The organism is Bordetella genomosp. 13, from assembly GCF_002119665.1.
In the GTDB taxonomy this organism is placed as follows: Bacteria; Pseudomonadota; Gammaproteobacteria; order Burkholderiales; family Burkholderiaceae_B; genus Bordetella.
This window is the reverse complement of the sequence record NZ_CP021111.1, coordinates 2,201,475-2,316,817: the sequence shown is the minus strand read 5'-3', so window position 1 is coordinate 2,316,817 and position 115,343 is coordinate 2,201,475. Positions and strand designations below refer to the sequence as shown.

Annotated in this window: 102 protein-coding genes, 2 tRNA genes and 1 pseudogene (2 of these 105 cut by a window edge); 87 read left to right on the top strand and 18 right to left on the bottom strand. The window is 67.9% G+C overall.

Going from position 1 to position 115,343, the window contains the following annotated elements:
• The 5 genes from infB to CAL15_RS10455 all read left to right on the top strand — a co-directional run.
• Positions 1–84, top strand: the final stretch of a protein-coding gene (gene infB, locus CAL15_RS10475; RefSeq protein ID WP_086078539.1) for a translation initiation factor IF-2. The gene continues 2,946 nt to the left of window position 1, outside the view; only the last 84 of its 3,030 coding nucleotides appear in the window; its start codon lies beyond the left edge, outside the window; its stop codon occupies positions 82–84.
• 21 nt (positions 85–105) lie between these two features.
• Complete coding sequence (rbfA, locus tag CAL15_RS10470; protein WP_086078538.1) at positions 106–507, top strand: 30S ribosome-binding factor RbfA; 402 nt, start codon at positions 106–108, stop codon at positions 505–507.
• A 34-nt stretch (positions 508–541) separates the two neighbouring features.
• Complete coding sequence (truB, locus tag CAL15_RS10465; RefSeq protein ID WP_086078537.1) at positions 542–1,282, top strand: tRNA pseudouridine(55) synthase TruB; 741 nt, start codon at positions 542–544, stop codon at positions 1,280–1,282.
• A gap of 10 nt (positions 1,283–1,292) precedes the next feature.
• Complete coding sequence (typA, locus tag CAL15_RS10460) at positions 1,293–3,113, top strand: translational GTPase TypA (protein WP_086078536.1); 1,821 nt, start codon at positions 1,293–1,295, stop codon at positions 3,111–3,113.
• A 115-nt stretch (positions 3,114–3,228) separates the two neighbouring features.
• Positions 3,229–4,266: an alpha/beta hydrolase family protein gene (locus CAL15_RS10455; RefSeq protein ID WP_086078535.1), complete on the top strand. Its 1,038-nt coding sequence runs from the start codon at positions 3,229–3,231 to the stop codon at positions 4,264–4,266.
• A 113-nt stretch (positions 4,267–4,379) separates the two neighbouring features.
• Here the strand turns inward: CAL15_RS10455 and CAL15_RS10450 are convergent, their stop codons facing one another.
• Positions 4,380–4,778, bottom strand: a complete 399-nt coding sequence (locus tag CAL15_RS10450; protein ID WP_086078534.1) for a tautomerase family protein — start codon at positions 4,776–4,778, stop codon at positions 4,380–4,382.
• Between the two features lie 172 nt (positions 4,779–4,950).
• On the opposite strand from CAL15_RS10450, the gene CAL15_RS10445 reads away from it, so the two are divergent.
• Complete coding sequence (locus CAL15_RS10445; protein ID WP_086078533.1) at positions 4,951–5,826, top strand: LysR substrate-binding domain-containing protein; 876 nt, start codon at positions 4,951–4,953, stop codon at positions 5,824–5,826.
• 60 nt (positions 5,827–5,886) lie between these two features.
• Here CAL15_RS10445 and CAL15_RS10440 read toward each other — a convergent pair whose 3' ends face one another.
• The gene (locus CAL15_RS10440; protein ID WP_086078532.1) at positions 5,887–6,507 is read right to left on the bottom strand and encodes a TIGR00730 family Rossman fold protein; all 621 of its coding nucleotides are present in this window, start codon (positions 6,505–6,507) and stop codon (positions 5,887–5,889) included.
• 52 nt (positions 6,508–6,559) lie between these two features.
• Here CAL15_RS10440 and polA point away from each other — a divergent pair, with 52 nt between their 5' ends.
• The 4 genes from polA (at position 6,560) to CAL15_RS10420 (ending at position 13,193) form a co-directional block, all read left to right on the top strand.
• Positions 6,560–9,277: a DNA polymerase I gene (gene polA / locus CAL15_RS10435; protein ID WP_086081030.1), complete on the top strand. Its 2,718-nt coding sequence runs from the start codon at positions 6,560–6,562 to the stop codon at positions 9,275–9,277.
• Positions 9,278–9,980: 703 nt separating this feature from the next.
• Positions 9,981–10,838 carry a ZIP family metal transporter gene (locus tag CAL15_RS10430; protein ID WP_086078531.1) on the top strand — a complete coding sequence of 286 codons (858 nt, stop codon included), beginning with the start codon at positions 9,981–9,983 and terminating at the stop codon, positions 10,836–10,838.
• Between the two features lie 62 nt (positions 10,839–10,900).
• Complete coding sequence (locus CAL15_RS10425; protein ID WP_086078530.1) at positions 10,901–11,689, top strand: dienelactone hydrolase family protein; 789 nt, start codon at positions 10,901–10,903, stop codon at positions 11,687–11,689.
• 112 nt (positions 11,690–11,801) lie between these two features.
• Positions 11,802–13,193: an L-serine ammonia-lyase gene (locus tag CAL15_RS10420; protein ID WP_086078529.1), complete on the top strand. Its 1,392-nt coding sequence runs from the start codon at positions 11,802–11,804 to the stop codon at positions 13,191–13,193.
• A 13-nt stretch (positions 13,194–13,206) separates the two neighbouring features.
• Here CAL15_RS10420 and CAL15_RS10415 read toward each other — a convergent pair whose 3' ends face one another.
• Positions 13,207–13,878 carry an epoxyqueuosine reductase QueH gene (locus CAL15_RS10415; protein WP_086078528.1) on the bottom strand — a complete coding sequence of 224 codons (672 nt, stop codon included), beginning with the start codon at positions 13,876–13,878 and terminating at the stop codon, positions 13,207–13,209.
• Between the two features lie 756 nt (positions 13,879–14,634).
• Positions 14,635–17,421, bottom strand: coding sequence for a bifunctional [glutamate--ammonia ligase]-adenylyl-L-tyrosine phosphorylase/[glutamate--ammonia-ligase] adenylyltransferase (gene glnE, locus CAL15_RS10410; protein ID WP_086078527.1), 2,787 nt, complete (start codon positions 17,419–17,421; stop codon positions 14,635–14,637).
• A gap of 80 nt (positions 17,422–17,501) precedes the next feature.
• Between glnE and CAL15_RS10405 the strand changes: the two genes are divergently transcribed.
• Positions 17,502–21,248 (top strand): YhdP family protein, encoded by a 3,747-nt coding sequence (locus CAL15_RS10405; RefSeq protein WP_198299199.1) that lies wholly within the window; start codon positions 17,502–17,504, stop codon positions 21,246–21,248.
• Between the two features lie 119 nt (positions 21,249–21,367).
• On the opposite strand, the gene rho is transcribed toward CAL15_RS10405, so the two are convergent.
• The 3 genes from rho to CAL15_RS24390 all read right to left on the bottom strand — a co-directional run bounded on the left by rho (position 21,368) and on the right by CAL15_RS24390 (position 23,261).
• Positions 21,368–22,624 (bottom strand): transcription termination factor Rho, encoded by a 1,257-nt coding sequence (rho, locus tag CAL15_RS10400; protein WP_086078526.1) that lies wholly within the window; start codon positions 22,622–22,624, stop codon positions 21,368–21,370.
• Positions 22,625–22,753: 129 nt separating this feature from the next.
• Complete coding sequence (trxA, locus tag CAL15_RS10395; protein ID WP_157666640.1) at positions 22,754–23,080, bottom strand: thioredoxin TrxA; 327 nt, start codon at positions 23,078–23,080, stop codon at positions 22,754–22,756.
• Positions 23,052–23,261 carry a hypothetical protein gene (locus CAL15_RS24390; RefSeq protein WP_157666639.1) on the bottom strand — a complete coding sequence of 70 codons (210 nt, stop codon included), beginning with the start codon at positions 23,259–23,261 and terminating at the stop codon, positions 23,052–23,054. Before CAL15_RS24390 ends, trxA begins: the two co-directional genes overlap by 29 nt.
• A 108-nt stretch (positions 23,262–23,369) precedes the next feature.
• Between CAL15_RS24390 and CAL15_RS10390 the strand changes: the two genes are divergently transcribed.
• From CAL15_RS10390 to CAL15_RS10350, 9 genes are all read left to right on the top strand, one after another.
• A complete protein-coding gene (locus tag CAL15_RS10390; protein WP_086078524.1) occupies positions 23,370–25,334 on the top strand; it encodes a DNA topoisomerase IV subunit B in 1,965 nt (654 codons plus the stop codon).
• Positions 25,335–25,474: 140 nt separating this feature from the next.
• Complete coding sequence (gene parC / locus CAL15_RS10385) at positions 25,475–27,790, top strand: DNA topoisomerase IV subunit A (RefSeq protein WP_086078523.1); 2,316 nt, start codon at positions 25,475–25,477, stop codon at positions 27,788–27,790.
• Positions 27,791–28,113: 323 nt separating this feature from the next.
• A complete protein-coding gene (locus tag CAL15_RS10380; protein ID WP_086078522.1) occupies positions 28,114–28,677 on the top strand; it encodes a MarR family winged helix-turn-helix transcriptional regulator in 564 nt (187 codons plus the stop codon).
• Positions 28,674–29,255, top strand: coding sequence for a diaminobutyrate acetyltransferase (gene ectA, locus CAL15_RS10375; RefSeq protein ID WP_086078521.1), 582 nt, complete (start codon positions 28,674–28,676; stop codon positions 29,253–29,255). Before CAL15_RS10380 ends, ectA begins: the two co-directional genes overlap by 4 nt.
• Positions 29,256–29,355: 100 nt before the next feature.
• Positions 29,356–30,663, top strand: coding sequence for a diaminobutyrate--2-oxoglutarate transaminase (ectB, locus tag CAL15_RS10370; RefSeq protein ID WP_086078520.1), 1,308 nt, complete (start codon positions 29,356–29,358; stop codon positions 30,661–30,663).
• A complete protein-coding gene (locus CAL15_RS10365; RefSeq protein ID WP_086078519.1) occupies positions 30,660–31,058 on the top strand; it encodes an ectoine synthase in 399 nt (132 codons plus the stop codon). Before ectB ends, CAL15_RS10365 begins: the two co-directional genes overlap by 4 nt.
• 16 nt (positions 31,059–31,074) lie before the next feature.
• The gene (thpD, locus tag CAL15_RS10360) at positions 31,075–31,998 is read left to right on the top strand and encodes an ectoine hydroxylase (RefSeq protein ID WP_086078518.1); all 924 of its coding nucleotides are present in this window, start codon (positions 31,075–31,077) and stop codon (positions 31,996–31,998) included.
• Between the two features lie 133 nt (positions 31,999–32,131).
• Positions 32,132–32,680 (top strand): DUF924 family protein, encoded by a 549-nt coding sequence (locus CAL15_RS10355; protein ID WP_086078517.1) that lies wholly within the window; start codon positions 32,132–32,134, stop codon positions 32,678–32,680.
• Between the two features lie 88 nt (positions 32,681–32,768).
• Positions 32,769–33,641, top strand: a complete 873-nt coding sequence (locus tag CAL15_RS10350) for an MOSC domain-containing protein (protein WP_086078516.1) — start codon at positions 32,769–32,771, stop codon at positions 33,639–33,641.
• Between the two features lie 50 nt (positions 33,642–33,691).
• Here CAL15_RS10350 and sugE read toward each other — a convergent pair whose 3' ends face one another.
• Positions 33,692–34,009 carry a quaternary ammonium compound efflux SMR transporter SugE gene (sugE, locus tag CAL15_RS10345; protein WP_086078515.1) on the bottom strand — a complete coding sequence of 106 codons (318 nt, stop codon included), beginning with the start codon at positions 34,007–34,009 and terminating at the stop codon, positions 33,692–33,694.
• A 236-nt stretch (positions 34,010–34,245) separates the two neighbouring features.
• On the opposite strand from sugE, the gene CAL15_RS10340 reads away from it, so the two are divergent.
• The 17 genes from CAL15_RS10340 to trmD all read left to right on the top strand — a co-directional run bounded on the left by CAL15_RS10340 (position 34,246) and on the right by trmD (position 52,338).
• On the top strand, positions 34,246–35,292 hold the full coding sequence (locus CAL15_RS10340) for a CDP-6-deoxy-delta-3,4-glucoseen reductase (protein WP_086078514.1): 1,047 nt from the start codon (positions 34,246–34,248) through the stop codon (positions 35,290–35,292).
• A gap of 153 nt (positions 35,293–35,445) precedes the next feature.
• Positions 35,446–36,702 carry a D-amino acid dehydrogenase gene (locus CAL15_RS10335; protein ID WP_086078513.1) on the top strand — a complete coding sequence of 419 codons (1,257 nt, stop codon included), beginning with the start codon at positions 35,446–35,448 and terminating at the stop codon, positions 36,700–36,702.
• A gap of 5 nt (positions 36,703–36,707) precedes the next feature.
• Positions 36,708–38,051 carry an extracellular solute-binding protein gene (locus CAL15_RS10330; protein ID WP_086078512.1) on the top strand — a complete coding sequence of 448 codons (1,344 nt, stop codon included), beginning with the start codon at positions 36,708–36,710 and terminating at the stop codon, positions 38,049–38,051.
• A gap of 323 nt (positions 38,052–38,374) precedes the next feature.
• Positions 38,375–39,232: a TcpQ domain-containing protein gene (locus tag CAL15_RS10325; protein WP_086078511.1), complete on the top strand. Its 858-nt coding sequence runs from the start codon at positions 38,375–38,377 to the stop codon at positions 39,230–39,232.
• Positions 39,229–40,821, top strand: coding sequence for a hypothetical protein (locus CAL15_RS10320; protein ID WP_086078510.1), 1,593 nt, complete (start codon positions 39,229–39,231; stop codon positions 40,819–40,821). The genes CAL15_RS10325 and CAL15_RS10320 overlap by 4 nt, the downstream gene beginning before the upstream one ends.
• A 9-nt stretch (positions 40,822–40,830) precedes the next feature.
• Positions 40,831–42,123: a type 4b pilus protein PilO2 gene (locus CAL15_RS10315; RefSeq protein ID WP_086078509.1), complete on the top strand. Its 1,293-nt coding sequence runs from the start codon at positions 40,831–40,833 to the stop codon at positions 42,121–42,123.
• An 82-nt stretch (positions 42,124–42,205) separates the two neighbouring features.
• Positions 42,206–42,664, top strand: coding sequence for a hypothetical protein (locus tag CAL15_RS10310; protein ID WP_232468176.1), 459 nt, complete (start codon positions 42,206–42,208; stop codon positions 42,662–42,664).
• The gene (locus CAL15_RS10305; protein ID WP_086078508.1) at positions 42,657–44,414 is read left to right on the top strand and encodes a GspE/PulE family protein; all 1,758 of its coding nucleotides are present in this window, start codon (positions 42,657–42,659) and stop codon (positions 44,412–44,414) included. Before CAL15_RS10310 ends, CAL15_RS10305 begins: the two co-directional genes overlap by 8 nt.
• A gap of 83 nt (positions 44,415–44,497) precedes the next feature.
• Positions 44,498–45,607 (top strand): general secretion pathway protein, encoded by a 1,110-nt coding sequence (locus tag CAL15_RS10300; RefSeq protein WP_086078507.1) that lies wholly within the window; start codon positions 44,498–44,500, stop codon positions 45,605–45,607.
• A 67-nt stretch (positions 45,608–45,674) separates the two neighbouring features.
• Positions 45,675–46,289 carry a type 4 pilus major pilin gene (locus CAL15_RS10295; protein ID WP_086078506.1) on the top strand — a complete coding sequence of 205 codons (615 nt, stop codon included), beginning with the start codon at positions 45,675–45,677 and terminating at the stop codon, positions 46,287–46,289.
• 28 nt (positions 46,290–46,317) lie between these two features.
• Entirely contained in the window at positions 46,318–47,379 is a 1,062-nt protein-coding gene (locus CAL15_RS10290) for a prepilin-type N-terminal cleavage/methylation domain-containing protein (RefSeq protein WP_086078505.1), read from the top strand.
• Positions 47,380–47,454: 75 nt separating this feature from the next.
• Complete coding sequence (alaS, locus tag CAL15_RS10285; protein WP_086078504.1) at positions 47,455–50,073, top strand: alanine--tRNA ligase; 2,619 nt, start codon at positions 47,455–47,457, stop codon at positions 50,071–50,073.
• Positions 50,060–50,320 (top strand): sulfurtransferase TusA family protein, encoded by a 261-nt coding sequence (locus CAL15_RS10280; RefSeq protein ID WP_086078503.1) that lies wholly within the window; start codon positions 50,060–50,062, stop codon positions 50,318–50,320. Before alaS ends, CAL15_RS10280 begins: the two co-directional genes overlap by 14 nt.
• 46 nt (positions 50,321–50,366) lie before the next feature.
• The gene (locus CAL15_RS24385; RefSeq protein WP_157666638.1) at positions 50,367–50,519 is read left to right on the top strand and encodes a hypothetical protein; all 153 of its coding nucleotides are present in this window, start codon (positions 50,367–50,369) and stop codon (positions 50,517–50,519) included.
• 114 nt (positions 50,520–50,633) lie between these two features.
• On the top strand, positions 50,634–50,894 hold the full coding sequence (gene rpsP, locus CAL15_RS10275; protein ID WP_086078502.1) for a 30S ribosomal protein S16: 261 nt from the start codon (positions 50,634–50,636) through the stop codon (positions 50,892–50,894).
• 58 nt (positions 50,895–50,952) lie between these two features.
• Complete coding sequence (gene rimM, locus CAL15_RS10270) at positions 50,953–51,561, top strand: ribosome maturation factor RimM (RefSeq protein ID WP_420042543.1); 609 nt, start codon at positions 50,953–50,955, stop codon at positions 51,559–51,561.
• A gap of 3 nt (positions 51,562–51,564) precedes the next feature.
• Positions 51,565–52,338, top strand: coding sequence for a tRNA (guanosine(37)-N1)-methyltransferase TrmD (trmD, locus tag CAL15_RS10265; RefSeq protein WP_086078500.1), 774 nt, complete (start codon positions 51,565–51,567; stop codon positions 52,336–52,338).
• A gap of 63 nt (positions 52,339–52,401) precedes the next feature.
• Here trmD and CAL15_RS10260 read toward each other — a convergent pair whose 3' ends face one another.
• Together CAL15_RS10260 and CAL15_RS10255 are read right to left on the bottom strand one after the other, a co-directional pair.
• Positions 52,402–53,811, bottom strand: a complete 1,410-nt coding sequence (locus CAL15_RS10260) for an ATP-binding protein (protein WP_086078499.1) — start codon at positions 53,809–53,811, stop codon at positions 52,402–52,404.
• Positions 53,808–54,476, bottom strand: coding sequence for a response regulator transcription factor (locus CAL15_RS10255; protein WP_086078498.1), 669 nt, complete (start codon positions 54,474–54,476; stop codon positions 53,808–53,810). The genes CAL15_RS10260 and CAL15_RS10255 overlap by 4 nt, the downstream gene beginning before the upstream one ends.
• A gap of 177 nt (positions 54,477–54,653) precedes the next feature.
• Between CAL15_RS10255 and CAL15_RS10250 the strand changes: the two genes are divergently transcribed.
• Positions 54,654–55,391, top strand: a complete 738-nt coding sequence (locus tag CAL15_RS10250; RefSeq protein WP_232468175.1) for a MipA/OmpV family protein — start codon at positions 54,654–54,656, stop codon at positions 55,389–55,391.
• 77 nt (positions 55,392–55,468) lie between these two features.
• On the opposite strand, the gene CAL15_RS10245 is transcribed toward CAL15_RS10250, so the two are convergent.
• The gene (locus tag CAL15_RS10245) at positions 55,469–56,278 is read right to left on the bottom strand and encodes a FadR/GntR family transcriptional regulator (protein ID WP_086078496.1); all 810 of its coding nucleotides are present in this window, start codon (positions 56,276–56,278) and stop codon (positions 55,469–55,471) included.
• Between the two features lie 317 nt (positions 56,279–56,595).
• Here CAL15_RS10245 and CAL15_RS10240 point away from each other — a divergent pair, with 317 nt between their 5' ends.
• The 15 genes from CAL15_RS10240 (at position 56,596) to CAL15_RS10170 (ending at position 71,363) form a co-directional block, all read left to right on the top strand.
• On the top strand, positions 56,596–57,396 hold the full coding sequence (locus CAL15_RS10240) for a (Fe-S)-binding protein (protein ID WP_086078495.1): 801 nt from the start codon (positions 56,596–56,598) through the stop codon (positions 57,394–57,396).
• Positions 57,396–58,838, top strand: a complete 1,443-nt coding sequence (locus tag CAL15_RS10235; protein WP_198299250.1) for a lactate utilization protein B — start codon at positions 57,396–57,398, stop codon at positions 58,836–58,838. Before CAL15_RS10240 ends, CAL15_RS10235 begins: the two co-directional genes overlap by 1 nt.
• Positions 58,835–59,461, top strand: coding sequence for a LutC/YkgG family protein (locus CAL15_RS10230; RefSeq protein ID WP_157666637.1), 627 nt, complete (start codon positions 58,835–58,837; stop codon positions 59,459–59,461). The genes CAL15_RS10235 and CAL15_RS10230 overlap by 4 nt, the downstream gene beginning before the upstream one ends.
• A gap of 162 nt (positions 59,462–59,623) precedes the next feature.
• Positions 59,624–60,628, top strand: a complete 1,005-nt coding sequence (locus CAL15_RS10225; protein ID WP_198299198.1) for an acyl-CoA desaturase — start codon at positions 59,624–59,626, stop codon at positions 60,626–60,628.
• Positions 60,629–60,668: 40 nt separating this feature from the next.
• Positions 60,669–60,929, top strand: a complete 261-nt coding sequence (locus CAL15_RS10220; protein WP_086078491.1) for an acyl carrier protein — start codon at positions 60,669–60,671, stop codon at positions 60,927–60,929.
• A 14-nt stretch (positions 60,930–60,943) separates the two neighbouring features.
• A complete protein-coding gene (locus tag CAL15_RS10215) occupies positions 60,944–61,852 on the top strand; it encodes a class I SAM-dependent methyltransferase (protein ID WP_086078490.1) in 909 nt (302 codons plus the stop codon).
• Positions 61,853–61,916: 64 nt separating this feature from the next.
• Positions 61,917–63,182: a cytochrome P450 gene (locus CAL15_RS10210; RefSeq protein WP_086078489.1), complete on the top strand. Its 1,266-nt coding sequence runs from the start codon at positions 61,917–61,919 to the stop codon at positions 63,180–63,182.
• A gap of 13 nt (positions 63,183–63,195) precedes the next feature.
• Positions 63,196–63,999, top strand: coding sequence for a thioesterase II family protein (locus tag CAL15_RS10205; protein ID WP_157666636.1), 804 nt, complete (start codon positions 63,196–63,198; stop codon positions 63,997–63,999).
• A complete protein-coding gene (locus CAL15_RS10200) occupies positions 63,996–65,834 on the top strand; it encodes a fatty acyl-AMP ligase (RefSeq protein ID WP_086078487.1) in 1,839 nt (612 codons plus the stop codon). The genes CAL15_RS10205 and CAL15_RS10200 overlap by 4 nt, the downstream gene beginning before the upstream one ends.
• Entirely contained in the window at positions 65,831–66,277 is a 447-nt protein-coding gene (locus CAL15_RS10195; protein WP_086078486.1) for a PaaI family thioesterase, read from the top strand. The genes CAL15_RS10200 and CAL15_RS10195 overlap by 4 nt, the downstream gene beginning before the upstream one ends.
• Before the next feature lie 6 nt (positions 66,278–66,283).
• The gene (locus CAL15_RS10190) at positions 66,284–67,222 is read left to right on the top strand and encodes an AEC family transporter (RefSeq protein ID WP_086078485.1); all 939 of its coding nucleotides are present in this window, start codon (positions 66,284–66,286) and stop codon (positions 67,220–67,222) included.
• Between the two features lie 60 nt (positions 67,223–67,282).
• On the top strand, positions 67,283–68,365 hold the full coding sequence (locus CAL15_RS10185; RefSeq protein WP_157666635.1) for a TauD/TfdA family dioxygenase: 1,083 nt from the start codon (positions 67,283–67,285) through the stop codon (positions 68,363–68,365).
• 26 nt (positions 68,366–68,391) lie between these two features.
• Positions 68,392–69,483 (top strand): tetratricopeptide repeat protein, encoded by a 1,092-nt coding sequence (locus tag CAL15_RS10180; protein ID WP_086078483.1) that lies wholly within the window; start codon positions 68,392–68,394, stop codon positions 69,481–69,483.
• Between the two features lie 12 nt (positions 69,484–69,495).
• A complete protein-coding gene (locus CAL15_RS10175) occupies positions 69,496–70,614 on the top strand; it encodes an enolase C-terminal domain-like protein (RefSeq protein WP_086078482.1) in 1,119 nt (372 codons plus the stop codon).
• 11 nt (positions 70,615–70,625) lie between these two features.
• Positions 70,626–71,363: a 4'-phosphopantetheinyl transferase family protein gene (locus tag CAL15_RS10170; RefSeq protein ID WP_086078481.1), complete on the top strand. Its 738-nt coding sequence runs from the start codon at positions 70,626–70,628 to the stop codon at positions 71,361–71,363.
• 55 nt (positions 71,364–71,418) lie between these two features.
• Here CAL15_RS10170 and CAL15_RS10165 read toward each other — a convergent pair whose 3' ends face one another.
• A complete protein-coding gene (locus CAL15_RS10165; RefSeq protein WP_086078480.1) occupies positions 71,419–74,325 on the bottom strand; it encodes a valine--tRNA ligase in 2,907 nt (968 codons plus the stop codon).
• A 159-nt stretch (positions 74,326–74,484) separates the two neighbouring features.
• Between CAL15_RS10165 and ndk the strand changes: the two genes are divergently transcribed.
• From ndk to CAL15_RS10045, 24 genes and pseudogenes are all read left to right on the top strand, one after another.
• The gene (gene ndk / locus CAL15_RS10160; RefSeq protein ID WP_086078479.1) at positions 74,485–74,910 is read left to right on the top strand and encodes a nucleoside-diphosphate kinase; all 426 of its coding nucleotides are present in this window, start codon (positions 74,485–74,487) and stop codon (positions 74,908–74,910) included.
• A gap of 33 nt (positions 74,911–74,943) precedes the next feature.
• Positions 74,944–76,107 (top strand): 23S rRNA (adenine(2503)-C(2))-methyltransferase RlmN, encoded by a 1,164-nt coding sequence (gene rlmN / locus CAL15_RS10155; RefSeq protein ID WP_086078478.1) that lies wholly within the window; start codon positions 74,944–74,946, stop codon positions 76,105–76,107.
• Positions 76,104–76,598: a helix-turn-helix domain-containing protein gene (locus CAL15_RS10150; protein WP_086078477.1), complete on the top strand. Its 495-nt coding sequence runs from the start codon at positions 76,104–76,106 to the stop codon at positions 76,596–76,598. Before rlmN ends, CAL15_RS10150 begins: the two co-directional genes overlap by 4 nt.
• 7 nt (positions 76,599–76,605) lie before the next feature.
• Positions 76,606–77,892, top strand: a complete 1,287-nt coding sequence (ispG, locus tag CAL15_RS10145) for a flavodoxin-dependent (E)-4-hydroxy-3-methylbut-2-enyl-diphosphate synthase (RefSeq protein WP_086078476.1) — start codon at positions 76,606–76,608, stop codon at positions 77,890–77,892.
• Positions 77,893–77,950: 58 nt separating this feature from the next.
• Complete coding sequence (gene hisS, locus CAL15_RS10140) at positions 77,951–79,234, top strand: histidine--tRNA ligase (protein ID WP_086078475.1); 1,284 nt, start codon at positions 77,951–77,953, stop codon at positions 79,232–79,234.
• 7 nt (positions 79,235–79,241) lie between these two features.
• On the top strand, positions 79,242–79,880 hold the full coding sequence (locus CAL15_RS10135; RefSeq protein WP_086078474.1) for a YfgM family protein: 639 nt from the start codon (positions 79,242–79,244) through the stop codon (positions 79,878–79,880).
• Position 79,881: 1 nt separating this feature from the next.
• The gene (gene bamB / locus CAL15_RS10130; protein WP_086078473.1) at positions 79,882–81,042 is read left to right on the top strand and encodes an outer membrane protein assembly factor BamB; all 1,161 of its coding nucleotides are present in this window, start codon (positions 79,882–79,884) and stop codon (positions 81,040–81,042) included.
• A gap of 24 nt (positions 81,043–81,066) precedes the next feature.
• Positions 81,067–82,428 (top strand): ribosome biogenesis GTPase Der, encoded by a 1,362-nt coding sequence (gene der, locus CAL15_RS10125; RefSeq protein ID WP_086078472.1) that lies wholly within the window; start codon positions 81,067–81,069, stop codon positions 82,426–82,428.
• Positions 82,425–83,504, top strand: a complete 1,080-nt coding sequence (hisC, locus tag CAL15_RS10120) for a histidinol-phosphate transaminase (protein ID WP_086078471.1) — start codon at positions 82,425–82,427, stop codon at positions 83,502–83,504. Before der ends, hisC begins: the two co-directional genes overlap by 4 nt.
• A 111-nt stretch (positions 83,505–83,615) precedes the next feature.
• Positions 83,616–83,852, top strand: coding sequence for an RNA chaperone Hfq (hfq, locus tag CAL15_RS10115; protein ID WP_003810707.1), 237 nt, complete (start codon positions 83,616–83,618; stop codon positions 83,850–83,852).
• A 174-nt stretch (positions 83,853–84,026) separates the two neighbouring features.
• Positions 84,027–85,133 carry a GTPase HflX gene (hflX, locus tag CAL15_RS10110; RefSeq protein ID WP_086078470.1) on the top strand — a complete coding sequence of 369 codons (1,107 nt, stop codon included), beginning with the start codon at positions 84,027–84,029 and terminating at the stop codon, positions 85,131–85,133.
• A complete protein-coding gene (hflK, locus tag CAL15_RS10105) occupies positions 85,099–86,388 on the top strand; it encodes an FtsH protease activity modulator HflK (protein ID WP_086078469.1) in 1,290 nt (429 codons plus the stop codon). Before hflX ends, hflK begins: the two co-directional genes overlap by 35 nt.
• Positions 86,389–86,405: 17 nt before the next feature.
• Positions 86,406–87,311, top strand: a complete 906-nt coding sequence (gene hflC / locus CAL15_RS10100; protein WP_086078468.1) for a protease modulator HflC — start codon at positions 86,406–86,408, stop codon at positions 87,309–87,311.
• A 198-nt stretch (positions 87,312–87,509) separates the two neighbouring features.
• The gene (locus tag CAL15_RS10095) at positions 87,510–88,667 is read left to right on the top strand and encodes an ATP phosphoribosyltransferase regulatory subunit (RefSeq protein ID WP_086078467.1); all 1,158 of its coding nucleotides are present in this window, start codon (positions 87,510–87,512) and stop codon (positions 88,665–88,667) included.
• Positions 88,668–88,750: 83 nt separating this feature from the next.
• A complete protein-coding gene (locus CAL15_RS10090) occupies positions 88,751–90,046 on the top strand; it encodes an adenylosuccinate synthase (RefSeq protein ID WP_086078466.1) in 1,296 nt (431 codons plus the stop codon).
• 13 nt (positions 90,047–90,059) lie between these two features.
• Entirely contained in the window at positions 90,060–90,599 is a 540-nt protein-coding gene (locus CAL15_RS10085; protein WP_086078465.1) for a phosphoribosyltransferase, read from the top strand.
• Positions 90,600–90,901: 302 nt separating this feature from the next.
• On the top strand, positions 90,902–91,114 hold the full coding sequence (rpsU, locus tag CAL15_RS10080; protein WP_006218592.1) for a 30S ribosomal protein S21: 213 nt from the start codon (positions 90,902–90,904) through the stop codon (positions 91,112–91,114).
• 49 nt (positions 91,115–91,163) lie between these two features.
• Complete coding sequence (dnaG, locus tag CAL15_RS10075; RefSeq protein ID WP_086078464.1) at positions 91,164–93,269, top strand: DNA primase; 2,106 nt, start codon at positions 91,164–91,166, stop codon at positions 93,267–93,269.
• Between the two features lie 794 nt (positions 93,270–94,063).
• The gene (gene rpoD / locus CAL15_RS10070; RefSeq protein WP_086078463.1) at positions 94,064–96,313 is read left to right on the top strand and encodes an RNA polymerase sigma factor RpoD; all 2,250 of its coding nucleotides are present in this window, start codon (positions 94,064–94,066) and stop codon (positions 96,311–96,313) included.
• Between the two features lie 7 nt (positions 96,314–96,320).
• Positions 96,321–96,399 (top strand) — tRNA-Ile (locus CAL15_RS10065).
• Between the two features lie 161 nt (positions 96,400–96,560).
• Positions 96,561–96,803: a hypothetical protein gene (locus tag CAL15_RS10060; protein WP_086078462.1), complete on the top strand. Its 243-nt coding sequence runs from the start codon at positions 96,561–96,563 to the stop codon at positions 96,801–96,803.
• Positions 96,804–96,927: 124 nt separating this feature from the next.
• Positions 96,928–97,884, top strand: a complete 957-nt coding sequence (locus tag CAL15_RS10055; protein WP_086081028.1) for a Bug family tripartite tricarboxylate transporter substrate binding protein — start codon at positions 96,928–96,930, stop codon at positions 97,882–97,884.
• Between the two features lie 257 nt (positions 97,885–98,141).
• Positions 98,142–99,698: a PAS domain-containing sensor histidine kinase gene (locus CAL15_RS10050; RefSeq protein ID WP_086078461.1), complete on the top strand. Its 1,557-nt coding sequence runs from the start codon at positions 98,142–98,144 to the stop codon at positions 99,696–99,698.
• 55 nt (positions 99,699–99,753) lie between these two features.
• Positions 99,754–100,485: pseudogene (locus tag CAL15_RS10045) on the top strand (YoaK family protein); the annotation flags it as partial.
• A 41-nt stretch (positions 100,486–100,526) separates the two neighbouring features.
• Here the strand turns inward: CAL15_RS10045 and CAL15_RS10040 are convergent.
• Positions 100,527–100,844 (bottom strand): hypothetical protein, encoded by a 318-nt coding sequence (locus CAL15_RS10040; RefSeq protein ID WP_232468174.1) that lies wholly within the window; start codon positions 100,842–100,844, stop codon positions 100,527–100,529.
• Positions 100,845–100,965: 121 nt separating this feature from the next.
• On the opposite strand from CAL15_RS10040, the gene CAL15_RS10035 reads away from it, so the two are divergent.
• Positions 100,966–101,211 (top strand): hypothetical protein, encoded by a 246-nt coding sequence (locus CAL15_RS10035; protein WP_086078459.1) that lies wholly within the window; start codon positions 100,966–100,968, stop codon positions 101,209–101,211.
• A 118-nt stretch (positions 101,212–101,329) separates the two neighbouring features.
• Here the strand turns inward: CAL15_RS10035 and CAL15_RS10030 are convergent, their stop codons facing one another.
• Positions 101,330–102,787, bottom strand: coding sequence for an aminotransferase-like domain-containing protein (locus tag CAL15_RS10030; RefSeq protein WP_086078458.1), 1,458 nt, complete (start codon positions 102,785–102,787; stop codon positions 101,330–101,332).
• 517 nt (positions 102,788–103,304) lie between these two features.
• Between CAL15_RS10030 and CAL15_RS10020 the strand changes: the two genes are divergently transcribed.
• The 6 genes from CAL15_RS10020 (at position 103,305) to CAL15_RS09995 (ending at position 106,498) form a co-directional block, all read left to right on the top strand.
• Positions 103,305–103,381, top strand: a tRNA-Met gene (locus tag CAL15_RS10020).
• 245 nt (positions 103,382–103,626) lie between these two features.
• A complete protein-coding gene (locus CAL15_RS10015; RefSeq protein WP_086078456.1) occupies positions 103,627–103,953 on the top strand; it encodes a hypothetical protein in 327 nt (108 codons plus the stop codon).
• Between the two features lie 54 nt (positions 103,954–104,007).
• Positions 104,008–104,145: an entericidin A/B family lipoprotein gene (locus CAL15_RS10010; RefSeq protein ID WP_086078455.1), complete on the top strand. Its 138-nt coding sequence runs from the start codon at positions 104,008–104,010 to the stop codon at positions 104,143–104,145.
• A 111-nt stretch (positions 104,146–104,256) separates the two neighbouring features.
• Positions 104,257–104,682 carry a BPTD_2524 family lipoprotein gene (locus tag CAL15_RS10005; RefSeq protein ID WP_086078454.1) on the top strand — a complete coding sequence of 142 codons (426 nt, stop codon included), beginning with the start codon at positions 104,257–104,259 and terminating at the stop codon, positions 104,680–104,682.
• A 3-nt stretch (positions 104,683–104,685) separates the two neighbouring features.
• Complete coding sequence (locus CAL15_RS10000; protein ID WP_198299197.1) at positions 104,686–105,132, top strand: hypothetical protein; 447 nt, start codon at positions 104,686–104,688, stop codon at positions 105,130–105,132.
• Positions 105,133–105,205: 73 nt separating this feature from the next.
• A complete protein-coding gene (locus tag CAL15_RS09995) occupies positions 105,206–106,498 on the top strand; it encodes an aspartate carbamoyltransferase (RefSeq protein WP_086078453.1) in 1,293 nt (430 codons plus the stop codon).
• A gap of 95 nt (positions 106,499–106,593) precedes the next feature.
• On the opposite strand, the gene CAL15_RS09990 is transcribed toward CAL15_RS09995, so the two are convergent.
• Entirely contained in the window at positions 106,594–107,493 is a 900-nt protein-coding gene (locus CAL15_RS09990) for a recombination-associated protein RdgC (RefSeq protein ID WP_086081027.1), read from the bottom strand.
• A gap of 148 nt (positions 107,494–107,641) precedes the next feature.
• Here CAL15_RS09990 and CAL15_RS09985 point away from each other — a divergent pair, with 148 nt between their 5' ends.
• Positions 107,642–107,860 (top strand): hypothetical protein, encoded by a 219-nt coding sequence (locus CAL15_RS09985; RefSeq protein ID WP_086078452.1) that lies wholly within the window; start codon positions 107,642–107,644, stop codon positions 107,858–107,860.
• A gap of 218 nt (positions 107,861–108,078) precedes the next feature.
• A complete protein-coding gene (locus tag CAL15_RS09980) occupies positions 108,079–109,878 on the top strand; it encodes a serine hydrolase domain-containing protein (RefSeq protein ID WP_232468173.1) in 1,800 nt (599 codons plus the stop codon).
• 416 nt (positions 109,879–110,294) lie between these two features.
• On the opposite strand, the gene CAL15_RS09975 is transcribed toward CAL15_RS09980, so the two are convergent.
• From CAL15_RS09975 to CAL15_RS09965, 3 genes are all read right to left on the bottom strand, one after another.
• A complete protein-coding gene (locus CAL15_RS09975) occupies positions 110,295–111,971 on the bottom strand; it encodes an MFS transporter (RefSeq protein WP_086078451.1) in 1,677 nt (558 codons plus the stop codon).
• Between the two features lie 156 nt (positions 111,972–112,127).
• A complete protein-coding gene (locus tag CAL15_RS09970) occupies positions 112,128–113,507 on the bottom strand; it encodes a sensor histidine kinase (protein ID WP_086081025.1) in 1,380 nt (459 codons plus the stop codon).
• A gap of 208 nt (positions 113,508–113,715) precedes the next feature.
• Entirely contained in the window at positions 113,716–114,408 is a 693-nt protein-coding gene (locus CAL15_RS09965) for a response regulator transcription factor (RefSeq protein WP_086078450.1), read from the bottom strand.
• Between the two features lie 245 nt (positions 114,409–114,653).
• Here CAL15_RS09965 and recA point away from each other — a divergent pair, with 245 nt between their 5' ends.
• Positions 114,654–115,343, top strand: partial view of a recombinase RecA gene (gene recA / locus CAL15_RS09960; protein ID WP_086078449.1) — the 5' portion only. 384 nt of this gene lie beyond the right edge of the window; only the first 690 of its 1,074 coding nucleotides appear in the window; it begins with the start codon at positions 114,654–114,656; its stop codon lies beyond the right edge, outside the window.

Here is a 115,343-nt window from a genome sequence, read left to right as displayed (position 1 = left end):
CTCACGCTGCGCGGCAACAACGACATCCAGGTGGGCGACCAGCTGGAAGTGTTCGAGATCAAGGAGATCGCGCGCACGCTGTAAGCGCGCGGACGCTGTCCTCCCATGAGCCGTCACAAGTCCAAGTCCATCCCCGGCCGCAACCTGCGGCTGGCCGACCAGATCCAGAAGGATCTGGCCGGCCTGATCCAGCGCGAGATCGACATGTCCCGCGCCGGACTCATCACGCTGTCGGGCGTGGAACTGTCGGCCGACTACGCCCACGCCAAGGTGCATTTCACCGTGCTGGGCGCCGAGCCGGACGCCGCCGCCGCGCTTCTGAACGAGAAGGCGGGCTGGCTGCACTCGCAGCTGTACAAGCTGCTGCACATCCATACCGTACCGACGCTGCGCTTCTACCACGATCCCCAGATCGAACGCGGCATCGAAATGTCGTCCCTGATAGACCGCGCCAACCGCGGCGGTCCGGTGCTGGACGAACCCGACGAGCCTGAAGACAAGCCCTGACGGGCTGTCGTCGCTTTTTTTCCGGATTCCGACGATGGCCAAACGACGCGGGCTCGCGCTCGATGGTGTGTTGCTGCTCGACAAGCCCGTGGGCCTGTCCAGCAACCACGCCCTGCAGCGCGCCAAACGCACGGTGGACGCGGCCAAGGCCGGCCATACCGGTACGCTCGACCCCTTCGCCACCGGCCTGCTGGTGTGCTGCATGGGCCGGGCGACCAAGATTTCCGGCGCCATGCTGGACGCCGACAAGACCTACCTCGCCACGCTGCAGTTCGGCGAGGAAACCGATTCCGGCGACCTGACCGGCATCGTCACCGCCCAGGCCGGGCCCGATTTCACGGGCGTGGACGAGGCGGTGTTGCGCGTCGTGTTGTCACGTTTCCAGGGCACCATCGAGCAGATTCCGCCGATGTATTCTGCCCTGAAGCGCGACGGCAAGCCGCTGTACCAGTACGCCCGCGCGGGCATCGAACTCGATCGTCCGCCGCGGCAGGTCACGATCCACAGGATCGAGCTGCTGGAGTGCTCCGGCCGGCAGGCCGTGGTCGAGGTGGCCTGCAGCAAGGGTACCTACATCCGGACGCTGGCCCAGGATATCGGGCGCGCGCTGGGCTGTTTCGCTCACCTGGCGGCGCTGCGGCGCACGCACGCCGGGCCATTCTCCCTGGACCGCGCCGTCACGCTGGAGGCCCTGCAAGGGCTGCCGGACCCCAAGCAGGCACTGCTTGGCTTGAACGAATTGCCGGCGGGCCTGCTGCCCGCCACTCGAACTTAAAGGACTCGCTATGACTCGCGCCTTGCGCAACGTCGCCATCATTGCCCACGTGGACCACGGCAAGACCACGCTGGTCGACCAACTGCTGCGCCAATCGGGCACCTTCCGCGAAAACCAGGCGGTGGCCGAACGGGTCATGGACTCGAACGACCTGGAAAAGGAACGCGGCATCACCATCCTGGCCAAGAACTGCGCCGTCGAATACGAGGGCACGCACATCAACATCGTCGACACCCCGGGACACGCGGACTTCGGCGGCGAGGTCGAGCGCGTGCTGTCCATGGTCGACGGCGTGCTGCTGCTGGTCGACGCGGTCGAAGGCCCCATGCCGCAGACCATCTTCGTCACGCGCAAGGCGCTGGCGCTGGGCTTGAAGCCCATCGTGGTGGTCAACAAGATCGACCGTCCGGGCGCGCGCCCCGACTTCGTCATCAACGCCACCTTCGAACTGTTCGACAAGCTGGGCGCCACGGAAGAGCAGCTCGACTTCCCGGTGATCTACGCCTCGGGCCTGTCGGGCTACGCCGGACTGACGGACGACGTGCGCGAAGGCGACATGCGTCCGCTGTTCGAAGCCATCCTGAAGCACGTGCCGCAGCGCGACGACGACCCCAACGGTCCGCTGCAGATGCAGATCATCTCGCTGGACTACAACAGCTACGTCGGCAAGATCGGCGTGGGCCGCATCAACCGCGGCCGCATGCGTCCCGGCATGGACGTGGCCTTCCGCTTCGGTCCCGACTCGGCGCCCCAGCGCGGCCGCATCAACCAGGTGCTGAAGTTCAGCGGCCTGGAGCGCGTGGTGGTCGATGAAGCCGAAGCCGGCGACATCGTGCTGATCAACGGCATCGAAGACCTGAACATCGGTACCACGGTCACCGATCCGGCCACGCCCGAGGCGCTGCCCGTGCTGCGCATCGACGAGCCCACGCTGACCATGAACTTCATGGTCAACACCTCGCCGCTGGCCGGCCGCGAAGGCAAGTTCGTCACCAGCCGCCAGCTGCGCGACCGCCTGGACCGCGAGCTGAAGTCCAACGTGGCCCTGCGCGTGCGCGACACCGGCGACGACACGGTGTTCGAAGTGGCGGGCCGCGGCGAACTGCACCTGACCATCCTGCTGGAAACCATGCGCCGCGAGGGCTACGAGCTGGCCGTGTCGCGTCCGCGCGTGGTCTTCAAGGAAATCGACGGCGTGAAGTGCGAGCCCTTCGAGGCGCTGACCGTGGACGTGGAAGACGGCCACCAGGGCGGCGTGATGGAAGAGCTGGGCCGCCGCAAGGGCGACCTGCAGGACATGCAGCCTGACGGCCGCGGCCGCACCCGCCTCGAGTACATCATCCCCGCGCGCGGCCTGATCGGCTTCCAGAACGAGTTCCTGACGCTGACGCGCGGCACCGGTCTGATGAGCCACACGTTCCATGAATACGGCCCGTTGCGCGAAGGCTCGGTGGGCGAGCGCCGCAACGGCGTGCTGATCAGCCAGGACAACGGCGACGCCGTGGCCTACGCGCTGTGGAAGCTGCAGGATCGCGGCCGCATGTTCGTGAACCCCGGCGAGGCGCTGTACGAAGGCATGATCATCGGCATTCACAGCCGCGACAACGACCTGGTGGTCAACCCCATCAAGGGCAAGCAGCTGACCAACGTGCGTGCCTCGGGTACCGACGAAGCCGTGCGCCTGGTGCCGCCCATCCAGATCACGCTGGAATACGCGGTGGAATTCATCGACGACGACGAACTGGTCGAGATCACGCCGAAGTCGATCCGCCTGCGCAAGCGCCACCTGCAGGAGCACGAGCGCCGCAAGGCCGCGCGCGAAGCGTCCTGATCCTGATCCCTGCCTGGAAACGGGCAGCGACCGGACGAAGGCACCCCACGGGGTGCCTTTTTGTTAGCATGGCGCGCGGCAATCGCTTCCCTGCCGACTCACCGCCGGAATCCTCATGCGCCGACTCCTGGTCCTTGCACTGTGCGCCATCGCGCTGCATCCCGCCTGGGGAGGGGAGGCGGGCTGGCACGCCGGTGTCCTGCGCATCCCGGTGCCGGACGGCGCGGCCGGCACGTTCAACGCCGCGGTGTTCTACCCGACGCACGAAGCCGAGGCGTCCTGGCAGGCCGGGCCGTTCACCGTCAACGCGACAGCGGGCGCCCCGCCGGCGGCCGACAGGCGTTTTCCCGTCATCCTGCTTTCGCATGGGCGCCGCGGCGGGCCGCTCACGCACCGCGAACTGGCCGCCAGCCTGGCGCGCGCGGGCTTCATCGTGGCGCTGCCCACGCATGTGGGCGACGCCTCGGGGCTGCCGCTGGCGCCCACGCAGGCCCAGGTGCTGGTCGACCGTCCGCGCCAGGCTCGGGCGGCGCTCGAGGCCGTGCTGGCGCATCCCCGGCTTGCATCATCGGCGGACGCCGGCCGCATCGGCATGATCGGCTTCTCGGCGGGCGGCTATACGGCCCTGGTGCTGGCCGGCGCGCGGCCCGACTTCGCGCGGGCCGATGCCTATTGCCGGGACGCGCGGGATCCCGGCTCGTGCACGCGAGGCACCGATGCGCAACAGGCATACTCGTCCGCCCGGCCCGCGCCGCCCGACCTGACGGCCTGGCAGCCGCCGGTCGAGCCCCGTATCGGCGCGCTGGTGTTGATGGATCCGCTGGCGGTCATGTTCGGGCCTTCCGGCCTGTCAGGCGTGCGCGTGCCGACGCTGCTCTATCGTCCGGAAAGCGACGCCTACCTGGGCGCCGAGGCCAACGCGCTGGCCGTCGAACGAGGATTGCCTGCCGCGCCCGCGGTGCGCGTCGTGCCGGGCGCGCATTTCGTCTTCGTCGATCCGTGCCCGCCGGAGTTGGCCAGCGGCGAACCGCTGGTCTGCCACGACGCGCCGGGCGTGGACAGGGCTTCGATCCACAGAGAGATGAAGGCGGAGGTCGCCCGTTTCCTGCATGCCAGCCTGGCGGGGCAGCGGGACGGGCGGACGGCGCCGTAGCGGCAGGCACCGGCAAAAACGGCAGCTGTCAGGCCTGGACCACGCTGGTCCGCATACGGCGCCACGGCATGCGGCATGCTGTATGGGGCATGCCGCAAGGGACCCGGAATGCCTCACACGCCCTGCTGCTGGTGGCGATACTCCTGCGTCCTTCCTCCATACCCGTAGGCCGCCGCCCGCGCGTCTATCACGTGCACGTACGACACGTCGGACAGCGGCGCCAGCAGTTCCGCGAATGCCGCGTGGATGGCCCCGATGTAGCGGGCCTTCTCGGCCTTGGTGTTGGTTTCGTCGGTCACGCTGATGTCCAGGTGGAACGCGTTCTGGCCCAGGTCGGCCAGCGTGCGGCCGCCGATGCTCCAGTGTTCGGGGGCGATGTGCTGCAGGGTGATGGCGATCACTTCGGGCGCCTTGCCCAGCACTTCCTGCGTCAGCGCGGCCGTGCGCTGCGCGATGCGCTGGTCCAGGACGGCGTCGGGCGCGCCGGAACGATGAATGACGATGTGTGGCATGGTGTTCTCCGGTAGAAGGCGCGAATGCGCCTGGCGTAGCCAGTCTAGGATCGGCTTTTACATCGGAAAAGCGGGAATTTATAATTTCATCCATCGGTAAACAAGATGGATAAGGCGCCGGCCGTGTGTGTGTCCGCCGTCTCGTCCGTTTCCCCGACCCCCGGAGTCCGTCATGGCGCCGTTCGACCTGGATCAGTTGCGTACCTTCGTGGCGGTAGCCGATGCCGGCAGCCTCACGGCCGCTGCTCCCCGCGTGTTCCTGTCCCAGTCCTCCGTCAGCGAGCAGATCCGCAAGCTCGAGATCCACGCCGGGCAATCGCTGCTCAAGCGCGGCAAGCTGGGGGCCGTGCCGACGCCCGCGGGCCAACGCCTGCTGGCGTATGCGCGCCGCATCCTGGCGCTGTCCGACCAGGCGCGGCGCGAGATGCACGGCCTGACGCTCGAGGCGCACCTGCGGCTGGCCTTCACGGATTACTTCCGGCCCAACGAGATCAGCGGGCTGCTGGCCCGCCTGAAGCAGACCTATCCCGGCCTGCGGCTGCACGTCTCCATCGCCAAGAGCGACGCCGTGCGCGAGGCGCATGCGCGCGGCGAGCTCGACCTGGCCGTGGCGATGCGCGTGCGCGCGTCGACGGCCGCGCCGGATATGGGCGGCGATCCCGCCCTGGTGCTGCGGCGCGAGCCGCTGTGCTGGCTTGCCGGCCGCGACGCGGAACCGGCGCCCGGCGAGCCCCTGCCTCTGGTCGCGCTGGGCGAATCGTGCTCGCTGCGGCAATACACCGAATCGGTGTTGCGCCAGGCGCGGGTGCCGTACGAAGTGGCGCACGTGGCCAGCGGGGTCCCGGGGCTGCAGATGGCCCTGGCGGCCGGGCTGGGCGTGGCTTGCCTGAACGCCGGCGCGATCGGCGCGGACATCCGGAACTGGCCGCGCGCCGATGGCTTGCCGCCCATGGGCGAGGCGGTCTTCGAGGTGCTGCCGCCGCCTCCGGGCCAGGACGCGCACGTGGCCCAGGTGCGCGAGGCCGTGGTCGCGCACTTCACCCGGTAGCAGTCTGGCGCACCCGGCCAGCGATGCGCAGGCGGCGTGGCGGAATGCCGCCGCGCCGCCTCAGGCGGGCAGCGAGGGAGCGTATTCCGCGTCGGGCTGCCGGTGGAACTCGACGATGCGCGCCACCACCCTGTCCGGATCGTCCTCGATGGAAAACAGGTTGAGGTCGTGCACGCCGATCATGCCGTTGCCGCGCAACTGCTCGTCCAGCCAGTCCACCAGTCCGCCCCAGTAGGCGCGGCCGACCAGTACGATGGGGGCGGGCGGCACCTTGCCGGTCTGCACCAGCGTGAGGGCCTCGAACAGTTCGTCCAGCGTGCCGAAGCCGCCGGGCAGGGCCACGTACGCCATGCTGTGCATGAAGAAGGTGGCCTTGCGCGAGTAGAAGTATTCGAACGACAGGCTGATGGTCTGGTAGGCGTTGTTGGTGGTCTCGTGCGGAAGGCTGATGTTCAGGCCGACGCTGGTTCCGCCGGCCTCGTACGCGCCCTTGTTGGCCGCCTCCATGATGCCGGGCCCGCCGCCGGCGATGACGGCGAAGCCCGCGCGCGCAAGCGCCGCCGCGATGGCGGCGCTGGTTTCATAGTAGGGCGACTGTCTGCTGATGCGGGCGCTGCCGAAGAGGCTGACGGCGGGACCGAGATCGGCCAGCGTGTCGGCCGCCTTTGTTATCTCTGACATAATCACCGGAACTTGTTTGCCGGCGGGGGTATCGAGCTCTGCCTTTTTGACCATGAAGAAAACCTTATTGCTGGTAGACGGATCTAGCTACCTGTACCGCGCGTTCCATGCGATGCCCGACCTGCGCAACGCGCAGGGCGAACCCACGGGCGCGCTGTACGGAGTCGTGAACATGCTGCGCAAGCTCGTAGCGGATCATAAGGCAGAGTATGCCGCATGCATCTTCGATGCGCGCGGCAAGACATTCCGCGACGACTTGTATCCGGAATACAAGTCGCATCGGCCGCCCATGCCCGAGGACCTATCAGCACAGATCGAGCCCATCCACCGCGTGGTGCGCGCGCTGGGCTGGCCGGTGCTGGCCATCGAGGGCGTGGAAGCCGACGACATCATCGGCACGCTGGCCTGCCAGGCGGCCGCGCAGGACGTCAACGTCATCGTGTCCACCGGCGACAAGGACATGGCCCAGCTGGTGAACGAGCACGTCACCCTGGTCAACACCATGAGCGGCGAGGTGCTGGATCCCGCCGGGGTGCGCGCCAAGTTCGGCGTGCCGCCCGAGCGCATCGTCGACTACCTGATGCTGATCGGCGACAGCGTCGACAATGTCCCCGGCGTCACCAAGGTCGGGCCCAAGACGGCCGTGAAGTGGCTGGACGAGCACGGCTCGATCGAGCAGTTGGTGGCCCAGGCGGCCACGGTGAAGGGCGTCGCCGGCGAGAACCTGCGCGCCGCCATCGGCCAGTTCCCGCTGACTCGCCAGCTGCTGACGGTGAAGTGCGACTGCGATCTCACCGGCCACATCGCCGGCCTGGACGACCTCACGCCGGCCGAGCCCGACACCACGACGCTGATGGAGTGCTATGACCGCTACGGTTTCCGCACCTGGCTGCGCGAACTGAGCGGCGATGCGCAGCGCCTGCCCGCGGGCGATGCCCGCGTGGTGGTCGAGGCGCCCGCCGCCCCGGCCGAACAGGACTATCGCATCATCACCGACTGGGCCGGCTTCGACGCCTGGATGGCATTGGTGCAGGATGCGGGACTGGTGGCGCTGGATACCGAGACCACCTCGCTGTCGGAAATGCAGGCTGCGCTGGTGGGCGTGTCGATGGGCGTGGCGCCGGGCAGGGCCTGCTACATCCCGCTGGCGCATCGCGGCCCGGAGGCCGGCGAGCAATTGCCCAAGCAGGAAGTGCTGCAGCGGCTGCGCTCCTGGCTGGAAGATCCGTCTCGCCCCAAGCTGCTGCACCATGCCAAGTACGACACGCACGTGTTCGCCAACGAGGGCATCCGATTGGGCGGTATCTCGGACGACACGATGCTGCAGGCGTACGTGCTGGAATCGCACCGCGGCGTGGGCCTGGCCGAGCTGTCGCAACGATATCTGGGCCGCAGCGGCCTGTCGTACGAAGACCTGTGCGGCAAGGGCGCCAAGCAGATCGGCTTCGACGAAGTGGCGGTGGACAAGGCCGGCCACTACGCGTGTGAAGATGCCGACTTCACGCTGCAGCTGCATCAGGCCCTGCGGCCGCGCGTGGCCGCCGATGCGGGATTGGAGTTCATCTACCAGCTCGAGATGCAGGTGTCGGGCGTGCTGACGGTGATCGAACGCAACGGCGTGCGCGTCGATGCGCAAGAGCTTGCGCGCCAGAGCCACAAGCTGGGCCAGGACATGCTGCAGCTCGAGCAGCGCGCCTACGAGCTGGCCGGCCAGCCTTTCAACCTGAATTCGCCCAAGCAGCTGGGCGAGATCCTGTTCGGCCGCATGCAGCTGCCGGTGGTGCGCAAGACGGCCAGCGGCGCGCCGTCCACCGACGAAGAGGTGCTGTCGCGCCTGGCGCAGGACTATCCCTTGCCGCAGGCGCTGCTCGAATATCGCGGGCTGTCCAAGTTGAAGTCCACGTATACCGACAAGCTGCCGCGCATGATCAACCCGGCCACCGGCCGCGTGCACACGCACTACTCGCAGGCCGCGGTAATCACGGGCCGCCTGGCCTCGTCCGATCCGAACCTGCAGAACATTCCGGTGCGCACCGAGGCGGGCCGCCGCGTGCGCGAGGCCTTCATCGCGGAAAGCGGCATGTTGCTGTCGGCGGATTATTCGCAGATCGAGCTGCGCATCATGGCGCACGTGTCCGACGACGCGAATCTGCAGCAGGCGTTCGCGGCGGGCGAGGACATCCACCGCGCGACCGCCGCGGAGGTGTTCGGCGTGCCGCTGGACGAGGTCGTGGCCGAGCAGCGCCGCGCGGCCAAGGCGATCAATTTCGGGCTGATCTACGGCATGGGAGTGTTCGGCCTGGCGTCGAACCTGGGCATCACGCGGGACGCGGCGCAGGCCTATATCGACCGCTATTTCGCGCGCTATCCGGGCGTGGCGAGCTACATGGACATGACGCGCCAGCTGGCCCGCGAACGCGGCTATGTGGAAACGGTGTTCGGCCGCCGCCTTCAGATGCCCGACATCCGCGCGGCCTCGGGCCCGCGCCGCCAGGGCGCCGAACGCGCCGCGATCAACGCGCCCATGCAGGGCACGGCGGCCGACCTCATCAAGATGGCCATGGTGGCGGTGCAGCGGTGGCTGGACGAGCAGCAGCTGCGCTCACGCATGATCATGCAGGTGCACGACGAACTGGTGCTCGAAGTGCCCGACGAAGAACTCGACCTCGTGCGCGAGGCCTTGCCGCGGCTGATGTGCGAGGTGGCCACCTTGAAGGTGCCGCTGGTTGCCGAGGTGGGCGTGGGGAAGAACTGGGAGCAGGCGCACTGAGTTGTCAGTGACTGCGTGACGCTGGGGTAGCGGTTCAAATCGATCGATCGTCGTTGCGGGGCGGTTGTTGCGTTCTTGCGGCGCGGAGCTTGAACTTGCGGGCTTGTGTGTTCTTGTGGCGTCCTGCGGGGTGGCGGGTGGGCGCGCGCCGGCCAAGTCGTTCGGCTCGGGCGCGCCATCAGGCGCCCTCGGCCCCCTGCGGGGGCTTCCCTCTCTCCAATTGGCCGTCGCACGCCCACCCGCCACCCCGCAGGACTCAAGGCACGTCAGCTCGGAAGGTTGCTTACGGCGGCGGGCGTACGTGGTGGGCTACAGGTCGATCGGGCGAGCGCTGGCCGGCGCATGCCATTCGCTGCCGCGCCGTGTATGGGGTCGCTTTGCGATGGCAACGCCGGCTCTGTTATCCATACATCAGGCGGGCTCGAACACGTGTGTGATGTGCATGAGCACTGAGACGCTTCAGCATCGTTGCGTTCCGCGGGTGGGGCCGGCCAATTGGAGCCGGGGGAGTCCCCGTAGGGGACCGAGGGCGCCTGATGGCGCGCCCGAGCCCGGCGACTTGGCCGGCCCCGCCCGCGGGACGCAACGATGCCCTGAAGAACTCAAAGCCCGCGCCAACAGAACCCACCGCCGCCCGCAAGAACGAAACAATATAATATTTCGATAGTTCGTTCCAAAAAACCAATATCACAAGTCCCACCTCATGCTTCTGCTCTGGATACTGCTGGCCACGTTGGCCGGCGGACTGATTGCGATCGCCATCGCCAGCTGGCTGGCCTATCGCGTGTTTGCCAAATATCTGCACCATATGGTCAGCCTGTCGGTCGGTGTGCTGCTGTCGGTGGCGCTGCTGCACTTGCTGCCCGAGGCGTTCGAAAGCTCGCGGGCCGATGTGCATACGTTGTTCGGGCTGCTGCTGGTGTCGCTGATCGCGTTCTTCGCGCTCGAGAAGATCTCGCTCCTGCGTCACAGCCATCATCACGAAGGCGATGGGCATCATCACCATCATGGGCATGATCGCCACGAGGCGGGGCGGGGCGGGCGCATCATTCTCATCGGCAGTTCGCTGCACAATTTTTGCGATGGCGTGCTGGTGGCCGGGGCGTTTCTCACGGATCCGCTGTTGGGCGTGCTGACCGCGGCCTCGATCATTGTGCACGAGGTGCCGCACAAGCTGGGCGACTTCGTCGTGCTGCTCAATGCGGGCATCACGCGCCGGCGGGCCATGATGCTGATCCTGCTCAGCAGCCTGTGCACGGCGGCGGGGGGCGGTGTAGGATATTTCGTGTTGCAGGAGGCGCAAGCCTGGACGCCCTACATACTCGTCATCGCGGCCAGCAGTTTCCTGTACATCTCGGTTGCCGACCTGATGCCGCAGATGCACGAGCGTGTCGCCCTGTCCGACGCGATTCCGCAACTGCTGCTGGTGGGCGTCGGCGTGGTCCTCATCTACAGCCTCACCACCTTCCTGCATGGCCACGATCACGCCGGCCACTCGCACGAGGCCGAGGCCGTGCACGAGGCGGAAGGGCACGGCGCGCATCTGCATCATCAGCACTGATCCCTCACGGCGCATCCGTGGCGGCGGCCGGGCATCTCCGTTTCATCAACCAGGAGTCCGACATGAATTTCGCCGCCGCCGCCGGCAATGCCGCCCCGACTGCCATCCACACCGACTCGCAGGGCCTGGCCCAGGGCGACTTCAAGCTGCCCACCGCCAACGGCAGCATCAGCGCCTATTACGCTGCCCCGGAGGGCAGGCAGGACCTGCCCATCGTGCTGGTCGTGCAGGAGATCTTCGGCGTGCACGAACACATCAAGGACGTGTGCCGCCGCTTCGCCAAGGCCGGCTACCTGGCCGTGGCCGCCAACCTGTACGAACGCCAGGGCGACGCCTCGCAGTACACCGACATTCCGAAGCTGATTTCCGACCTGGTTGCCAAGGTGCCCGACGAGCAGGTCTATGGCGATCTCGACGCCAGCCTCGCCTGGGCCGCCGAGCACGGCGGCAATCCCGCGCGCGTCGGCATCACGGGCTTCTGCTGGGGCGGTCGCCTGACCTGGATGTACGCCGCCCACAACCCGCGCGTGCAGGCCGGCGTGGCGTGGTATGGCAAGCTCGCGGCCGGCCATGGTCCGCTGATCAAGCAGGTGGCGCTGGATATCGCGGACAAGCTGCACGGCCCGGTGCTGGGGCTCTATGGCGCCAAGGACGAGAGCATTCCGCTGGCCGACGTCGAGAAAATGAAGCAGCGCCTGGCCCAAGGCAACGAGCATTCGCGCGCATCCGAGTTTGTGGTGTACCCAGATGCGGGCCATGCTTTCTATGCCGACTATCGTCCGTCGTATGTGAAGCAGGCCGCCGACGACGGCTGGAAGCGCGCGCTGGAGTGGTTCGGCCGGTACGTATAAGCGTATAAGCTGCCGGCCTGGCGCCTGGCCTGGGCCGGCGGGACGGGCGCATGCAGCGCAAGCCCACCCCGCCAGCGTATGATTGCGGCGTCCTCAGCCGCAGGAGGCCCTCGTGGCCGTATCCGTATTCGATCTGTTCAAGATAGGCATCGGCCCGTCCAGTTCCCACACCGTGGGGCCGATGCGCGCCGCGCTGCTGTTCGCGCAGGGCCTCGAGCGCGACGGCCTGCTGCCGGCGGTCGCGTCCGTGCGCGCCGAGCTATACGGCTCGCTGGGCGCCACGGGCAAGGGCCACGGCACCGACAAGGGCGTGATGCTGGGCCTGCTGGGCCAGGCTCCCGATACGGTGGACCCGTCTGCCATCGAAGGCATGCTGGCCTCGATACGCAGCCAGCGCAGCCTGGCCCTGCTGGGCGTGCATCCGGTTCCCTTCATCGAGAAAGAGCACCTGCTGTTCTATCGCCGCGAGGCCATGGCCGAGCATCCCAACGGCATGAAATTCCATGCCTACGACGGCGACGGCACGCCGCTGCGCGAGGCACGCTACCTGTCGGTGGGCGGCGGCTTCGTGGTGACGGCCGGCTCGTCCAACAGCCAGGTCATCGCCGCGCACGACCAGTTGCCGTTCCCGTTCCGCACGGGCCGCGAGCTGCTGCAGATGTGCCGCGACAACGGGCTCAGCGTGGCCGAGCTGATGCTGCGCAATGAGCTCACCTGGCGTTCGCAGGCCGAGGTCGAGGCCGGCCTGGCGCGCATCTGGCAGGTGATGCAGCGGTGCGTGGAGCGCGGCTGCGGCATCGGTCATCCCGAGGCCGACGGCCAACTGCCCGGTCCGCTCAAGGTGCGCCGCCGGGCGCCCGAGCTGTATCGACACCTGACGCAGCGTGCCGAGCGCACGCTGTCCGATCCGTTGTCCGTGATGGACTGGGTGAACCTGTACGCCATGGCCGTGAACGAAGAGAACGCGGCGGGCGGGCGCGTGGTCACGGCGCCCACCAACGGCGCGGCGGGCATCATCCCGGCGGTGCTGCATTACTACGATCGCTTCGTCGCCGGCGCCAGCCCGGCGGGCGTGCGCGACTTTCTGCTGACGGCGGGCGCCATCGGGCTGCTGTACAAGTACAACGCCTCCATCTCCGGCGCCGAAGTGGGCTGTCAGGGCGAAGTGGGCGTGGCCTGTTCGATGGCGGCCGGCGCGCTGGCCGCGGTGCTGGGCGGCACGGTAGACCAGGTCGAGAACGCCGCCGAGATCGGCATGGAGCACAACCTGGGTCTTACCTGCGACCCGGTCGGCGGACTGGTGCAGATACCCTGTATCGAGCGCAACGCGATGGCCTCGGTCAAGGCCGTGAACGCCGCGCGCATGGCGCTGCGCGGCGACGGACAGCACTACGTGTCGCTGGATTCCGTGATCAAGACCATGCGCGAAACCGGCGCCGACATGAAGACCAAGTACAAGGAAACGGCGCGCGGCGGCCTGGCGGTCAATATCGTCGAGTGCTGAGGCGGGCGATCGATCACGAATCGCCGTTCAGGATTTCCTCGCGGCCGTAGAACTTCACGCCGATGTGGATGCGGTCGCGGCCCTGGGCGCGGCGATGCCGGTTGGTGTCGCGCAGCGAATACACGCAGCCGCAGTATTCCTGCTGGTAGAAGTTCTCGCGCTTGCTGATCTCGATCATGCGCTGAGAACCGCCGCCCTTGCGCCAGTTGTAGGTCCAGTAGACCAGATCGTCGTAACGCGCCGCGGCACGTTCGCCGCAGCCGTTGATCTGGTTCATGTCCTTCCAGCGCGAGATGCCCAGCGAGCTGGTGATGGTGTCGAAGCCATGTTCGTGGGCATACAGGGCGGTGCGCTCGAAGCGCATGTCGAAGCACACCGTGCAACGCTCGCCGCGCTCGGGCGAGTCTTCCAGGCCCTTGACCCGATCGAACCAGTTGTCCATGTCGTAGTCGGCATCGATGAACTCGATGCCATGCTGCTCCGCGAACCGGATGTTCTCCTGCTTGCGGATCTCGTACTCCTTCACCGGATGGATGTTAGGGTTGTAGAAGTAGATGGCATAGTCGATGCCCGAGGCGGTCATGGCTTCCATGACCTCGCCGGAACAGGGCGCGCAGCACGAATGCAGCAACACCTTCTTGCGGCCCGGGGGCAGGTCGAGTTTGGGGCGGACGAGTTCAGACATGGCAGCGGTGCCAGCCGCACCATCGGCGGGCGAGTGGCGGACTGGCTGGAAATAGGCGCGAAGTCAGTATTTTACTGCGCGGTGCGGGTCCGTCTGAAGCGTTGTTTCCAACCGTCGCGGGACGGTGCGGTCGCGTGTCGGTGTCGCTCGAAGGCGTCCTCGGCCAGGGTTTGCCGGGCGTGCCGGGCAAGTCGCTCGGCTCGGGCGCGCCATCAGGCGCCCTCGGCCCCCTGCGGGGGCTCCCCTCGCTCCAATTGCCCGTCCCACCCGGCAAACCCTGCCCGAGGACTCACACCAGCGGCATTCGAACGGATCTTCCCTCTTCATGTGGGTTGCCGATGATTGCATGCCTGACAACAGAATCGGGTCGGGCGAGCGGCGCTTATACGGGGCGCGAGGTGGCTTGCGTCGCAACTCAGCTATGCAGTGCCTCGCATTGCACCCCGTACGTTCGCTGATCGGACGAGTGCCTGCAACATGCCACACTCGGCCGGCACTTACGTGTCGAATCGACCGTCCTTTCAAGCGGTCGATGGAATGATTCGATGCCAGCGCCTTCGGCTCCGAGACCGAAGACGCAGAAAAACTATACAAGGCAAGGAGGGGGAGCCGCGTAGCGGCCGAGGGCGCCTGATGGCGCGCCCGAGCCCGACGACTTGGCCGGCGCGGCCCCAGTCGACACACAGGAGCGACTTCAGAACTCAACCCATCCCATTGAACCAGCGACACCGTTCGTGCATAAAACGACGAACGACATCACTCCCCCAGCACTCCTTGCCACAGCGCGCTGACGGCCGCCCGCTCGTCGGCCAGCCTATCCGCCGGCACGCGTGCCTTCTCCACGCCCTGCAGGCGCAGCGCGTGCTGCGTCCGCCGCAATGTGCGATACGCGTCGCCGGCCAGCCGCGCCTGTTCGGAGTCGATCAGGCCGGCCTGTCCGGCCAAGCGCAGCAGCGTGATGTTGCCCAGGTTGTTGACCAGCTCGCGATGCTCCGCGGCATGGCACAGCACCAGGTATTGCGTGACGAATTCCACGTCGACCATGCCGCCGCGATCGTGCTTCAGGTCGAACAGGTCGGTGGGGTTGGGATGGCCCGCGCTGATTTTGTCTCGCATGCCCAGCACGTCGGCGCGCAGCGCCGCGGTGTCGCGCGGCTGCACCATGATGTCGGCGCGAATGCGTTCGAAGCGCGCTCCCACCTGCGGGTCGCCCGCCGAATAGCGCGCCCGGGTCAGCGCCTGGTGCTCCCACGACCAGGCATGGTTGCGCTGATATTGCTCGAAAGCCTCGATCGACACGGCCAGCAGGCCCGCGTCCCCGTCGGGGCGCAGCCGCAGGTCCACCTCGTACAGGCGGCCCGAAGACGTCATGGTGGACAGCCATGAGGTCATGCGCCGCCCCAGCTTGGCGTACACCTCGGCGGCGTCCTCGCGCGGGTCGTCGAACAGGAACACCAGGTCCAGGTCCGAGGCGTAGCCCAGCTCCTTGCCGCCCAGCTTGCCGTACGCGATCACCGCGAAATGCGGCTGTGCGCCCGGCAGGCGGTTCACCAGCGGCCAGACGCGCCGCACCGTCTCGGCCAGCAGCACGTCGGCCAGCGCCGACAACTGGTCGGCCAGGCGCTCCACCGTCAGTTCGCCTTCCAGATCCTGGGCCAGCAGCTGGAAGCTGGCCTGGCGCTGCACGTCGCGCATCAGGTTCATCTGGCGCTCGATGTCCGGCTCGCCGCCCGGCAGCACGCAGGCATCCAGGTCGGCGCTGAGCTGGCGCGCCAGTTGCGCGTAGTCCAGCGGTTCGTACAAGGTGCGCCAGTCGATCAGGCTGTCCAGCAGCAGCGGGTGCTGCGTCAGGTATTGCGCGGCCCACGGGCTGGCGGCCACCATGCGGGCCACGCGGGCCAGCGTGTCGGGATATTCGGCCAGCAGCGCCAGGTAGGCGCTGCGCTGCGCGATGGTCTCGATCAAGTCCAGCAGGCGCACCGCGGCGTCGCGCGGGGCGGGGGTCTGCATGGCGGCCTGCAGCACGGCGGGCAGCAGCACGTCCACGCGGCGCCGGCTGCTGTCGGGCAGGCTGCGCACGCGGTGGCTGGACAGCAGCGACTCGGTGCGGCGCACCAGTTCATCCGCATCGCCGCCGAAATCCCGGCGGATCTGCGCGGCCAGCCGGCTCTCGGCGTCGTCGAGCGCCTCGTCCGCCACCGCCGGCGAGGGCGACGGCCGGCCGCCCGGCTGCTCGTCCAGGTCGCCCATGCCCGCCAGGCGAAACGCATTGCGGAAGGTCTCGGAAACGAAGGCGCGGTGCGCCGCCAGCGTGTCCTCGAAATCGCGGGCGCTCATGCCCAGCGCGGCCGCGAGCGCCGCGCGCGCCTCGGCGTCGCCCGGCAGCAGGTGCGTCTGCGCGTCCTCGCGGTATTGCAGCGCGTGCTCGGTGCGGCGCAGGAAGCGGTAGGCGGCTTCCAGACGCTGCGCGTCGTCGGCCGACAGCAGCCCCGCGTCGCGCTCGGCATGCAGCGCATCCAGCAGGCCGCGCTGGCGCAGCGCAGGCATGCGGCCGCCGCGCACCAGCTGGAACAACTGCACGATGAACTCGATCTCGCGGATGCCGCCATCGCCCAGCTTGACGTTGTTGGCGCTGTCCACGCCGCTGCGCGCCAGCGCGCGGCGCTGCCAGTCCTGGCGGATGCGTTCGCGCAGCGCGCGCAGCGCGGCCAGCGCATCGAAATCGAAATACTTGCGGTACACGAACGGCATGCGCAGGCTTTCCAGCTGGCGCGCCTGAGGCTCGGCGTCGCTGTCGGCGTAGGCGCGCGCCGGCATCAGGCGGCCCTTCAGCCACGCATAGCGTTCCCATTCCCGGCCCTGGCCGATCAGGTAGTGCTCGAACGCGTCCAGGCTCCAGGCCAGCGGACCGGCATCGCCGTCGGGACGCAGCCGCAGGTCGGTGCGAAAGACCTGCCCGTCGGCATCCACCTCCGACAGGATCGGCATCATGCGGCGCGTCAGCCGTCCGTAGAACTCGTGGTGGCTGATCGGCCGCGGCCCGTCGGTCTCGCCTTCCTCTCCGTACAGCATGACCAGGTCGATGTCGGACGACACATTCAGTTCGCGCCCGCCCAGCTTGCCCATGCCCACGATCAGCAGTTCCTGCGGCGCGCCGGTGGCGGGATCGCGCGCCACGCCATGCACCTCGCGCAGTTCGGCCGCCATGCTGCGGTAAGCGGCGTCCACCGCCACGTCGGCCAGCTGCGTCATGCCGCCCACCACCTCTTCAAGGTCGGCGACGCCCGCCAGGTCGCGCACCATCAGCGTGCTGAAGACCCGTTCGCGCAGCTTGCGCAGCACGCTGCGGCATTGCGCGCCGGGCAGCACCGAGGGCGCGTCCGGACCGGCCAGCTCCTCCTGCCAGGCCGCCAGCACGTTCGGCGTCACCGGCCGCGCGGCGGCCGTCTGCAGCCACGCATACATATCGGGATGGGCGTCCAGGCGGCGGCGCAGATGGCCGGACCAGGCGAGGGCGGGCGCCAGTAGGTGGGCGGAAGACATAGGACGGTCTCGAAGGGCGGAATGTCGTGTAATGTATAAAGGGACGATACCGCAACCTGCCTGATCCTGCCGATCCACCCGTGCCCGTTTTTTCCAAAGTCCTGCGCTGCCTGCTCTGGGGCGTATTGGCCATCTACGCGTTGGTTGCCATCACCTTCCTGGGGCTGCGGCATTGGGTGCTGCCCCGGATCGACCAGTGGCGCCCGCAGATCGAACGCCACGTCTCCGACGCGCTGGGCGCGCGCGTGCAGATCGGCGCCATCGCGGCCGACTGGAGCGGCCTGAATCCGCGCCTGCATTTGTCCGCGGTGCGCCTCTATGAAGAAGGTCAGGCCGATCCCGCGCTGTCTCTGCCAAAGGTGGACACGGTGATCGGCTGGCGCAGCCTGGTCCGCCTGTCGCCGCGTCTGCTGCTGTTGCGCATCGAAGGCGCGGAGCTGGCCGTGCGCCGCGACGCCGACGGCAGGATCTGGGTGGCCGGCCATTCCTTCGATCCCGCCGAAGGTTCGGACGGTCCCTCGCCGGCACTGCGCTGGCTGCTGGCGCAGCGGCAGATAGGGCTGTACCGCAGCACGCTGCGCTGGCAGGACGAGCAGCGCCAGGCGCCGGAGCTGGTGCTGTCCGACCTCGATCTGCTGGTGCGCAACGGCGCGTTGTCGCATCGCTTCGGTATGCGCGCGCGCGTGCCCGGTGAACTGGCCAGCGGGTTCAGCATGCGCGGCGAGTTCAATCGTCACCTGTTCGCGCGCAACGGCGCCAACCCGTTCAACTGGGACGGCCAGTTGTACTTCCAGCTCGACGATGCGGAACCTTCGGCATGGCATCCCTGGCTGCCCGTGCCGGCCGGGACGCAGGGCCGGCTGGCGGCGCGGGCCTGGGTGCGCCTGTCGCAGGGGCACATGCAGGACCTGACGGTGGACACGGTGCTGCGCGGCCTGCACTGGCAGGCGCCGGAGGACCTGGGCACGGTCGTCGCGCAGACGGCCCGCGCGCGGCTGCAGGGCGTGCCCGGCGATCTGCTGCAGTTCGACGACCTGCCGATGGCTCCCAGCAAAGAAGCCGCCGGCCTGTCGCTCGATGCCCAGGCGCAGGGGTTGCGGCTGGCCCTGCCCGGCGTCTTCGAGACGCCGCACCTGGACTTCGATCTGGTCAGCGTCGACGCGAGCCTTTTGCGGCGCCCGGGGCAGCCTCGAATGGTGGAGCTGCGGCAGCTGCGCGCCGTCAATCGCGATATGGACGCGCGGCTGCAGGGCTCGTGGCGGGACGAGGGCAGGGACCCGGCCGGCACCGTCGATCTGCGCGGCAGCCTGGCGCGCGCGGCCATGCCGGCGATCCACCGCTATCTGCCGCTCAGTGTGGGCGTAGACGCCCGCCGCTGGCTGGCCCACGGCCTGCAGGCCGGCGAGGTGCGCGACGCGGCGGTCACCGTGCGTGGCGAGCTGGCCGATTTTCCGTATGGCGCGCCCGGCACGACGGGCGAGTTTCGTATCGCGGGCGCCTATCGCGACGCCGTCGTCGACTATGCCCCCGCGGAGGGACGGCGCAAGGGTTGGCCACGGCTGGAAAAGCTGCACGGCGACTTTTCCATCGACAAGGTGAGCCTGGCGGTGGACACCGTGGACGGGGAGGTGCCCACCGGCCATGGCCATGTCGTGAGCCTCGGCGCGGTGCAGGCCGCCATTCCCAACCTGGAACACAATGCCGAACTGAGCGTGACCGGCGTCTCCGAAGGGCCCGCGCCGGCCTATCTGGCCTTGGCCGCCAACTCACCGCTGGGCGGCCTGCTGGACAATCTGCTCGCCGAAGCAGAGGCCACCGGCACCTGGCACGTACCGTTGAAACTGCACGTGCCGCTGACCAACGTCGACGACGCGAAGGTCGAGGGGCAGATAGGCTTCACCGGCGGCTCGTTCCGGCTCATGCCTGAGATCCCGACGCTGGGGCAGGTGCAGGGCAGCCTGGACTTCACCGAGCGCGCGGTGAAGGCGCGCGACATCCGCGCCAACTTCCTCGGCGGTCCGGCGCGCCTGTCGGGCGGGCTGGGACCGGGCCAGTCGCTGGAATTCGCCGGCACGCTGACCGCGGCCGGGCTGCGCGAGCTGAGCCGCGCGCCGGCCATGGCGCGCCTGTCGGGCAGGGCGGCCTACGCAGGCAGGCTCAGTTATGCCAAGAATGCCGACCTGGATGTGTCGGTGCGCAGCGACCTGACGGGCATGGCCATCGACATGCCGGCGCCGGTGGGCAAGAGCGCGGCGGCCGCGCTGCCGCTCACGCTGCAATGGAGTCCCGCCACGGATTCCGGGCCGGCCGGCAGGCGCTGGCTGTCGGGCGGGCTGGGCCAGGACATCAACCTGATATTCGAGCGGGATCCCGCCGGCCAGGCCGGCGGTCCGTACTTCGCCCGCGGCGCGTTGGGGGTGGGACGCCCCGCCACGATGCCCGCGCAGGGCATGAGCGTCGCGGGTACGTTCGACAGGCTGGACCTGGACGGCTGGGACGACGTGGCCGAGGCGTTCGCCGACAAGCCTGCGCCCGCCGCTGCGCAGAAGAGGCGTGGCCACGAGAGACGCGGCGAACCCGCCTTGGCGGACCGCACCGAAGAGCGCGCTGCGGCCGCTTCCGGATCCGCCCCCCGCGGCGCGCGCGCAGCGGACCCCGGCCTGTTGCCGCCGCTGAACCAGATCAGCCTTGCGGCAAGGCAACTGGTTGCCGGAGGGCACACGCTGGACGCGCTGACCGTGTATGCGCAGCGGCCCGCGCCGGCGCAGTGGCGCGTCAGCCTGGAGGCGCGCCAGGCGGCCGGTACGCTGGAATGGACGGAGGCCTCCGGGGCCGTGGCGGGCAAGGTGGCGGCGCGCTTCTCGCGCCTGGCGGTGGGGGGCGCGGATGGGCTCGGCAAAGAGGACGAAGGCGCCGCCAACCCCGAATCCGATGCCGAGGACAACGGGCTTTCCGACATCCCGGCGATCGACCTGCAAGCCAAGCAGTTCGTCCTGTATGGCCGAGACGTCGGCAGCCTTGAGTTGATGGGCACGAACCTCGAGCGCGGCAGCCGCTGGAGTCTGGACAAGCTGCAGATCGCCAACGACGCGGCGACGCTGAATGCCACCGGCAACTGGCGCCTGAAGGGCCCGGATCGCGGCCTGACCGTCGATGCCAAGGCCAACTTCGGCGACCTGGGCAAATTCCTTTCCCGCATCGGAGAGGACGGCGCCATCAGCGCGGGCTCGGGCACGGTGGACGGCACCATCACCTGGCGCAACCTGCCGTTCAAGCACGACATCGCGGACATCGAAGGCAGCGTGACGGTCAGCCTGGACAAGGGCCGCTTCCTGCACCTGAATTCGCGCACGGCGCGTCTGCTGGAATTGCTGTCGCTGCAATCCCTGCAGCGGCTGGCCAAGCTGGACCTGAACCCGACCGGCGTGCTGCGCGAGGGTTTCCCGTTCGACACCGTGCGCGGCACGATGAAGGTCAGCAACGGCGTGGCCAGCACCGAGGGCTACAAGATCAACGGCCCCGTGGCCGCGGTGGTGCTGGGCGGCACGGCCGACCTGGTGGCGGAAAGCTGGGACATGCGCGCGGTAGTGATTCCGAACCTGGATGCCAGCGGTGCGGCGGTGGTGACGGCGCTGGCCGTCAATCCGCTGCTGGGCCTGGGCGCCTTCGTCACGCAGTGGCTGCTGAAGCAGCCGCTGGCCGAAGCCATGACGGCCGAATACAAGGTCACGGGCAGTTGGGACGATCCGAAGATCGAGGCGGTGGAGTCGCGCGCGCCGCGCGCGACGACGCCCGCGCGGCAGCAGGAAGCCTGGGTGGAACCTTGATCCCGCGAACCCCGGGACAGTGACAGCGGGGTGGGGCGTCCGCGCCGCCCCGGGCAGGAGCGGCCGCGGCAGGGGCGACGCGGCATGCCGCGATGAGCGGCATGTCGCGCGTCGCCGTCTTACTTCTTCATCATGTCGAAGAACTCGGAATTGGTCTTCGTGGCGCGCATCTTGTCCAGGATGAATTCCATCGACTGGACTTCGTCCATGTCGTGGATGAACTTGCGCAGCACCCACACCTTCTGCAGCAGCTCGGGCTTGATCAGCAGCTCTTCGCGGCGCGTGCCCGACTTGTTGAGGTTGATGGACGGGTAGACCCGCTTCTCGGCCAGGCGGCGCTCGAGGTGGACTTCGGAGTTGCCGGTGCCCTTGAATTCTTCGTAGATGACTTCGTCCATGCGGCTGCCGGTCTCGATCAGCGCGGTGCCCAGGATGGTGAGCGAGCCGCCTTCCTCGAGGTTGCGCGCCGCGCCGAAGAAGCGCTTGGGACGCTGCAGGGCGTTGGCGTCGACGCCGCCGGTGAGCACCTTGCCCGAGGCGGGGACCACGGTGTTGTACGCGCGGGCCAGGCGGGTGATCGAGTCGAGCAGGATCACCACGTCCTTTTTCATTTCGACCAGGCGCTTGGCCTTCTCGATGACCATCTCGGCCACCTGCACGTGGCGGGTGGCCGGTTCGTCGAACGTCGATGCCACCACTTCGCCGCGCACCGTGCGCTGCATTTCGGTCACTTCCTCGGGGCGCTCGTCGACCAGCAGGACGATCATGACGGCGTCGGGATAGTTGGTGGTGATGGCATGCGCGATGTGCTGCATCATCACCGTCTTGCCGGACTTCGGGCTGGCCACGATCAGGCCGCGCTGGCCCTTGCCGATGGGGGCGAAGATGTCGAGGATGCGGCCGGTCAGGTTCTCCTCGCTCTTGATGTCGCGTTCGAGGCGCAGCGGCTGGTTCGGATGCAGCGGCGTCAGGTTCTCGAACATGATGCGGTGCTTGATCGACTCGGGGGCGGCCCCGTTGATCTTGTCGACCTTGACCAGCGCGAAATAGCGCTCGCCGTCCTTGGGCACGCGCACTTCACCCTCGATGGAATCGCCGGTATGCAGGTTGAAGCGGCGGATCTGCGAGGGCGAGATGTAGATGTCGTCCGTGCTGGCCAGGTACGACGTCTCGGGCGACCGCAGGAAGCCGAAGCCGTCGGGCAGGACTTCGAGCACGCCGTCGCCGAAGATCTGCTCGCCCTGCTTGGCGCGCCGCTTCATGATGGCGAACATCAGTTCCTGCTTGCGCAGGCGGTTGGCGTTCTCGATTTCCAGGCCAGCGGCCATTTCCAGCAACTGCGATACGTGCAGCGCCTTCAGTTCATTGAGGTGCATTGCGGTGAGAGGGGGGAGAGAAGAATGGGTTGGCAGGCGTCGGATGCGCCCACGCGGTAGCGATTATTTTTGGGAGACTGGACGCCGCCCGGGCGGGCGGCGCCGTGCGTTAATAGCTGCCCCCGGAGTTTACAACGCGCTGTCGAGGAATGCAGTAAGTTGCGACTTCGACAGGGCGCCCACCTTGGTGGCGGCGGCCTGGCCGTCCTTGAACAGCATCAGCGTGGGAATGCCGCGGATGCCGTACTTGGCAGCGGTGTCCTGGTTTTCGTCGACGTTGAGCTTGGCCACGGTGAGGCGGCCGGCGTACTCGGTGGCGACTTCTTCCAGGATGGGGGCGATCATCTTGCAGGGGCCACACCAGGCCGCCCAGTAGTCGACCAGCACGGGCTGGCCCGACTTGAGCACGTCGCTGTCGAAGCTGGCGTCACTGACGTTCTTGATTTGCTCGCTCATGGTGTTTCTCGGGTTCAGCGGCGTGGATCCGTGCCAAGGCATGCGCCATGCGGACCGCCGTTCTTGTTGGTTGCAATGGTGAAAGCATACCACTGTCGATAACAACAGCGTTCGCCGCTTTTGTGTAGGATGTTGCGGCGCGTCGGCGGCCGCAATGATCGGAGCCGGCCGCGAGTTCCATGGTACCGAATCCCGGGCTGCTCAGGACCTGCGCATCCCACCGGGAACCGCGCCAATTGGGCGCGTGTCCTTAAAATGTCGGTTTTTTTCCACAGATCCTGGGGATAACTTGGCCACACCACGTTACACCGAAGCGTCGATCCGTGTCCTGAAGGGATTGGAGCCCGTGCGTCAGCGCCCGGGCATGTATACGCGCACCGAAAACCCGCTGCACATCGTGCAGGAAGTCATCGACAACGCCGCCGACGAGGCGCTGGCCGGTCACGGCAAGCAGATCCAGGTGGTGCTGCACATGGACGGCAGCGTGTCGGTCGAGGACGACGGCCGCGGCATCCCTGTCGGCCTGCACCCCGAAGAAAACGCGCCAGTGGTCGAGCTGGTCTTCACGCGCCTGCACGCCGGCGGCAAGTTCGACAAGGCCGGCGGGGGCGCCTACGCGTTCTCGGGCGGCCTGCATGGCGTGGGCGTGTCGGTCACCAACGCCCTGGCCACCAAGCTCGAGGTCGTGGTCTGGCGCGACGGCGCGACCCACCGGCTGGTGTTCGCCGGCGGCGACGTCGCCGAACCGCTGGCGCCCTACGATGCGCCCGGACCGCGCAAGAAATCCGGTACGCGGGTGCGCGTCTGGCCGGATGCCAAGTACTTCGACACCGCGGCCATCCCGGTCAACGAACTTACCCACCTGCTGCGCAGCAAGGCGGTGCTGCTGTCCGGCGTGAAGGTCACCCTCATCAACGAGAAGACCGGCGACGTCAAGACGTGGCAGTACGCCGACGGCCTGCGCGGCTACCTGGCCGAGGCGCTGGGCGGCGCCGAGCTGATGGTGCCGTTCTTCGAGGGCCAGCAGTACGCGGGCGCCGATCACGAAAGCTTCGCCGAGGGCGAGGGCGCGCAGTGGGTGGTGGCCTGGTCCGAAGACGGCAACGTGATGCGCGAGTCGTACGTCAACCTGATCCCCACGCCCGCCGGCGGCACGCACGAGTCGGGCCTGCGCGAGGGCCTCTTCGGCGCCGTGAAGAGCTTCGCCGAACTGCACAGTCTGCTGCCCAAGGGCGTCAAGCTGCTGCCCGAGGACGTGTTCGCGCGCGCCAGTTTCGTCCTGTCGGCCAAGGTGCTCGATCCGCAGTTCCAGGGGCAGATCAAAGAACGCCTGAACAGCCGCGACGCGGTGCGCCTGGTGGGCGGCTTCGCCAGGGGCGCGCTCGACCTGTGGCTGCACAGCAATGTCGAGTACGGCAAGAAACTCGCCGAACTGGCAATCCGCCAGGCCCAGGCGCGGGTGCGCTCGGCCCAGAAGGTCGAGAAGCGCAAGAGCTCCGGCGTGGCGGTGCTGCCCGGCAAGCTCACCGACTGTGAAAGCAGCGACGCCACGCGCACCGAAGTGTTCCTGGTCGAGGGCGATTCGGCGGGCGGTTCGGCCAAGATGGGCCGCGACAAAGAATTCCAGGCCATCCTGCCGCTGCGCGGCAAGGTGCTCAATTCGTGGGAGGTCGAGCGCGACCGCCTGTTCGCCAACAACGAGATCCACGACATCGCCGTGGCCATCGGCGTGGACCCGCACGGCCCCGGCGACGACCCCGACCTGTCGGGTCTGCGTTACGGCCGCATCTGCATCCTGTCGGACGCGGACGTCGACGGCTCGCACATCCAGGTCCTGCTGCTGACGCTGTTCTATCGCCATTTTCCGCGCCTGGTCGAAGCCGGCCACGTCTACGTGGCGCGTCCGCCGCTGTTCCGCGTGGACGTGCCGGCGCAGGGCAAGCGTCCGGCGCGCAAGATGTATTGCCTGGACGATGGCGAACTCGAGGCCGCGCAGGACAAGCTGCGCAAAGAGGGCATCCGCGAAGGCAGCTGGAGCATCAGTCGCTTCAAGGGCCTGGGCGAAATGAACCCCGAGCAGCTTTGGGAAACCACCATGAATCCCGACACACGCCGCCTGATGCCCGTGGGCTATGGCACGCTCACGCCCGGCGACACCACGCGCATGTTCGACATGCTGATGGGCAAGGGAGAGTCGGCCCAACGGCGCGCCTGGATCGAAGAGAAGGGCAACCTGGCGGAACTGGATATATAACCCCCCCCCTACGCGCTGACGCGCGCCCCCCCAGGGGGGCGGCACTGGCGGACCGGCGGAGCCCGGTCCGCTGTGCCCTCGATCGAGTGGCGCCTGTTTCATGCGGCGCGGGTGCCGCGTAGGGGCGATGGACAAACGATATGACCGACACGAATCAACCAGACCTGTTCAACGCCGCGCCGGACGATGGCGCGGCCATCACGCTGGGCGCCTACGCCGAGCAGGCCTATCTTGACTATGCCGTTTCCGTGGTGCGCGGCCGCGCGCTGCCCGACGTGGGCGACGGCCAGAAGCCCGTGCAGCGGCGCATCCTGTATGCCATGCAGGCCATGGGGCTGGGCGGCGGGGCCAAGCCCGTCAAGTCCGCCCGGGTGGTGGGCGACGTGCTGGGCAAATACCATCCGCACGGCGACCAGGCGGCCTACGATGCCATGGTGCGCATGGCGCAGACCTTCACGCTGCGCTATCCCCTTATCGACGGGCAGGGCAACTTCGGTTCGCGCGATGGCGACAACGCCGCGGCCATGCGGTACACCGAGGCGCGCCTCACGCCCATCGCGCGCCTGCTGCTGGACGAACTGGACGAGGGCACGGTCGATTTCGTGCCCAACTACGACGGCAGCCATGAAGAGCCGCAGCAGCTGCCGGCGCGCCTGCCCATGATGCTGCTGAACGGCGCATCGGGCATCGCGGTCGGCATGGCCACCGAAGTGCCGCCGCACAACCTGCGCGAAGTGGCGCGTGCCTGCGTCGAACTGATCCGCCATCCCAACCTGGACGACGCGGCGCTGGCCCAGCTGGTGCCCGGACCCGACTTCACGGGCGGCGGCCAGATCATCACGCCGGCCGCCGACATCGCCGACATCTACGCCAGCGGGCGCGGCTCGCTGAAGGCCCGGGCGCGCTGGCAGTTCGAGGAACTGGCGCGCGGCCAGTGGCAGCTGGTGGTGCACGAGCTGCCGCCCGGCGCCTCGTGCCAGCGCGTGCTCGAGGAAATCGAAGAGATCACCAATCCCAAGGTGCGCGCGGGCAAGAAGAGCCTGACGCCCGAACAGCAGCAGGCCAAGGCGGTCATGCTGAGCCTGCTGGATGCCGTGCGCGACGAGTCAGGCAAGGACGCCGCGGTGCGCCTGGTGTTCGAGCCCAAGACCTCCAAGGTCGATCGCGACGAGTTCGTGAACACCCTGCTGGCCCAGACCAGCATGGAAAACAACGTGCCCATCAACCTGGTGTGCATCGGCCTGGACGGCCGGCCGCGCCAGAAGGGGCTGCGCGCGATCCTGCAGGAGTGGGTGCAGTTCCGTACCGACACGGTAGTGCGCCGCACGCGCCATCGCGTGGACAAGGTCAGCGACCGCATCCACGTGCTCGAAGGGCGCATGGTGGTGTACCTGAACGTGGACGAGGTCATCCAGACCATCCGCGAATCCGACGAGCCGCGCGCCGCGCTGATGCAGCGCTTCAAGCTGACCGAGCGGCAGGCCGAGGACATCCTCGAGATGCGCCTGCGCCAGCTGGCTCGCCTCGAAGGCATCAAGATCGAGCAGGAACTTGCCGACAAGCGCGCCGAGCTGCTGCGTCTGCAGGACCTGCTGGACAATCCCGCATCGCTGCGGCGCCAATTGGTGAAAGAGATCGAGGCCGACGCCAAGCAGTATGGCGACGAGCGCCGCACCCTGATCGAGCCCGCCGAACGCGCGGTGCTCGAGACGCGCGTGGTCGATGAGCCCGTCACGGTGATCGTGTCGCAGAAGGGCTGGCTGCGGGCGCGCCAGGGCCACGGCCACGATGCCTCGCAGTTCACCTTCAAGCAGGGCGACGACCTGTACGGCGCCTTCGAGTGCCGCACCACGGACACGCTGATCGCGCTGGGCGACAACGGCCGGGCCTATACGGTAGCGGTGTCCGGACTGCCTTCGGCGCGCGGCGATGGCCAACCCGTCACCACCATGATCGACCTGGGCTCGGGCAGCCGCATCGCGCACATGCTGGTGGCCGCGCCGGACAGCCGCTGGTTGCTGGCCACCCGCGGCGGCTACGGGTTCTCGGCCAAGCTGTCCGACATGGTCAGCCGCCAGCGGGCGGGCAAGCAGTTCGTGTCGCTGGAGGCGCAGGACGAGCTGCTGCGTCCCGTGCCCCTGTTCGACGGCGCGCAGCAACTGGCGCTGCTGTCGGCCAAGGGCAAGTTCCTCGTCATTGGGCTGGACGAGGTCAAGAACCAGCCGGGGGGCGGGCGCGGCACCGTGTTGATGGGCCTGGACGCCAGCGACGGCGTGCAGCAGGTCGTGCCCATCGGCGCGCGCGGACTGCGCGCCGCCGGCATCTACCGCAACAAGCAGACCGAGGACATTCTGGCGGGCGCGAGCCTGGCGCCGTACGTCGGCAAGCGCGGACGCAAGGGCCGCTTGCTGGACGTGCGGCCGAAGCAGCCGGTGCTGTCGCCGGTATTCGGCTGACACGCCGGCGGTAACCAATCGTCAGGGCGTGCCGGCGCAGCGTCGCAAGGGACGGAGCGGTTTCGACTGCCCGTCCTTTTTGTTTGCACAATCGCGGTGCGCCGCGCCCGGACAGCCCCGCGACGGGGCGCATCGGCGCGAGCCCGCGTTGCGGTCGGGCCGGCACGACGTCGCTTTCGTGGCGGCTAATCGCAACATCTTCTGCGCATTTTTGCCTAATTTATTGCATTTCTACGGAAATTAAAGCCTACGATGGGTTGACGTCGATGCCTCGTGACCATATCATTTCTGTAGAAATCAATCGAACACAACTGATTCTTGCCATGAATAATTCGGCTCCCGTTGAATCCACGCCCGTCCAGTCGCCGGTGCAGCAGTACGACCTGCGCATCCTGCGGGCGCTGCGGCGCATCACGCGTTCCATCGCGCTGCATTCGCGGCAGCTGTCGGCGGTAAGCCACATCACGGCGCCCCAACTGATGTGCCTGCGCACGGTGATCGCGGGCGGTCCCATGACCGCCACGTCCATCAGCCGCGAGATCCACGTCAGCCCCAGCACCGTAGTGGGCATCCTGGATCGGCTCGAAGACAAGGGCCTGATCCGTCGCGAGCGCGGCCGTGAAGACCGCCGCATCGTGTTCGTGTCGGCCACGGATGCGGGCCGCACGCTGGCCAGCGAGGCTCCCTCGCCGCTGCAGAAGCATCTGGCCGATGCCTTGAACGCCCTGCCCGAACTCGAGCAGGCCACCATCACCCTGGCGCTGGAGCGCATCGTGGCACTCATGGAGCAGGGAGGTCACGCCATCGAGACGCATGGCGATCCGGCTTCCCCCATCCTCGAGGTGCCGACCGGTGGAGCGCCGCCAGAATCGGGATTGGTCGTATGAAAAAAATCGATCTGTATGCAGTACCTACCGGCACGGGGGCTTCTCACCCCGGCCAGTCCGCAACGGACGCCACGCAGTACACCTTCCGCGAGCCGCGCCGCAACGACGGCGCCGCCATCCACCGCCTGATCGGCGAATGCCCCCCGCTGGACGTCAACTCGCTCTACGCATACCTGCTGCTGTGCGAGCACCATGCCGCCACGTGCATCGTTGCGGAAAGCGCGGGCGGGGACGTCGACGGCTTCATTTCCGCTTACCTCGTGCCCGCGCGCCCGGACACTTTGTTCGTCTGGCAGGTCGCCGTGCACCCGCGTGCCCGCGGCCGGCGCCTCGCGCGTCGGCTGCTGGGCGAACTGCTGCAGCGCCCGGGCCTCTCGCACGTGCGCTTCATCGAGACCACCGTCGGTCCCGACAACCGGGCCTCGCGCCGCACCTTCACTGGCCTGGCCCGCGAGGCCGGGGCCCACGTGGCCGAACAGCCTCTGTTCGACCGGCAGTCCTTCGGAGGGGCTGACCACGACGACGAAATGCTGTTGAAGATAGGTCCGTTCAGCACAAGCCCGCCTGGGCAGCGCTGACGCCTTTCCATAACTGGACGTACCTCGTCCGGCGCCCGGTCGGGCCCGCCGGCAGGGGACTCGTTCGCCTGACAACCAACGCTACAAGGAGAAAGTTGCCATGGACTTGAAGATATTTGACCGGATGGAGTCGGAAGTGCGGGGCTACATCCGGTCGTTCCCGGTGATATTTAATCAGGCCCGAGGCTCGGTGCTTATCGACGAGGAAGGCACCGAGTACATCGACTTCTTCAGTGGTGCAGGTACGCTGAACTACGGTCACAACAATCCCGTCTTCAAGGAAAAGCTGGTCGAGTATCTGCATTCCGACGGAGTCGTGCACGGCCTGGACATGGCCACCAGCGCCAAGAAGCGTTTCCTTGAAACCGTGGACCGGGTGCTGCTGAAGCCGCGCAACTGGCAATACACGCTGCAGTTCACGGGTCCCACCGGCACCAATGCCGTCGAGGCCGCGCTGAAGATCGCGCGCCAGGTCAAGGGCCGTCCGAACATCATCTCGTTCACCCACGGTTTCCATGGCGTGTCCGGAGGCTCGCTGTCGGCCACCGCCAACCAGAAGTTCCGCGATGCGGCTGGCTACGCGCTGGGCAACACCACGTTCATGCCGTACGACGGCTACTTCGGTCCCGACGTCGACACGATCGCCTACCTCGAGCGCATGCTGGACGATCCCAGCAGCGGCCTGGACAAGCCCGCTGGCGTGATCGTCGAGACGGTGCAGGGCGAGGGCGGCGTCAACGTGGCCACGCTGCGCTGGCTGAAAGAGCTGGAAAAGCTGTGCCGCCGCCACGACATGCTGCTGATCGTCGACGACATCCAGGTCGGCTGCGGGCGTACCGGCAGCTTCTTCAGCTTCGAGTCGGCCGGCATCCGCCCCGACATCATCACGCTGTCGAAGTCCCTGTCGGGTTTCGGCCTGCCCATGTCGCTGGTGTTGATGAAGCCCGAGCTGGACGTGTGGAAGCCGGGCGCGCACAGCGGCACGTTCCGCGGCAACAACCTGGCGTTCGTCACCGCCACGGCCGCGTTGGAAACCTACTGGGCCAGCGATGCCTTCTCGACCGACATCCAGCGCAAGGAGCGCCTGGTGCGCGACTGGCTGGAGAACCTGGCGCACAGCTATCCCAATGCCGGCCTGTCGGTGCGCGGCCGCGGACTGATCCAGGGCCTGGTCACCGCCTCGCAGCCGGACCTGGCCAATCGCATTGCCCGCAAGGCCTTCGAGCGCGGCGTGGTCATCGAGACGTCGGGCGCGCATGACGAAGTGCTGAAGCTGCTGCCCGCGCTGACGATCGAAGACGAACTGCTGACCCGCGGCCTGGACGTGATCGAGGCCAGTGTGGCCGACGCCCTGGCCGATTCGGCCCAACCCGCCCGCGTGCTCAACTTTGGAGGAAAACGTCGATGATCGTACGCAACGTCAAGGATGTGATCGGAACCAAGGACGAAGTCCGCACCGATACCTGGATGAGCCGCCGTGTGCTGCTCAAGAAGGATGGCATGGGTTTCTCGTTCCACGAGACCACCATCTTCCCGGGCACCCGAACCCACATCCACTACAAGAACCATCTCGAGGCCGTGTGGTGCATCGAGGGCGACGGCTCGATCGAAGTGATTGCCGATGGCAAGACGTATGACCTCGGGCCGGGCGTGGTGTATGCACTCAACGAGCACGACGAACATTGGCTGTGCGGCGGCAAGGAGCCGCTGCGCGTCATCTGCGTATTCAATCCGCCGCTGACGGGCCAGGAAGTGCATGACGCCGAGGGCGTCTACGCGCTGCCCGTCGAGGAAGCGGCCTGACGACAGGAGGACATCCATGATTTCACCTGCAAAGGATCCGTACGCCTCGCGTACGGACCGCGGCTCCGCCATCATCGCCCGCAAGGATCCCGTGGTGTATGGCGACGGCAAGTATGCCGACGCACTGACCCCCGAACAGCTCGACAGCTACGAAAGCGACGGCTTCCTGCTGCTGGAGAACCTGTTCTCCGAGCAGGAAGTGGCCGGGCTGATCGCCGAGGTCGAGCGCATGACGCGCGACCCGGCCATCGCCCGCCGCGAAGAGTCCATCACCGAGCCGGGCAGCGACGCGGTGCGCTCGATCTTCATGGTGCATGCGCTCAGCCCGATCCTGGAACGCCTGGCGCGCGAGCCGCGCCTGATCAACGTGGCGCGCCAGATCCTGGGTTCCGAGGTGTACCTGCACCAGACGCGCGCCAACATGAAGCCGGGCTTCAAGGGCAAGGAGTTCTACTGGCACTCCGACTTCGAGACCTGGCACGTCGAGGACGGCATGCCCTCGATGCGCGCGCTGAGCTGCTCGGTGCTGCTGTCGGACAACGATGCCACCAACGGTCCGCTGATGCTGGTGCCGGGCTCGCACCGCCACTTCATCTCGTGCGTGGGCGAGACGCCCAGCAACCACTACAAGCAGTCGCTGAAGAAACAGGAGTATGGCGTGCCCGACCCCGTCAGCCTGCAGCTGCTGGCCGAGCAGGGCGGCGGCATCCGCACGATGATGGCCAAGGCCGGCTCGGTGGTGTTTTTCGACTGCAACACCATGCACGGTTCGAACAGCAACATCTCGCCGTGGCCGCGTTCGAATGTCTTCATGGTCTACAACAGCATGGAGAACACGCTGAACGCGCCCAAGTACGGGCTGGAACCGCGCCCGGAGCACATCGCCACGCGCAAGGCCTTCAAGGCCCTGACGCCGCTGGACAAGCTCAAGCTCGTGTGAGCCTCGCAGGTCCGCGCCGTGTGCCGGCGCGGCGCGGGCCTGCGCGGCATCACCGACCCGCCCTCGTGGCGGGTTTTTCATGCGGCGCCTGGACGCGTTATCCTGCGGCCAACCTCGTCAACCAGGATCATTCATGACGCGATACGACGACACGCCGCAGGGCGTCCTGCAGTTCTGGCGCGACGCCGGGCCGGGCCGGTGGTTCACCAAGCATCCCGAATTCGACCAGCAGTGCAGCGAGCTCTGGGCCGGCGCCCACCTGTCCGCGGCCCGCCGCGAGCGGGACCACTGGGCCGCCGATGCGGCCGGCGTGCTGGCCCTGCTGATCCTGCTGGACCAGTATCCGCGCAATGCGTATCGCGGCACCGCGCACATGTACGCCACCGATCCGCTGGCGCGCCATTTCGCGCGCGTGGCGGTCGATGCCGGCCTGGACACGCGCATCGAGCCCGAACTGCGCGCCTTCTGCTACATGCCCTTCGAGCACTCCGAAGACCTGGATGACCAGCGCCTGGCGGTCCGCTACATGGAATCGCTGGGCCCCAGCTGGCATGAATATGCGCTGGTGCACCAGCGCATCATCGAGCGCTTCGGCCGCTTCCCGCACCGCAATGCGCAACTGGGCCGCACATCCACGTCCGAGGAACTGCAGTTCCTGGCCGACGGGGGATTCGCCGGCTAGTCGAGTCCGGGCGGCGGCAGTCCGCGTTTCTGCCCGGTCGCGAGCGTTCAGGCTATGCTGGCGGCTTTCCATCCGGCCGCCAATCATCATGTCGTCCCGACTGCTCAGCCTGCATATCTATCCCGTCAAATCCTGTGCCGGCATCGACCTGACCGAAGCCGTCCTGGACCGCGCCGGCCTGGCGCATGACCGGCGCTGGATGCTGGTCGATGACGAGGGGCGCTTCATGACCCAGCGCCAGTGGCCCGCCATGGCGTTGATCCGCACCGCGCTGGATGGCGGCGTACTGCGCCTGACCGCGCCGGGCCTGGAGCCGCTGGAAGTGCCGTTGGACGGCTCGGAACTGGCCGAGTCGGTGGAGCAAGTGGAAGTATGGCGCGATACCGTGCCTGCGCGTGCCGAGCATCCTCGCGCGTCCGAATGGCTGAGCCGCTTCCTGGGCCGGCCATGCAGGCTGGTCAAGGTGGATGAACAGGCGCGCCGCCCGGCGCGGTCGGAATGGGTACAGCGCTGGCGCGAGAAGCATCCCGACCTGGCCGAGCCCTTCGAGGGCGACCACGTGTTCGGCTTTGCCGACGGGTTTCCGCTGCTGGTGGTCAACCAGGCTTCGCTGGACGACCTGAACGCCCGGCTGGCCGCCCAAGGCCATGCGCCGGTGCCGATGAACCGCTTCCGGCCCAACATCGTCATCGAGGGCGAGTGGGGCGCCTATGAAGAAGACTATACGGCGATGGCGACGGTGGGCCCGGCGCGAATAGCGTTCGTCAAGCCCTGTACGCGCTGCTCCGTGCCCGACGTCGACCAGGATTCGGCGGTGCAGGGCGACCAGCCCGGGCGCACCCTGGCGGCGTACCGCACGCTGGAGCCCGGCGTGGTGTTCGGCGTGAACGCCATCGTCGCCGAGCAGCAGGGCGTGCGCCTGCGCGTGGGCGATCCGGTGGAGCTCGAACTGGATTTCTGACGGCCTGCCGGTTTCCGCCACGCGCCTGATGCGCGTGTGCGTCGGCGGGCTTATGCCGTCGACATTTTCAGGCCGATCAGCCCGGCCACGATCAGCCCGACGCTGACCACGCGCATCGTGCTCAGCGACTCGTTGAACAGCACGATGCCCGCGATAAAGGCGCCGATGGTGCCGATGCCCACCCATACGGCGTACGCCGTGCCCAGCGGCAGGGTCTTCATGGCGTGGGCCAGCAGCCAGAAGCTGATGAGCATGCCGGCGATGGTGAGGATCGAGGGAACCAGGCGCGTGAAGCCCTGCGTGTACTTGAGGCCCACGGCCCAGACGACTTCGAAAAGTCCGGCGAGGATGAGGATGAACCAGGTCATGGCGACAGCCCTTGCATGAATGCCGGCGCGACGCGCCGGCGGGAAGAGGGCCGTCCCCCGGATGCGGGCGCCGGCCGGCGGCCCCGATGCCGTGGGCCTTCCTGCCTGCGATCCCGGGTCGTCCCGGGATGGGCGGAATTATAGGTGGAAGGGTTTAGAATGCACGATTGCCCCGGACAATGACGGGGCCATTGCGCCGGGCCCGACGTCTCGGGCCGGCCCGTTCCGATATCGCCATGAGTTTCCAGGTAACGATCCAACCCAGCAAACATCAGTTCCAGGTAGAGTCCGGGCAGACCGTGCTCGAGGCCGCGCTGGCGGCCGGCTTCGTGCTGCCCTACAGTTGTCGCACAGGCGCGTGCTCCACCTGCAAGGGCAAGGTGATCGAAGGCCAGTACGAAGCCGGACCGTACCCCGCGCAGATCCTGGCGCCCGAGGAACTGGCGCAGGGCTACACGCTGTTCTGCCAGGCGCGCCCGCAGACCGACCTGGTCGTCGAGTCCTCCGAGGTGCGGCTGGCGTCCGACATCCAGATCCGCAAGCTGCCGTCGCGCGTGCAGGCCATCGAACGCGCCGCGCCCGACGTCGTCGTGATCCGGCTGCAGCTGCCGGCCTCCGAGCAGTTCCGCTATTACGCGGGGCAGTACGTCGAGATCCTGCTGAAGGACGGCGCGCGCCGCAGCTACTCCATGGCCGGCGCCCCGCATACCGGCAGCCCGCTCGAACTGCACATCCGCCATCTGCCCGGCGGCCTGTTCACCGACCACGTGTTCGGCGCCGGCCCCACGCAGATGAAAGAGCGCGAGATCCTGCGCCTCGAAGGGCCGTTCGGCTCGTTCTTCCTGCGCGAAGACAGCGACAAGCCCATCGTGCTGCTGGCCAGCGGCACCGGCTTCGCGCCGGTCAAGGCCATCGTCGAGCACATGATCCACAAGCAGATCCATCGCCCCACCGTGCTGTATTGGGGCGGGCGTCGGCCCCGCGACCTGTACATGGACGCGCTGGCGCAGTCCTGGACCGAGTCGCTGCCGGGCTTCCGCTATGTGCCCGTCGTGTCCGACGCCTTGCAGGAAGACGGCTGGCAGGGCCGCACGGGCTACGTGCACGAGGCGGTCATCCAGGATCTTCCCGACCTGTCCGGGTACCAGGTGTATGCCTGCGGAACGCCGCTGATGGTGGACGCGGCGCGCCGCGAGTTCAGCCTGCAGTGCGGGCTGCCCGCCGAGGAGTTCTATGCCGACGCCTTCACTTCGCAGGCCGACCTGGCGCGCGCCGCGGGCTGAGCGCCAGGCGGCGGCCGCCATTCATACGGCCTTGTTCCATCCGGTGACGAAGCGGGCGGTTTGCCAGAGTAAACTGCCGCACCAGTATCCAGCCCGGCGCGCACGGCCATCGGCCGTTTTGCAGGCGCCGCGCACGCACGGAGCACATCGCGCATGAAAGTAGCGGTTTTGGGCAGCGGCATCATCGGTGTTTCGTCCGCGTGGTGGTTGAGCCAGGCCGGCCACGAGGTCGTGGTGATCGACCGCTGCGCCGGCCCCGCCCAGGAAACCAGCCTGGGCAACGGCGCCCAGATATCGGTGTCGTACGCCGAGCCCTGGGCCAACCCGCAGGCTCCGTTGAAACTGCTGAAGTGGCTGATGCGCGACGACGCGCCGCTGCTGTTCCGCCCGCAGCTCGACTGGCGGCAATGGGTGTGGGGCATGGCCTTCCTGCGCGAATGCCTGCCGTCGCGGCTGGCGCCCAACATCCGCGCCATGGTGCGCATGGCCGAGTACAGCCGCACCACGCTGCGCGGCATGCGCGCCGATCTCGGCATCCAGTACGACCATCTCGAGCGCGGCATCCTCAACTTCTACCGCGATCCTGTCGAGTTCGAAAGCTCGCAGCGCGCGGCCGGGCTGATGCGCGACTTCGGCGTCGAGCGCCGCGTCATCGGGCCGGACGAAGTGGTGGCCATCGAGCCTGCGCTGGCGCCGCATCGCGCCACCATCGTGGGCGGCGACTACACGCCCGAGGACGAAAGCGGCGACGTGCATCTGTTCACCACCGCGCTGGCGCGCCACTGCGAAGCCGCGGGCGTCGAGTTCCGGTTCAACACCCAGGCCACGCGACTCGAGAGTACGTCGGGCCGTGTGACGGCGGTCGAATTGATCGGTCCGGACGGACGCTATGGAAGGCTGTCGGCCGATGCCTACGTGGTGGCCATGGGCAGCTACAGTCCGAACCTGGTACGCCCGCTGGGCGTGCCGTGCAACGTCTATCCCGCCAAGGGCTACTCGGCCACCTTCCCTGTGGTGGCGCCCGAGCGCGCGCCCAGCGTCAGCCTGACCGACAGCAGCCACAAGGTGGTGTTCTCGCGGCTGGGCAACCGCCTGCGCATGGCCGGCACCGCCGAGCTGGCGGGCTACGACCGCGGCCTGAACATGGCACGCTGCGAAGCGCTGCTGCGCCTGGCCAGCGAACTGTTTCCCGACGCCCTCGATTTCGAGGGCGTCACGTATTGGTCGGGCCTGCGCCCGTCCACGCCCTCGAATGTCCCGCTCATCGGCCGGACCGGCATTCCCAACCTGTACCTCAATACAGGCCATGGTACGCTGGGCTGGACCATGGGCGCGGGTTCGGGACGAGCCCTCGCCGACCTGGTCAGCGGACGCAGGCCGGAACCTGAATTTCCCTTTATCGGGTTGTGAAACGTATGAAGAAATTGCAACTTGCGGGCATTGCCCGCGCATTGGGCTCCACTCGGCGCACCTGGCTGTTCGGCCTGGCGCTGGCTGCTTCGGGCGCGGCGCACGGCGCCTCGGTCGAGATCCAGGTCTGGCACACCCTGACGGGCGCCAACAAGACCGAGTTCGAAAAGCTGGTCAAGCAGTACAACAAGGAACAGGGCGACGTCGAAGTCGCCCTGCGCGCATTTCCCACCGAACAGGCACTGAAGCAGGAAGCCGCTGCCTCGCGCAAGAGCAAGAGCGGTCCGAACCTGCTGCAGCTCAACGACAACCACTCGCCCGAGGTGGTGGCCGAGCATCGCGACATCCTGCCGATGTACGAACTGCTGGCCAAGTATCCCATCAAGGATGCCGACTGGTTCCTGCCGTCCACCACCAGCTTCACGCGCGATGCGCGCGGCCGCCTGCTGGCGTTCCCGTGGATGGCCGAAGTGCCGGTCATGTTCTACAACATCGAGCAATACCAGAAGGCGGGCCTGAACGCCGCCCAGCCGGCGCGCACCTGGGCCGATCTGCAGGGCGAACTGCTGAAGCTGCGGGACGTGGGCAACAGCAGCTGCCCGTACGGCACCAGCGAGCAGGTCACCGTGCACCTGGAGAACCTGGCGGCGGTCAACAACCAGTCGTACACCACGAACGAAAACGGCCTCGACGCCAAGAGCTCGAAGAGCCGCGCCGCGGCGGCCATGCAGTTCGACACGCTGTACATGCGCCATCTGTCGCTGATGGTCAGCTGGAAGCGTTCCGACCTGTTCACCCGCCACTCGGCCGACCGTTCCAACGATGCGCTGTTCGCCAAGGGCGAATGCGCCGTGCTCACCACCGGTTCCGGCGCGCTGGGCCAGTTCCTCGATACGCGTTCCCTGAAGTTCGGCGTGGCGCCGCTGCCGTTCTACGACCAGGCCACCAAGACGGGCGGCCGGCCGTTCGTCAGCGGTGCGGCGTTGTGGGCGGTCGAAGGCCACCCGCAGAATCAAGAGAAGGCCACCGCACAGTTCCTGGCCTGGCTTTCCAAGCCGGTGATCGCCGCGCAATGGCACCAGCGCACGGGTTATCTGCCCCTGACCGAGGCGGCGTTCCGCGCTTCCGACGTGTCGTTCTATGAGCGCATGCCGGGCGCGCAGCAGATCATCGCGTCCATGCGCAGCCAGCCAGCCGCAAGTAGCCGCGGCTTCCGCATGGCCAACTACGATCGCATCGAGCCCGTGCTGAACCGCGAACTCGACGAAGCGCTCGAAGGCCGCACTCCGCCCATGGCTGCGCTGAACAGCGCGGCCACGCAGGCTCGCGCGATCGCGCAACAGAAGTAAGCAGCCGCTCGACGTAGCGCATTTTCCGATCTGGCGCCGCGCATCGCGCGGCGCCAGCGTCGTTCGGCGATGTCGACGTGCTGCCCAGTACGCTGGCCGGGCGTTATTTCGATGCCATCCTGCACATGGTGCGCGCTTCGGCGGGCAGCTTGAACGAACTCGTCGCCTAACTGGCGTTCTGAGCCGCGCCGGCGCCACCCGCCTCGCGTCGTCTTTGTTTCGTCCGCGATGGATCAAACGATCCATGCGTAGATGTCTGTCTATCCCGTATTCCCCGCCTGGCCCAACATGCCTGCATGACGAACGGCATGGCCGGAGGGCGCATGGTGCGGTGGTTGGGATGGGCGTTGCTGCTGTCGGCCGGCGGGTGTACGGCGCTCGGCGACGGTATCTTCGGCGGTCCGGGCGCGGGCGGCCAGTACGACTTCAATTGGCAGCTGTCCGGCGATGCCGCCGTGGCGCCTCTGCAGGTGTTCGCCTCCGACGCGCAGGTCTGGATGCAGTTCGGCGCGGGCCAGGAGGTGCCGGCCATCTTCGCCGGCACGCCGCAGGGCGATCGGCTGGTGGCCTGGCGCCGGCAGGGCCCTTACGTGGTGGTCGACGGCGCCTGGCCGGCGCTGACCATGCGCGGCGGCCGTTATGTGGCGCGCGCGGCCAGGGTGGGCGCCTCGTCTTCCGCGTTCGCGCCGCAGCCGCCCGTGTCGGCAGTCGCGTCCGCCGCAGCCGCGTCCGCCGCAGCCGTTGCGCACGATGCGTCTGTTGCCTCTATTGCGTCAGTTGCGCCCGTTGCGCCCGTCGCGGCGTCGGCAGCCGCGGCGTCCGGGACCGCGCCATCCCCGGCTCCGGCGGCGGCGGCGTCCGCCGCGCGCGCCGGCGCGTCGTCCGCGGGTTTCCAGGCCGGTCCGCCCGAGATGACGCTGCGAGCCGTGCTGGTGAAGTGGGCGCAGGCCGCGGGCTGGACGTTCCAGTCGCAGCACTGGGCCGTTGAAGTCGATATCCCGCTGGCGGGCAGTGCCGAGTTCGGCAGCGACTTCAAGCAGGCGGTACGCGCGCTGCTGGCGTCCACGGAACTTACCGAGCGCCCCGTGCAGCCCTGCTTCTACACCAACCGTGTGCTGCGAGTGGTGCCCTACACGCAGGCATGCGACCGGTCGGCGGCGCCGGCGGGGGTGCAGTCATGAGGGCGCGGTTCTTGCGCCCGGCATTGGCCGTGGGAGCGCTGGTGCTGGCCGGCGGTTGCTCGGTCACCGAGCGTCTGCAGGCGTTGCGCGGCAGTGTGCGCGACCAGCAGCAGGAACTGGATGCGCAGCAGCGCAGGTTCAAGCAGCGGCTGGCCGATCCGCAGGCCCGGCGGGCCGCGCAAGAGGTCGACAAGCCCTGGCTGGCCGGTCCGGCGCAACCGCTGGCGCGAGAGGTGCTGCTGCCGCCCGCCTTGCGCGCCGACGTGGACACCACGCTGCTGTTCGCGGGCCGCCTCGACCTTCCCGCCATTGCGGAACGCCTGCAACGCGCCACCCGCATCGCGGTGCGGGTACATCCCGACGCGCTGCTGCCCCACGAACTGTTCCTGCCGCGGCTGGCCGAGCAGAGCGCGCTGGTGGTCGAGGGCGCCACCGAGGTCGAGATACAGTCAGGTCCGCGTCCATTGCCGGATACGCTCGACGCACTGGCGGCTCAGCTGTATCTGCAATGGCGCTACCACCAGGGCGCCATCGAGTTCTATCGCACGCAGACCCGCGTGTTCGACGTGCGCGCCCTGACGCTGGCCAGCCGCGTCGATGCGCGCCTGGGGCGTTCCGCCAGCGCGCAAAGCGGAGGCTTCGAAAGCGCGTCCAGCACCGTGCTCAGTTCGGGCGACCAGCAGGCGCTGCAGGCGGTGCAGAGCCGTCTCGAGCCCTTTCTTACGCGGGCCGGCGTCATCGCGCAGGCCGAAGGCGGCGGCGCATCGCTGGTGGTCACCGATACCCCCGCCGTGCTGGACCGCATCGCGGCGTTCATCGAACGCGAGAATCGCGCGCTGACGCGGCGCGTGCGGCTCGTGTTCGAAGAGATCACGGTGCAGACCCGCGACGATGCCGAGGCCGGCATAGATTGGTCGGCCGTGTATGAGAACGTGCGCCACGCCGCCTCGCTGGCCATGCCCGCCGAAGCGGACGGGGCCGTCGGTGCGGCCAGCTTCGCCATGGCAGGCGGCCCGTTCGCGGGCTCGCGCGCGGTGGTCAGCGCGTTGTCCACCATGGGCGCCGTGGTGCGCCACGCCAGCGTGCCGCTGCTCACGCTGAACCGGCGGCCCGTCACGCATGCGGTGCGTTCCACGTTCTCGTACATCGATCAGGTGCAAAGCGTGGCGGTGCCCGCGCAAGGCAGCGGGAATGCGGCCCTGCCTTCGGTATCGATCAGCCAGAAGCAGGAGACCGTGGGCACGCTGCTCACGCTGGTGCCGGATGCCCAGGACGACGGCAGCATCCTGTTGTCTGTGTCCTATGACAACACCGTGGCCCAGCCGCTGCGCTCGATCAGCTTCGGAGAGGCCGATAACCAGCTGCAGGTCCAGCAGATCGCGGTGGACGGCAGCGGCACCGTGCAGCAGGTCGAACTGCGTCCCGGCGTGCCGGTGATTCTGTCGGGCTTCGACAGGCGCGAGCACGAGTACGACCGGCGCCGGCTGTTGCCCGACGCGCCGCTGGTGGCCGGCGGGCGCGACCGCAGCGCGCGCGATCGGCTGACCACCGTGCTGCTCATCACCGCTCAAGCCGAAGACGGCATCTGAGGAGCGGCCATGCGCACGTCCGGCAATGTATACATCCTGGCGCGCGAAGATGCGCGCCAGTCGCTGGTATTCGGACTGACGTGGTTTGCCTTGGTGGGCAGCCATATCGCGCCCATGGCGCGAGCGCGCGCCCGCCAATTGAAGGCCACGCACTACGTGGCGGGCGGCGTGCGCGCGGCGGCCGGCGGCTGTGCCCGCCTGGGACGGCAGGGCCGCCGCGGCGAACTCTACGCGGCCGCGCAGGCCTACGCGCAGCTGTACCCCGACGGGGCAATGGCCTGCATTGTCCCGCTGCCCGACGAACGCTACTGGCTGGTGGCCGCTCAGGACGGCGCCGTGCTGTCGCGCGGCGACCGGCTCTTTGCCAGCGCGCAGGCTGCCGAACTGGCGCTCGGCGAATTGCGCGAACAACGGCCCGAACTTCGTGTGCAGGACGGCGCGACGGTGCTCGACCGCCTGCGGCAGGTCCGCGATCCAGCAGCGCGTCTGTTGGCGGTGGACACGCGGTGGGGCGGCTTGCCCTGGCCCGTTCGTGCATTCGCCATCGGCCTGCTCGCGGCCGTCGTGCTGCCCAGGCTGTGGCACTACGTAAGCACCCGTGCCGCCAGCCGTTCCGATGTGGTCGTCGTCGATGCCGACGCGGCATGGAAAGAGGCCATCGACGCCTGGCGGGCCAGCCTGCGTGTCCATTCGCAGGCCGAGTTGCAGCGCGTCGTGCAGTCGCTGTACGGCATGCCCCTGGCCGTGCGCGGCTGGCGCCTGCAGCGCGCGCAATGCATGCCCGACGCTGCCGTCTGGCGCTGCGTGGCCCACGTCGAGCGCGTATTGCCGCGGGCGGCTTTCGACGAGCTCGCCGGCGCGCTGCCGCCGGGCTGGCACGCGCAGTTCGAGGCGGTCGGCCTCAGCACACTGCATTGGCAGGTGGCCGGCCAGGGCGGGTCCCTGGCCAGCGGTTGGGTAATGGGCCGGGCGCCCGGGGTATTCGCCAGCGATCTGCAGCGCGTGGCGATGGCGTTCGCCGAGGTTCAGCTGAGTCCGGCCGTGCCGATGACGGCGCCCGCGCCGCGCGATGCGGCAGGAATGCCGCTGGCGCCGCCGTCCGAGCCCGGGCTGATGCCGCGCTTGCGCGCACGGCAACTCTCCATTTCCGGACCGTTGCGTTCGTTCGGCGTCCTGGCGCTGGGCGACACGGCGGCATCGTGGTCATCGCTCACCCTGCGGCTCGAACCGGGCCGCCAGGGCGGCCTGGCCGCCAGCGTGCTGGTCGCGCAACTTCAAGGAACCGTGTATGAAGAACATTGATCCGCGCGGCCCGGCCGCGAGCCGCGGGGCCCGCTGCCGCGCGGTCCGGTGTGCGGTCCTGTGTGCTGCCCTGGCTATGGTCTTGCCGCTCTGGCCATTGTCGGCGCGCGGCGCCGAGCCCGCCGCGGCCGCGCCGCAACAGGCGAGCTGGCCCGAGTCGGACACCGTGCTGGATCTGATGCGCGCCGAAGCGCGCGTCACCGCCGCCCAGCGGCTGGGCCGTGCGCAGGATTGGCTGGCGCCGCCCGCGGCGCAGCCGCAGGGCAGACCCGGCGCGCCATACGGTCCCGGCGGCGCTGCCGAACAGGACCGCGTCGATCTCGTGGCCATCTATGGCGTGGGCCTCGCGCTGCATGCCGACGTGTCGGTCAATGGCGCGGTATGGCGCTATCGGCAAGGACGGCATTGGCCCATCGGGGCGAGCGGACAGGCCGGCGAGCCGCGCTACGCGCTGGTCGCCATCGATCTGCCCTGCGTGCGCCTGCGCCGCGACGATGCCGTGCGCACGGCCTGCCTGCATACCGAGGCGCGCCATGACTGAGACGCTGCAGGTGATGGCGCCCGCGCGGGCGCGGGGCTGGCCGACGCTCGAGTCCACCGAAGACCTGGCCATGCTCGAGCCGCGCTTCCTGCGCTCGCTGGGCGACCAGTTCGATCTTGCTGCGCTGGCGGGCCGCTTGTGCCCGGTCCTGTTCGAGGACGGCCGCGCCGCGCTGTTCGCGCTGGCCGACTACGCGGCCGGCGACCAGGCCGACGAAGTCGAGCGCATGTTGCGCCGGCGGGGCTATCCCGCAGCGGACCCGGCTCGTTATGTGGTCTCGTCGGCACTGCTGCTGACCGTGGCGCGCGGGCAGTTCAGCGCCTACCGTGCCGCCGCTCGCGGCGTCGCGCCCGCGCGAGCCCAGCGATCCGCGCTGGCAGCCATGTTCGCCGAGTTCGTGCGCTGGGGCGTGCGCGCGGGAGCCAGCGACCTGCACATCAATGTGGATGAGAGCGGCGGCGAGCGCGGCGGCCAGCGCGCAAGCCGATCCCAGGTGCGCTACACGATCAACGGTGCCTATGTGGCGCCGGCGTGTTTCGAGGGCATCGCGGCCGCCACGCTGGTCGAAGTGCTGGCGGTGGCCTGGATGGACGTGCGCGGCGGCAATGGCGCCGTGTTCGATCCGCGCATCGAGCAGCAGGGCCGCATCGAGCTACAGGTCGACGGCGTTCCGTACATGCTGCGCTGGGCTTCGCTCGCCGCGGATGCGGGGCCCTCTGTGTGCCTGCGGTTGCTGCGCCTGGAAGCGCACTCGGACAGCGCCACCCTCGAGGCCCTGGGCTATCTGCCGTCGCAGGTGGGCACGCTGGAGCGCGCACGCGACCGGGAAGGCGGAGCCATCGTACTGGCCGGCATCGTGGGTTCGGGCAAGTCCACCACCATCGCCACGCTGATGCGCGGCATCGACCCGTTGCGCAAAGTGATCACGCTGGAAGACCCCGTCGAATATCTGATCGACAACGCGGTGCAGAACACCGTGGGCCGGGCGCTGGACGAGGACGAGGCCTTTCCGTTCGCCGCGAAGTTGCGCACCATCAAGCGTTCGGCCATGAACGACCTGTTGATCGGCGAGGTGCGCGACCGCGAGACCGGCCGCGCCTTCATGGACCTGGCCGGCAGCGGGGTCAATGTCTACACCACCACGCATACCGGTTCGGCACTGATGATTCCTGAACGCCTGGCCTCCGACTTCATCGGCATCTCGCGCGACTTCCTGGCCACGCCCGGCGTGCTGAAGCTGTTGGTGTATCAGACGCTTCTGCCTCGGCTGTGCCCCGCGTGCGCACTGCCTTTCGATTCGTTGTCGCGCGGCAGGGATGCCGCCGCGGCAGGGTGGTCGAACTGGGCCGCGGCCTTGCAGAGGGAATGCGGCGTCGACCCCGCGCGGCTGCGCGTCCGCAATCCGACCGGCTGCCCCGCCTGCATGCAGGCATCGCTGGCGGACACGCGCGACCGGCTCACCGGCTATCTCGGCCGCACGGTCGTGGCCGAGATGTACGCGCCCGCCCAGGACGAGGCGCTGCTCGATTGCATCCGGCGCCGCGACAATCCGGGCCTGATGCGTCATCTCGCCACCATGCCGCGCACCGCGGTCGACGACCCCTACATGGGAGGCAAGCCCGTGCATCTGTGCGCGGCGTACAAGGCCGTGCAGGGGGAACTGGATGCCCGCACGCTCGCCCGCCAGTTCGGCATGGGCGGCGACGCCGTGCCGCGGGCAGCGGCGCCGGCAGGACGGGCCGCATCATGATCCGCGCAAGCCGCCCCCAGCCCGGCCCGCGGCGTGCTCGCCAGGATGGCGCGCCGGTTGGCGCCGGCAATGCCCTTGCGGCCATGGCGCAGCGCTGGGCCGCGCAGTGCGGCGAACGTATCGACGCCTGGCGCTTTCTCGCCGCGCGGGCCGATTACTACGCGTACCTCGCCGAAGTCCTGCACGCGCTGCAGGGTCGCAAGACCTTGCTGGATCATTTCGAGGACGATGCGCAGCGCTATGGCGCGGGCACGGTGCGCGGCCGCCTGTCGCAGCGCTGGGCGCGGCGATATCAGGACAGCGGCGGCGACCTTGCCGCCGCCTGGGCCGACGCGCTGCCTGCCGACGAATGCCTGCTGGTCGCATCGGCCCAGGCCGCGGGCGGCGATGCGCTCGTCGAGGTACTGCGCGACCTGGCGCACGCCGTCAGGCTGGTGCGCGGGCTGCGAGACGAATTGCTCGCCACGCTCGTGGCCGGGTTGGCGGCCCTGGTCGTGGCCATCGCGCTGCTGTGCGCGGTGCCGTATTTCACGGTGCCGCGCCTGCAACAGGTGTTCCAGGGGCTGCCGCCCGAGTACATCGGCCCGCTGGCCCGCCGCCTGTATGCGATGGCCGCCGTCATACGGCAGGCGCTGCCGTTGTGGAGCTTCGCGCTGCCGGCCGGCGCGCTGCTGGTGCTTTGGTCGCTGCCCAACATGACGGGGCGGATGCGAACCGTGTTGGACGCTTGGGCAGTCTGGCGCCTGTATCGCAGTTTCCATGCCATCCGGTTCCTCGCCATGCTGTCGGTGCTGCTGCGCCAGCGCGGCAACATCGACACCCGGCTGCGCGCGGCGCTGGCCGCGTTCGCGTGGAACGCGCGGCCCTGGCTGGCCAGTCATGTCGGCGCCATGCTGGCGCGCATCGACGCGGGCATCGTCGGCGCCGAAAGCCTGGATACGGGACTCTTCGAGCGCGAGCTGTGGTGGTTCATGTCCGACATGGTCGGCGCGCATGGCCTGGCCGGCGGCCTGCGGCAGGCGCGTGCGCGCATCGAGTCGCACACCGTGGCGCGCGTGCGGCGCCAGGCCCAGGGCGCGCGCTGGCTGTTGCTGCTGGGCGCGGCCGGCGCTGTGGTCGGCCTGGCGCTATGGCACTACGCCGCGATCGACGAACTGCGCCGTGCGCTGACCCACTTCCATGCCAGCCGCTGAGTCCATGTCCGCCGGCTCGCGGCATCCGCCGCTCATCGGCGTTTTCATTTCCAGGAGACCTGCCTTCATGCATTGCCCATCCATCGCAGCCGTGCCGCGTCTGCAGCGCGGCCTTTCCCTGATCGAGGTTTCCATCGTCACCGCGATCATCCTGCTGGTGTCCATCCTGGGCATTCCGGCCATCGGCAACTACGTGGTCGAGAACAAGGTGCCGAACGTCGGCGAGGAGCTGCAGCGCTTCGTGGCCCGCACCAAGGCCAACGCCCAGGGCGCCGGGCCGACGCCTTACGCCGGCATCGATACGGGGGCGCTGGCCAATGCCCTGCGCGACTCCAGCGTGCTGTCCGTCAGCGGCACCGGCGCGACCTCCGTAGTCGCGCACGGGCTCGGAGGCAACGGCACCGCGGGCAATGGCGTCGTCACGCTGGCCCCGGCGGCGTTCGCGTCCGGAGGCGCCGGTTCGGGCTTCACGCTCACCCTGGTCAATGTCAGTCATGCGGCGTGTCCCGGCATCGCCTCGGTCATGCAGCGCGCCGCCGAGATCATTTCGGTGCGAGGGCAGGGCGGCGCCGTGGTGGTCAAGGACACCACGGCCACGCCGCCGCTGGCATACCTGGCCACGCGCGCCGAGGCGCAGTGCGCGCAGGGCGACAACAACAGTTTCGTGTTCACCGCGCGCTGAGGTCGACATGCGTTGCGTGCCTACGTCCATGCCTTTCATTGTCTCGCGTCCGGCCCGGGCTGCCGGCTTCGCGCTGCTCGAGCTGTCCATTGCGCTGTTGATCGGCACCGTGCTGGCGGTATGGGGTTCGGCCGCGCTGATGCGGCGCGCCGACGACGCGGCGGCGCAGGCTGTCGGCGCCTGGCTGCTCGAGATCCGGCAGGCCGCCAGCCACATGCTCGAGCGCCATTTCGACAGTCTCGCCGCCGGCACGCGCCCGCAGGATGGCCAAGGCAGGCCCCTGTATGCCGATCCCCTGGCGCCCACCCTCGCCGAGTTCAAGGCCGAAGGCCTGCTGCCCGCGGGCTTTCCCGAAACGGTCGCCGGCGCCGCACAGGCACGGGTGCGCCTGCTGCGCCCCAACGCCTGCCCGGGGCCTGCGTGCCGGATCGATGCACTGGTGTACTCGACGCAGCCGTTGCGGGCGGCGGACGGCGCGCCCGACCTGATGCGCATGGCCGTCCTGACGGCCGCGGCCGCCGGCTATGGCGGCTATGCCACCGCAGATGGGGGCGGGCGGCTGCGGGGCACGGCGTTCGACTTTCCCAATCCATACGCGCCCGGCGCCGCGGCGCTGCCGGCGGGCACGCCGGTGCTGTGGGCGGGGCTGGATGCCGCCACCGCGGACCGCTACGTCCGGCGCTTCGATACGCGCGACCCGCAACTGCAGTCCAATCTGACCACCGCGGGAAGCATCGATTCCGCCGGCAGGATCCACGCACGTGGAAGGCTGGCCACGTCGGAATACCTGGAAGTGGGTGTCGCCTGGCCCGGCGACGCCTGCAGCCAGGAGGGGCTGGTCGCGCGCTCCGGCAGGGGCGGGGTGCTGACCTGCCGAGACGGAGGATGGGCCGCCGAGGATGCCGGCTTCGGCGGCGCGTTCTCGTACAACAACCGATTTGGGTGCAGCCTGCATACGGGCGAGTCGACGGTGAACCCTCGCACCGGCGGCTGCTACTGCGGCTACGGTTACCAGGCGGTGATCGTGTCCTACGGCGGGAAATGGAACGACGACGAGGGGTGGACGACCGGCTACATCTGCGTGCGGTAGCGGGGTGGCCGGCCCCACCGGACCGCCGGCGAGCCTCTATAATCAACGATTCGCCTAGATCCCGCGTCATCCACGATGAAATCCTCCGAGATTCGCCAGAAGTTCCTGCAGTTCTTCCAGTCCAAGGGGCACACCATTGTGCCGTCCTCGTCGCTGGTGCCTGCCAACGATCCTACGCTGCTCTTCACCAACTCGGGCATGGTGCAGTTCAAGGACGTGTTCACGGGCAAGGAATCGCGCAGCTACTCCCGCGCCACGTCGTCGCAGCGCAGCGTGCGCGCGGGCGGCAAGCACAACGACCTCGAGAACGTGGGCTATACGGCGCGGCATCACACCTTCTTCGAGATGCTGGGCAACTTCAGCTTCGGCGACTACTTCAAGCGCGAAGCCATCCAGTACGCCTGGGAGCTGCTGACCAAGGTCTATGGCCTGCCGGCGGAAAAGCTCTGGGTCACGGTCTACCAGGAAGACGACGAGGCCTACGACATCTGGGCGAAGGAAGTCGGCGTGCCCACCGAGCGCATCATCCGCATCGGCGACAACAAGGGCGCGCGCTACGCTTCCGATAATTTCTGGCAGATGGCCGATACCGGTCCCTGCGGTCCGTGCTCCGAGATCTTCTACGACCACGGTCCCGACGTCTGGGGCGGCCCTCCGGGGTCCCCCGAGGAAGACGGCGACCGCTACATCGAGATCTGGAACCTGGTGTTCATGCAATTCGAGCGCGATGCCGCCGGCAACATGACGCCCCTGCCCAAGCCCTGTGTCGATACCGGCATGGGCCTGGAACGCATCGCCGCCGTGCTGCAGCACGTGCATTCCAACTACGAGATCGACCTGTTCCAGAAGCTGATCCGCGCCGCCGCGCGCGAGACCGGCGTGCAGGACCTGGCCGACAACTCGCTGAAGGTCATCGCCGACCACATCCGCGCCTGCTCGTTCCTCATCGTCGACGGCGTCATTCCCAGCAACGAAGGCCGCGGCTACGTGCTGCGCCGCATCGTGCGCCGCGCGCTGCGCCATGGCTACAAGCTGGGCCAGACCAAGCCGTTCTTCCATCGCCTGGTGGCCGATCTGGTGGCTGAAATGGGCGCCGCCTATCCCGAGCTGGAGCAGGCCTCGGCCCGCGTGGCGCAGGTGCTGAAGCAGGAAGAAGAGCGCTTCGGCGAAACGCTCGAAAACGGCATGAAGATCCTGGATACCGCGCTGGCCAACGTGCCCAAGGGCGGACAGCTCGACGGCAACACGCTGTTCACGCTGTACGACACCTACGGGTTCCCGGTCGACCTCACCGCCGACATCTGCCGCGAACGCGACGTGAACATCGACATGCCTGGCTTCGAGGCCGCCATGGAGCGCCAGCGCGACCAGGCGCGTGCGGCCGGCAAGTTCAAGATGGCCGAAGGCCTCAGCTACGAAGGCGCGCAAACCCGCTTCGAAGGCTACGAAAACCTCGAGATGTCCGGCGTCAAGGTGGTGGCGCTGTACGTGGACGGCACCCGCGTCGAGCGCGTCGAAGCCGGCCAGAACGCCGTCGTGGTGCTGGACGCCACGCCGTTCTATGCCGAGTCCGGCGGCCAGGTGGGCGACACCGGCCTGCTCGAGGCCGACGGCGTACGCTTCGCCGTGGCCGACACCCTCAAGATCCAGGTCGGCGTGTTCGGCCACCATGGCAAGCTCGAGTCGGGCGCGCTGGCCGTGGGCGATACCGTCCTCGCGCGGGTCGATGCCGTACGCCGCGCGCGCACCGTGCGCAACCACTCGGCCACCCACCTCATGCACAAGGCCCTGCGCCAGGTGCTGGGCAGCCACGTGCAGCAGCGCGGCTCGCTGGTCGATCCCGACAAGACGCGCTTCGACTTCGCGCACGACGCGCCCGTCACGGCCGACCAGATCGCGCAGGTCGAGGCCATCGTCAACGCCGAAGTGCTGTCCAACCACGCCACGCAGGCCAGCGTCATGGCCTATGACGAGGCCGTCAAGGGCGGCGCGATGGCGCTGTTCGGCGAGAAGTACGGCGACACCGTGCGCGTGCTCGACATCGGCTTCTCGCGCGAGCTGTGCGGCGGCACCCATGTCATGCGCACCGGCGACATCGGCCTGTTCAAGATCGTGTCCGAGTCCGGCGTGGCAGCCGGCGTGCGCCGCGTCGAGGCCATCACCGGCGACAACGCCCTGGCCTGGGTGCAACAGCAGAACGCGCTGCTGCAGCGCGCCGCGGGCGCGCTGCGCAGCACCGTGGCCGACCTGCCCGAACGCATTGCGCAGGTGCAGGACCAGGTGAAGTCGCTCGAGAAGGAACTTGAGCAGGCGCGCGCCAAGCTGGCCGCCAGCGCCGGCAGCGACCTGGCCGACAAGGCCGCCGAGGTCAAGGGCGTGAAGCTCGTGGCGGCAAGCCTGGGCGAAGTCGATCCCAAGGCGCTGCGCGGTATGGTCGACAGCCTGAAAGACCGCCTGAAGTCCGCCGTGGTGCTGTTGGCCGCGGGCGGCGACGGCAAGATCAGCCTGGTGGGCGGCGTCACCGCCGACCTCACCAGCCGCGTCAAGGCCGGCGACCTCGTCGGTTTCGTGGCCGGCCAGGTGGGCGGCAAGGGTGGCGGCCGCCCCGACATGGCCATGGGGGGCGGCACCGACGCCAAGGCCCTGCCGGCCGCCGTCGCCAGCGTGCAGAAGTGGCTCGATGAGCGGCTCTGACGATACCGGCGTCGTGCCGCCGGCCCATCAGCACGAGGTCGATGCCACCGGCCTGAATTGCCCGCTGCCCATCCTGCGCGCCAAGAAAGCCCTGGCGCAGATGGACAGCGGGGACGTGCTGCGCGTGCTTACCACCGATCCCAACGCGGTGCGAGACTTCCAGGCCTTCGCGCGCCAGACCGGCAACACCCTGCTGGCGCAACAGCAGCAGGACGGCCGTACGGCGCACTTTCTGCAGCGCCGCTGAGCCTTTCACGCTTGCCCGTACACGGTGGCAATGCAGTCCCGTCGAGGTGGCCGCCGCGCACCTGTTCGCCCAGGCCCGCCGCGACTCCCTCCAGCGCCTGGCCAGTACGGAGAGGCTGGTCATCGACGCCGAGCCCGGGCAGCTGTCCGAGGCGCTGATCGACCGCTATTTCAGCGTGAAGAAGGCCGGCTCTCTGTAGCATGACGGCCTCGCCCGCTCGGGCTTGGCGTGTTGCGAAAAGCCCATGTTTGCCACAGTGGTGCGAAAGGTGCTAGAATTTTCTGCTTTTCACAACTAATTCAAGGGATTACCTATGGTGGTGATTCGTCTGGCCCGCGGCGGCTCCAAGAAGCGTCCGTTCTACAACCTGGTGGCCACGGATTCGCGCAATCGCCGCGATGGCCGTTTCGTCGAGCGCGTCGGCTTCTACAATCCGGTCGGAAGCGAAGGCACGGAAAACCTGCGCATCGCCCTGGATCGCGTCCAGTACTGGACCAGCAACGGCGCGCAACTGTCGCCCGCCGTCGAGCGCCTGGTCAAGGAATACTCGGCCAAGGTTTCGGCCGCGGCCTGAGCCGTCGGCTGAATCCGGCCAGAACTCCGGCCTTGCCGCAGTTGGCGTGCAGCAACCCGTGAACGCAAGCGCGGTTCCCGCCGATCTGGTCGAACTCGGCCGCATCACGGCGGCCTATGGCGTCAAGGGCTGGGTCAAGGTCCAGCCGCATTCCGCGCAGGCCGAAGTGCTGCGCTCGGTCAAGCAATGGTGGCTCGTACGCCCCGTGCCGCAAGCGGCGCGGGGCGCGGTTGCGCCTGAACCCGTTTCCTACACCGTGGTGCAGGCACGCGCTCAGGGAGCTACCGTGGTGGCAATGCTGCAGGGGCTCGTCGACCGCGATCAGGCCGAAGCCCTGCGCGGCTGCGCCGTGCTGGCGTCGCGCAGCGTCTTTCCCCAGCCCGAAGAAGACGAATACTATTGGGTCGACCTGATCGGCTGTGCGTTGTACAGCACCGCCGACGGGCCCGCGCAACTGCTGGGCCGCGTCGAGGAAGTCATGGACAATGGCGCGCACGCCATCCTGCGCGTGGCGCGCCAGGTCGAGGCCGAAGGGGCGGAGCCCCAGCCGGTGCTCGATGCCAAGGGGCGTCCCATCGAGCTGCTGGTGCCGTTCGTGCAGGCCCACATCCACGGAGTCGACCTGACGGCTCGCCGCATCGACAGCGACTGGCCGGTCGAATACTGACCGATGCGCTTCGACGTCGTCACGCTGTTCCCTGACATGTTCGCCCTGGTGCGCGACCAGGGCGTCACCGGCCGTGCGCACGGGCAGGGCATCTGGTCCCTGCACACCTGGAACCCGCGCGATTTCACGCACGACGTGCACCGCACGGTGGACGACCGGCCCTATGGCGGCGGACCCGGCATGGTGATGATGGCCGCCCCGCTCGAGGCGGCCGTCGGCGCTGCGCAGGCGGCCCGCACGCAACAAAGCCTGGCCGCGGCGCCGGTGATCCTGTTGTCGCCAACCGGCCGCCGCTATGACCAGCAGGCCGCCGGCGAGCTGGCGGCGGGCAGCGGCGCCATCTTCATCTGCGGCCGTTACGAGGGCGTGGATCAGCGGTTCATCGAGCGCTGCGTCACGCTGGAACTGTCGCTGGGCGACTTCGTGCTGTCCGGCGGCGAGCTCGCCGCGCTGGCCATGGTGGATGCCGCCGTGCGGCTCTTGCCGGGCGTGCTCAACGACGGCGCCTCGGCCCTGCAGGATTCCTTCAATCCCGCGCTGGACGGCTTGCTCGACAGCCCGCACTACACGCGTCCCGAAGTCTATGAGGGCGTCGCGGTGCCCGCGCCCTTGCTCAGCGGCCATCACGCGCACATCGCGCGCTGGCGGCGCGAACAGTCATTGACGCTTACCGCGCAGCGGCGCCCCGACCTGATCGTGCAGGCGCGCGCGGCAGGCCGGCTTACCCAGGCCGACGAGCGCTTCCTCGCCACGCTGGCGAATACGCCACGCGACTAGGTAGCGCGCGGCGCTCGGAAGGCCGGCTCGCCTCCGTATCGTCGTCTTCGCATCGTCCTGGCGCTACGCGGCCGCGTCGGCTTCCTTCCGTGCCGGCCCCGCGGCGGGCGGCGCGAACATCACCTGAATGCGAAACCCTATGCCGTCCGCGCCCGGTCCGCATTCGACGCGTGCCCCATGCAGTTGCGCGATTTGCGCCACCAGCGACAGCCCGATGCCGCTGCCGCGCTGGCTGTTGCCCTGCGCCCGGTAGAAGCGCTGGAAGATGCGCTCGCATTCTTCCTCCGGCACGCCGGGCCCGTTGTCGGCCACGCACAGTATCGCGCCGCCGTCGGGGCCGGGCGCGCACGTCACGTCGATGCGGCCGTCCTCGGGCGTGTAGCGCAGCGCGTTGTCGACCAGGTTGCCGACCAGGATGCCCAGCGCGTCCAGGTCGCCCCGCGTGCTGCACGTCTGCACGTCCAGGCGTATTCGCTGCCGCTTGGCGCGTGCGGCGGACTCGTGATCGTGCACCACCATCGCCACCAGCGCGGCCAGGTTGACGGGTTCGGTCGGCGCGCGTTCCAGCGCGTCCAGGCGGGCCTGATCCAGCAACTGCTCGGACAGCCGTGTGGCGCGGCGCGCGGCATGCATCAGCTTGTCCAGTGCCTCGTTCTTGTCCTCGGCGAGCGCGGCGCTGTGCGCCAGCTCGGCCTGCGTGGTCACCACCGCGAGCGGCGTGCGCAACTCGTGCGCGGCATCGGCGATCAGTCGCCTTTCACGCGTCATCGCGGTTTCCAGGCGCTCCAGCAGCCGGTTCACCGATTCGACCAGCGGCTGCAGTTCGAGCGGGATGTCCTGCACGGGCAGGGGGGTGAGGTCGAACGGATCGCGCTGCTGCATGAGGGCGCGCATGTTGTCGATGCTGCGCAGGCCGCGCCGCAGCACGCAGAACACAGACAGGCACAGCAGGCCCAGCAGTATCGCGGTGGCCTTGAGGCTCTCGGCCAGCCACCGGTTGAACTCGGCGCGGCGATGGCTGATCGGGCGGCCGACCTGTACCTGGATGCGTACGTCGCGGTCGTTCAAGGCGTAGACGCGCCACGGCTCGCCGTTGATGGTGACGTCGCTGAAGCCCAGCCGGCCGAAGTCCTGGGTCATCGGCGTGTGCGGCGCCTCGGGCGAGCGCAGCACCAGTTCCGGCTGGCCGCCGCGCAACTGCCAGGCCTGCAGCGCCAGTCCGTCCTCCTTTGGAATGGCGTTGTCGGGCAAGTGGTAACCGTTGGATCGGGACGAAGGCGGCATGGGCCCGGGCAGCGACAGCAGGGCCTTTTGCGCAACGTCCTGCAAATTGCCATCCCACGATCCGGTCTGCTGGCTTCCCATTTCACGCGCCTGCAGCGCCAGCCACGTCACCCAGTTCAGCAGCACGGTGACCAGCAGCGCCAGCAGCATGCGGCGCTTGAGCGAGTTGCGCTGGCGGCATCTGCTCATGCGCCATCCTCGGGAATGCGATATCCGTAGCCGTGCACGGTTTCGATCAGGCCGTCGCCCAGCTTGCGGCGCAGCTGATGCACATATACCGCGACGGTGTTGCTTTCGATGGTGCCGTGGTCGCCATAGACCGCGTCCTCGAGTTGCTCGCGGGTGGTGGCGCGGCCGCGCCGCTCGAACAGCGCCAGCAGCGTGCGGTATTCGTTCGCGCTGAGGGCCACGGTGGTTTCGCCGCGCCGGACCACGCGGGCCGAGGGATCGAGGGTGACCTCGCCGTGGCGGATCATCGGCGCCACCTGGTTGCTGCTGCGGCGTATCACCGCGCGCAGCCGCGCCAGCAGTTCCTCGAGCTGGAAGGGCTTGATGATGTAGTCGTCAGCGCCCGCGTCCAGGCCGCGTATGCGATCGCTGAGCTGGTCGCGCGCCGTCACCAGCAGCACTGGCGTAGTGTCGTACGCGGTGCGCATCGCATGCAGCACGGTCAGGCCCGATTCGCCGGGCAGGCCCACGTCGAGCAGCACCGCGCGATAGCGGTGATCGATCAGCGCCACGCGGGCAGCCGCCGCGTCGCGGACCCAATCCACCTGCGCGGTCAGCCCGCGCGCCAGCCCGGCCTGCATGGCCTCGCCCAGCATGGCGTCGTCTTCCACCAGCAGGATCTGCATTGTCGAAAGTGCTCCGGGAACGGGTGAGGACGCGATGCCGTCCAGGCCGCACAGTGTGGAGGTACGCCGTTAAAAAGAATTTAAAGGCCTCGCCCCACAATCTGCCGCGTCTGGCGCCGCAACGGGCGGCCCCGGGGAATATTAAAGGGAATTGTCATGAGGCGAGGTTTGTCGGCCATGGCCGGAGTGCTACTCGCGGGAGCCGTGCTGCAGCCGGCGCACGCGCAGGAAAATTTCATCGGCCTCGGTGCCGCCGTCGTGCCGCGTTACGAAGGGTCCGACGAATATCGCGTGCGTCCTCTGCCGATCATCAACTACGAGGCGGGTCCGTTCTTCATCTCGCCGCGCGGCGGCCTGCCGTCCGTGGGCCTGAAGACAACACTGCTGCCCGACGTCACCGCCGGCGTCTTCGCCAGCCTCAACATGGGCCGCGACGAAGACGATGGCTCGAGGCTGCACGGGATGGGCGACATCGATACGCACGCGTTGTACGGCGGCTTCGTCGAGTGGGCGCCCGACCGCTTCCGCCTTGGCGCGGCCTACCGGCAGGCGGCCAAAAGCGGCTACGGCGGCACGTTGGAGCTGCGCGCCTCGTACCAGGTGCTGCGCGCGCAGCGCGACCATCTCACGGTGGGTGTCAGCACCGAGTGGTCCAACGACGACGCCATGCAGACGTGGTTCGGCGTCAGCGAAAGACAGGCCGCGCGCAGCGACGGCCGCCTGCGGGCCTATGACGCGGGCTCGGGCTTGCGCAATGCAACGCTGTACGCCACGTGGACGCATCAACTGGGCGGCAGCTGGAGCGTGAACACCACCGCCGGCGTTCGTACGCTGCTTGGCGACGCCCGCGATAGTCCCATCGTCGAACGCGAGACCGGCTTGTTCGGCAGCGTGGGCGTGCTTTACAGGTTCTGATTACGCTCGGACGTCGCGCGAAGCACGTTCGAAGCGCGTTCGCCGGCATGTTTCCCATCGATGCGCCGGCAGCTTCGTCAGTGGGGCTCGCCGCCGCTGCGCATCGCCACGGCGCGCGCGCCTCTTGCGATGCCGGCCAGTTGATCGCGCGTCAGCTCGCCATGCGTGGCCGCGTGCCGCTCGTACAAGGTCTGCACGTAGATCAAATGCTCTTCGGCGGCCTTGCGCGCGCCGCCGGCATCGCCCGACATCACCCTGTCGAAGATGTGCTCGTGCTGCTCGAGCAGATGCAGCTCCACGTCACGGTCGTAGTCGAACAGCCCGTGCGATTTGTGCATCGATTCGCGCACCAGCCCGTGCAGGCCGTTCATGACGTGGATGATGGCGAAGTTGTGCGTGGCCGCGGCAATGGCCAGGTGGAAGCGGGCATCGTAAGCCGCCAGCTGGGCTCGTTCGATCTTCAGCGTATGGGCGCGCAGCGTTTCGAAGGCGTCGCGGATCTTGTCCTTGTCATGCCGGGTGGCGCGCTGCGTGGCCAGCTCCGTGGCCAACCCTTCCATGCCCATGCGCAATTCCAGCACGTCGACGCTGGCGCTGGGCCGCTGCATGATCAGTTCCGCCAGCGGGTTCGAGACGAATTCGTTGGTGATGTCCGCCACGACGAAGCCGCCGCGCCCTTCGGACACGATATAGCGGTCGGCCTCGAGGCGCACCAGCGCTTCGCGCAGCGATGCCCGCGACACGTTCAGCTGGACGGACAGGTCGCGCTCGGCGGGCAGCCGCTGGCCGGGGCTGAGTTCGCCCTTGGCAATCAAGGCTTTGATCTGGTCTGACACGACATCCGACAGACGGACGCGCGTATAGGACTGCACGGGTTCAAACGTCATAGGCCAGCTTGTGGATGCGGTTATGGGTATAGATGCAGCCGGCCTGCTTCCGGCACCGCGCAGGACATTCGCCGTGTTCCTGCTTTACTCACCGCGGTCATGGGATTGTAGCGTTGGGGTGGCCATGCCAGGCACTTTCTAGGCTGAGTTCATTCGGGTTTTCCCCATCCATAAGTCCGATATTCGCAATAGACAAACGATTGTTGACATCCGTTTGTAGGCTCATTACTCTCTGGCCTGAATGGTCAGACCAATCAGTCCAGTCGAGCCAATCAAACAGATAAACCAGAAAATCGCAGGAAAGAGGAGATAAAAGGGTGCGACAGCTCTACGCCTCGTCAGCCACCGGCGGCGCAGCGGCCCGCGAGCCGCGCGTCGGGCTGTTCGTCACGTGCCTGGTCGACCTGTTCCGGCCGTCCGTCGGCTTCGCCACGGTCGAGTTGCTGCAACAGGCCGGGTGCACGGTCGTCGTTCCTGATGGGCAGACCTGCTGCGGCCAGCCGGCCCTGAACAGCGGCGACTACGGCAATGCGCGCGAGCTGGCGCGCCGTACCATCGCGGCGTTCGACGACTGCGACTACGTGGTCGCTCCATCGGGGTCATGCATCCGCACGCTGCGCCACGATTATCCGGACATCCTCGCCCACGATTCCCGGTGGGCATCTCGGGCGCGGGATTTCGCGGAGCGGTGCCACGAGATCACCGGGTTCCTGGTGGACGTGATGGGCGGCGTGGAGCTGCGGGCATCCGTGCCCGCCTGCACCGTCACCTATCACGACACCTGTTCGGGCCTGCGCGGGTTGGGGGTTCGTGCGCAACCCAGGCAACTGCTGGCGCAACTGCCTCAGGTCACGCTGCGCGAGATGCGCAACACCGAGGTGTGCTGCGGCTTCGGCGGCACCTTCTGCGTCAAGTATCCCGAACTGTCCGCCAAGATAGGCGGCGACAAGGCGGCCGACGCCGCATCGACCGGCGCTGAACTGCTGCTGGGCGGCGACATGGGTTGCCTGCTGCACCTGAGCGGCCGCCTGCGCCGCGACGCGGTGCCCATCAAGGTATGCCACGTCACCGAGCTGCTGACGGGTCGCCACGGTTCCGGACTGGGGCAGCCTCAATGATGCCCGAGACGCTTCCCGATACCTTCAGGCAGCGCGTCGATCGCGCGCTGACCGACGCCCCATTGCAGTCCGCGCTGGGCGCGCTGGGCGACGGCTGGATACAGAAGCGTCGCCGCGTGGTCAGCCTGATGCCCGAGTTCGAGCTGCTGCGCGAACAGGCGCGACATTTGAAGGACCATGTGCTGCAGCATCTCGACCACTATCTGCTGGCATACGAGCGGCAGGTCACGCAGGCCGGCGGCAAGGTGCACTGGGCACGCGATGCGCAGCAGGCGCGCGAGATCGTGCTGGGCATCTGCCGCGCGGCCGGCGCGCGCACCGTGGCGCGCGGCAAGTCCATGGTCGGCGAAGAGATCGGGCTGAACGCGGCGCTGGAGGCGGCCGGCATGGAGGTCGCGGAGACCGACCTGGGCGAGTACATCGTGCAGCTGGCGCACGAGATGCCCAGCCACATCGTGTTTCCGGCCCTGCACAAGACCATCGGCCAGATATCCGACCTGTTCGATGCCCACCATCCGGGACGCGCGGGCGGCGCGCCGCGCACGGTCAGCGACGTGGTGCGCGAAGCGCGCGAAGTGCTGCGCGAGAAGTTCTTCGCCGCGGACGTGGGCATCACCGGGGCGAACTACCTGGTGGCGCAGACGGGCACCAGCGTCATCTGCACGAACGAAGGCAACGGCGATCTGTCGTCCACCCTGGCGCGCGTGCACATCGTCACGGCGGGCATCGAGCGCGTCGTGCCCACGCTGGAAGACGTGGCCCTGTTCACGCGCCTGTTGGGGCGCAGCGCCACGGGGCAGGAGATCACCGCCTACACGACGTTCAGCACGGGGCCGCGCAGGGCCGACGACCTGGACGGCCCGCGCGAGTATCACGTGGTGCTGGTGGACAACGGCCGCAGCCGCATGCTGGCGGGTGCTTTCCGCGACATGCTGCGCTGCATCCGCTGTGGCGCCTGCATGAACCATTGCCCCGTCTATGGCGCGGTGGGCGGCCATGCCTACGGCTGGGTCTACCCCGGCCCCATGGGCGCGGTGCTGACTCCACTGATGCGCGGCATCGAGCATGCGCCCGACCTGCCCAACGCGTGCACGCTCAATGGCCGCTGCCAGGAAGTGTGCCCCGTGAAAATCCCGCTGCCTCAGTTGCTCAAGCAGCTGCGCGGCGCGCAGTTCGAGCGGCGGCTGGGCTCGCCCATGGCGCGCGGCATGCTTGCCGTATGGGCGGCAGTGGCCCTGCGCCCCGCGTTGTACCGCGGCCTGAACCGGCTGGCGGCGCGCGCGCTGCGGCGCATCGCCGGACGCAGCGGCGCGATCTCGCGCCTGCCGCTGGCCCAAGGCTGGACGCGTTCGCGCGACCTGCCGGCCCCGCAGGGCAGGACCTTCCAGGAACAATGGCGCGCACGCGATGCGTCGCGCCGGCGCGCGGGGAGGCCGCAATGAATGCGCGCAACGCGGTGCTCGACGACATCCGCCAGGCCCTGGGGCGGGGTGGCGCCACCGCGGTGCAGCCGCCACCCCCGCCGCGTGCCTGGCAGGCGCCGGACCATGCGGGCCAGGTCGGGCTGGCGAGCCTGTTCATCGAGAAGGCCAGTGCCGCGCAGGCCACCTGCGTGCGCGTGGCAAATCTGCAGGACGTGCCGGCGGAGGCCGCGCGCTATGTCGCGCAATGGGATCTGCCGCCACGGCTGGTGGCCGCGGCGGCGCTGTGCGAACTGAGGTGGCCCACCAGCCTGCAAGTGCGCGGCGGAGCGGCTCGCTCCGACGACACGACGGCGGTGGCGCTGTGCGAGGCCGGCGTCGCCGAAACGGGCAGCCTGATGCTGGTGTCCTCGCCGCAGACGCCCACCACATTGAATTTCGTACCGGACGTGTGCATCGCGGTGCTGCGCCGCGCGGCCATCGTGGCCACGCTCGAGCAGGCATTGCGGCGCGTGGCGGCGGCCATGCCCCGCACCGTCAACATCATCACCGGGCCGTCGCGCACGGCCGATGTCGAACAGGTCGTGGAGATCGGGGTGCACGGCCCCAGACAGCTCCACGTCATCCTGGTCGACAGTCCCTGAGCAAGCCGGGCGGCCGCCCATGGCCGTCCGCCAGCACGCAGCAGCAGTAGATCGGCAGTCAGTTCGCAGTAGTTGGGCAGTCAGTACGCAACGCCAGACCGCCGTGGCCTCCGCCATGGCGCAAGCGATGTCCTGAAACGCGACCACACGCGGGAGATACCGATGGCTATGGAATTCGAGCAGGAGTACCAGTCTGTCTATACCCGCGCGACGCTGGGGCAGGACAGCCAACGACGGGTCATCGACGACCCTTATCTGCACCGATTGCAGCGGCGCCACTTCCTGTTGTTCGACGTGCTGCCCATGGTGGGCGCGGTGGCGGCCTTCGCGCTGATCCCCGTCATCCCGCCAGGTTGGCCGGAGCTGGGCGCATTCTTCGTCATGTGGGTGATCTCGGGCCTGGGCATTTCCTCGGGCTATCACCGCCTGTTCGCGCACAAGTCGTACAAGACCGGAAAGACCATGCGCGTATTGCTGGCCATCGCCGGGTCGATGGCGGGGCAGGGCGGCGTGCTGTCGTGGGTGGCCATGCATCGTCGGCACCACGAGCGGGGCGACCAGGAAGGCGACATGCATTCGCCCAACCTGCACGGCCCCGGCTTCAAGGGCAAGCTGCGCGGTTTCATCCACGCGCACTTCACGTGGATGATCGCGCATCCCTATCCCAACGTCGTGCACTATGCGCCCGACCTGGTGCGCGAGCGCTACATGGTCGCGGTCAGCCGCCGCTATTACCACTGGGTCGCGCTGGGCTTCATCCTGCCTGCCGTCGCGGTGGCGCTGATCACGCAATCCTGGCTGGGACTGCTGACGGGATTCCTGTGGGGCGGCATGGTGCGCATGTTCGTGCTGGAGCACGGCATCTGGTCGCTGAACTCGTTCTGCCACCTGATGGGCAAGCGGGTCTTCGCCACCCGGGACCAGAGCCGCAACATCGGCCTGCTGGCGCCCTTCATCTTCGGCGAATCGTGGCACCACAACCATCACGCGTTCCCGGGCTCGGCGTCTTTCGGCCTGGCCTGGTACCGCGTCGATCCCGGCTACTGGTTCATCAAAGTCCTGGGCTGGCTTGGCCTGGCCTGGGACATCAAAGTGCCCGCGCGCGAGCAGATCGCCCTGCGCGAAGCGCAGGCCGCCATGGCGCCGGCCGCCGGAATCCGGCGCTGAGCTGCCTGTTGTTCCTCCCTTCCTTTCAAGGAGCAGTGTCATGACCGAAGTGCTGCAGCAGGGCCAGGAAGCACGCATCATCGAATGGTGCGCCGAGTATGTGGGTCGCGCGTTGAACATCGATCCGGCGCAGGTCGGGCCGGACGACGAGCTGGACAGCTTCGGGCTGGATTCCGCCGTGCTGACCTCGATGCTCATCGAGATGGAGGAATGGTTGGGCGTGGACATTCCCCCGTCGGTGCTGTTCTCGCAAAGCACGCTGCGCGGCGTGGCGGCCGAAGTCGCCGGCCGTCTGGCCTGAGCCCGGAGACCGCCATGAACACGGTAGCCGAGCTGGAACAGGATTACGGCGGATCGCCCGACGCCATCAAATACCACTACGACGTGGGCCGCGAGTTCTACCAGCTGTGGCTGGATGACTCCATGACCTATTCATCGGCGCTGTGGGCCGAGGAAGGGCAGTCCGCCAAGGACACGCTGGCCGCGGCGCAGCGTCGCAAGATCGACCTGCATCTGCAGCAGGCCCGCGTCTCGCGCGCTAGTCGCGTAATGGACGTCGGCTGCGGCTGGGGCGGCGTGGTGGCCGCCGCGTGCGCCATGCCGAACGTGCAGCAGGTCGTGGGGCTGACGCTGAGCGACGACCAGGCCGAGTACGTGCGCGCCATGGGACTGTCCAAGGCCGAGATCCGGCTGGAAAGCTGGGTGGACCACGAGCCGCAGGCCCCGTACGACTCGATCATCTCGGTCGGCGCGTTCGAGCACTTCGCGAAGCCCGAGGACAGCATCGAGGAAAAGATCGAGGTCTATCGCCACTTCTTCGAAAAGTGCCGCCAGTGGCTGGCGCCGCACGGCCGCATGTCGCTGCAGAGCATCGCCTACGGCAACATGCGCCGCGAGGATTCCAGCGCCTTCATCAACAACGAGATCTTCCCCGCCTCCGACCTGCCCACGCTAGACGAGATCGCGCGCGCGGCCGATGGCGTGATGGAGATCACCACGGTCTACAACCACCGGCTGCACTACGCGCGCACCATGGAAGCGTGGGCGCGCAACCTGCGGTCGCGGCGAGACGAGGCCGTGGCGCTGGTGGGCGAAGAGACCACGGCGCGCTACGAGACCTACCTCACGCAGACCGCGGTGGGTTTCTACATGGGCAAGATCGGGTTGTTGCGCCTGGCGCTGCGGCCGATCACGCCGAGCTGGAAAGAAAGCGCCGCGTATTGATCCCGTGGCCGTCCGTGCGCCGGCGGAACCGGCGCACGGACGGCGCAACGATGGAGCAGAGACCATGGCTGACGCTGTCCGCACGGCCGCGCCCGTGCGCTTCAATCCGATGGATCCGGCCTTCATGCAGGATCCGCACGCGGTCTACGCGCGGCTGCGGCACGAAGCGCCGTACCTGCTGACGATGGGCACGCGCATACTGACCCGCTACGCCGACGTCCAGGCCGCGCTGAAAGACCGGCGCCTTAGCGTGGCGCTGATTCCGGACACCATCGTGCGCAGCGCCCGCAAACAGGGCGTGGGCGACGTGGGTCAGATCGAGCGCTTCATCCGCAACTCGATCGTGTTCACCGATGCGCCCGAGCACACCCGACTGCGGCGCCTGATCAACCAGGCCTACACGCCCGCCACCATACGCGAACTGTACGGGTTGATCGATGCCGAGGTCCTGGCCTGCCTGGACGATTTCGACGCCCATGGCAACGACGATCTGGTCGAGCGCGTCGGCCAGCCGCTGCCGGTGAACGTGTTGTGCGCATGGATGGGCGTGCCCGCGATGGCTCGCGGCGACATCGCCCGGCACATCCACGTGATCCGCTATCTGCTGGATCCGGGCCTGATGACGCCGGCGCATTTCGCCGCCGTGGGCCGTTCGCTCGCCACGCTGACCGACTACTTCAGCGCGCACTCGCGCGCGGTGCGCCGCGCCGGGCTGCGCAATCTGGTAAGCATGCTGTGCGACGCGGAAAGCGCCGGCGACCGATTGGCCGAAGAGGAGGTCGCTTTCGCCTGCATCATGTCTTTCGTCGCGGGCACCGAGACCACGCAATGCCTGATCGGAAACATGATGGTGGCTCTGGCGCGCCATCCCGAGCAACTGCGCGCCCTGCGCGCCGATGCGGCCCTGCTGCCGCAGGCGATCGAAGAGACGACGCGCTTCGAGACGCCGCTGCAGTTGACCAAGCGCGTGGTGGTCGAGCCCATCGAGGTCAATGGCCAGCCGGTGGCGCAGGGCGAGCAGCTGCTGCTGTGCATGGGGTCGGCCAATCGCGACGAGACAGTCTTCGAGCATCCCGAGCGTTACGACCTGTCGCGCAAGGGGCCTGGACACGTGGGCTTCGGCGTGGGCATGCACTCGTGCCTGGGCGGATTGCTCGCGCGGGTGCAGGCCGAACGCTGCCTGGCCGCCATGCTGGCCCGCTACGTCGACATCGACCTGGCCGAACCCCAGGTGCAGTGGCAGACCGAAAGCCTGATCCTGCGTGGACCGCGGCGCCTGCCGCTGCGCGTGCATCGTGCCGGGCCGGACCATGTCCGGCGCGCGGCGTAGACGGGTGGCCGCGATGCAGACGCACGAATGGTTTCCTGCCCAGGATGCGCAGCCCGCGGCGCGCGACGCGGTGCGGCTGTACTGCTTCCACCACGCCGGCGGCAGCGCGGCCTCGTACGCAGGCTGGCGGCGCGGACGGATCGCCGGCGCCCGCGTATGCGCGGTGCAACTGCCCGGTCGTGCGGGGCAGCCAGCGCAACACGCGGCGGTCACCGTGGCGGACATCGTGGGGCCGCTGGCCGACGCCTTCGCCCGCCATCGCGCGGAGGCGGGCGACGCGCCCTTCGTGTTCTACGGACACAGCCTGGGTGCGCTCGTGGCCTTCGAACTGACGCGCACGCTGCGGCGGCGCGGGCAGCCCCAACCCGCGCTGCTGGTGGTGTCGGGACGCCGCGCGCCGGCGTGTCCGCTGCGCGGCCGCCCGCTGTGGGACCGCCCGGACGACGAGCTGCTGGACGCGCTGGCGTGCATGGGCGGCATGGCGCCCTCGCTGCTGGCCAGCGCGAAGTGGCGTGAGTTCGTATTGCCATCGCTGAGGGCCGACCTGCGGCTGTCCGACATGTATGCACGCCCGCGCGAGGCGCCGCTGGCGCTGCCCATCCACGCGTTTCGCGGGCACGACGATCCGATTCTGGATGCCGACGAGATCGCGGCCTGGCGGCACGAGACCACCGGCCATGCGCGCGTGGCCACACTGCCCGGCGCGCACTTCTTCGATGCCGAGGGCACCTCGGCGCTGCAGGCGCACATCGATGCCGAGCTGGCTGCGCAGGCCCGCATCGCGACGGCCCATCCCAACCTGGAGATGCTGACATGAGCGACATCCCTGTGGATCCGCCGGCGGCCGCCGGCTCGCTGGCTTCACTGGCGCGGCATTGGGCGCGCACGCGCGGCGCCGCGCGCGCCTTCGTCTTCCTGGGGCCCGAGAACGTCGAGGCCGAGGTCCTGACCTACGCCGAGCTCGACGCCGCCGCCGGCGCGCTGGCGAAGGAACTGGCGTCGAGCGCCGCGCCCGGCGATCGCGTGCTGCTCATGTTCCAGTCCGGCCTGTCCTTCGTGGTGTCGTTCTTTGCCGCGCACTATGCGGGCATGGTGCCCGTGCCCGTGGTGCCGGTGCGCAACGGCCGCCTGCGCGATGCGTCGCTGGCCATCGCGGCGGACTGCCGGCCCGCCGTGCTGCTGGCGCCGCAGGATCAGGTCGCGGCGGCGGCGCAGCAACTGCATGCCCTGCCTGGACTGGCCGGCGTGCGCGCGCTGGGCCTGTCGTTCGAGTCGCTGCGCGCGGCGGCGCAGGGCTTGCAGCCGGATCAGGGGGCGTCGCGGCGCACTTCGCTACGCACCTCGTTACGCACACCCCGCTTCGAAAGCGCCACGGCTTTCCTGCAGTACACCTCGGGGTCCACCTCGTCTCCGAAGGGCGTGCACGTCAGCCAGGCCAATCTGTTCGCCAATCTTGAAATGCAGCGGCTGGCGCTGCGCAACCCTCCCGGCGCCGCCTATGTGGGCTGGGCGCCGCTTTATCACGACATGGGCCTGATAGCCAACGTGCTGGAGCCGTTCTACCTGGGCGGGCTGTGCGTGCTGATGGCGCCTTCGCAGATGGCGCAGTCGCCGTGGCTCTGGCTGAAGGCGATATCCGACTACCGCGCCCACACCAGCGGAGGCTCGAACTATGCCTACGACCTCTGCGTCGCGCGCATGACGCGCATCCTGCGCGGCGGCATGGACCTGTCGTGCTGGAAAGTCGCCTTCAACAGCGCGGAGCCCGTGCGCGCGGACACGGTGCGCCGCTTCTGCGAGGCCTTCGCGCCGCTGGGTTTCCGCCGCGAGGCCATGTACCCCTGCTACGGCATGGCCGAGGCCACGCTGCTGGTCAGCGGCGGGGGCGCCGCCACGCGTCCGGTGCTGCGCACGGTCAGCAAGCAGGGGCTGGCGATGGACGTCTGCGCCCCGCCGCGCGGCGATGATGACCGGTACGACATCGTGGGCTGCGGCACGGCCGTGCCGGGCAGCGGGCTGGCCATCGTCGACCCGCACAGCTGCGCGCCGCTGCCCGAGGGCAGCGTCGGAGAGATCTGGGTCTGCGGGCCGCACATTCCGCTGGAGTACTGGAACCGGCCCGAGGCCAGCCAGGAGACCTTCCATGCACGCATGCGCGGCGACGCCTCGGGCACACGCTATCTGCGCACGGGCGACCTCGGCTATCTGCAGGACGCCGAGCTGTACGTGACCGGACGCCTGAAGGACATGCTGGTCGTACGCGGCCGCAATCTGTATCCGCAGGACATCGAGCTGGTCGCCGAGCGTGCCCATCCGGGCCTGCGTCCGGGCGGGGCGGCCGCCTTCGCGCTGCCGGACGAGGGAGGCGAGGTGCGCACGGGGCTGGTGATCGAGGTGGAAAGAACGCAGCGCCTGCACTTCGATGCCGAAGCGGCCGCGCGGGACGTGCGCCGCGCCGTGCTGGAAGAGTTCGACATCATGCTGCACGAGCTGCGCTTCGTCGAACCCGGAGCGGTGCCCAAGACGTCCAGCGGCAAGGTGCGCCGCGCCGCCAGCCGCGAACGTCTGCTTGCCGACGCCATGCCCGAGGTCGGGCCCAGGCGCGGACGCGCCGCCGCAAGCGAGGCAACGGTATACGCGGAGGAAGCATGAACCTGGCCCAAGCCCATCCCGCCGCGACGCCGGCCGAGGCCGGCACCCCGCGCGAGGCCATCGACGCCGTGATTGCGCGCACGCCGTTCGCCGTGTGGATCGGCGCCCAGCTCGAGGAGTACGGCGCGGGCGCGGCCACGCTGTCCATCGTCCTGCGTTCCGAGCTGACCATGCACCACGGATTCGCGCACGGCGCCGTGGTCAGCTTCATGGCCGACAGCGCCTGCGCGTGGGCCGCGGCTTCGGTGGCGGGCGACGTGGTCACCGCCGAGTACAAGCTCAACCTGCTGGCGCCGGCCGTGGGCGAGCGGCTGCGGGCCAGTGGCCGCACGGTGAAGGTCGCCGGCCGGCTGATCGTCTGCCAGGCCGAGGTGCACAGCCAGCTGCGCGGCCGCGACACTCTGGTCGCGATCGCGCAGGCCACCATCACCAAGTTCAAGTGAGGCGCGATGACTTCAGGTCTGTTCGACGTGATCTTTCCGGTATTCGCGCTGATCGCCTGCGGCTTCGGCGCGGGCAGGCTGGGATGGATGAACAGCGCGCATTCCGACGGCCTGAACCGGCTGGTGTACTACCTGGCGTTTCCCGCGCTGCTGTTCATCGTGATCGCGCGCACGCCGCGCGCCGAGATCGTGCAGGGCGGGTTCCTGCTGGCCTGGACCGCCTCGGTGCTGGTGGGCTATCTGCTGACCTGCATGTTGAGCCTGATCGCGCGGCGCGACGGCTGGGGCGCGATGGGCGTGCGCTCGATGAACACGACGTGCGGCAATACCGCGATGATAGGCATCCCGCTGTGCGTGGCGGCCTTCGGCCAGGATGCCGCGCTGCCCGCGGTGCTGGCCACCACGGTGCTGGCCGTGCTGAACCTGAGCCTGACCTTGTTCTTCCTCGAGGCCGAGCGCCAGCGCGGCGGCGCCGGCCGCGCGGTGGCGCTGAAGATCGCGCGGGCTTTGGCGGTGAATCCGCTGCTGATCGCCGTGGTGTGCGGCATCGTCTATGCGCTGTTGTTGGGCGCGCCGCCGCCCGCCATGGACAGGTTGTTCCAGACGCTGGGCACCGCGGCCATCCCTTGCTCGCTGGTGGCGGTGGGCATCTTCATCTCGGGCCAGCGGCGCTGGTGGGCCGCCAGCGGGATGCTGCCGTTCGCGGCGCTGAAGCTGGCCGCCATGCCGCTGGTGGCCTGGGTGCTGGCCACGCAGCTGTTCCAGCTGGACGCGCGGACCACGGCGGTTCTGGTGGTGCTGTCGGCCATGCCGCCGGCATCCACCGGTTTCGTCATCGCGCAGCGCTACGGCACGCTGGTGGACGAGAGCGCGTCGATGCTGGTGTTTTCAACCATAGTCTCGGTCGTGACGTTGGCGGTGCTGCTGGCCTGGGTCCAGGCCTGACACGTCGCGCGCGGCCGCATGGGGGCCGGTGAACGGCCCGTATCCAAGGAGGCAGCGAAGATGATACGAGTCGACGAAATCCCTCCCGGCCAGGGCCGGGTTCCGATGATCTGGCGGGTGCGCGAGGGCGCGCAGGCCGGCATCGAGCAGATCGCCGCATGGCTGCACGAAAGGCGCGAGCGCTACGACGAACAGGTGCGCCGCCACGGCGCGCTGCTGCTGCGCGGCTTTCATGCGCCGCGCAGCGCGGCCGATTTCGAGGCGCTGCTCGAACCCACCGCGCCGGTGCTGCAGGACTATGTGGGCGGCACCTCGCCGCGCCAGGTGGTGCGCGGCAAGATCATGACGGCCACCGATGTGCCGGGCAGCTATTCGATTCCGCTGCACCAGGAGATGTCCTACACCGCGCGGCTGCCCGCCCGCATCAGCTTCTTCTGCGTGACGCCGGCCGGGCGGGGCGGGCAGACCACGCTGGGCAACATGCGTGAGATCACCGGGCGCCTGGACGCGGCCGTGCTGCACCGCTTCGAGGAGCATGGCGGCGTGCAGTTGCGGCGCAACCTGCCGCTGCCCGAGCAGACCGCGCAGCGCCCGGGCGTGCCCAAGCCCTGGACCGAGGTATTCGGCACCACCGACCGCGACCAGGCCAGCGCCACCGCGCGGCTGAAAGGCTGGCGCGCGGAATGGCTGGACGACGGGTCGATGCAGCTGTGGCAGGACATTCTGCCCGCGACACGGCCGCATCCCGACGACGGGGAAGTGCTGTGGTGCAACCAGATCCACATCTTCGCGCCGGTGGCCGCGCTGCGCTGGGCGCTGAACGACGGCCGCGCCGAGCTCGCCATGCGCCTGTCGCATGCGCGCGCCACGCAGCCGCACCTGCTGGACCAGGTGTTCTACGGCGACGGCAGCACGATCTCGGACGAGGACGTGCTGCACATCGCGCGCACGCTGGACGAAGCCGCCTGGCCGCTGGACTGGCAGGCGGGGGACTTCCTGATGCTGGACAACATGCGGGTCGCCCACGGCAGGCGCCAGTACCAGGGCGAGCGTTCCATCCTGACGGCGCTGGTCGGACACGCCGATGAAACCAGGCAAACCCCGTCCGTATCCCGCGCGCGGCCGGTTCCGGCGCACGCTTGATCCATACCGATCACTGGAGAGCAACCATGAGCGACGAACGCGATGTGTCGGCCTGGGTCGACGGCTGGCTGGCCGGCGAGCAGGCCGCGCTGGATCCCGAATATCCGCGCCTGATGACGCTGCTGAACCGGCGCCGCGCGGGGCAGAGCTGGCACAAGCACGGCACGTTCCGCGATCACCTGACCACCGTCTACCGCATGCTGAAGACGTGGGGGCAGGACCGCGACACCTGCCTGTGCGGACTGTTCCACAGCGTGTACTCGAACGAGTACGTGGACCTGGCCCTGTTCGACCCGCGCGAAGGCCGCGACGTGCTGGCCGGCGAAGTGGGCGGCGGCACCGAGCAATTGATCCATCGCTTCTGCACGATTCCGCGCACTGCCATGGTGCTGGACATGCTGGCGCGCGACCGCATCCCCGCCGAGGGCATCGAGCTGCGGCGCGGCGACGAGGTGTTCCGGCTGACGCAGCGCGAAGTCGCGGTGTTCACCGTGGTGACCGTGGCCGACCTGGTCGAACAGTGGTACAGCTGGCAGGAGGACACCATGTCGTCCTATCCGCACACCGGTCGCCTGGACGCGGCGCCGCTGTGGAGCGTCACGTTGTGGCCGGGACCGTTCCGCCCGGGCAGTTCGGGACTGGCGCTGGCCTCGCGGCTGGCGCGCCATCTGCCGGCGCTGGGCATTCCGGTGCCGCCGGTGTTCGAGCGCTGCACGCGCACGCTGGACGCCCGCGACGAAAGCGCGGCTGCCGCGCTGTACTGGCAGGTGGCCTCGCTCAACGTGCCGCTGGTCGACCCGGCGCACACGCGCAATCTGCTCGAAGCCGCCATCGCCCACAATCCATGGGTCGGCGAACCCTATCTGCAGCTGGCGCAGGTCTTCCTGATGCAGGGCAACTACGAGGCCGCGGCCGAGCGCGCGCGCCAGGGCCTGCGGCTGCTGTCGGACTGGGGCGTGCAATGGGACAAGCGCGTGACCTGGGAGGGCTGGATCGTGTGGGGCCGCATGCTGGTGCAGCGCGCGCAGGACAGGACCTGGCCGGGCGTGCTGCGCGACTTCAACAACCTTGGCCTGGTGCGTCCCGATGCGCCGGTGCTGCAATCCGTGGCGGCCTGACGGAGGCGGCGCATGAATAAGCCCGACGACGAAGCCATCCTGCGGACCGTGGGCGCCGCGCCGCGCATCGAACGCGTGCGGCTGCGCACGGTGGACATGCCGTTGAAGAAACCCGTGCGCACCGCAGCGGGACTGGTCGCGAGCGCGGCACTCGTGCTGGTCGACCTGGACTGCGACACGGGGGTGACGGGCAGCACTTACGCGTTCACCGACACGCCGGTGGCCCTGGGCGCCATCCGCCGCCTGCTGCAGGACCTGGCGCCTGCGCTGGTGGGCATGGCGGTGGCGCCCGCGGCGCTGTACATGTCGCTGCGCCATCGCCTGCGCCTGCTTGGCACGCCGGGCCTGGCCGGCATCGCGCTGGCGGCCCTGGACATGGCGGCGTGGGACGCGCTGGCCCGCACCGCGCGCATGCCGCTGGCACGGCTGCTGGGCGGCGAGCCGGGCCCGGTGCGCGCCTATGCCAGCTTCGGCATGGCGGGCGTGGACACCGCGGTGCGAGACGTGAGCGACGCGGTCGAGGCGGGCTTTCGCGCCGTGAAGGTGAAGATCGGCTATCCCACCCTGGCGGAAGACCTGGCCGTGGTGCGCGCGGCCCGCCGCGCGGCGGGCGAGGGCGTGGACCTCCTGGTGGACTACAACCAGTACCTCAGCGTGGCCGACGCCATCGTGCGCTGCGTCGCGTTGGACGCGGAAGGCGTCGCGTGGATAGAAGAGCCCACCGCGTATGACGACTACGCCGGCATGGCCCGCATCGCCGCGGCGGTGCGCACGCCGATCCAGCTGGGCGAGAACCTGTGGGGGTGCCGCGAGGTAGCCAAGAGCATCGCCGCGAATGCTTCGGACCTGATGATGCTGGACCTGATGAAGGCGGGCGGCGTCACCGGATGGATGCGCTGCGCGGGCCTGTGCGATGCTGCGGGCCTGCCCGTGTCCGCGCACGTGTTCCCCGAGGTCAGCGCGCAGCTGTTGCGCGTCACGCCCAACCCGCACTACCTCGAGCGCATCGACCTGGCCGCGCCGCTGCTGCAGGCGCCGCTGGCGTTCGACCAGGGCTTGGCCATCGTGTCCGAAACGGTGGGCAGCGGCATAGACTGGGACGAGCAGGCGGTGGCGCGCTTCCTGGTCTGAGGCCGGGCGCGATGGATCCGTCCGCTGCCTTGCTGACGGCTGTCCGGGCTTGCCATGATCGGGCCCGAAGCCGCGGCTCGCCGGCCTTCCTGCTGTGCGCGCCGCTTGGGCCCGCAAGCGATGTCGGCGGTTGGCTGCCGCTGCTGGACGACCACGAACAGCGGCGGTGCATGGCGCTGCGCGATCCGCGCCACGCGCATGTCTATGCCGCCTCGCACGCGCTGCTGCGCTGCGTGTTGGCCGCGGTGCTGGACCGTGGGCCGCAACGCATCGCGTATGCGCGGGACGGCCGGGGCAAGCCGCGCCTGGCGGACGGCTGCGGCGTCGACTTCAACCTGTCGCATACGCGCGGCATGTGCCTGGTGGGCGTGCGCGCGCAGGGGCGCATCGGCGTGGACGTGGAGTACGTGGATCCGCTGCACCCGCTGCTGGCGCGCGCGGCGCGGCTTCGCGCGCCCGGCGAGGCGCCCATCACGCCGGCGCGGCAGCACGTCGACGCCCACGCACGCGCCGTGTTCGCGTCATGGGTGCGCAAAGAGGCGCTGCTGAAGTCGGATGGCCGCGGCCTGGCCCAGGGCTCGCCCCGCGATCTGTGCCTGGTACGCGATGCCGGAGGGGCGTGGCGCGATCCCCGCGAGGACGCGGTGGTGTACGACCTGGGCGTATCGGCCCGGCATCGCGCGGCCGTGAGCCTGATGCCGCCGGCGCGCGCGCCGCTGCTGTGGCGGCTGCCCGTCGCGCCGGGGTAGGGCCAGCGGTCTGGTCTGCTCGACGGGGCAGGCGCCGTCCGGCGCCGGCCCTGCCTCAGTTGCCCAGCTTGCCGCGCTGCTGGCTGACCTTGGCCAGCGTTTCCTCGAACTGCGCGAGGCGCTGCTTTTCCTGCGCGACCACGGCAGGCGGCGCGCGATCGACGAAGCTGGCGTTGGACAGCTTGCCCGAGGCCTTGGCGATCTCGCCTTGCAGCCGCGCGATCTCCTTGTCCAGGCGCGCGCGTTCGGCCGCCACGTCGATCTCGACGTGCAGCATCAGGCGCGAATTGCCGACCACCTGCACGGGCGCGCCGGCGTCGGGCAGGGCCGCCACCACGTCCACCTGGCTCAGCTTGGCCAGCGCGGCCAGGTACGGCGCATTGCGGCCCAGCGTGGCGGCATCGCCCTCGGCCACCAGCGGCACGCGCTGCGCGGGCGACAGGCCCATCTCGCCGCGCAGGGCGCGCACGGCCTCGATCTGCGCCTTCAGCTCCGCCACCTCGGCCTCGGCCGCGGTGTCCACGGCGTCGGCGCTGGGAGACGGGTAGGGCTGCACGCTGACGCTGGCCACCTCGCCCGGCGCGCGCTTGCCTGCCACCACCGACACCTTCTGCCAAAGCTCTTCGGTGATGAACGGGATGATGGGATGCGCCAGGCGCAGCACCGCTTCGAGCACGCGGATCAGCGTGCGGCGGGTGCCCAGCTGCTGGGCCGGCGTGCCGGTCTGGATCTGCACCTTGGCCAGTTCCAGGTACCAGTCGCAGTACTCGTCCCACACGTAGCGGTACAGCGCGTTGGCGATGTTGTCGAAACGGTAGTCGGCGTAGCCCTTGTTGACGTCGGCCTCCAGGGACTGCAGCGCGCTGACGATCCAGCGATCGGCGAATGAAACCTCGGCGCGGCCGGCGTCGGACAGGTCATGCCCCTCGGTGTTCATCAGCACGAAGCGCGTGGCGTTCCACAGCTTGTTGCAGAAGTTGCGGTAGCCTTCGCAGCGCTTCAGGTCGAAATTGATGTTGCGGCCCAGCGTGGCATAGGCGGCCATGGTAAAGCGCAGTGCATCGGTGCCGAAGGCCGGGATGCCGTCCGGATACTGGCGCCGCGTGGTCTTCTCGATGCTGCCCGCCTGCTTGGGGTTCATCAGCCCGTAGGTGCGCTTGGCCACCAGGCCGTCCAGGTCGATGCCGTCGATCAGGTCGACGGGGTCGAGCGTATTGCCCTTGGACTTGCTCATCTTCTGGCCGTCTGCGTCGCGGATCAGGCCGTGCACGTACACGTGCCTGAACGGGATCTGGCCGGTCATGTGCATGGTCATCATCACCATGCGCGCGACCCAGAAGAAGATGATGTCGAAGCCCGTGACCAGCACGCTGGACGGCAGGTAGCGGCGCAGGTCGGCGGTGTCCTCGGGCCAGCCCAGCGTGGTGAACGGCACCAGGGCCGACGAGAACCACGTATCCAGCACGTCGGCGTCGCGCGTCAGCGGGCCCTCGATGCCCGCGGCGCGGGCCTGGGCCCGCGCATCGGCCTCGTCGTAGGCCACGAACACTTCGCCATTCGGGCCGTACCAGGCCGGAATCTGGTGGCCCCACCACAGCTGGCGCGAGATGCACCAGTCCTGGATGTTCTCGAGCCACTGGTTGTAGATGGTGGTCCAGTTCTCGGGATAGAACTGCACGCGGCCGTCGGCCACGGCCTCCAGCGCCACCTGCGTGATGCTCTTGCCGGGGTTCAGCGTGCCCTCGGGCGCGGGCTTGCTCATCGCCACGAACCACTGGTCGGTCAGCATGGGCTCGAGCACGACGCCCGTGCGGTCGCCGCGCGGCTGCATCATCTTGTGCGCCTCGACCTTCACCAGGTAGTTCTGCTTCTCCAGCTCGGCCACCACGGCCTCGCGCGCCACGTAGCGATCCATGCCCTGGAACTGCTTCGGGCCGTTCTCGTTGATGCGCGCGTCCAGCGTGAAGATCACGATCATCGGCAGATCGTGGCGCAGCGCGCAGGCGTAGTCGTTGAAGTCGTGCGCGCCCGTGATCTTGACGCAGCCCGTGCCGAACTCCGGATCGACGAAATCGTCGGCGATGATGGGGATGTTGCGATCGCAAAGCGGCAGTTCGACCTCTTTGCCGACCAGGTGCCGATAGCGCGGATCGTCGGGGTGCACGCACAGCGCGCCGTCGGCCAGCATGGTTTCCGGCCGCGTCGTGGCGATGGTCATGCCGCGCAGCGTGACCGTGCTGCCGTCCTTGTCGGTGATGGTCTGCGGGCCGTCGACGAACGGGTACAGGATGTGCCACATGTGGCCGTCGGTCTCTTCCGACTGCACCTCGAGGTCCGACACGGCCGTCAGCAGCTTCGGGTCCCAGTTCACCAGGCGCTTGCCCCGGTAGATGAGGCCCTGGCGGTACAGGCGCACGAAGGTCTCGACCACGCCGCGCGACATGCGCTCGTCCATGGTGAAATACTCGCGTGCCCAGTCGGCCGAGGCGCCCAGGCGGCGCACCTGTCCGGTGATGGTGCTGCCCGATTGCGCCTTCCACTCCCAGACCTTTTCCACGAACTTCTCGCGGCCCAGGTCATGGCGCGATACTTTCTGGGCATCCAGCTGGCGTTCGACCACGATCTGCGTGGCGATGCCGGCGTGGTCGGTGCCGGGCACGAACACCGTGTCGTCGCCGCGCATGCGGTGATAGCGCACCAGGCCGTCCATGATGGTCTGGTTGAACGCGTGCCCCATGTGCAGGGTGCCGGTGACGTTGGGCGGCGGGAACTGGATGACGTACGGCTTGGGATCCGACCCCGCGTCCACGTGCCGGCCGCCCTCGAAGTAGCCGCGGCGCGCCCATTCGGCGTACCAGCGCGATTCGATGTCGGCGGGTTCGAAACTCTTGGACAGTTCCGGTGTCTCGTTGGCAGGGGCCCCGGTCTCGGGGGCGTGATCGGGGGCGGCGGCTTGGGTCATTGCGGGTTCCGGCGATACAGGGGGTCGGCCAGATGGCCGAGCAAACCGTCGATTTTAAGATGTAAATAGGTTCTCGCCGGCATGCTAGAATGCCGGGTTACTGTAAACCTTTTCGAAGTATCTGTTTTTACTCGGAAAAACCGAAATCCCGGAGTCTTCATGTCCATCGAACGCACCCTCTCGATCATCAAGCCCGACGCCGTGGCCAAGAACGTCATTGGCCAGATCGTCGCCCGCTTCGAGCAGGCTGGCCTGAAAGTGATCGCCGCCCGCATGCAACAGCTGTCGCGCGCCGACGCCGAACGCTTCTACGCCGTGCACTCGGCCCGTCCGTTCTTCAAGGACCTGGTCGACTTCATGGTTTCCGGCCCCGTGTTCGTGCAAGTCCTGGAAGGCGAAAGCGCCATCCAGAAGAACCGCGACCTGATGGGCGCCACCGATCCCAAGAAGGCCGAAAAGGGCACCATCCGCGCCGACTTCGCCGACAGCATCGACGCCAACGCCGTGCACGGTTCCGACGCGCCCGAGACGGCCGCCGTCGAAATCGCCTTCTTCTTCCCCGAAATCAACATCCACAGCCGTTGATATCGCAGGGCCGCTCAGGCGGCCGCTACTGACATGGATTCCGAACGCGTCAACCTGCTGGGCCTGGATGCCCCCGCGCTGTCCGAACTGGTCGGGCAGTGGGGCGGCAAGCCGTTTCGCGCCCGGCAGCTGCAGCGCTGGATCCACCAGCGCGGCGCCGATTCGTTCGACGCCATGTCCGACCTGGCCCGCGAGTTCCGCGGCCAGCTGGCTCAGCACTGCCGCATCCAGGCGCTGCCGGTCAATACCGAACAGCGCTCGTCCGACGGCACCCGCAAGTGGCTGTTCGACGTGGGGCAGGGCAACGCCATCGAAACGGTGTTCATCCCCGAAGACGACCGCGGCACGCTGTGCGTGTCCAGCCAGGCGGGCTGCGCCGTCAATTGCCGCTTCTGCTCCACCGGGCACCAGGGCTTCAACCGCAACCTCACCACCGCCGAGATCATCGGCCAGCTGTGGTGGGCCAAGCGGGTCCTCGAGGCCGACGCGGGCACGGCGCGGCTGCCGGGCAGCAAGGCCTCGGCCGACACCGACACCCGCGTGGTCAGCAACGTCGTCATGATGGGTATGGGCGAGCCCCTGCTCAACTACGACCAGCTGGTTCCCGCGCTGCGCCTGATGCTCGACGACAACGCCTATGGCCTGTCGCGGCGTCGCGTCACGGTGTCTACCTCGGGCGTCGTGCCCATGATGGACCGGCTGTCGCAAGACTGCCCCGTGGCGCTGGCCGTGTCGCTGCACGCGCCCAACGATGCGCTGCGCGACGAACTCGTGCCGCTCAACCGCAAGTACCCGCTGAATTCGCTGCTCGACGCGTGCCAGCGCTACCTGGCCCACGCCCCGCGCGATTTCATCACCTTCGAATACTGCATGCTGGACGGCGTCAACGACTCCGACCAGCATGCCCGCGAACTGGTCCAGGTGGCCCGGCAGGTTCGCTGCAAGCTCAACCTGATCCCGTTCAATCCGTTCCCGGCTTCCGGCCTGAAGCGGTCGCCGTCGGCGCGCGTCAAGGTTTTCGCGCAGCGCCTGATGGATGCCGGCATCGTCACCACCGTGCGCAAGACGCGCGGCGACGACATCGATGCGGCATGCGGCCAGCTGGCCGGCGAGGTGCGCGACCGCACCCGCCTGGCCGAGCGCAGCGCGGCGCGAGGCGCGGGACGCACCATCCCCATCGCACAGGTGCATGCATGACGCAGGAAACCCTACCCCCGTCGGCGGCCGCGCCCGCCGATGCGCCCGGCACCGTGGGCGGCGCACTGCGCGCCCTGCGCACGGCGCGCGGGTGGTCGCTCGAAGACGTCTCGTCCCGCATCAAGTTCTCGCCCCGCCAGCTGCAGGCCCTCGAGGAAGAGCGCTGGGAGGCGCTGCCCACCGGCGTTTCGCTGCGCGGCCTGATCCGCAACTACGCGCGCCTGCTGGGCGCCGACGGCGACGTGATCGCCGCCTCGCTGGACGGCGTGGCGCCGTCCCCGGGGCCCGCCCGGCCGCCCGTGCGCGGCACGCACGCCCGGTCGGCCGCGGGCATGTCCATGGACGAAGAGCGCGCCTCGTCCGGTTCCTGGGGTTGGCTGGTCGCCATCCTCATCGTGGTGGCCATCGTCGTGGCCTACGCATTCTGGCAAGGCTGGCTGCCGCAGGAATGGCTGTCGTTCCAGTGGCTGGCGCACGCGCTTTTCCAATAGCCCACCCATGCAGGATTCCGCCATGACCAGCCAGGATATCCCTCCGCCTCCTGTCGGCCCGGGCCAGCGCCGCATCACGCGCGCCGTGCAGGTGCGCTGGAACGATCGCGTGGTCACGGTGGGCGGCGGCGCCCCGGTCGTCGTGCAGTCCATGACCAACACCGACACGGCCGACGCCATCGCCACGGCCATCCAGGTCAAGGAACTCGTGCAGGCCGGCTCCGAGGTCGTGCGCATCACGGTCAACACGCCCGAGGCCGCGCGCGAAGTCGCCGCCATCCGCGAGCAGCTGGACCGCATGGGCGTGTCCGCGCCGCTGGTGGGCGACTTCCACTACAACGGGCACAAGCTGCTTACCCAGTTCCCCGAGTGCGCGCAGGCGCTGTCCAAGTACCGCATCAATCCGGGCAACATGGGCGGCGGCAAGCGCCGCGACGACAACTTCGCGCAGATGATCGAAGTGGCCTGCCGCCACAACAAGCCGGTGCGCATCGGCGTCAACTGGGGCAGCCTCGACCACGAGCTCATGGCCCGCAAGATGGACGAGAACAGCCGCCGCTCGCAGCCCTGGGAAGCGCAGGCCGTCATGCGCGACGCGCTGGTGGTCTCGGCCATCAGCAACGCGCGGCGCGCCGAAGAGCTCGGCCTGCCCGGCGACGCCATCGTGCTGTCGTGCAAGGTCAGCCACGTGCAGGATCTCATCGCCGTCTATCGCGACCTGTCCGCCCGCTGCGACTATCCGCTGCACCTGGGCCTCACCGAGGCCGGCATGGGCAGCAAGGGCATCGTGGCTTCCACCGCCGCGCTGTCCGTGCTGCTGCAAGAGGGCATCGGCGACACCATCCGAATCTCGCTCACGCCCGAGCCGGGCGGCGACCGTGCCCGCGAGGTCATCGTGGCGCAGGAGATCCTGCAGACCATGGGCCTGCGCGCCTTCACCCCGATGGTGGTGGCGTGCCCCGGCTGCGGACGCACCAGCAGCACGTTCTTCCAGGAACTGGCCGACAGCATCCAGTCGTACCTGCGGCGCCAGATGCCCGTATGGCGCGCCCAGTATCCTGGCGTGGAATCCATGAACGTGGCCGTCATGGGCTGCGTGGTCAACGGGCCCGGCGAAAGCCGCCATGCCGACATCGGCATCAGCCTGCCCGGCACCGGCGAGGTGCCCGCGGCGCCGGTCTTCATCGACGGCGAGCGCACGGTCACCCTCAAGGGCGATCACATCGCCGAAGAATTCCAGGCCATCGTCGAAGACTACGTCGCTCGCCGCTACGGCGCCGTGGCGGCTCACTAGAACAAAGGAACTGGCTGCCCGGCGGTCCGCCCATGCGGACGCTGGCGGCGCGACACAGATGACGCAAGCCTTCCAGAAAGTCACCGCGATACGCGGCATGAACGACCTGCTGCCCGGCGCCAGCGCCCGCTGGGAGCAATTCGAGGCACTCGTGCGCGACTGGCTGCGCAGCTACGGCTACCGCAACGTGCGCACCCCCGTGCTCGAACATACCCGCCTGTTCGCGCGCGGCATCGGCGAAGTCACCGACATCGTCGAGAAAGAGATGTACACCTTCACCGATGCGCTGAACGGCGACTCGCTGACGCTGCGACCCGAGATGACCGCCGGCATCGTGCGTGCCAGCATCGAGCACAATCTGCTCTACGACCGTCCGCATCGCGTCTATTCCATCGGCCCGGTGTTCCGCCACGAGCGCCCGCAGCGCGGCCGCTACCGCCAGTTCCACCAGATCGACGTCGAGGCGCTGGGCTATGCCGGGCCGGACGTCGACGCCGAGCTCATCGTGATGCTGGCCCGCCTGTGGAAGCTGCTGGGCCTGACCGACGTGCGCCTCGAACTGAATTCGCTGGGCCAGCCCGCCGAGCGGGCCGCGCATCGCGCCGCGCTGATCGCCCACCTCGAACGCCACCAGGACGTCCTGGACGAGGACGGCAAGCGCCGCCTGTACACCAACCCCTTGCGCGTGCTGGACACCAAGAATCCCGCCATGCAGGAGATGGCCGACTCCGCGCCGCGCCTGTTCGATTTCCTGGGTGACGAGTCGCGCGCCCACTTCGACGGCGTATGCCAGCGGCTGGCCGATGCTGGCATCGAGTACCGCCTCAATCCGCGCCTGGTGCGCGGGCTCGATTACTACAACTCCACCGTGTTCGAGTGGGTCACCGATCGGCTGGGTTCGCAGGGCACGGTGTGCGGCGGCGGCCGCTACGACGGCCTGATCGAATTGCTGGGCGGCAAACCCGCGCCGGCGGTGGGCTTCGCCATCGGCGTCGAGCGCCTGATCGATCTGTGGGAACAGACCGTTCCCTCCGAACCCGTGCCCGAATGCGAGGTCTATGTCGTGCACCAGGGCGACGAGGCGCAGCGCCTGGCCGCGCAGGTTGCCGAGACCCTGCGCGACGCCGGCCTGGCCGTCGTGGTGCATGCGGGCTCGGGCAGCTTCAAGTCGCAGTTCAAGCGCGCCGATGCCAGTGGCGCGCGGGTTGCGGTTATCCTTGGCGGCGACGAAGTGGCCAACCGTACCGCCAGCGTGAAGTTCCTCCGCGAAGGCGACCAGGAAGGATCGCAACAGCAAGTGCCGCTGGCGCAGCTGGCGCAAGTTCTGAATACCAAGGGTTGAAGCAGCAATGGCATACGATCTCGACGAACAGGAAAAACTCGACGCGCTCAAGGCGTGGTGGGCGCGCTATGGCATGCTGACCATCATCGTGATCACCATCGTCGCGCTGGCCGCGGCGGGGTGGTCGGGCTGGCGCGCCTATCAGAATTACCAGGCCAACCAGGCCATGGGCTACTACGAGGCCCTCGAAGACGCGGCCCGCCTGGGCGGCCCCGATTCCACGGCGCGCATCAAGGCCGCCGCGCAGACCCTGCGCGACGACTACGGATCCACCGGCTATGCGGCCCGCGGCGTGCTCATCGCGGCCCAGGCGCTGGCCGACCAGAAGGACGTCGACGGCGCACGGCAGCAGCTCGAGTGGCTGGCCGGCCAGGCCGACCAGAAGGCCTTGCAGCCCGTGGCGCGCCTGCGCCTGGCCGGCCTGTTGCTCGACCAGAAGCAATACGACCAGGCGCTCAAGCAGCTCGAGAATCCGCCGGCTCCGTTCGCGGCCCTGTACGCCGATCGACGTGGCGACGTGCTGGCCGCGCAGGGCAAGCGCGACGAGGCGCGCGCCGCCTGGAAGAGCGCGCTCGACGGACTGGGCGCGGCCCATCCCCTGACGCAGATCGTGCAATTGAAACTCGATGCTTTGAGCGGAGCCTGATGTGATTCGCATCTCCCGTCCCGGCCGCATGTGGCGCGGCGCCCTGGTCCTGGCAGGCATTGCGGTGCTTGGCGGCTGCTCGCTGTTCAGCAGCGAAGACACCCGCTACGCGCCCGCCGAACTTACCGAGTACGCGCCCGGCATCTCCGTGAATGAAACCTGGACGGCCTCGGTCGGCAGCGGCTCGGGCCTGGGGTTCGTACCCACCGTGGTCGGCGACGCGGTCTATGCCGCCACGCCCGACGGCAACGTCGGCAAGTTCGACCTGCTCAGCGGCCGTCCGCTGTGGCGTGCCGACGCCGACACCGACCTGTCCGCCGGCGCGGGCAGCGACGGCACGGTCACCGCGGTGGCCACGCCGCTGGGCCAGATCATCGCGTTCGACGACACCGGCAAGGTGAAGTGGAAGGCGCAGGCCACCAGCGAGGTCAGCATTCCGCCGGTGGTCAGCAGCGGCGTGGTCGTCGTGCGCAGCGGCGACTACCGCGTCCAGGCCTTCGACGCCAACTCGGGCGACCGTCTCTGGAGCCTGCAGCGTCCCGGCCCGGCATTGGCCCTGCGCGGCGCGGCGCAGCTTATCGTCGCCCAGGGCCTGGTCATCACGGGCCTGCCGGGCGGCAAGATGATGGCCATCAACCTGAACAGCGGCAACGTCCAGTGGGAAGGCACCGTCGCCACGCCGCGCGGCGGCAGCGACCTGGAACGCCTGACCGACGTGGTGGGCGCGCCCGCGCTGGCCGGCCGCCTGCTGTGCGCGGTGGCCTATCAGGGCCGCATCGTGTGCTTCGACGTCGCCGCTGGCGGCCGTCCGGTCTGGAGCAAGGATTTCTCCAGCTCCACCGGCCTGACCGTCGACGACCGCCATGCCTACTCGTCCGACCAGCACAGCGTGGTCAACGCGTTCGCCCTCGATTCCGGCGCCAACACCTGGAAGCAGGCGGCGCTGCGCAACCGTTCGCTGACCGTCCCCGCCTCGTATGGCGGCGCGGTGGCGGTCGGCGACTATGATGGCTATGTCCACTTCCTGTCGCGCAGCGACGGCGGCCTGCTGGCCCGCCTGTCGGTGGGCAGCGACCCGATCGTGTCCCCGCCCCAGGCGACTTCGCAAGGCGTCCTGGTGCAGACGGGCGACGGCGATCTGGTCATGATCGGCATCAAGTAACCCGTTTCTTTCCGTTCTTCTACCGTGTCCTTCAAGCCTGTCGTCGCCCTGGTCGGTCGTCCCAATGTGGGCAAGTCGACCCTCTTCAACCGCCTGACGCGTTCGCGCGCGGCGCTGGTGGCCGACTATGCCGGCCTCACGCGCGACCGGCATTACGGCGAGGGCAGGGTGGGCGATACGCCCTTCATCGTCATCGACACGGGCGGCTTCGAGCCGGTGGCCAAGACGGGCATCCTGATGGAAATGGCGCGTCAGACGCGCCAGGCCATCGCCGAGGCTGACGTGGTGGTGTTCCTGGTCGACGCCCGGGCCGGCGTCAACGCCCACGACCACGAGATCGCGCGGCTCTTGCGCAAGTCCGGCCAGCAGCGCGTGCTGCTGGCGGTGAACAAGGCGGAGGGCATGAATACGGGAGCCGCCACCGGCGACTTCCACGAGCTTGGGCTGGGCCAGCCGCACCCCATCTCGGCCGCGCATGGCGACGGCATCGCCGAGCTGATCGAAATCGCGCTGCAAGACCTGGCGCCGCCGGTCGACGAGGCCGAGGACCAGGCCGACGCGCAGGCGCCGGATCACCGCATCAAGCTGGCCATCGTCGGCCGTCCCAACGTCGGCAAGTCCACGCTGATCAACACCCTGATGGGCGAAGAGCGCGTCATCGCCTTCGACCTGCCAGGCACCACGCGCGACGCCATCGAAATTGATTTCGAGCGCGACGGCAAGCGCTACACCCTGATCGACACGGCGGGCCTGCGCAAGCGCGGCAAGGTCTTCGAGGCCATCGAAAAGTTCTCGGTCATCAAGACGCTGCAGGCCATCGAGGCATGCAACGTGGTCGTGCTGGTGCTGGACGCCCAGACCGAGGTGTCCGAACAGGATGCCCACATCGCCGGCTTCGTGCTCGAGACCGGGCGCGCGGTGGTGGTGGCCATCAATAAATGGGACGGACTGGACGCCGACCAGCGCGAGCAGATCGAGCGCGAGTTCCAGCGCAAGCTGCGCTTCCTTTCCTTCGCCAAGGTCCACACGATCTCGGCACTGAAAGGCGTGGGCATCAAGCCCCTGCTGAAATCCGTCAATGCCGCGCACGCGGCCGCCTTCGCCAAGCTGTCCACGCCGAAGCTCACGCGCGAGCTGCAGGCTGCCGTCGAACAGCAGCAGCCGCCTCGCAAGGGCATCTTCCGTCCCAAAATGCGCTACGCCCACCAGGGCGGCCAGAATCCTCCGTTGGTCATCATCCACGGCAATGCGCTGGATGCCATTCCGGAGTCGTACCGCCGTTATCTCGAAACGCGTTTCCGCGAGGCCTTCAAGCTGGCCGGTACGCCGCTGCGCATCGAATTCAAGTCTTCGCACAATCCTTACGCGCAGCAGGAAAACAAATGAGCCGCTACTGGAGCCCGGTGGTGGGCACGCTAAGTCCGTACGTGCCGGGCGAGCAGCCCAAGCTGACCAATCTGGTCAAGCTGAACACCAACGAGAACCCCTACGGGCCGTCGCCCCGGGCGCTGCAGGCCATGCGCGACGCGTGCGACGACTCGATGCGCCTGTATCCCGATCCCGCCTCCGACCGCCTGCGCCAGGCCGCAGCCGCCAGCGCCGGCGTGTCGCCCGATCAGGTGTTCGTGGGCAATGGCTCGGACGAAGTGCTGGCCCACGTGTTCCAGGCGTTCTTCCAGCAGCCCGCGCCGCTGCGCTTTCCGGACATCAGCTACAGCTTCTATCCGGTGTATTGCGGCCTGTACGGCGTCGTGCACGAACCCGTGCCGCTCACCGACGATTTCCGCATCGACCCCGACGATTACCTGCCGGACGCCGGCGGGCGGGGGCCTGCCGGCGGCATCATCTTCCCCAATCCCAACGCGCCCACGGGCCGCGCCCTCGAACTGGACGAGGTCGAGCGCATCGTCGCCGCCAATCCGCAGTGCGTGGTGGTGGTGGACGAGGCCTACGTGGACTTCGGCGCGCAGTCGGCCGCACCGCTGGTGGGGCGCCACGAGAACCTGCTGGTGGTGCAGACCCTGTCGAAGTCGCGGTCGCTGGCCGGCCTGCGAGTGGGCTTCGCCATCGGCCACGAGGCGCTGATCGACGGACTGCAGCGGGTCAAGAACAGCTTCAATTCCTATCCGATCGACCGCGTGGCCGAAGCCGGCGCGGCGGCCGCGCTGGACGACGTGGGGCACTTCGAGCGCACGCGCAAGGCCGTGATGGAAACCCGCGCGCGCATGACCGCGGGCCTGCAGGACCTCGGCTTCGAGGTGCTGCCTTCGGCGGCCAATTTCGTCTTTGCCCGCCACCCCGGTCACGATGCCGCAGGCCTGGCCGCCGGACTGCGCGAACGCAGCATCATCGTGCGCCATTTTCGTCACCCGCGCATCGACCAGTTCCTGCGCATCACAGTGGGCACCGAGCCGCAATGCACGACATTGCTCGAGGCCTTGCGTGCGCTGGTTCAAGGCTGAAATCTCTAGTGGCATATTGGTCCCGGGCCAAGTGGCACGGGCCGGGAAAACCCGGTAGAGTACGTATTCCGGCGTCTGCTGCCGCTATTCAAAACAAAAGGAGCCTGGCCAATGAGCAATAAAGGGCAAACTCTGCAAGATCCGTTCCTCAACACGCTGCGCAAAGAACATGTGCCCGTGTCCATTTACCTGGTGAACGGCATCAAGCTTCAAGGGCAAATCGAATCTTTCGACCAATACGTGGTCCTGCTGCGCAACACCGTCACGCAGATGGTCTACAAGCATGCCATCTCCACCGTCGTTCCGGCCAGGGCCGTCAATTTCCAGGTGGAAGTCCCCGCTGAATAAACCTTCGGCTCCAGCAGTACCCCTTGCTGCCCGCCGCGCGTTTCGCGCCGGCGGGCATTTTCGCTGGGCGACCATTTTTCATGGCTGCCGCATCGCGGCGGTCCGGCGCCCGCCTGGCGAGCGCCCCGTATACACGCCGCGCGCCGGCCGCGCGGCAAGCGAGAAATTCCTAGCATGCGTGCATTGATCATCAGCGTCGATCTCGGCAGCCCGGACCATGCCGCGCATGCCGACGAGTTCGCCATGCTGGCCCGTGGCGCGGGGGCCGAGATCACCGGCACCCTCACGGCGCGCCGCGACCGGCCCGACGCGAAGTACTTCATCGGTTCGGGCAAGGTCGAAGAGGCCGTCGCCATGGCGCGGGGGCAGCTGGCCGACATCATCCTGTTCGACCAGCCGCTGTCGCCCGCCCAGCAGCGCAACCTCGAGCGCGAGTTCAATTTGCGCGTGGTCGACCGCGTGGCCCTGATCCTCGACATCTTCGCGCTGCGCGCCAAGAGCCACGAGGGCAAGCTGCAGGTCGAGCTGGCCCAGCTGCAGCACCTGGCCACGCGCCTGACGCGTCTCTGGACCCACCTGGAGCGACAGCGCGGCGGTATCGGCATGCGGGGCCCCGGCGAATCGCAGCTCGAAATGGACCGCCGCATGATCGGCGCCAAGGTCAGGCTGCTGCGCGAACGGCTGGACCGGGTCGAGCGCCAGCGCGTCACCCAGCGCCGCGCCCGCGCGCGAGGCGGCGCCTTGTCCGTCTCGCTGGTGGGCTATACCAACGCCGGCAAGTCCACGTTGTTCAACGCGATGACGCGTGCCGGCGCCTATGCGGCCGACCAGCTGTTCGCCACGCTGGACACCACCACGCGGCGCATCTGGATCGAAGGGGCAGGGGCCGTGGTGCTGTCCGACACGGTAGGCTTCATTCGCGACCTGCCGCCCAACCTGATCGCCGCATTCCGGGCCACGCTCGAAGAGACCGTGCATGCCGACCTGCTTTTGCACGTGGTCGATGCCGCCAGCCCCCAGCGCGACGAACAGATCGCCGAAGTGAACAAGGTGCTGGCCGAGATCGGCGCCGCCGACATACCTACCATTCTGGTCTACAACAAGATAGACAGGGCAGGCCTGGAGCCCCGGGCCGAGCGTGATGCACATGGTACGATTGCGCGCATATTCGTAAGCGCCACCGAGCGCGCCGGTCTGGATGCGTTGCGCGGGGCAATTGCAGAAACCGGCCAGATTGTGGGAAACAATGCGTCGAATCACCAAGATCTTCAATCTGAATGACCCAGGCTGGGGGCGCGGCAACAACAACGGCAACGAGCCGCCGCGCCGCCCCAGGAACGAAGACGGTCCGCCCGACCTCGACGAGGTCTGGCGCGATTTCAATAACCGCATCGGCGCATTGTTCGGCCGCCGCGGCGGCGGCAACCGGCCCAATCGGGGCGGCGGCGTCACGCCTCCATCGCCGCGCGGCACGCGCATCGGCCTGGGCGTCATCGCCGCGGTGCTGGTGGCGCTGTGGCTGGCCAGCGGTTTCTTCATCGTGCAGGAAGGCCAGGTGGCCGTGGTCACCCAGTTCGGCAAATACAAGAGCACGGCGCCCGCCGGCTTCCAGTGGCGCCTGCCTTATCCCATCCAAAGCCACGAGACGGTCAACATCTCGCAGCTGCGTACTTTCGAGGTCGGCTTCCGCGGCAACGCGCGCAACAAGGTTCTGCCCGAAGCGCTGATGCTGACCACCGACGAGAACATCGTCGACATGCAGTTCGTGGTGCAGTACCGCCTGCGCGCCGATGGCGCGCCGGACTACCTGTTCAGAATGCGCGACCCCGACGACTCGGTGCGCCAGGCCTCCGAAACCGCCATGCGCGAGATTGTCGGCAAGAAGCCCATGGACTTCGTGCTGTACGAGGGCCGTACCGAGGTCGCCACCGAGGTCCAGGCGCTGATGCAGCAGATCCTCGATCGTTATGCCGCCGGCATCCAGGTCAGCACCGTGGCCATCCAGAACGTGCAGCCGCCCGAACAGGTGCAGGCCGCGTTCGACGACGCCGTCAAGGCCGGGCAGGATCGCGAGCGCCAGATCAACGAGGGCCAGGCGTACGCCAACCAGGTCGTGCCGCTGGCGTCCGGCCAGGCTTCGCGCATGATCGAGCAGGCCGAGGGCTACAAGGCCAAGGTGGTCGGCGACGCGCAGGGTAATGCCGCGCGCTTCACGTCCATCCTGGCCGAGTACGACAAAGCGCCGGAAGTCATGCGCCAGCGCATGTACCTCGAGACCATGCAAGAGATCTTCACCAACGCCAGCAAGATCATGGTGGACTCGGGCAACAACAGCAACCTGCTGTACCTGCCCCTGGACAAGATCATGCAGCAAACCGCGAAGGACGGCGGCAAGCCGGCGTCCTCGCCCAGCCTCGGCCTGCCCGGCGCCAGCCAGCCCGCGGTGCCGCAGCCGCCTCCGCGCACGACCGGATCCTCGTCGTCCGGCGGCGGCGCTGCCGGCAATACGCTGACCCGCGACCGCATGTCGCGCTAACCCGAGGAATCCGGATCATGCCACGTCTCATGCCCATCCTGGTCGGGTTGCTCGTCGTCCTGGCCGCACTGTCATCCTGCGTCTTCATCGTGCGCGAGCGCGACTACGCCCTGGTGTTCGCGCTGGGCGAGGTGCGCCAAGTCATCAGCGAGCCCGGCCTGTACTTCAAGATGCCGCCGCCGTTCCAGAACGTCGTCACCGTCGACAAGCGCATCCTCACCATCGAATCCACCGATGCCGAGCGCATCCAGACTTCCGAAAAGAAGAACCTGCTGATCGACTCGTACGTCAAGTGGCGCATCGTCGATCCGCGCCTGTACTACATCACCTTTGGCGGCAACGAACGCGCCGCCCAGGAGCGCCTGCAGGCCCAGATCCGCGACGCGCTGAACGCCTCGGTGAACGTCCGCACGGTCAGCGACGTGGTCTCCACGCAGCGCGACAAGGTGATGGCCGAGATTCTGTCGAACGTCGCGCACCGCGCCCAGCCGCTGGGCGTCGAAGTGGTCGACGTGCGCCTGCGCCGCATCGAGTTCGCGCCCGAGATCTCCGAGTCCGTCTACCGCCGCATGGAAGCCGAGCGTACCCGCGTGGCCAACGAACTGCGCTCGATCGGCGCGGCGGAAAGCGAGAAGATCCGCGCCGAAGCCGACCGGCAGCGCGAGGTCATCGTGGCCCAGGCCTATGCGAAGGCTCAGGCGGTCATGGGCGAGGGTGACGCCCAGGCCAGCAACATCTACGCGCAAGCCTTCGGCAAGAACGTCGAGTTCTACGACTACTACAAGAGCCTCGAGGGCTACCGAGCGGCCTTCTCCAAGTCGGGCGACGTGCTGGTGGTCGACCCCAGCTCCGAGTTCTTCAGCTACTTCAAGGACCCGAACGCCTCGATGCGGCCCGCGCCCGCCGCGGCGCCTCGCCCGTAAGCAGCACCGGTCCGGTTTGCCGGGCCGCGCCGCGCGGGGCCACGCGCCCCGCCGGTCATGCCTTCGCGCGATGCATGTATAATGCCGCGTAAGCTAGAAAACATTCCGCATACGGCTGAGCGGGGCTTACGCCCTCTCAGCCGTTTTTGTTTTGGCAACGCCCCGCGCGGCGCGCGGGTGTCATCCGGATCATTTTTCATGGGTAACTGGTTGCTGCCCGAAGGCTTTGCCGATGTCCTGCCGGCCGAAGCCCGGCGCATCGAAGAGCTGCGGCGCAAACTGCTCGATCTGTATCGCACGTACGGCTTCGAACTGGTCGCGCCGCCCCTGGTGGAGTACATCGATTCGTTGCTGTCCGGCACGGGCAGCGACCTCACGCTGCGCACCTGCAAGCTGGTGGACCAGCTGTCGGGGCGTACGCTGGGCGTGCGCGCCGACATGACGCCGCAGGTCACGCGCATCGACGCGCACCTGCTCAACCGTGCCGGCATCACGCGCCTCTGCTATTGCGGCAACGTGCTGCACGCCCGTCCCGCCGACCTGCTGTCCAGCCGCGAACTGCTGCAGATCGGCGCCGAGATCTACGGCCATGCGGGGGTCGAGGCCGACCTCGAGATCCTGCGCCTGGTGCTCGAGACCCTCGAGATCGCCGGTGTGCGGCAGCCACGGCTCGACCTGTGCCATCCGGGCGTGCTGCACGCCATCTTGCAGTCCGATCCGGTCGCGTCGGCCAACACCGACGCCATCATCATGCTGCTGCGCGAGAAAGACGCTCCCGGGCTGCTCGAGCTGGGACAGGGCGCCGCGCCGCTGGGCCCTCAGACGCTGGCGGCGCTGCGCGCGCTCACCGACCTGTACGGCGGACCCGAGGTGCTGGCGCAGGCGCGCGGCGTCCTGCCGCCGCTGCCTGGCATCGCCGCCGCGCTCGACGCGCTGCAGACGCTGCTCGACGCGCTGCCCCAGGTGGCGGTCAGCATCGACCTGGCCGACGTGGGCGGCTATGCCTACCACTCGGGCGTTACGTTCGCGCTGTACGCCGAAGGCTGGCACGACGCGCTGGTGCGTGGCGGCCGCTACGACAACGTCAGCCATGCCTTCGGGCGGGCGCGTCCGGCCACCGGTTTCAGCCTGGACCTGCGCAAGCTGGCCGCCGGGCTGCCGCCCGCCGAGCGTGCGCCCGCGGTGCGGGCTCCCTGGAATCATGATCCGGCCTTGGCCGAAGCAGTGCGCAGCCTGCGCGGCGCCGGCGAGGTGGTGGTGCAGGTGCTGCCTGGCCACGAACATGGCCAGGATGAATTCGTCTGCGATCGCGAACTGGTGCTGCAGGATGGCGCCTGGACCGTCAGGACGCTTTGATTTGATGACTAACCCCCGTCCCTCCGGACGGGCCCGTGGGGAGATTTCCGGATTTCCCGAGAAACTCTAGATCTGATTTCACCATGAGCAAGAACGTAGTCGTGATCGGCACCCAGTGGGGTGACGAAGGCAAGGGCAAGATCGTCGACTGGCTGGCCGAGTCCGTCTCAGGCGTCGTGCGCTTCCAGGGCGGGCACAATGCCGGCCATACGCTGTGGATCAACGGCAAGAAGACCATCCTGCGTCTGATCCCGTCCGGCATCATGCATCCCGGCGTCACCTGCTACATCGGCAACGGCGTCGTGCTTTCGCCCGAGGCCCTGCTCAACGAGATCCAGGAGCTCGAGGCCGCCGGCCTGGACGTGCGCTCGCGCCTGCAGATCTCCGAGGTCTGCCCGCTGATCCTTCCGTACCACGTGGCCGTCGACAAGGCGCGCGAGGCGCGCAAGGGCGAAGGCAAGATCGGCACCACGGGCCGCGGCATCGGGCCCGCCTATGAAGACAAGGTCGCGCGCCGCGCCATCCGCGTGCAGGATCTCTTCAACCCCGCGCTGTTCGACGAGAAGCTCGCCGAAGTGCTGGACTATCACAACTTCGTGCTGACCCAGTATCTGGGCGCCGAGGCCATCTCGGCCAACGAAGTGCGCGACCAGGCCATGGCGCTGGCGCCGGCCATCGCGCCGATGGTCAAGGACGTCTCCAGCAACCTGTACGCCCTGCAGCAGGAAGGCAAGAACCTGCTGTTCGAAGGCGCGCAGGGCGCGCTGCTCGACGTCGACCACGGCACCTATCCCTTCGTCACCAGCAGCAACTGCCTGGCGGGCGCGGCCTCGGCCGGCGCCGGCGTCGGCCCCCAGTCGCTCAACTACGTGCTGGGCATCACCAAGGCCTACACCACGCGCGTCGGGTCGGGCCCGTTCCCCACCGAACTGGTCGACGAGATCGGCACGCGGCTGGCCACCATCGGCAAGGAATTCGGATCGGTCACCGGCCGCCCGCGCCGCTGCGGCTGGTTCGACGGCGCCGCGCTCAAGCGCTCGGTGCGCCTGAACGGCATCTCGGGCCTTTGCATCACCAAGCTCGACGTGCTCGATGGCCTGGAAACCATCCAGCTCGGCGTGGGTTATCGCGTCAACGGCGAGTTCCGCGACGTGCTGCCGTACGGCGCGCACGCCGTGGCGCAGGCACAGCCCGTGCTGGAAGAGCTGCCAGGCTGGAGCGAATCCACCGTGGGCATCACCGAGTACGCCAAGCTGCCGGCCAATGCCCGCCGCTACCTCGAGCGCGTGGCCGAAGTGTGCGGCGTGCCGATCGACCTGGTGTCCACCGGCCCTGACCGCAACGAAACCATCGTGTTGCGCCACCCCCTGAAGGGCTGAGGAGCCATAGAAGATGCAGCCAGGCAGTACCGACCGTGACCTGTGGATCTCCTGGGACGAGTATCACCGCCTGATCGAGCGCCTGGGCCTGCAGGTGTACCAGTCCGGCTGGAAATTCGACGTGATCCTGTGCCTGGCGCGCGGCGGGGTCAGGGTGGGCGACGTGCTGTCGCGCATCTTCGACGTGCCGCTGGGCATCCTGGCCACCAGCAGCTATCGCGAGGCGGCCGGCACCAAGCAGGGCGCGCTGGACATCGCGCAGTTCATCACCATCACGCGCGGCGCGCCGCAGGGCAGGGTGCTGCTGGTCGACGACATGGTCGACACCGGGCTGACCTTCAATCGGGTTCGCGAGCACCTGCAGAAGCAGTTTCCGGCTATCACCGAACTGCGCAGCGCCGTGCTGTGGTGGAAAGGGCATTCGCAGGCCACGCCCGATTATTACGTCGACAAGCTGCCCACCAATCCCTGGATCCACCAGCCCTTCGAAGACTACGACAGCCTGCGGCCTCACCAGCTCGAGGCCTGGATCCGCAAGGGCTCGGCCGACTGATTGTTCCGGCCCCGCCACGCCGGCGACACGTCTGTCGCTGTGCTTGATGAAAAGACTGGTGGTTTTCCCGGCACGCGTGCTAAACTCCCGGGTTACCACCGATCTTGTATCGGGATTTTTGCGTCATAGCCCCTTTTTTTGCCTGTCGGGCTGGCCGCGCGCATGGGTGTGCATAACTATGTGCAAACCGTGTGCATAACGCGTGTATGAGCATGTGCATTGTATGTGTACAAGCAGTGCGCAGCGAGCGGCTCTGGACGGGCACGAACTTTTTACCTTTCAACAGCAGGCCAACCACCTCTATGCCTATCGTTCGACTGAAGGAAAACGAACCGTTCGAAGCCGCTCTGCGTCGCTTCAAGCGCACCATCGAAAAGACCGGGTTGCTCACCGAACTGCGTTCGCGCGAGTTCTACGAAAAGCCCACGGCCGAGCGCAAGCGCAAGCACGCCGCCGCCGTCAAGCGCCACTACAAGCGGATTCGTAGCCAGCAACTGCCTCCGCGCCTGTACTGATCCCATCCGGGTCGGTTGCTCGCGGCAGCCTCTCTGATCCCAGAATTTATTGATCCCGGAATCATTCATTCAGGATCTGCTCGCCCGGGTCGACGTCGCGGACGTCGTAGGGCGATATGTGCAGTTGCGCAAGGGCGGGGCCAATCTGCTTGGCCTGTGTCCGTTTCATAACGAGAAAAGCCCTTCCTTCACCGTCAGCCCCACGAAGCAGTTCTATCACTGCTTCGGCTGCGGAGCCCATGGCAGCGCCATCACGTTCCTGATGGAACACACCGGCGCCAGCTTTCCCGAAGCGGTTCGTACGCTGGCCGGCTCGGTGGGCATGACGGTTCCCGAAGAACCTCGCAGTCCTCGCCTGCAGGCCGAATCGGCCCGCCGCAAGGCCGAGGTCTCCCGCCATACCCAGGTGCTGGATGCGGCGCAGGCGCACTACCTGCGCCAGCTGCGCGCATCGCCGCAGGCTATTGCCTACCTGAAGCAGCGTGGCCTCACCGGCGCGATCGCCGCGCATTTCGGGCTGGGCTGGTCCGGCACCGACCGTCACGGCCTGGCCAAGGTCTTCGACAACTACGACGATCCCACTCTGGTGGAAGCCGGGCTGGTCATCGAGTCCGACGATGGCCGCCGCTATGACCGCTTTCGCGAACGGGTCATGTTCCCGATCCGCAATGCGCGCGGCAGCCTGGTCGGATTCGGCGGCCGGGTAATCGGCAAGGGCGAGCCCAAATACCTGAACTCGCCCGAGACGCCGGTCTTCTCCAAGGGGCAGGAGCTCTACGGCATGTGGGAGGCCCGCCAGGCCATCCGCCAGGAGGGCGTGGTGATCGTGGTGGAAGGCTACATGGATGTGGTCGGACTGGCGCAGCTGGGCATTGCCAACGCGGTGGCCACGCTGGGCACGGCCACCACGCCCGAGCACGTGAAGAAACTGCTGCGCGCCAGCGACAAGGTCGTCTTCAGCTTCGACGGCGACAAGGCGGGCCGGCGCGCGGCCTGGCGCGCCTTGCAGGCGTGCCTGCCGGTCCTGCGCGACGACATCAGCATCCGCTTCCTGTTTCTGCCGGCCGAGCACGATCCGGATTCCTACGTGCGCGAATTCGGCGGCGATGCCTTTCGCGCCAGCTTGGGCGAGGCGGCGGCCCTGTCGCGTTTCCTGCTCGACGAACTGGCCTCACGGCACAACCTGGGCGAGGCCGAGGGGCGCGCCAGTTGCCTGCACGAGGCCGGTCCCCTGTTGGCGACCATACCCGAATGCGCCCTGAGACTGCAGATCGAGCGCGAGCTGGCGCGTCAGGTGATGCTGACGCCCGAGGAAATGGCGCAGGTGCTGGCCCGCCAGCAGAAGTCGCGCGGGCCTCTGGCCGGAAATGCGATGGGCGCCGAACCGCCCGCGCAGGCTCCCGCCGTTCGCAAAGCGGCTGTCGGCGACGGCGGCGGCGCTCGCGACAGCTACGCTGGCGAAGAGGGGCCGCCGTCGTGGGAGCACGACGGCCATTTCGCGCCCGACGGCTATCAGCCCGACTACGACGTCGAGCCTTATGTCGACATGGATCCCTACGGCGGCGACTCGCAGCAGCACGGCGAACCCGGCGGTCGGCAAGGGCGCGGCGCCAAGAACGAGTGGAAGGGCAAGGGCGATTGGAAAGGCAAGGGCGACTGGAAGGGCAAAGGCAAAGGCGACTGGAAAGGTCGTCGCGACGAGGGCGAGCGCGGTTTCGAGGGGCGGCGCACCATGCCCTCGCTGGCGCGCAAGCTCCTGTGCCTGCTGCTGGCCCATCCGGAACTGGTCGACGGAATGGGTGACCAACAGCTTGAAGTCATCGACCGCGACCCCCATCTGGGATTGGTCAGGGACCTCATCATGCTGGCGCAGTCCAGCGGCGCTCGCCATGTAGGAGCGCTGCTCGAGGCGGCCGACGCCGATTCCGACCTGTACGTGGCGCTGAAGGGGCTACGCGCCGAGATCCTGGCCCAGGAAGACCTGCCCGAACCGCAGGTCGAATGGAACGACGCCCTGCGTCGCATCGAGTACGGCACCGTCCAGGGCGAGATCGCGGCGCTGGCCAGGCAGGGCCTCGGTTCCGAGGAGGCGCTCCGCCGGTACCAGGAACTGTCGGCACGATTGCTGGTCTTAAAAAATGCGGGGACGTGCTAATTGCGGTAATATTTAGGGTTTTCGTTCAAGGGTGCTTGCCGCACGGGTGCCATAGGCGTTGCGATTGTGCAAGCAGGACCGGAACCGACGTCGAACTGCAGTCGATTACGTGCAGCCGATTACGTGCAGCCAACTACGTGCCAGCCGATCATGTGCCAGCCCACTACGTGCCGGCCGACTACGGAATGACGGGGAGAACCCGGAAGAGACCGAGGGAACACCGCGGGGCGGGCCGGGCCTACGATGGCGCCGCCGTAGGCCGTTATATAGCCAGGTGCCAGTTTTGCTGGCATGCGCACGAAGCCTGGCGCGGAGCTGTTACCGGTAGTTGCCTTCAGTTGCTCGCGCCACTAGGCGGGCCGCTGGGTTTCCGGCAAAGTTTGTATGCGGTAGGTATTTATTACCAGAATTGTCAGTAATGCAGTATGCCAGACGGCAAGTCAGGCGGTTCGATCCGTACCGGCTGCCGGCGGCGAGGCAGGAAGTTGTATTGCGTCGAACAGCGATGCGCGGATGATCCGGCAAGCTGGCCAGCCTGTTACAGGCACGACAACTTCCCCCGCTGCCCGGTCGGACGCCTCGAACGGAATTGCGATGCCACATGCCTTCGTGCCCCAGCGGGCCGGAGAAGGCAGGGCTAGGCTCTCCGAGCCGTGCCGCGCCCAACGCGGTCGCGCGATTCCAGCCGGAACTGCCGGTTTTACCCGTGCCTGGACGTTGCGCGAGGGGCTCGCGCAGCGACGTGCACGTGAATCAGCCTCCCTATATGGGTTGCGATGACGACGGAAGCGATTATGACCAGACCCACAGGCAAATCCACCTCTGAAATCGATACGGACCAGGTCCCGACCAAGTCGGCCGGCCGTGCCGTCAGCATGGCGGCGGAAAAGGCGCCTGCCAAGGCTGCGGTGAAGGTCGCGAAGACGGCGGCCAAGACCGCCGCCAAGAAGGTGGCTGCCGCCGACAAGCCGGCTGCGCGCGCGAAAAAGGCCGAGGACAAGCTCGCCGACCTGGTCGGCGCCGCGCGTCCCGCTGCCGGCGGCACCGGCCGCCGCCCGGGTCGTCCGGCGAAGAACGCCAACAACGACTCCGACGGCTTCGAGGATCCGATGGACGGCGAGGGCGAAGTGCTGCCCGACCTGAAGCCGCCCAAGCGTGGCGGCAAGCGCGGCAAGGGTGATCCCAAGGATCTGATCGCCCGCGGCCCCGTCACGCCCGAAGAATACGAAGCGCGCCGCAACCGCCTGAAGCAGCTGATCAAGCTGGGCAAGGACCGCGGTTATCTCACCTACGGCGAAATCAACGACCATCTGCCCGACGATCTGGTCGACGCCGAAGCCATCGACGGCATCATCAGCACGTTCAGCGACATGGGGATCGCGGTCTACGACCAGGCTCCCGACGCCGAAACCCTGCTGATGAGCGAGAACGCTCCGGTGGCCTCGAACGATGACGACGTCGAGGACGAAGCCGAGGCCGCGCTGACCACCGTGGATTCCGACTTCGGCCGCACCACCGACCCCGTGCGCATGTACATGCGCGAGATGGGTTCGGTCGAGCTGCTGACGCGCGAAGGCGAAATCGAAATCGCCAAGCGCATCGAAGACGGCCTGAAGCACATGGTGATGGCCATCTCCGCGTGTCCGACCACCATCAACGAGATCCTGGCACACATCACGCGCGTGCGTGAGAACCAGGTGCAGATCGATGAAGTGGTCGACGGCCTGGTCGATCCGGAAGACGGCGAGGAGTACGCCGGCGCCGGCGTGTCCGCCGACGAGGACGAGAACGACGAAGGCCCGGCGGGCGGCATGTCCAGCAAGCAGCTGGAAGATCTGCGCGTGAAGGCCCTGTCCAAGTTCGACGAAGTCGGCCGCCAGTTCGAGCGCATGCGCCAGTCGTACGAGAAGGACGGCTACAAGTCCGACGCGTACGTCAAGGCTCAGGAAAGCATCCAGAACGAACTGATGGGCATCCGCTTCACGGCCAAGATGGTCGAGAAGCTGGCCGATACGCTGCGCAACCAGGTCGAAGAGGTGCGCCAGCTCGAGCGCGCCGTCCTGCACACCTGCGTGGACCGCGCCGGCATGCCGCGCTCGCACTTCCTTAAGGTGTTCCCCGGCAACGAGACCAACCTGCAGTGGGTGATCGACGAGGCGGCCGCCGGCCATCCGTACGCCGAGACGCTCGAGCGCCAGATTCCTGCCGTGCAGGAACTGCAGCAGAAGCTGATCGACCTGCAGACCCGCGTGGTGCTGCCGCTGAAGGACCTCAAGGACGTCAACAAGCGCATGGCCACCGGCGAGGCGAAGGCCCGCAAGGCCAAGCGCGAAATGACCGAGGCCAACCTGCGCCTGGTGATCTCCATCGCCAAGAAGTACACGAACCGCGGCCTGCAGTTCCTGGACCTGATCCAGGAGGGCAACATCGGCCTGATGAAGGCGGTGGACAAGTTCGAGTACCGGCGCGGCTACAAGTTCTCCACGTACGCCACGTGGTGGATCCGCCAGGCCATCACGCGCTCGATCGCCGACCAGGCCCGCACCATCCGCATTCCGGTCCACATGATCGAAACGATCAACAAGATGAACCGGATCAGCCGCCAGATCCTGCAGGAAACGGGCGCCGAGCCCGATCCCGCGACCCTGGCGCAGAAGATGGACATGCCCGAGGACAAGATCCGCAAGATCCTGAAGATCGCCAAGGAGCCGATCTCGATGGAAACGCCCATCGGGGACGACGACGATTCGCATCTGGGCGACTTCATCGAGGACACGTCCACGCTGGCGCCTTCGGACGCTGCGCTGCATGGTTCGATGCGCGATGTGGTCAAGGAAGTGCTAGACTCGCTCACCCCCAGGGAGGCCAAGGTGCTGCGCATGCGCTTCGGCATCGAAATGAGCACCGACCAGACGCTCGAAGAGGTCGGCAAGCAGTTCGACGTCACCCGCGAGCGCATCCGTCAAATAGAGGCCAAGGCGTTGCGCAAACTGCGTCACCCCAGTCGCGCCGACAAGCTCAAGAGCTTCCTGGAAGGGCAGTAAGTTTTCAGGGCCTCTAGCTCATGCCTGGTTAGAGCAGCGGACTCATAATCCGTTGGTGCCGAGTTCGACTCTCGGGGGGCCTACCAAGACGCGGAAAGGGCCGGCGGGCATATGCCCGCCGGCCCTTTTTCATGCCGCCGGAGCCCGCGCTCGACGCTCATCGTTGCTCACATCGGTCATGGATGGTGACCTGTGGACGAGCGGTATTGACCTACCATGGTCATACGACGTTGAACAGGAGACTGGCATGACGCAGAAAAAAGATGCATCCGCCGAAGAGATCCAGCAGGCGGTGCAGCAGGCGGTGAACCGCATGACCCGGTCGATGGGCAGTGCCGAGGTGGTGATTCCGCCGCCGCTGCTGATCGAGGACGCCGGGGCTGGCCCCAACTGGGACATTCCGCGCTACGACGGCGACAGCATCTACGAAGAAGTGGTGCGCCGCGTGGTGCGCGATGCGCAGGCGGAGTATCGGCTCAAGGTGGAATGAAGGCGCCGATCGCGGGCCGTGAAAGGCCCGCGAACGCGTGACGCGCGCACATGCATGGCGGCCATGGCGCCTCCTCCGCGGGCGATCTTCTACAATGGCGGCTCGTTTCAGCAAGAGTTCCGCCATGTTCAAGCACCTGATCGCCGGCATCGCGCTGGCCGCGGCCGGTTTCGCCGCCCATGCCGATTATCCCGAACGCCCCATCCGGCTGATCGTGCCTTTCCCGCCCGGGCAGGCCACCGACATCTTCGCGCGCGCGCTGGCCGAACGCCTGGGCGCCGACCTGAAGCAACCCATCATCGTCGACAATCGCGCCGGCGCCGGCAGCAACATCGGCATGACGCAGGCGGCACGTTCGCCCGCGGACGGCTATACGCTGGTCGTGGCCGGCAGCGCTGCGGCCGTCAACCAGACGCTGTACAAGAAACTCGACTACAGCCTGTCCGATGACTACGATCCGGTATCCGGCATGTTCTCGGTGCCGCTGGTGTTCCTGGCCAATCCCAAGTCGGGCATCAAGACGATGGGCGAGCTGGTGAACACGGCGCGCGCGCAACCCGGCGAGCTGGCCTACGCCAGCGCCGGGGTCGGCGGCACCCAGCACCTGTCGGCCGAGATGTTCAAGGCCGCCGCCGATCTCGACATCCGGCACATCCCGTACAAGGGCAGCGGTCCGGCACAGGCGGATTTCCTGGGCAACCAGGTGCCTCTGATGGTGGACTCGGTCACCGCGGCCATGCCGCACGTGCAAAGCGGCAAGGCCATTCCCCTGGCCGTCACCACGGCCGAACGGCTGCCCCAGATGCCCGACGTGCCTACCGTGGCCGAGTCCGGTTATCCCGGCTTCGAAGCCATCGGCTGGGCGGTTGTGCTGGCGCCGCAGGGTACGCCGAAGTCGGTGATTTCGCTGCTCAACGTCCGCATCGGCGCTCTGCTCGCCACGCCTGCCATGCAGGCCTACCTGCGCGAACGCGGCGCCGAACCGATGATCATGACGCCCGCTGCCACGGCTAGCTTCGTGCAGGGCGAAGTCAAGAAATGGGGCGAGGCGGTGAAGGCTTCCGGTGCGCAAGTCGATTGAGCACGAGGGGCGAGCGCGCAATCCAGGCCAGCGTGCCGCACAGGTACACAAAGTGCTGGCCTAGTGCGCCGCTTTGTTACGAATCCGTCGTATTCCTGCGCCATTCGCAGGGCCCGAGTTGTGCACGCGACGTCTTGTTGCCGCTCAGTGGTGCATAATCCCTTGAATCCGTTCCGCCTGGCGGCAGGGCCTCCGCGCGATACGCGCACGCCGCGGCCCAGCGCCGGCCGCCAAGACAATCTGGAGAACCTCCCGCCATGACCTTTCCCGAGCGCCGACCCGTCATCTCGGAACTGCTCACCGGAGAGCGGCGCTTTCAGCTGCTGGTCGAGGCCGTGAAAGACTACGCCATCTACATGCTGGATGCGGATGGATATATCAGCAGCTGGAATTCAGGGGCCGAACGGTTCAAGGGCTACACGGCCAACGAGGTCATCGGCCGCCATTTCTCGCTGTTCTACACGCCCGAGGACCGCGCCGCCGGCATGCCCCGCAAGGCGCTGGATATCGCGGCGAACGAAGGCCGCTTCGAAGCCGAAGCGTGGCGCGTGCGCAAGGATGGGTCGCGTTTCTGGACCCACGTCGTCATCGATCCCATCCGTACCGAATCGGGCGAGCTGATCGGATTCGCCAAGGTCACGCGCGACATCACCGAGCGCAAGCGCGCCGCCGAGGAAGTCCAGAAGGCTCGCGACGAACTGCACCATGCGCAGAAGATCGAGGCCATCGGGCGGCTGACGGGCGGCGTCGCGCACGATTTCAACAACCTCTTGACGGTGATCCGGTCGTCGGCCGAACTGCTGCGGCGTCCCACTATCACCGACGAAAAGCGCACGCGCTACCTGAACGCCATCATCGAGACCGCCGAGCGCGCCGCCCTGCTGACGCGGCAGCTGCTGGCATTCGCGCGCCGCCAGCCGCTGGCGCCCGAGTACTTCGACGTGCGCGAGCGTGTCGAAGGCATGCGCCAGTTGATCGGCACCACGGTGGGTGCGCTGATCAAGGTGTCGGCGACGATGTCGCGGCAGCCGTGTGTCGTGCATGCCGACCCCGGACAGTTCGAGGCGGCGCTGCTGAACATTGTCATCAACGCCAAACACGCGATGTCCAAGGGCGGCGAGCTGCATCTCGACGTCGACCTGGTGGACGGGCTGCCGTCGACGTCCAGGCACGCGGCGGCGCCGGGCGTCTTCGTGGCCCTGTCCGTGCGCGATACCGGCGAGGGCATACCGGCCGACGTCATCGAACGCATCTTCGAACCGTTCTTCACCACGAAAGCCATGGACAAGGGTACGGGCCTGGGGCTCAGCCAGGTCTATGGCTTCGTCAAGCAATCCGGCGGCGACGTCGACGTGGCCAGCGCGGTCGGAGAGGGCACGACCTTTACGCTGTACCTGCCCAAGGCGGATCGCGACACCCTCGAGCAGTCGTCCGCCTCCATCCACGGCGCGGCGTCTCGCGAGTTGCCGGGACGCAAGATCCTGGTGGTCGAGGACAACGAGACGGTCGGCGCGTTCGTCAGGAACCTGCTGATCGAGATGGGGCAGGAGCCGGCCTGGGTGCTGGACGCGGCCGCGGCGCTGCGTGCCCTCGAAGAGGAGCAGGGCGGCTTCGACATCGTGTTCACGGACGTGGTGATGCCCGGCATGAATGGCGTCGAGCTGGCCCAGCGGATACGCGCGCAATGGCCGTCCATCCGCGTCATCCTGACGAGCGGCTACAGCCACATCCTGGCCGAGCAGGGCTCGCATGGGTTCGAACTGGTGCAGAAGCCGTATTCGCTCGATCTGCTGATGGCCACGCTTTCGAAGTAGCCCTACCTGGGGGCGATGCGCGTAGAATCGGTGCACCCGGTGTATTCCTGACGCCATGCCGATCGCTTATCTGCGCCAATTGACGGGCCACGCCCGCAGTCCACAGGCCAATCGGCAACTGGCTTGCTACCTCACTTTCGTGGCGGGCGCCACCAATGCCGGCGGGTTCCTGGCGGTGCAGCAGTACACCTCGCACATGTCCGGCATCGTGTCCGGCATGGCAGATTACGCGGCACTGGGCTGGAGCGGCCTGTTCCTGCAGGGGCTGGGCGCGCTGCTGTCATTCATGGCCGGCTCGGCCGTGTCCGCTGTCATCATCAATCTCGCCCGGCGGTCGCACCTGCGCAGCGAATACGCGCTGCCGCTCGTGCTCGAGGCCATCCTGCTGGTGTGCTTTGGCCTGCTGGGCGGTCATCTGGGGCAGTCGCGCTGGCTGTTCGTGCCGGTTACCGTGATGGTGCTGTGCTTCATCATGGGCTTGCAGAACGCCATGGTGACCAAGGTGTCGCGGGCGGAGATCCGTACCACGCACGTCACGGGAATGGTCACCGACGTGGGCATCGAACTGGGCAAGCTGCTGTACTGGAATGCAGCAGCGTCGGACGAGCGTACGCCATTCGTGCGTGCGAACCGCGAGAAACTCAGGATGCTGGGCGCGCTGATCCTGCTGTTCTTCGCCGGCGGCGTGAGCGGCGCATTGGGCTTTGCGCAGGTTGGCTTCGTGGCCACGCTGCCGCTGGCGGCACTGTTGCTGGTGTTGGCGGCCGTGCCCGTGTTCGACGATCTGTGCCGCCGGGGCGCCCGGCCCGAGGCGCCGCAATGACGGCTTCAGCGCTTGTCGCGCGAGGCGGCGGCCGGGTCTGGCCTGGGCGCGCAGCTGAACGTGACGATGGCTTTCTTGGGCATCAGGCCGGTCGCGTGGTTGGAGGTGGTCTCGGGACGCACCATGCGCTGTCCCCTGTCGCGGCAATAGGCCTCGGCCCGCTCGCGGGTGGCGTTCTTCAATTCGACCCACGTCATGGCCTTCATGCCGGCGTTGTACGACACGCGATACTGGTCGTGCCCGACGGGCGTGACTTCGCTGATGCTGGAGCAGGCGCCCAGCAGCAGGCAGGACAGCAGGGAAAGATGGCGCAAGGGCTTCACGGGGTACATGATCCTTTGGATACAGCGCACAGTTTAACGGAGCGGCGCCTGCGTCGGCGCGCGCGGCGAGGCCGCGCGGCTGCATGCTAGCATCCGCCCGATACACGCCTGCGAGGTAATCATGGATCAGCAAGAACAGATAGCCGTCATCGTCCATACCATTTCCCATCAGGGCGGCCGCATCGATGCGTTGAACGCCACCCTGGGCGCGCTGCTGCACATGGCCAAGGCCACCCCGAGCCTGCGCGAAGCCATCGAGGCGCAGTTGGAGCAGCAGTATTCCAGCCTGCTGGCGCGCTCGGAGAACCCGCAGTACGTGGCCGGCTTCGAAAGTGTGCGCGATCGGGTGCTCGCCACGCTGAAGTAAGCCGCGGCCCCGTGACTTGCCCACAGCTTCTGTGGACAAGTCTTGGGATAGTGCTGGAACAGTGCGGAAATATGCTTTGCGCTCAAGGGCTTGCATGCCGTGCGCAAGCCGGGCGCGTTCAGGCCGCGGCGCGCGCGGTGCGCGGCACTTCGGCGGCCACCGCGTCGGCCAACAGGCGCACGGCGCGCGCCGTGGCGGCGGTGTAGTCCTCCGCGCAACTGACGCGCAGGAAGTGGTCGTAGCGGTCGGAGTTCGAGAACATGGCTCCCGGGGCGACGCGCACGCCGTCACGCAGCGCGCGTTCGAAAACGCCCGTGCCGGACGTGCCGGCGGGCAGTTCCACCCACAGCAGCATGCCGCCGGACGGCGCGTTCAGGCGCGTGCCTTCGGGAAAATGGCGTGCGATGGCGTCCGCCATCTCTTCACGCTGGTTGCGCACCCTGACGCGCAGGCGCGCCAGGTGCCGGTCATATGACTTCGAGCCCATGTAGTCGGCTACCGCCGCCTGCGCCAGCGGCTCGTTGGGCCGAGTCTGCGCGAACTTGAGCATCTCGATGCGTCTGCTCCAGCGGCCCCCCAGCATCCATCCCAGCCGCATGCCCGGCGCCAGCGTCTTGTGCATCGAGGCGCAGTAGATGACGTTGCCCGTGGTGTCCCATGCCTTGAGCGCGGGAGGCGGACCGGCATCGCCCAGGGCGCCATAGGTATCGTCCTCGATCAGCGCCACGCCGCGCCTTTCGCACAGCGCCACCAGGCGTGCCTTCTCGGCATCCGGCATGACGCAGCCCAGCGGGTTGTGATGGTTGGGAATCGTGACGACGGCGCGGATGTCCGGATAGGCCTGCAAGGCCAGGTCCAGCGCGTCGACGGACATGCCATGCTGCGGCCGGGTGGGCACCTCGAGCGCCCGCATGCCCAGGCTTTCCAGCACCTGCAGCAGACCGAAGTACGTCGGCGACTCCACCGCGATGGTGTCGCCTGGCCTGGCCACCGCGCGCAGCGCAAGGTTCAGCGCTTCGATGCAGCCGTGCGTGACGATGACTTCGTCGGGATGAGCCTGCACGCCGATCTCCAGCGCGCGGCGTGCCAGCACTGAACGCAAGGCGGGATGGCCTTGCGGCGGCACGCGGCTGCACAGCATCTCGGGATGCCGCCGCAAGGCCCGCATCATGGCCTGCTTGAGCGCCTCGACGGGAAAGAACTCGGCGGGCGGCGCCGCCATCGCGAAGTTGGAGCCGCTGCCCATGGCTTCGCAACGGGCGATGAACGCGGACACGCGGTCGTGGATGCCCACGTATTGCGCGGGATCGGGCGTACGCGAGACGTCGGGTTCGCGCACCGGCGCCAGGACGGGGCGGCGCGGCCGCAGCACGAAATAGCCCGAGCGCGGCCGCGCCTCGACCAGGCCTTCCTCCTCCAGCCGGCGGCAGGCCTGCACGGCCGTCGACAGACTGACGTGGTGGGACTGCATGAGGCTGCGCACCGAGGGCAGGCGATCGCCCGGCGCCAGCACGCCGCCGAGGATGGCGCGGCGATAGTGCGCGGCCAGGCGCAGGTAGAGGGAGTCGGTTTCCATGGGGGCAGCATGCCTCGCGGACGGGGCGGCGGTACAGGCACAGATTGCGGGATTACTCACCATAACAGAGTCGCGGCTCGAACCCTGTAGCGCTACAGAAACCGGCGGCGTGTGCCTGTTTCGCCTGCCATGGCGTGCGTAGGCTGTGTGCATCCCTCATCAAGCTGGAATCGCCGTCATGCATGTCCCCGAAACCGACCATAGTCTCTCCCTGCAGCCGGGCCAGCAAATCCGGCTGACAGCCGCCGCGGGCGCGCTGATCGTCTGCGCCGACGGCGCGGTGTCGCTGCTGGAAACCGCCGCGCGCCGTGCCGACGACTGGAGCGTGCTGCCGGAACCCGTGCGCATGCCGCTGGCGGCGGGACAGGTGCATCGCGTCGAAGAGGCCGCCGTGGTGGCCCTGCATACGCAGGGCGGCGCGCGCCTGTTTTATGTGGCCCCGCCACCGCCTATTCGGCGTTGGCTGCGAGCCCGCGTGCAAGCGATCTCAAAGTACGCTATAATCTTTTTCTTCAGACGCGGGGTGGAGCAGTCTGGCAGCTCGTCGGGCTCATAACCCGAAGGTCGTAGGTTCAAATCCTGCCCCCGCAACCAGACAGTCGCGCAGCATGCGCAAATCGAAAGAGCCGCCCGTAGGGCGGCTTTTTCGTTTCAGGGCGGCTTTTTCGTTGCACTGCGGTTTTTCATTGCGCCTGGTCGACGGCGATTGCTGGCTGAATGAACCGCGGCATCCTTGGCGTTTTCCCTTGCATCACATCTGCCCGCCTGCGTCGCGCCTGCGATACGATGGGCCGGTCCGCGCCGCGTCGGAGAGCCTGGACCAACCAGAGGAGGGCTGCATGGGTACCGCAAAGTACAACCATCCCGGCTATATCGTCGATCTGGGCGAGCAGGGCTGCTATCAGGTCGGCTTATGGCTGCCGCACGGATATCCCCCGCACATACACATCGGCCGCCAGGACACGCCCGAGACGGCGTTGCTGCGCCTGCGCATCGCCGACAGTGTGTTCCAGTCTCTGTCGGACGACATGGAGACGTTGTGCCGCCGTGCCGTGCGGCAGGTGGTGGACGAAGGCCTGCTGAATGCGTCGCACGCGTTCCAGGAAACGCGCTTCCACCCCGATACCGAGCCCTGGCAGGGGCCGATGGCGCTGGCTCCGGCCTAGCCCGGTGCCGCGCAAAGCGTGCCGCGGCCGCACTCACTTCAGCAAGGAGATGCCATGAAGAACAAGACCCTGATGGTTGCGCTGCTCGTGGTGACGGCGCTGGCGGCGGGATGCAACACGATATCCGGCGCGGGCAAGGACATCGAGCGCGGCGGGCAGGCCATCCAGAACTCCGCCGAGCGTAACAAGTAGTCGTACACGCGCGACAGCGCGCATCGTTACAGGGCCGCGTGCCGCATGCCGCGGCCCTTGTGTATGGGGCTGATGCATAATTCGGCAATCGTGGTGCAGGCAGGGACAGTAATGCGCAGACTTCATTGGATTGGAATCGTGGCCGTTGCCGCGGCGCTCGGCGGGTGCGCCAATACCGGCTTGCAGGAAGAGCCGGGCATATCCGACACCTTCAGCGTGGCGGCCGATTATCAGGCGGCCTATCGGCGCGCGGTCGAGTACGTGCGCGTCTGCCATGAGGGACGCAAGCACCGCTACGGTACCGTGTACCTGTCGAGCCGCGAACTGGGCGTGCGCGACGCTCCGAACACGCTGCGGATCCACAAGCAGGGCGAACCGCTGCGCATACTCGAAGTCATCCAGACTGCCATGGACGGTCCGTCCTCCTCCAAGGTCACGGTCACGGTGCTGGGTACGGCGCCGTGGGACAAGGACGAGTTGGCGGCCGCACGGCGCTCCATCGAAACCGCCACGCCCGTGTGCCGGGCCCTGGAATAGCGCATGGGCGGTGCGCCATACGCGCTGCTGGGCGCGGCGATTCGCATGGCCGGCTGGTTGAACGGCCTGGCCGCGCTCGCGCTGGCCGGCTTTTCCCTGGGCGTTATCGGCGGCGACGTGGCGCCGCCCGACGACCTCCAGGTTCCCCTGACGTTCTTCCTGGGCGGCTTGCTGGCCACCGGCTTGGCCGCCCTGATGGCGTTCCTGGCCCAGCTGGGATGGTTGCGCCGGCGGTCCGACGGGCGCGTGCCGGTGCGCTGCCGTTTCGCGCTGCTGTTGGGGCTGTTGGCATACCTGGTGGCACTGGCCGGTTTCGGAGGCGGCTGCTGGACCTCGCTGACCGAAGAGGCCGCCGATGACAGCGCAGAGCCGGCGCCGTCGGCGGCGTACTACACGCAGATCGTCGCCCCTGCGCAACAGCCGGCCGCACGACCGGGCGGCGGCAGTTGAGTTTTCCGGTGGACGCTCGCGTGCATGCGGCGTAATATGCGCAATGCGTATATTTCTTGCCTGAGGCGCCGCCATGTCCATCTCCCAGCAAGCTTTCCTGCGCGACGCGATGCGTCGCCTGAACCTGACGCGCGATGTGTTCGCCGCCCGCATCGGCGTCAAGCGCCGCGCGCTCGACACCTGGCTGCTGCCGGAGGGTTCGCAAGAGTATCGCGCCATGCCCGAAGTGGTGGAGCGCTTCGTCAGCGAGATCGTGCAGAACCGCGACCTGCTGGAAAAATATACGCAGAGCGCACAAGCCGGTCCGCTGCGCGAACGCATCGCCGTGGATGGCAAGCATCAGCTGCTGTCGGTGGACCAGTTCTCGCGCGAGTCGGTGGAAGACCTGTTCCGCGTCGCCGACATGATGCAACCCATCGCGCGTCGGCAGAAAGTGTCGCGCGTGCTCGAGGGCGCGGTGCTGGGCAACCTGTTCTTCGAGGCCAGCACCCGCACGCGCGTCAGCTTCGGCGCGGCATTCTGCCGCCTTGGGGGCTCGGTGTGCGACACCACGGGCTTCACCTTCTCGTCCATGGCCAAGGGCGAGTCCATTTACGACACCAGCCGCGTGATGAGCGGCTACGTCGACGCCATGGTGATCCGCCATCCCGAGCACGGCTCGGTGGCCGAGTTCGCGCAGGCCACCAACATCCCGGTGGTCAATGGCGGCGACGGCCCGGGCGAACATCCCAGCCAGGCGCTGCTCGACCTGTACACCATCCTTACCGAGTTCTCGCGCCTGGGCAAGCTGCTGGACGGCGCGCACATCGCGATGGTGGGCGACCTGAAGTACGGCCGCACCGTGCATTCGCTGATCAAGCTGCTCGCGCTGTACAAGGGGGTGAAGTTCACGCTGGTGGCGCCGCGCGGGCTGGAGATGCCCGCCGAGATCGTCGAGAAGGCCGCGCGCAACGGCAACGTGATCGAGCAGAGGGCGACGCTGGCCGAAGGCCTGCCCGGCGCGGACGTGATCTACGCGACCCGCGTGCAGAAAGAGCGCTTCGCGGCCGAGGAGGCCGAAGGGTACACGCCCGATTTCCAGATTTCGCGCGAGACCATCGACACTTACTGCTCGCCCGACACCATCGTCATGCATCCTCTGCCGCGCGACAGCCGCCCAGGCGCCAACGACCTCAGCGTCGACCTCAACCACGATCCGCGGCTGGCCATCTTCCGCCAGACCGACAACGGCATTCCCATCCGCATGGCCATCTTCGCGGTGCTGCTGGGCGTGGAAGGCCTGGTGCAGCATTCGATGCGCGACGTCACGTGGAAGCATCCGTCGCACATCGGGCCGGACGATTCGGTGTTCCACGGCCTGGACTGAGGCTGATGGCAGCGCACCTCACGGTGCGCGTGCGGGCAGGAAGAAAGGGCGCCGTTAGGAAATGCGGCGCCCTTCGTCATGGTGCTGCGCGTTCGTCAGCCGCGCTTCTCGCCGCCCAGGGCTTCGACCAGGTCGGCCAGCAGCTTGGCCAGTTCGCCCGTCATCAGCGTCATGTCGGAATCGAACTTCTCGTCGTCGTTCTGCATGACGGTGTCGGCGCCTTCTTTCAGCACGTCCAGCGGCGCCACGCGCTTGATGTCCAGCGACTCGGTCAGCACGAAGGACACGCGGTCGGCCCAGGTCATGGCGAGCCGCGTGCACTGCTTGCCCGACTGGATGTGGCGGCGCACGTCTTCGGCGTCGATGGTGTGCTTCACGTAGCGGATCGCCGCGCGGCTCTCGCCCGACGAGCGCAGCTCGGTGTCCTGGTCCACCGTGAAATTGGCCGGCGGTTCGTCGGCGGCCAGCCAGCCCGTCATGGCCGCCGCGGGCGATTGCGCCACGTACAGGTTCTCCAGCGGCAACGGGTCGACGGTCTTGGCCAGTAGCCCGATCACTTCGTCGGCCTTGGCCGAGGCCGCCGCGTCGATGACGAGCCAATGGTTCACGGTGTCGATCCACACGCGCGTGTCGCGATAGATGCTGAAGGCGCGCGGCAGCAGCTCGTCGGTGACGCGCTCCTTGATTTCCTTCATCTGCTTGCGGCCGGGCTTGTAGCCTTGCTGCTCTTCGATTTCCTGGGCGCGCGCCTTCGCCACCTGGTTGATGACCGTGGTGGGCAGCAGCTTCTTCTCGGCGCGCAGCGTCAGCAGGATCTGCTTGTTGATGGTGTGGGAAAGCCCGCCGCCCTCGCGCGGGGCGATCCAACCCAGACTCTGCATTTCGAGGTTGTTGCCGCTTTGGTAGGCATGCCGGGCAAGGCTGTCTTCAAGCTGCTCGCCGGTCAGCGTCCACGGCGAGGACAGTCGGTAGATCCTGAGATTCTTGAACCACATGGCGTCGGGCAAAAGCCTGGATTCTATACGACCCGACGTTTTTCCATGGCTGTATCCGTGCCGTTTCCTGCGACACCATCTGTCACGGACAGGGGACGGATGATCCGGTACTGTGCGCCTCACCAACAACCCGGAAGGAGGAAGCGCCATGAAGCCTGCAACCATCGTGGGCGCCGTGCTCATCGTGCTCGGCATCGCCGCACTCGTCTACAAGGGCTTCGACTACACCTCGGAAGAGACCGTGCTGCAGGTAGGCTCGGTCAAGGCCACGGCCGAAACCGAGAAGTCCGTTCCCATCCCCGGCTGGGCGGGCATCGCCGCCATCGTCGTGGGAGTGCTGGTGGTCGGCGTCGGCATGCGCCGCTGAGCAGGCGGGGCGCGAAGGCGGCGCCTTCGCGCCCCTTGCCTCATTGCGTTGCGTCGCCACATCTGCCGACGACGCTGCTTACTTCTGCCTGTCCCTGTGTTACCTTCGGGCGCGTCGATATTCCGACGTGACTCCAGGGGATTATCTTGGCTGACGCAGGCAAACCGTTTTACAGCGGCTCGCGCCGCCAGTTTCTTCAAATCACCGGAGCGGGTCTGTTGGCAGCGGCATTGCCCGCCTGCGGCAGCGACGACGACGAGTCCGACTTTTCCGGCACGGTCGAGTGGGGCCGCCAGGCCATCGCGCAGGCGATGCGCGCGCACCCCGACACCGCCGCCGTCTCCATCGCGCTGTTCCATGACGAGGACATCGTCTGGCAAGAGGCCTTCGGCCAGTCCGCGCCCCAGGCCGGGCGCGCGGCCACCATCGACACCCGCTTCAACGTCGGCTCGGTGAGCAAGGTGCTGGCCGGCCTGACGGGCGTCATCCTGCAGGACCAGGGGCGACTCGATCTCGACCGTCCCGTCGCCGAGTACCTGTCCGATTTCACGATGCTGTCGCCGGCGTACACGCGGATCACGTCGCGCCATCTGCTGTCGCATGCGTCCGGCCTGCCCGGCACCCACGACGCCAACGTCTTCTCGTTCGGCCCGGTTCCTGGCTACGCCGAGGCCGCCGCGGCAGGTTTTGCGCACTATCACCTGAAGCACGCGCCGGGGCAGTTGCAGGTCTATTGCAATGACGGCTTCACCCTGTTCGAGCGCGTCGTGCTGGAGGTATCCGGCCTGAGCTATCCCGCGTTCGTGCAGCGGTACATCCTCGACCCCCTGGACATGAACCGGTCCGGCTATGTGCTCGCGCCTTCCGCCGAGGGCACGTATGCCCATCCGTACCGGGACGGCAGGCAGTATCCGCAGGAGGTCTGCAACGCATACGCCACGGGCGGCCTGTGCGCCACGCCCGGCGACATGATGAACCTGGCCCGCATGTTCCTGGACCGCGGCATGTACCGCGGCCGCCGCATCGTGTCCGAAGCCGGCATCGCCGCCATGGCGGCGGACCAGAGCGCCACCACCCGCATCAATCCTTCGCCGGAGTGGCGCTGGGGCCTGGGCTGGGACAGCGTCCGGCAGCCGGGCCTGGACGCCGCGGGGGTGCTGGCGTGGGAAAAGAACGGCGGCACCGCCTTCTTCTCGACCGAATTCTTCGTGATCCCCGAGGCGCGGCTCGGCCTGCTGCTGACGGGCAGCCAAGGCTACGATCCGCTGCCCATCGCCGAAGGCGTGCTGCTGCGCGCGCTGGAAGACGCGGGCAGGCTCCGATCGCTGCCGTCCACCGTCGACCGTACGCCCGAATCTTCGGCTTCGGCGCCGGCGGACGTCGCCGATGCCGCCGGCATCTATGGCAATTATCAGGCGCCGATCAGAGTCCAGGTGCGCGACGGCGGCTCGACGCTGGCGCTGTCCACCTGGCGCGACGGCGCGTGGACGCCCACGAACGCCGGCATCGACGAATACCGCTATCGCGCCGACGGATGGTGGCAGAGCGGTACCGCCGGCGCGCCTGCATACCGGTTCGTCGTGGCCGAAGGCATGGACGAGGAGGGCTTGTCCTATCGTTATCGCTACCTCGTCATGCGCGTCGCGCCCGGTGCGGGGGTGGCGTTTGTCACCATGCCCATCGGGCAGCAGTTGGCGGCACGCGCGCCGCTGTCCTCAGCCTGGCGCGCGCGACTGGGGTCGCGCTGGCAGGTCACCAACGAGGCGCCCGAGTCCGTCGCGCTGGAACTGGACGACGGCGTGCTTCTCGAGATCGGCGAACTGGACGACCTGCCCGGCTACGTGTTGGTGGGCGGGGCGCAGCTGCTGATTCCGATGGACGACCGGCGGGCCGGCATGTCGGTCAAGGTGCCGGTGAACCACGGCCGCGACCTGAAGGAGATCGTGTTCGAAGGCGGCGGCACGCCGGTCATGCGCATTGGCGGAATGATCTACGCCCGCGCGGACGTCGACGCCTGAGCGACCGGCCCGACCGCGGATAAAAAAAGGCCCGGCAACGTGGTGCCGGGCCCGTACGGGGCACACAATGCCGTGTCAGTAAGGCTCGCGGGGGACACGGCATCGGTGTCAGAAAATGGTCCTGCCTTCGCAAGGCAGGGGATCGATTGCCCTGGGAAGACTTGCAAGACCGTGATCTGAGGCGCCAGTCTAAATCCGATGGGCTGACATCACCCTGAACCCTGCGGTCTCTGTCACAGGCGCCGTGGCCGGCGGCCGGAAGCGGCAAAAAATGCCCCCACGCCTCGCCTGCGGCTTGCTGCCCCCCGAGGGGGCTTTTTGCCTTGGGGCGGCCCGGCGGCAAAAAAAAAGCTCCCCGCCGGGGAGCTTTGTAAAGAGCCAGGCTGGCGCAGCGGTCCAACCCGGCGGGGGAAAAATCAGGCGTTGATGTCGTTGTCCTTGCTCTCGCGCACGAACAGCGTGCCGATCACCAGCGTCATCACCGCGATGATGATGGGGTACCACAGACCATCGTAGATGTTGCCCGTGGCTGCCACGACCGCGAAGGCCACCGGAGGCAGGAAGCCGCCGAACCAGCCGTTGCCGATGTGGTAGGGCAGGCTCATCGAGGTGTAGCGGATGCGGGTCGGGAACATCTCGACCAGCATGGCGGCGATCGGTCCGTACACCATCGTCACGTAGATCACCAGGATGGTCAGCAGCAGCACCACCATGACCGTGTTGGTCTGGGCCGGATCCGCCTTGGCGGGGTAGCCATGGCTGCGGATGGCGGTGGTCAGGGCCTTGTCCAGCTCGGCAGCCTTCACCTTGAACTCGGCGGGCGCCATGTTGGCGCCGTCGAACGACTGGAACTGGTCGTTGCCGATCTTCACCATGGCCACCGAACCCGCCGGAGCGGCCTGGTTCTGGTAGTTCACCGAGTTGCGCGCCATGAACGACTTGACCACGTCGCAAGAGCTGGTGAACGAGGCCGTGCCAACCGGATTGAACTGGAACGAGCACGTGGCCGGGTCGGCGATGACGGTGACCGGCGCCGAGGCCTGGGCGGCTTCCAGCGCGGGGTTGGCGTAGTGCGTGAGACCCTTGAAGATCGGGAAGTACGTGACCGCGGCGATCAGGCAGCCCGCCATGATGATGGGCTTGCGGCCGATCTTGTCGGACAGGGCGCCGAACAGCACGAAGAACGGCGTGCCGATGAGCAGCGCGACCGCGATCATGATGTTGGCGGTGTTGGCTTCGACCTTCAGCGTCTGCGTCAGGAAGAAGAGGGCATAGAACTGGCCCGTGTACCACACGACGGCCTGGCCGGCGGTCAGGCCCAGCAGCGCCAGGATCACGACCTTCAGGTTGGACCACTTGCCGAACGCGTCGGTCAGCGGCGCCTTCGAGCCCTTGCCCTCAGCCTTCATGCGCTGGAAGGTGGGCGATTCGTTGAGCTGCAGCCGGATCCACACCGAGATGCCGAGCAGGACGACGGAGATCAGGAACGGGATGCGCCAGCCCCAGGCGCGGAAATCGTCTTCGCCCAGTACCAGCCGCACGCCCAGGATGACCAGCAGCGACAGGAACAGGCCCAGGGTCGCGGTGGTCTGGATCCAGCTGGTGTAGAAGCCGCGGCGGCCATGCGGAGCATGCTCGGCCACGTAGGTGGCCGCGCCGCCGTACTCGCCGCCCAGCGCCAGGCCCTGCAACAGGCGCAGGATGATGAGGATGGCCGGCGCCGCGATGCCGATGCTGGCGTAGCTGGGCAGCACGCCAACGAGGAACGTCGACACGCCCATGATCACGATGGTGACCAGGAACGTGTATTTGCGGCCGACCAGGTCGCCCAGGCGGCCGAACACCAGCGCGCCGAACGGGCGCACGGCGAAGCCGGCGGCGAAGGCCAGCAGCGCGAAGATGAATGCAGCGGTGGGGTTGACGCCGGAAAAGAAGTGCGCGGCGATGATGGCCGCCAGCGAACCGTACAGATAGAAGTCGTACCACTCGAATACCGTGCCGAGGGACGACGCGAAGATCACGCGTCGCTCTTCGCGCGTCATGGGACGCGGCTGCGCGGAAGGGGTGCCGCCTGCCAGGGTGCTTGTGCTCATGGTGTCTCCTCGTTAGGCCGGTGGTCTTCCACCGTGCTCGCTCCGGCTACGGGAATACCTCGCGCCGGATTGCCATACAAGGTAGAAAACGAGGCTGACTCGGTTCTGACGTAACCCTTACACAGGACTTAAATTTGCAACAAATGTTTTCTGCGACTATGGCGCGGCTTGGTCCGCCGGCTCGTCGTGCCGCGTCGGGAAGGCGACCCAGATCCGCGTGCCGGGCAGGTCGGAGAAGGGCGTGGGGTGATCGTCGATGCCGAAGCGGGCGCGATGCTTCTGGGCGATTTCGCGCACGATCGCCAGGCCCAGCCCGCTGCCATCTGACTGGGTACCCAGCACGCGGTAGAAGCGGTCGAACACCCGCGTGCGTTCGGCGGCGGCGATGCCGGGGCCCGAGTCCTCGACCTCCAGCAGGCCTTGTCCATGGTCGTTGCGCACGCGCACGGTGATGTGGCCGCCACGCGGCGTATATCGCAGCGCGTTGTCGATCAGGTTGTTCAGCAGTTCGGCCAGCAGGATCTGATTGCCGTTGATGAGCACCGGGGCCTCTGCATCCTCGAAACCCAGGTCGGTGGACAATGCCAGGGCCTGCGGCACCCAGTTCTGGATCTGTTCGTAGGCGATGGCGTTGAGGTCCACCGGCGCCAGTCCCGCCGAATCGGGATGCTCGGCGCGAGCCAGCAGCAGCAGTTGATTCACCAGCCGGGTGGCGCGTTCCGAACCCGTGACCAGCTGGCGCAAGCTGGACTGCATCTCTTCGGGACTGGCATCGCGCAGCGCCAGCTCGGCCTGCGTGCGCAGGCCCGCCAGAGGCGTCTTCAGCTGGTGCGCCGCGTCGGCCACGAAGCGGCGCTGCGCCTCCACGTTGGCGGACAGCCGGTTCAGCAGGTCGTTCATGGCACCCACCAGCGGCGCGATCTCGGAGGGGGCGGCCCGTTCGTCGATGGGCGACAGGTCGTCTGGCCTGCGCGCGCGCAGGCGCTGCTGCAGCGCGTTCAGCGGCGCCACGCCGCGGCTCAGGCCGAACCACACCAGCAGCACCGCCACCGGCAGCACCACGAACTGCGGAATGATGACGCCCTTGATGATGTCGTTGGCGAGCCGCGTGCGCCGCTCGACGGTTTCGGCCACCAGCACCAACGCGGGCTCGGCGCCGGGCAGGCGCAGGTCCACCCAGGTATAGGCCAGCCGCACGCCGAAGCCGCGCAGCGCCTCGTCCGCATACAGCACCGTGCCGGGCTGCGGCGAACCCAGTTCGGCGGGCAGCGGCAGGGCGCGGTCCCCGCCCAGGTATTCGCCATGGCTGCCCAGGGCCAGCCAGAACACGCTGCCCGTCTCGTCGACGCGCAGTACCTCGCGCGCCGGGTCGGTCATGCGCAGCACCGCGCGGCCGTTCTCGGCATGGATCTGGTGAGTCAGCACCCGCAGGCTGTTGGCCAGCGTCTGGTCGTAGGGGACGTTGGCGATGTTCTGCGCCACCACGTAGGTGATGGCCACGCTCATGGGCCACAGCAGGAACAGCGGCGCGAGCATCCAGTCCAGGATCTCGCCCAGCAGCGAACGCTGCGGGGGCGTGAAAGCGGGGCCCTGCGCGCCTCCGGACAAGGCGTCCAGCGCTTCCTGGTTCAGCGGTTGCGTCGACGGGGCTTCGGCTGGCGGGTCGCCCGCAGGGCGCGAGGCGCCCATCCGGCGGGCGGCAAGCCGAAGGCGCGGCGTGGGAGCCTTCCCGGGTGGGGCCTTCTCAATGGGTGAGCTGTGGGACGGCACCCTGTTCGCGCTCCAGGCAATAGCCTAGTCCGCGCACCGTGATGATCTTCACGCCGCTCGGTTCGAGTTTCTTGCGCAGCCGGTGCACGTAGACCTCGATGGCATTGTTGCTGACTTCCTCGCCCCATTCGCAAAGATGGTCGACCAGCTGCGTCTTGCTGACCATGCGGCCGCTGCGCGCCAGCAGGATCTCGAGCAGGCTGACCTCGCGGGCGGAGAGGTCGAGCGTCTGGTCGTCCACCGTGGCGATGCGGCCGGTCTGGTCGAATACCAGGCGGCCGTGGCGCACCATCGTGGACCCTCCGCCGGCGCCGCGTCGCGTCAACGCGCGCACGCGCGCCTCGAGCTCGGACAGGGCGAAGGGCTTGGCCATGTAGTCGTCGGCGCCCAGGTCCAGTCCCTTGACGCGTTGCTCGATGCTGTCGGCGGCGGTGAGGATGAGCACCGGCAGCACCGAATTGCGCACCCGCAGGCGGCGCAGCACCTCGAGGCCGGGCAGGTGCGGCAGGCCGAGGTCGAGGATGAGCAGGTCGAACGGCTGGATGGCCAGCGCGGAGTCGGCGGCCAGGCCGTCGCCTACCGCGTCCACCGCATAGCCGTTGTGGCGCAGCGAGCGGGACAGGCCGTCGGCCAGGATGCTGTCGTCTTCAGCGATCAGGATGCGCATGCGGCGTTGTCTCGGAATAATTTGACTTAATGGGGCCGGCACAGCGAATGGCCGCATTCTGGCACAGCCCGCCCCGCTTGCCACTGCGGGTATACGTGGAAAATCCTGGCGCACTGTTTTTATATCCAGTATAATCCGGTGCAATAATGCCGCTCGAATGATGTTGCTCGAACGATGTCGCTCGAACTTTATCGCCATGGCTTGCGCCATGGGCACGGCACAGGAAGGATTTCACAGGACACCACATGGACGACAAAACCACCAAGGCCGCCGCAGCGGAGAAAGCCAAGGCACTGGCCGCGGCGCTTTCCCAAATCGAAAAGCAGTTCGGCAAGGGTTCGATCATGCGCTACGGCGACAACGAGGTCGAGCACGACATCCAGGTCGTGTCCACCGGCTCGCTGGGCCTGGACATCGCGCTGGGCGTCGGCGGCCTGCCGCGCGGCCGCGTGGTCGAAATCTACGGTCCTGAATCGTCGGGCAAGACCACGCTCACGCTGCAGGTCATCGCCGAAATGCAGAAGCTCGGCGGCACCTGCGCATTCGTCGACGCCGAGCACGCCCTCGACGTCCAGTACGCCGCCAAGCTGGGCGTCAACCTCACCGACCTGCTGATCTCGCAACCCGACACCGGCGAACAGGCGCTCGAAATCACCGACGCCCTGGTGCGCTCGGGTTCGGTCGACCTCATCGTCATCGACTCGGTGGCTGCCCTGGTGCCCAAGGCCGAAATCGAAGGCGAAATGGGCGACTCGCTGCCCGGCCTGCAGGCCCGCCTGATGAGCCAGGCGCTGCGCAAGCTCACCGCCACCATCAAGCGCACCAACTGCATGGTCATCTTCATCAACCAGATCCGCATGAAGATCGGCGTGATGTTCGGCAACCCCGAAACCACCACCGGCGGCAACGCGCTCAAGTTCTACTCGTCGGTGCGC

Bases quoted from the DNA above. Each gene is read 5' to 3' on its own strand.
- rbfA (WP_086078538.1), top strand. From the start codon at position 106: ATGAGCCGTCACAAGTCCAAGTCCATCCCCGGCCGCAACCTGCGGCTG.
- truB (WP_086078537.1), top strand. From the start codon at position 542: ATGGCCAAACGACGCGGGCTCGCGCTCGATGGTGTGTTGCTGCTCGAC.
- typA (WP_086078536.1), top strand. From the start codon at position 1,293: ATGACTCGCGCCTTGCGCAACGTCGCCATCATTGCCCACGTGGACCAC.
- CAL15_RS10455 (WP_086078535.1), top strand. From the start codon at position 3,229: ATGCGCCGACTCCTGGTCCTTGCACTGTGCGCCATCGCGCTGCATCCC.
- CAL15_RS10450 (WP_086078534.1), bottom strand. From the start codon at position 4,778: ATGCCACACATCGTCATTCATCGTTCCGGCGCGCCCGACGCCGTCCTG.
- CAL15_RS10445 (WP_086078533.1), top strand. From the start codon at position 4,951: ATGGCGCCGTTCGACCTGGATCAGTTGCGTACCTTCGTGGCGGTAGCC.
- CAL15_RS10440 (WP_086078532.1), bottom strand. From the start codon at position 6,507: ATGTCAGAGATAACAAAGGCGGCCGACACGCTGGCCGATCTCGGTCCC.
- polA (WP_086081030.1), top strand. From the start codon at position 6,560: ATGAAGAAAACCTTATTGCTGGTAGACGGATCTAGCTACCTGTACCGC.
- CAL15_RS10430 (WP_086078531.1), top strand. From the start codon at position 9,981: ATGCTTCTGCTCTGGATACTGCTGGCCACGTTGGCCGGCGGACTGATT.
- CAL15_RS10425 (WP_086078530.1), top strand. From the start codon at position 10,901: ATGAATTTCGCCGCCGCCGCCGGCAATGCCGCCCCGACTGCCATCCAC.
- CAL15_RS10415 (WP_086078528.1), bottom strand. From the start codon at position 13,878: ATGTCTGAACTCGTCCGCCCCAAACTCGACCTGCCCCCGGGCCGCAAG.
- glnE (WP_086078527.1), bottom strand. From the start codon at position 17,421: ATGTCTTCCGCCCACCTACTGGCGCCCGCCCTCGCCTGGTCCGGCCAT.
- rho (WP_086078526.1), bottom strand. From the start codon at position 22,624: ATGCACCTCAATGAACTGAAGGCGCTGCACGTATCGCAGTTGCTGGAA.
- trxA (WP_157666640.1), bottom strand. From the start codon at position 23,080: ATGAGCGAGCAAATCAAGAACGTCAGTGACGCCAGCTTCGACAGCGAC.
- CAL15_RS24390 (WP_157666639.1), bottom strand. From the start codon at position 23,261: ATGGAACTCGCGGCCGGCTCCGATCATTGCGGCCGCCGACGCGCCGCA.
- parC (WP_086078523.1), top strand. From the start codon at position 25,475: ATGACCGACACGAATCAACCAGACCTGTTCAACGCCGCGCCGGACGAT.
- CAL15_RS10380 (WP_086078522.1), top strand. From the start codon at position 28,114: ATGAATAATTCGGCTCCCGTTGAATCCACGCCCGTCCAGTCGCCGGTG.
- ectA (WP_086078521.1), top strand. From the start codon at position 28,674: ATGAAAAAAATCGATCTGTATGCAGTACCTACCGGCACGGGGGCTTCT.
- ectB (WP_086078520.1), top strand. From the start codon at position 29,356: ATGGACTTGAAGATATTTGACCGGATGGAGTCGGAAGTGCGGGGCTAC.
- CAL15_RS10365 (WP_086078519.1), top strand. From the start codon at position 30,660: ATGATCGTACGCAACGTCAAGGATGTGATCGGAACCAAGGACGAAGTC.
- thpD (WP_086078518.1), top strand. From the start codon at position 31,075: ATGATTTCACCTGCAAAGGATCCGTACGCCTCGCGTACGGACCGCGGC.
- CAL15_RS10355 (WP_086078517.1), top strand. From the start codon at position 32,132: ATGACGCGATACGACGACACGCCGCAGGGCGTCCTGCAGTTCTGGCGC.
- CAL15_RS10350 (WP_086078516.1), top strand. From the start codon at position 32,769: ATGTCGTCCCGACTGCTCAGCCTGCATATCTATCCCGTCAAATCCTGT.
- sugE (WP_086078515.1), bottom strand. From the start codon at position 34,009: ATGACCTGGTTCATCCTCATCCTCGCCGGACTTTTCGAAGTCGTCTGG.
- CAL15_RS10340 (WP_086078514.1), top strand. From the start codon at position 34,246: ATGAGTTTCCAGGTAACGATCCAACCCAGCAAACATCAGTTCCAGGTA.
- CAL15_RS10335 (WP_086078513.1), top strand. From the start codon at position 35,446: ATGAAAGTAGCGGTTTTGGGCAGCGGCATCATCGGTGTTTCGTCCGCG.
- CAL15_RS10330 (WP_086078512.1), top strand. From the start codon at position 36,708: ATGAAGAAATTGCAACTTGCGGGCATTGCCCGCGCATTGGGCTCCACT.
- CAL15_RS10325 (WP_086078511.1), top strand. From the start codon at position 38,375: ATGGTGCGGTGGTTGGGATGGGCGTTGCTGCTGTCGGCCGGCGGGTGT.
- CAL15_RS10320 (WP_086078510.1), top strand. From the start codon at position 39,229: ATGAGGGCGCGGTTCTTGCGCCCGGCATTGGCCGTGGGAGCGCTGGTG.
- CAL15_RS10315 (WP_086078509.1), top strand. From the start codon at position 40,831: ATGCGCACGTCCGGCAATGTATACATCCTGGCGCGCGAAGATGCGCGC.
- CAL15_RS10305 (WP_086078508.1), top strand. From the start codon at position 42,657: ATGACTGAGACGCTGCAGGTGATGGCGCCCGCGCGGGCGCGGGGCTGG.
- CAL15_RS10300 (WP_086078507.1), top strand. From the start codon at position 44,498: ATGGCGCAGCGCTGGGCCGCGCAGTGCGGCGAACGTATCGACGCCTGG.
- CAL15_RS10295 (WP_086078506.1), top strand. From the start codon at position 45,675: ATGCATTGCCCATCCATCGCAGCCGTGCCGCGTCTGCAGCGCGGCCTT.
- CAL15_RS10290 (WP_086078505.1), top strand. From the start codon at position 46,318: ATGCCTTTCATTGTCTCGCGTCCGGCCCGGGCTGCCGGCTTCGCGCTG.
- alaS (WP_086078504.1), top strand. From the start codon at position 47,455: ATGAAATCCTCCGAGATTCGCCAGAAGTTCCTGCAGTTCTTCCAGTCC.
- CAL15_RS10280 (WP_086078503.1), top strand. From the start codon at position 50,060: ATGAGCGGCTCTGACGATACCGGCGTCGTGCCGCCGGCCCATCAGCAC.
- rpsP (WP_086078502.1), top strand. From the start codon at position 50,634: ATGGTGGTGATTCGTCTGGCCCGCGGCGGCTCCAAGAAGCGTCCGTTC.
- trmD (WP_086078500.1), top strand. From the start codon at position 51,565: ATGCGCTTCGACGTCGTCACGCTGTTCCCTGACATGTTCGCCCTGGTG.
- CAL15_RS10260 (WP_086078499.1), bottom strand. From the start codon at position 53,811: ATGAGCAGATGCCGCCAGCGCAACTCGCTCAAGCGCCGCATGCTGCTG.
- CAL15_RS10255 (WP_086078498.1), bottom strand. From the start codon at position 54,476: ATGCAGATCCTGCTGGTGGAAGACGACGCCATGCTGGGCGAGGCCATG.
- CAL15_RS10250 (WP_232468175.1), top strand. From the start codon at position 54,654: ATGGCCGGAGTGCTACTCGCGGGAGCCGTGCTGCAGCCGGCGCACGCG.
- CAL15_RS10245 (WP_086078496.1), bottom strand. From the start codon at position 56,278: ATGACGTTTGAACCCGTGCAGTCCTATACGCGCGTCCGTCTGTCGGAT.
- CAL15_RS10235 (WP_198299250.1), top strand. From the start codon at position 57,396: ATGCCCGAGACGCTTCCCGATACCTTCAGGCAGCGCGTCGATCGCGCG.
- CAL15_RS10230 (WP_157666637.1), top strand. From the start codon at position 58,835: ATGAATGCGCGCAACGCGGTGCTCGACGACATCCGCCAGGCCCTGGGG.
- CAL15_RS10225 (WP_198299198.1), top strand. From the start codon at position 59,624: ATGGCTATGGAATTCGAGCAGGAGTACCAGTCTGTCTATACCCGCGCG.
- CAL15_RS10220 (WP_086078491.1), top strand. From the start codon at position 60,669: ATGACCGAAGTGCTGCAGCAGGGCCAGGAAGCACGCATCATCGAATGG.
- CAL15_RS10215 (WP_086078490.1), top strand. From the start codon at position 60,944: ATGAACACGGTAGCCGAGCTGGAACAGGATTACGGCGGATCGCCCGAC.
- CAL15_RS10210 (WP_086078489.1), top strand. From the start codon at position 61,917: ATGGCTGACGCTGTCCGCACGGCCGCGCCCGTGCGCTTCAATCCGATG.
- CAL15_RS10205 (WP_157666636.1), top strand. From the start codon at position 63,196: ATGCAGACGCACGAATGGTTTCCTGCCCAGGATGCGCAGCCCGCGGCG.
- CAL15_RS10200 (WP_086078487.1), top strand. From the start codon at position 63,996: ATGAGCGACATCCCTGTGGATCCGCCGGCGGCCGCCGGCTCGCTGGCT.
- CAL15_RS10195 (WP_086078486.1), top strand. From the start codon at position 65,831: ATGAACCTGGCCCAAGCCCATCCCGCCGCGACGCCGGCCGAGGCCGGC.
- CAL15_RS10190 (WP_086078485.1), top strand. From the start codon at position 66,284: ATGACTTCAGGTCTGTTCGACGTGATCTTTCCGGTATTCGCGCTGATC.
- CAL15_RS10185 (WP_157666635.1), top strand. From the start codon at position 67,283: ATGATACGAGTCGACGAAATCCCTCCCGGCCAGGGCCGGGTTCCGATG.
- CAL15_RS10180 (WP_086078483.1), top strand. From the start codon at position 68,392: ATGAGCGACGAACGCGATGTGTCGGCCTGGGTCGACGGCTGGCTGGCC.
- CAL15_RS10175 (WP_086078482.1), top strand. From the start codon at position 69,496: ATGAATAAGCCCGACGACGAAGCCATCCTGCGGACCGTGGGCGCCGCG.
- CAL15_RS10170 (WP_086078481.1), top strand. From the start codon at position 70,626: ATGGATCCGTCCGCTGCCTTGCTGACGGCTGTCCGGGCTTGCCATGAT.
- CAL15_RS10165 (WP_086078480.1), bottom strand. From the start codon at position 74,325: ATGACCCAAGCCGCCGCCCCCGATCACGCCCCCGAGACCGGGGCCCCT.
- ndk (WP_086078479.1), top strand. From the start codon at position 74,485: ATGTCCATCGAACGCACCCTCTCGATCATCAAGCCCGACGCCGTGGCC.
- rlmN (WP_086078478.1), top strand. From the start codon at position 74,944: ATGGATTCCGAACGCGTCAACCTGCTGGGCCTGGATGCCCCCGCGCTG.
- CAL15_RS10150 (WP_086078477.1), top strand. From the start codon at position 76,104: ATGACGCAGGAAACCCTACCCCCGTCGGCGGCCGCGCCCGCCGATGCG.
- ispG (WP_086078476.1), top strand. From the start codon at position 76,606: ATGCAGGATTCCGCCATGACCAGCCAGGATATCCCTCCGCCTCCTGTC.
- hisS (WP_086078475.1), top strand. From the start codon at position 77,951: ATGACGCAAGCCTTCCAGAAAGTCACCGCGATACGCGGCATGAACGAC.
- CAL15_RS10135 (WP_086078474.1), top strand. From the start codon at position 79,242: ATGGCATACGATCTCGACGAACAGGAAAAACTCGACGCGCTCAAGGCG.
- hisC (WP_086078471.1), top strand. From the start codon at position 82,425: ATGAGCCGCTACTGGAGCCCGGTGGTGGGCACGCTAAGTCCGTACGTG.
- hfq (WP_003810707.1), top strand. From the start codon at position 83,616: ATGAGCAATAAAGGGCAAACTCTGCAAGATCCGTTCCTCAACACGCTG.
- hflX (WP_086078470.1), top strand. From the start codon at position 84,027: ATGCGTGCATTGATCATCAGCGTCGATCTCGGCAGCCCGGACCATGCC.
- hflK (WP_086078469.1), top strand. From the start codon at position 85,099: ATGCGTCGAATCACCAAGATCTTCAATCTGAATGACCCAGGCTGGGGG.
- hflC (WP_086078468.1), top strand. From the start codon at position 86,406: ATGCCACGTCTCATGCCCATCCTGGTCGGGTTGCTCGTCGTCCTGGCC.
- CAL15_RS10095 (WP_086078467.1), top strand. From the start codon at position 87,510: ATGGGTAACTGGTTGCTGCCCGAAGGCTTTGCCGATGTCCTGCCGGCC.
- CAL15_RS10090 (WP_086078466.1), top strand. From the start codon at position 88,751: ATGAGCAAGAACGTAGTCGTGATCGGCACCCAGTGGGGTGACGAAGGC.
- CAL15_RS10085 (WP_086078465.1), top strand. From the start codon at position 90,060: ATGCAGCCAGGCAGTACCGACCGTGACCTGTGGATCTCCTGGGACGAG.
- rpsU (WP_006218592.1), top strand. From the start codon at position 90,902: ATGCCTATCGTTCGACTGAAGGAAAACGAACCGTTCGAAGCCGCTCTG.
- rpoD (WP_086078463.1), top strand. From the start codon at position 94,064: ATGACCAGACCCACAGGCAAATCCACCTCTGAAATCGATACGGACCAG.
- CAL15_RS10060 (WP_086078462.1), top strand. From the start codon at position 96,561: ATGACGCAGAAAAAAGATGCATCCGCCGAAGAGATCCAGCAGGCGGTG.
- CAL15_RS10055 (WP_086081028.1), top strand. From the start codon at position 96,928: ATGTTCAAGCACCTGATCGCCGGCATCGCGCTGGCCGCGGCCGGTTTC.
- CAL15_RS10050 (WP_086078461.1), top strand. From the start codon at position 98,142: ATGACCTTTCCCGAGCGCCGACCCGTCATCTCGGAACTGCTCACCGGA.
- CAL15_RS10035 (WP_086078459.1), top strand. From the start codon at position 100,966: ATGGATCAGCAAGAACAGATAGCCGTCATCGTCCATACCATTTCCCAT.
- CAL15_RS10030 (WP_086078458.1), bottom strand. From the start codon at position 102,787: ATGGAAACCGACTCCCTCTACCTGCGCCTGGCCGCGCACTATCGCCGC.
- CAL15_RS10015 (WP_086078456.1), top strand. From the start codon at position 103,627: ATGGGTACCGCAAAGTACAACCATCCCGGCTATATCGTCGATCTGGGC.
- CAL15_RS10010 (WP_086078455.1), top strand. From the start codon at position 104,008: ATGAAGAACAAGACCCTGATGGTTGCGCTGCTCGTGGTGACGGCGCTG.
- CAL15_RS10005 (WP_086078454.1), top strand. From the start codon at position 104,257: ATGCGCAGACTTCATTGGATTGGAATCGTGGCCGTTGCCGCGGCGCTC.
- CAL15_RS10000 (WP_198299197.1), top strand. From the start codon at position 104,686: ATGGGCGGTGCGCCATACGCGCTGCTGGGCGCGGCGATTCGCATGGCC.
- CAL15_RS09995 (WP_086078453.1), top strand. From the start codon at position 105,206: ATGTCCATCTCCCAGCAAGCTTTCCTGCGCGACGCGATGCGTCGCCTG.
- CAL15_RS09990 (WP_086081027.1), bottom strand. From the start codon at position 107,493: ATGTGGTTCAAGAATCTCAGGATCTACCGACTGTCCTCGCCGTGGACG.
- CAL15_RS09985 (WP_086078452.1), top strand. From the start codon at position 107,642: ATGAAGCCTGCAACCATCGTGGGCGCCGTGCTCATCGTGCTCGGCATC.
- CAL15_RS09975 (WP_086078451.1), bottom strand. From the start codon at position 111,971: ATGAGCACAAGCACCCTGGCAGGCGGCACCCCTTCCGCGCAGCCGCGT.
- CAL15_RS09970 (WP_086081025.1), bottom strand. From the start codon at position 113,507: ATGCTCGCGCCGCTGTTCCTGCTGTGGCCCATGAGCGTGGCCATCACC.
- CAL15_RS09965 (WP_086078450.1), bottom strand. From the start codon at position 114,408: ATGCGCATCCTGATCGCTGAAGACGACAGCATCCTGGCCGACGGCCTG.